This window comes from Roseomonas sp. HF4, from assembly GCF_005222755.1.
Classification (GTDB): Bacteria; Pseudomonadota; Alphaproteobacteria; order Acetobacterales; family Acetobacteraceae; genus Neoroseomonas.
Genome location: NZ_STGD01000014.1, coordinates 54,258 through 162,661, shown reverse-complemented (window position 1 = coordinate 162,661; position 108,404 = coordinate 54,258). Strand labels below are relative to the sequence as shown.

Here is a 108,404-nt window from a genome sequence, read left to right as displayed (position 1 = left end):
GCTTTCGCAGCGGGCCGACGACACTACCGACATCCCGGCAACCCGTCAACCCCCCGCATCAGCGGCGTGACGGGCTTCTAGGCCCAGCAGGAAAACGGGTCAAGCCCCACAAGGCCAGGAAATGAACCAATCGGCAAACCGCGGGATTCCGGCCTCGATCGGAGTGCTCGGAACGAAACCGCACAGCGCGTGGATGGCGTCGATATCCGCGAATGTCTCCTCGACATCCGTCGCCGGCCGGGGGGCATCCACCACCACGGCGCGGCGCCCGAGCGCATCCTCCAGGACCCCAAGGAAACGCCGCACTTCCTCGCTGCGATGGTTCCCGATGTTGAGCAGCCTCGGCGCCGCCCCGTCTGCCGGCCGATCGAGGCACCCCAACACGCCGGCCGCGATATCCGTCACGAAGGTGAAGTCACGTTTCAGCCGTCCGCCTTCGTAGAGCGTGATCGGCCGTCCCTCCAGAATCGCCTCGGCGAACATCCATGGCGCCATGTCCGGCCGTCCCCACGGGCCATAGACGGTGAAGAACCGCAGCCCCGTCTGCGGCAGCCCGAACAGGTGGCCATACGCCTCGCTGATCAGCTCGCCGGACCGCTTCGTCGCGGCATAGAGCGATACCGGGTGGTCCACGCGGTCCGTCTCGGTAAACGGGAGCTTCCGGTTGCCGCCATAGACGGAGGATGAAGACGCATAGACCACGTGCTCCAGCCGCGGCAGGCGCCGCGCCGTTTCCAGCACCACGAGATGGCCCATCACATTCGCCTCGACATAGGCGAACGGGTCGACCAGGGAATGCCGCACCCCGGGCTGCGCCGCCATGTGCACAACCCGTGTTACTTCGGGGTGCTGCGACGCCAGGTCGAGCATGACGCCCCTGTCAGCGACATCGGCCTCCATGAAGGAAAACCCCTGCAGCGCTTCGAGTCGCGCGAGACGCGCCCGCTTCAGGCGCACGTCGTAGTAGGGCGTAAGGTTGTCGATGCCGATCACGCGGTCGCCGCGCGCCAGCAGGGCCTCGGCGACATGCATGCCGATGAAGCCCGCGACACCGGTCAGGAGGACAGTCATGGCCGGACCAGCCGATCCTCGAGAAGTTCCATGACTGCGTGGCCGAGCGCGATGTGGGCCTCCTGGATCCTCGCGGTCTCGGCGCTCGGGACCAGCAGGACATGGTCGCACAGCGCCTTGGCCGGCCCGCCATCGCCGCCGAGCAGGCCGACCGTTACGATCCCCATCGCGCGGGCGGTCTCCAACGCTTTGATCACATTGGGCGACCGACCGCTCGTCGTGATGCCGAACAGCACGTCGCCCGCACGCCCCAGCCCCGAGAGCGGCCGCGCGAACACCTGATCGAAGCCATAGTCGTTGCCGCCCGCGGTCAGTACCGCAGGGTCAAGCGTCAGGGCGATCGCGGGCCAGGACGGCCGCTCCACGCTCGAACGCAGCCGTACCAGCAATTCGGTCGCGAGGTGCTGGGCATCAGCCGCGCTGCCGCCATTGCCGCAGAAGAACAGACGCCCGCCGGCGCGGATCGACGCCTCGCAGGCGGTCACCACCCCGATCAGGGCGGGCGCGGCCTCGGTCGCGAGGCGACGGCGCAGCGCAGCGCCATCCTCCATCATCGCCGCGAAGCGGGCAGCCTCCGTTACCACCACTGTCCACCGTCATCTTTCCGAGCGCCTGGGGCAGATCGCACGGCGGCTTTCCCGGCTCAAGCCTGCGTGACGGCCGCCGCGGCGAAGCCGTCCCGGATCGCCTCCGCCAACGTCTCGACCACGGGCCCGCCAGGCGTTCCCTTGACCAGGATGATCGAGAAATCCGGCAGCGGCGGCATCCCCTCCTCGGGCCCCAGGAACCGCAGCCCCGATGGCAGCGGCCCTGGCAGGCCGATCGTCACCGCCAGGCCGGCGAGCGCCGGCGCCAGCGTGCCCGCCTGGGAGGTGCTGGTATAGGCAACTCGCCAGGGCATGCCCGCGGCATCCAGCGCACGGACCGCCGCGCGGTGCCAGACGCAGCGCGGCTGCGCTGTCGCCAGCGGCATGGGCGAGCGCCGGTGCGTGGCATGTGCGGCGGACCCGATCCAGCGCAGCCCCGCCTGCCACAGCGACTGCCCGACCATGCCCGGTCGCTCGTTGCCGGCCGAGAGCAGCGTCAGGTCGATCTCGTCCCGCTCGAGGCGATCCACCAACTCGTTCGACGGCGCGCAGGTCACGACCACCTCGACCGCCGGATGCACCTCCGCGAAGCGGGCCAGGATCCCGGGCAGCCAGCGCAGCGCGTAGTCGTCGGGCGTGCCGAGCCGCACCATCCCGGACACCGCCGGCGCCCGGAAGGTCGCGACGATCTCGTCATGCATCGCGAGCAAACGCTTCGCCCGCTCGAGCAGCCAGGCGCCATGCGGCGTCGCCTCCACCCCGCGGGGACCGCGCAGCAGCAGCGGCTGCCCAAGCGTCTCCTCGAGCCGTCGGATCTGCATGGAGACGGCGGATTGCGTGCGCCCGACGGCATGCGCCGCGCGCGTGAAGGAACCGCCCTCGGCGATCAGGACAAACGAGCGCAGCAGGTCGGGGTCCAGCCCCGGCGGTATGGCCAGCATGACGATGCCCTCCGCCCGATAGATCAATTATGCTGATGTTTATCGTCAAGCGATTTCGTTTTTCTGATGCTGCGCCTGCTGCCAAGGTCCCGTCCCGGCGCAACCAGAGGACCGCCAACATGACGACCCGCAGCCTTCCCGCATCCCCCACCCCCGCGATCCGGACGCGCGACCTGCATGGCGCCGCCTGGCTCGATTGGCTGCGCCGCGCCCTCCACGCCGTCGAGAGCCGCCGCCAGCTGGCGCAGATGGACCGGCGCATGCTGGCCGATATCGGCATCAGCCGGGCCGAGGCGCTCGAGGAAGCCGCGCGCGCGCCCTGGGACCTGACGCCGCGCGGGCGGCGCTGACAGAAGGGTCAGCGGGTCGTCTCGGGCTGACGTTCCAGTTCAGCGACCCGTGCCCGCAGGGCGGCGAGTTCCGAGCGCATCGCGGACAGCTGCTCGCCCACGGGATCATCCTCGGGATGGGTGATGCCATAGCCGACGGTCGGGTCGATGCAGATCGAGCCGGCCGGCGGCTTCGCCGGGATGCCGACCACGGTGCAGTTGGGCGGGACGTCCTTCGTCACGACGGCATTGGCGCCGATCCGCGCCCCGTGGCCGACTGTGATCGGCCCGAGCACCTGCGCCCCGGCCCCGATGGCCACCTCGTTCCCGATGGTGGGGTGCCGCTTGCCTGGCTGGCCGGACAGCCCGCCGAGGGTCACGCCGTGATAGATCAACACGTCGTCGCCGATCTCGGCCGTCTCCCCGATCACCACGCCCATGCCGTGGTCGATGAAGAGCCGCCGGCCGATCGTGGCGCCGGGATGGATCTCGATGCCGGTCAGGAAGCGGCAGAGATGGGAGGCGAAGCGCGCCAGCCCCCTCAGCCCCAGGCGCCAGAGCCGGTGCGCCAGACGATGCCACAGCACCGCATGCAGGCCCGCGTAGCAGAGGATCGCCTCCGGCCAGGACGGCCGGGCCGGATCCCGGCTGCGGATGGTGCGGGCAAGATCGATCACTTCCATGGGGAAGCCTCGGCGGTTCAGGCCAGCCAGGGCGGCACGGGCAGGCCCTTGCCGCGCAGGAAGTCCGGGTTGAACAGCTTGGACTGGTAGCGCGCGCCGCCGTCGCACAGGATCGTGACCACCCGGTGCCCGGGCCCGAGGGCCTTCGCGACCTTGATCGCGGCCGCGACATTGATGCCGGCCGAGCCGCCGATCGAGATGCCCTCGTGGATCTGCAGGTCGAAGACCTGCTCGAGCGCCTCCTCGTCCGTGACCTGCACGGCGTCGTCGATCAGCGCGCGGTCGGGCTCGAGGTTGCCCGGCACGCGCGCCGCCTGGCCGATGCCCTCGGTGATGGAGTTGCCCTCGGCCTTCAGCGTGCCGGTCTTCACCCAGGAATACAGCGCGCTGCCCATCGGGTCGGCCAGCACGATGCGCGCACCCGGCTTGCGCGCCTTCAACGCGCGCGCCACGCCGGCCAGCGTGCCGCCGGTGCCGCAGGAACAGGTGAAGGCGTCGACGCGGCCATCCGTCTGCGTCCAGATCTCGGGGCCGGTCGTCGCCTCATGCGCGTCGCGGTTGGCCGTGTTGTCGAACTGGTTGGCGTGAACGGCGCCCATCTCCTCCGCCAGGCGGCGGCTGAAATGGACGTAGTTGCCGGGGTCGGAATAGGGCTTGGCCGGGATGAGGCGAAGATCGGCACCGATCATGCGCAGGAAGTCGATCTTCTCGCGGCTCTGCGTCTCGGGCACCACGATCACGGCGCGGTAGCCGCGCGCATTGGCGACCAGCGTGATGCCGATGCCGGTATTGCCCGCCGTGCCCTCGACGATGGTGCCGGGCTGGCCGGGCGTGAGCAGGCCACGCTTCTCGGCATCGAGGATGATGCCGAGCCCGGCGCGGTCCTTCACCGACCCGCCGGGGTTCATGAACTCCGCCTTGCCGAGGATGTCGCAACCCGTCGCCTCGCTCGCGCGCCGCAGGCGGATCAGCGGCGTGTTGCCGACCGCACCTTCGAAGCCATCCACGATGCCGGGGCTGGGGTGCGGGGCTGCGTCCATGGTCGGGCGTTCCTTGCGTCTCGGCTGATGATGGTCGGCCGCCGAGGGGGGCGGGACAAGGGGAGGGGAACCCTTTCTCCCGGAACACCCGGTCACAGAAAACCTTGGCTTACGTATGCCTGTCGGGGCGATGCCTTCCACGCGTCTTGACCTTTGGCCCGCCAACACGAGAACATAAAGCGAACATCAGCGGCCCCTGCCCCGGCCATGCCCGCCCCCCCGACCCCACCTCCGCTCGACCGTCCCGCCCTGCTCTCCGCGCTGCGCGCCCGCATCGCGCGCCTGGAGCGCGCCGGGGCGGCCGGGGCCCTGGCCAGCCGGGGGGAGGATGCCGTCCCGCTCGCCCCCGCCATCGACCAGGCCCTGCCCTGGGGCGGCCTGCCGCGCGCCGCGCTGCACGAGATCCTGGCCACCGAACCGGGTGCGGCCGCGGGCTTCGCCGCGCTTATCCTGGCCCGCGCAGGCGGCACGGTGCTGTGGATCGCGCCGGATCCGGATGCCTGGCCGCCAGGGCTGGCCCGATTCGGCCTCTCCCCCGCGCAACTCGTGCTGGTGCGGGCGGCCCGGCAACAGGACGCGCTCTGGGCGATGGAGGAGACATTGCGCTGCCCGGCCGTCGGCGCCGCGCTTCTCGTCGCCGGGGAACTCGACCTGACGGCAGCCCGCCGCCTGCAACTCGCGGCCGAATCGGGCGGCGTGCTCGGCCTCCTGCTCCGCCCCGATGCGGATGGCGCCGCCCCGACCGCAGCGCTGACACGCTGGCGCATCGGCTCAGATCTATCCGACAGCGACAGCCCGCACGCCATCGGCGACCCGGCCTGGAGCCTCGACCTGCTGCGCTGTCGCGGCGGCCGCCCCGCGACCTGGCGCGCCACCTGGCACGGCGACCGGCTGCTGACCGAGGGCGGGACAGGCACGGCCGACGCGGCACGGAGGCGGGCATGAGGCGGCGATGCTGCAGGCCGCCGCGGATGGGGCGCGTGCCGGGGGGCCAGCCCCCCGATCCCCCCGCCGGGAGGCAGAAGCCTCCCGGCCCCTCGATTCCGTGGGAGCCAAGCGAGGAAGAGGCAAGGCCCGCCTGTCATGCCGCGGGCGCCCGCGAGCCCCTCCCTCTCCTGGCCCCGTTGGCCGTGGGGTCCGGGGAGGCCGCAGCCTCCCCGGCGGGGGTCCAGGGGGCGGCGCCCCCTGGCAGGCCCCCCCATGTGCGGCGCCGCATCCTCGCCCTCCTCCTGCCCCGCCTGCCGGTCGAGCGCCTGCGCCGCCCGGGCCCTGTCGCCGTATGGGCGCAACGTGGCGCGCGGCGGGTCGTGACCTCGGCCAGTGCCGAGGCCGAGGCGGCCGGGCTGCGCGTGGGCCAGGCTCTGGCAGATGCGCAGGCGATCCTGCCCGGGGTGATTCTTGTGGCGGAGGATCCGGCCAGCGATGCCGCGGCGCTGGAGCGCCTCGCGTTGTGGTGCCTGCGCTTCACGCCGCAGGTGGGAATGGAGGGTGGCGATGGGTTGCTGCTCGACATCACGGGGGTGGAGCATCTGTTCGGCGGCGAGGCGGCCTTGCGGACGGAGGTGTTGGCGCGGCTCGCGCGGTTCGGGCTGACGGCGCGGGGGGCAGTGGCCGGGGCGGCCGGCACGGCCCTGGCGCTGGTGCGGGCGGGCCGGGGCGGCTGCGTCGCGACAGGGCAGGAGGCGGCAGCGGTGGCGCCGCTGTCGCTCGCCGCGCTGCGGCTGGACCGGGGGCTGGTGAGCGCCTTGCAGGGGCTCGGCCTGCGCGATCTCGGCAGCGTCGCGGCCCAGCCGCGGGCCGGCCTGGTGCGGCGCTTCGGCGCGGGCCTGGCGCGCGCACTGGATGAGGCAATGGGGCATGCGACGCGACCGATCTCGCCCATCCGCCCGCCGCCGGAGATGGCCGTGGCGCGGGACTTCGCCGACCCGGTGGTGACGCGGGAGGGAATCGAGGCAGCACTCGGCCTGCTGCTGGAGGATCTGTGCCGCGCGCTGCGGGAAGCCGGACGCGGCGCGCGGCGGATGCTGCTGCGCGCGCACCGTGTCGATGGCGCGGTGCAGGAGGTCGCGATCGGCACGGGGCTCCCGACGCGCGACCCGAAGCACCTGGCGCGGCTGTTCCGCGGCAGGCTCGAGCAGTTGGAGCCGGACTGCGGCTACGACCGGATCGCGCTGGAGGCGCCCGCGACCGATCCGCTGACGGGGCTGCAGGACGGCTTGGGCACGGCGGGGCGCACGGCGCGACGGGAGGAACTGGCGCAGTTGCTCGATCGCCTGTCGCAGCGCCTGCCGGTCTGGCGCCTGGCGCCGCAGGCATCGCATTGGCCGGAACGCGGGGTGCGGCGCATCGGCCCTTTCGATGAGGCAGAGGGCTTCGAGGGCTGGGCCGCGCAGCCCCGTCCGGCGCGTCTGCTGCGCCGCCCGCCCTTCATCGGCGCCATCGCGCTGCTGCCGGATGCGCCGCCTTCCCTGCTGCGGATCGGGCGGGATTCGCATCGCGTGGTCCGCGCCGAGGGGCCGGAACGCTTCGAGCCGGAATGGTGGCGCGACAGGCCGGACCGCAGGCTGCGCGACTACTACCGGGTGGAACTGGCGTCCGGCGCGCGGCTCTGGGTGTGCCGGATCGGCCTGGCGCAGCCCGGCGAGGACATCCGCTGGGCCCTGCACGGGCATTTCGCATGACGGGGGGAGCACGGCGGCGGGCCGGCAGGCCATGAGCGGCTTCGCCGAACTCGGCGCGCTGACCAATTTCTGCTTCCTGGAAGGGGCGTCGCATCCGCATGAGATCGTGCGCACCGCCCATGCGCTGGGCCACGCCGCGGTTGGGGTGGCGGACCGCAATTCCTTCGCCGGCGTGGTGCGCGCGCATGTTGCGGCCAGGGAGGCGGGGCTGCGCTTCCTGCCCGGCGTGCGGCTCGCGCTGGAGGACGGCGCGGAATACCTCGCCTGGCCGGCCGACCGCACGGCATGGGGGCGGCTCACGCGGATGCTCTCGGAGGCGCGGCTCGCCTCGCCCAAGGGGGAATGCCGCATCGGGCGGGAGGCGCTGGCCGGCGCGGCCGAGGGCAGCGTGCTGGCGCGCGTGGCGCCTGACGTGCCGGATGCGGCGTTCGCCGCATGTTTGCGGCGCGACATGGCGGCGCTGCGCAAGGGGCTTGCGCTGCCGCTCTGTATCGCCGTCGCCCATCGCTACGGCGGCGACGACCGGCGGCGCCTCGATGCCTTGGCCACGATCGGCGCTCCGCTGCTGGCGGCCGGAGGCGCGCGCTTCCACGTCGCGGCGCGGCGGCGGATCGCCGATGTGCTGACGGCGATCCGGCTGCGGACCACGGTCGATGCACTGGGCCTGGCCGCCGCGCCGAATGCCGAGGCGCATCTGAAGCCCGAGGCGGAGATGCGCCGGCTGTTTGCCGGCCATCCCGAAGCCATCGACAACACGGGCCGCGTGGTCGCGGCCTGCGGCTTCTCGCTCGACCAGCTGCGCTACGAATATCCCGAGGAGATCCTCGAGCCCGGGCTGAGCCCGCAGCAGACGCTCGAGAAGCGCGTGGCGGAGGCGCTCGTGCAACGCTGGCCGCAGGGCGCCTCGGCCAAGCTGCGCGGGCTGATCGCGCATGAGATGACGCTGGTGCGCGAGCTGAACTACGCGCCATATTTCCTCACGGTGCACGAGATCGTCCGCTTCGCGCGGTCGAAGGGCATCCTCTGCCAGGGGCGCGGATCTGCGGCGAATTCGGCGATCTGCTACGTGCTCGGCATCACCGCGGCGGATGTCGACACCCACGACCTGCTGTTCGAGCGCTTCATCTCGGCCGCTCGCGACGAGCCACCCGACATCGACGTGGATTTCGAGCATGAGCGACGCGAGGAGGTCATCCAGCACATCTACGAACGCTACGGGCGCGACCGCGCGGCGATCTGCGCGACGCTGACCCGCTTCCGCCAGCGCAGTGCGATTCGGGAGGTGGGCAAGGCGCTGGGACTGACGGAGGATATCACGGCGGGCCTCGCGCGCGCTTCCTGGGGTCCGCGCGGCGATCGCGACATGGCTGAGGTCGCGGCCGAGCGCGGGCTGGATGCTGAGGCCGACCCGCGCCTCGCGATGGCGATCGATCTGGCGGACGAGATCCAGGACTTCCCGCGCCATCTCTCGACCCATGTCGGCGGCTTCGTCATCACCAAGGGGCCGCTGGTCGACCTCGCGGTGGTGAAGCAGGCTGCGATGGACGGGCGCACCACCCTCGAATGGGACAAGGACGACATCGAGGCGCTGCGCATCCTGAAGGTGGATGTGCTCGGCCTCGGCATGCTGAGCTGCCTGCGCCGCGGCTTCGACCTGATCGAGAAGCACCACGGGCGGCGCCTCGCGCTCGAGGACCTGCCGCCGGACGACCCGCGCGTCTATGCCATGCTGCGGCGCGCGGATGCCGTCGGCGTCTTCCAGGTGGAAAGCCGGGCACAGATGAACATGCTGCCGCGGCTTCGGCCCGTGAAGTTCTACGACCTGGTGGTGCAGGTCGCGATCGTGCGCCCGGGCCCGATCCAGGGCGACATGGTGCATCCCTACCTGCGCCGCCGCTCGGGGGAGGAGCCGGTGGACCTACCCGGCCCGGCGCCGGAACACGGCCCCCCGGACGAGCTCGCCCAGGTGCTGCGCCATACTTTCGGAGTGCCGCTGTTCCAGGAACAGGCGATGCGGATCGCCATCGTCGCGGCGAAGTTCACCCCGACCGAGGCCGATGCGCTGCGCCGCGCCATGGCGACCTTCCGCTTCGAGGGCAAGGTCGCGGCATTCCGGGAGAAGTTCGTCAGCGGGATGACGCGGCGCGGCTACGCGCAGGACTTTGCCGAGCGCTGCTTCCACCAGATCGAAGGCTTCGGCACCTACGGCTTCCCGGAAAGCCACGCCATGTCCTTCGCGCTGCTGGTCTATGCGAGCGCCTGGGTGAAGTGCCACCACCCCGCGGTCTTCGCGACCGCGCTGCTGAACAGCCAGCCCATGGGCTTCTACGCGCCGGCTCAGATCGTGCGCGACGCGAGGGAACACCGCGTCGCGGTGCGCGAGGCCGATGTGGCCGCAAGCGACTGGGACTGCACCTTGGAAGCCGACCAGCGCAGCACGGAGGGGCTCGCGATCAGGCTCGGCCTGCGTCTGGTCTCGGGGTTGGGGGAGGAAGCGGCAGGGCGCATCGCCGCGGCGCGGGCGGAAGCACCCTTCGCGTCTATCGCCGATCTCGCGCGGCGCGCCCGGCTCGATCGCAGCGCGCTCGAAGCCTTGGCGCAGGCGGATGCCTTCCGGGGCCTCGGGCGGGACCGGCGGTCCGCGCTGTGGGATGCCGCGGCGCTCTCCGGCCCGGCCCCGTCCCTCGCCGCCGCCGAGGGGCACGAAGCGGCGCCGCGCCTGCCGCGTGCGACGGCGGGCGAGCAGACGGTGCTGGACTACGCCGGCACCGGGCTGACACTGCGCGCCCATCCGCTGGCGTTGCTGCGCCCGCGGCTCGATGCGCTGGGGCTTGCCGACACGCGCGCGCTGAACCGCGCGCCGCAGGGGCGCCGCCTGCGCCTGCCCGGCCTGGTGCTGGTGCGCCAGCGCCCCGGCAGCGCCAAGGGCGTGGTCTTCTTCACGGTGGAGGACGAGCACGGCATCGCCAACCTCGTGATGTATCCAGACATCGCGGAACGCTTCCGCGCCGCCGTGGTCGCCGCCCGCCTGATCGTCGCCGAAGGCCGGGTGGAGCGGAACGAGACGTCGGAAGTGCCGATCATCCACCTGTTGATCGCGCGGGCGGAGGACCGGTCCGACCTGCTGGACGGGCTGCACCTGATGGAGGAAGCGCGATGGGAGACAGCCATGGCCCGGGCCGACGAGGTGCGCAGGCCCAACCCGCGGGACGATCCGCGCGCGCGGGTGCGGATGCCGGCGAGCCGGGATTTCCATTGAGCCGGGCCGGGCCGGCCCGCGCCAAACCACAGGACGCTGGCGCCCCCTTCACCTGACCCTGCCGGCGCAGAACGCGGCGACCGTAACGGGCTTATCCATCTTCGGGCTTTATTGCGAATCATTCTTATTTGCTGTACCCCGAAATGCAACAGCACGAGGAGCCCGCATGGCGACGCACGGACTGCCCGACTGGCCCTGGAGCGGCGCGCCGGCCGACGACCTGCCCGCAGCCGAGCGCCTGCTGCTCGACACCATCCGGACCTGGCATGCGGCGGCGCGCGCCGGCGCGGCGCCGCTCCCGGCGACACGCCTGACCCTCGCGGCCGGGGATGCGGGCAGCGCCGCCATTCCGCTCGATGCCATGCTGCGCGCGGCGCCGGCCGCCGTCGGCTGCCCACTTTGCCCACGCGTCGCGCCGTCAGAAGCCGGCCTCCTGCTGGCCTGCGCACTGGCCCAGCGCGGCGCACGCAGCGAGGCACTGGCCGCATTGCTGCGCCTGCTGCCGCTGGGCGCCGCCTATGCCGCCATGCCGGCGGCGATCCATCTCGGCTGCGCGCTAAGCCGTGCCGGATTGCTGCTGCGCCACCCGCTCAGGGAGGCGATGCGTCCCCGTCCAGCGGCGCGAGGGTGACGATCTCCGTCCCTTCCTCGACGCTGTCCCCGGCCGCGCAGCCGACATGCGCGACGACGCCATCCGCCGGCGCGGCGATGCGCAACTCGGTCTTCATCGCCTCGAGGATCGCGACCACCTGCCCGCGCGCCACGCGGTCCCCGACCGCCACCAGCATCTGCACGACGCGTCCCGGAATGGGTGCGGAAAGCCGCCCCTCGGCCGCGGCCTCGCCACCCAGCGGCGCATGGGCGTCAAGCCGCGTGAGGACGTGGCGATCGTCGCCCCAGACGATCTCGATCGCATCACCATCCTGATTGTAGCGGATGCGGCGCTCCACGCCGCCGAGGACCACGCTCGGCCCATCCTCACGCCAGCGCGCGCCGACCTCGACGGCCGCGCCGCCATCGACGGCGATGCGCATCGTGCCACGATGCAGGGAGACCGCCGCCTCGCGGATCGTCGTGCCGTCACGCAGACGGAGCAACAGCGCGGCGGCGCCCTGCAAGCGCCAGCCATCCTTGCGATCCCAGGGCGAGGAGACGCCCCGGCGCAGCGCCTCCCCTGCCTCCTCGCCCCACCGCTGGACGAGATTCATGGCGACCGCGGCCGCGACCGCATCCACCGGCGCTGCCGTCGGCGCCGGGATCAGCGCGTCCCGGTGACGCGTGAGGAAACCGGTATCGAGCTCGGCCGCCCGCATCGCGGGATGCGCGACCAGGCGTTCCAGGAAACCGAGGTTGGTCACGAGGCCGCCGATCTCCGTCGCCGCCAGCGCGCCCTGCATGCGCGCCAGCGCGGCCGCGCGGTCCGGGCCCCAGGCCACGAGCTTAGCGATCATCGGATCATAGTGCGGCGTGATCGAATCCCCCCCCCGCACACCCGTGTCGACGCGCAGCTCCGCCGAGGTCGTCGGCTGCGCGAAGTGCCGAAGCCGCCCCGTGGCCGGGCGGAATTCCTGCGCGGGATCCTCGGCATAGAGCCGCACCTCGACCGCATGGCCGCGCGGCATCGGCGCGGCGTCCAGGGAAAGCGGCTCGCCGGACGCGATACGCAGCTGCCATTCGACCAGGTCGAGGCCGATGATCATCTCCGTCACCGGATGCTCGACCTGCAGGCGCGTGTTCATCTCCATGAAGAAGGCGTCCTCGCCCTCGACGATGAATTCCACCGTGCCGGCATTGACGTAGCCGACCGCCTGCGCAGCCGCGATCGCCGCGGTGTGCAGCCGTTCGCGCAGCGCGGGCGCCAGGTCCGGCGCCGGCGCTTCCTCCAGCACCTTCTGGTGGCGACGCTGCACGGAACAGTCCCGCGTGTGCAGGTGGATCGTGCGGCCATGGCTGTCGGCGAAGACCTGCACCTCGACGTGTCGGGGCTTCTGCAGGTAGCGCTCGAGCAGCATCCGGTCGTCGCCGAAGGCGGCCTTCGCCTCGCGCCGCGCACCCGCCAGTTCGTCAAGGAAGTCCGGCGCCGAAAGCACCGGGCGCATGCCCTTCCCGCCTCCGCCCGCACTCGCCTTGATCAGCACCGGGAAGCCGATGCGCGCCGCTTCGGCCGCAAGCCGCTGCGCGGACTGGTCTTCACCATGATAGCCGGGCACGACGGGCACGCCGGCCGCGACCATCAACGCCTTCGATTGCGCCTTGCTGCCCATGGCGCGGATGGCGGGCGCGGGCGGCCCCACAAAGGCGATGCCGGCGGCGGCGCATGCCTCCGCGAAATCGGCATTCTCGGAGAGAAACCCGTAGCCCGGATGGATCGCCTCCGCGCCGGCGGCACGCGCGACCTCGATGATCCTGTCCGCGCGAAGGTACGACTCGCGCGCAGGCGCCGGGCCAATGGGATGCGCCTCGTCGGCCATCGCGACGTGCAGCGCATCGGCGTCCGCCTCGCTGAACACGGCGATGCAGCGGAGGCCCATGCGCCGCGCGGTGCGGATGATGCGGCAGGCGATCTCGCCGCGATTGGCGATGAGAAGGCTGCGGAACATCACATGCGGAACACGCCGAAGCGTGTCTCCTCGACCGGCGCGTTCAGCGCCGCCGCCATGGCGAGGCCGAGCACGTCGCGCGTGTCGGCCGGGTCGATGATGCCGTCGTCCCACAGGCGCGCGGTGGCGTAGTAGGGATCCCCCTCGCGCTCGTACTTGTCGCGGATCGGGGCCTTGAATGCCTCCTCCGCCTCGGCGGGCCAGGCCTCCCCGCGCGCCTCGATGTTGTCGCGACGCAGCGTCGCGAGCACGCTCGCCGCCTGCTCCCCACCCATCACGGAAATGCGCGAGTTCGGCCAGGTGAACAGGAAGCGCGGCGAATAGGCACGCCCGCACATGCCGTAGTTGCCCGCGCCGAAGGACCCGCCGGTGATGACCGTGAATTTCGGCACGTTCGCGCAGGCGACGGCCGTGACAAGCTTCGCGCCGTCCTTCGCGATTCCGCCGGCCTCGTATTTCCGTCCCACCATGAAGCCCGCGATGTTCTGCAGGAACAGCAGTGGGATGCCGCGCTGGCAGCAGAGCTCGACGAAATGCGCGCCCTTCTGCGCGGATTCCGAGAACAGGATGCCGTTGTTCGCGAGGATCCCGACCGGCATCCCCCAGATGCGCGCGAAGCCGCACACCAGCGTCGTGCCGTATCGGTGCTTGAACTCGTCGAGCTCGGAGCCGTCGACGATGCGGGCGATGATCTCACGTGCCTCGACGGGCGTTCGGAGGTCCAGAGGGACGATGCCGTGCAACTCCGCCGGATCGTATCGCGGCGGCACGGCGCCCCGAAGGCCGGACGCTGCCTGCACAGGTGCGCCCAGGTTTCCCACGATCCGCCGCACCAGGCCAAGCGCGTGCATGTCGTCGGCCGCGAAGTGGTCGGCGACGCCCGAGAGACGCGTATGGACGTCTGCGCCGCCGAGATCCTCGGCGCTTACGACCTCTCCCGTCGCCGCCTTCACGAGCGGCGGTCCGCCGAGGAAGATCGTGCCCTGCTCGCGCACGATCACAGCTTCGTCACACATGGCGGGCACATAGGCGCCGCCGGCGGTGCAGGACCCCATGACGGCCGCCACCTGCGGGATGCCCGCCGCCGACATGCGCGCCTGATTGTAGAAAATTCGGCCGAAATGCTCGCGGTCCGGAAAAATCTCGTCCTGGTTCGGCAGGTTCGCGCCGCCGGAATCCACGAGGTAGATGCAGGGCAGGCGATTCTGCCAGGCGACCTCCTGCGCACGCAGGTGCTTCTTCACCGTGATGGGGAAATAGGTGCCGCCCTTTACTGTCGCGTCATTGGCGACGATCACGCATTCGCGCCCGGCAATGCGGCCGATTCCCGTGATGATGCCCGCGCCGGCGATATCGCCGCCATACATCCCGTGCGCCGCGAGCGGCGACAGTTCGAGGAAGGGTGCCCCCTGATCGAGTACCCGCTCGACCCGCTGCCGCGGCAGGAGCTTGCCGCGGGCGAGGTGCTTCTCCCGGGCCGATGCAGGACCGCCAGCGGCTGCGGTGTCGACCTCGGACGCAAGCCGGTCGAGCAGCGCGCGCATCGAACCCGCGTTCGCCCGGAACGAGTCCGAGCGCGGGTCAACCGAGGAAGCGAGCAGGTGGCTCACGCCGTCTCCTTGAACAGTTCGCGCCCGATCAGCATGCGGCGGATCTCACTGGTGCCGGCGCCGATCTCATAGAGCTTCGCATCGCGCAGCAGGCGTCCTGTCGCATTGTCGTTGATGTAGCCGTTGCCGCCCAGGATCTGGATCGCATCGAGCGAGGCCTTCGTCGCCGCCTCGGCCGCAAAGAGGATGGCGCCGGCGGCATCCTTGCGCGACGTCCGCCCCTGGTCGCAGGCGCGCGCCACGGCATAGACGTAGGCCCGGCAGGCGCTGAGCTGCGTGTACATGTCGGCCAGCTTCGCCTGGATCAGCTGGAACTCGCCGATTGCCTGCCCGAACTGCTTGCGCTCATGGACGTACGGCACGACGAGGTCGAGGCAGGCCTGCATGATGCCGATCGGCCCGGCGGCCAATACCGCGCGCTCATAGTCGAGGCCGGACATGAGCACGCGCACGCCGCCGCCCACCTGCCCAAGCACGTTCTCCTCCGGCACCTCGCAATCCTCGAAGACCAGTTCGCTGGTGGGCGAACCCCGCATACCGAGCTTGTCGAGCTTCTGCGCCGCTCGGAATCCCTTGAATCCGCGCTCGACGATGAAGGCGGTGATCCCCTTCGGCCCCGCATCGGGGTCGGTCTTGGCGTAGACCACCATCGTCTCGGCGTAGTGGGCATTGGTGATCCACATCTTCGTGCCGTTGAGCACGTACCGGTCGCCGCGCTTCTCCGCGCGCAGGCGCATCGAGACCACGTCGCTCCCCGCGCCCGGCTCGCTCATGGCGAGCGCGCCGAGATGTTCGCCGGAGATCAGTTTCGGCAGGTAGCGGCGCTTCTGCGCGTCGGTGCCGTTGCGCCGGATCTGGTTGACGCAGAGGTTGGAGTGCGCGCCGTAGGACAGCCCGACGGACGCCGAGGCGCGGCTCACCTCCTCCATCGCCACGCAATGGGCGACGTAGCCCATGTCGGCGCCGCCATGCTCCTCCTCGACCGTGATGCCATGCAGGCCAAGCGCGCCCATCTCCGGCCAGAGATGCCGGGGGAACTCGTCGGTCCGGTCGATCTCGGCAGCGATCGGCGCAATGCGCTCGGCCGCGAAGGACCGGACGCTGTCGCGCAACATGTCGACCTCGTCGCCGAGGCCGAAATCGAGCGTGGGGATCTGGTTCAGGGCCATGGCGTCTCCTCCCTGCCAGGATCGCCGGGACGCTTCCGCCTGCCAAGCGCATTTCGCGCCGGCAGGCCGTCAGCCGCGCAACCGGATCGCGAGGACCGGATCGTCGGTCGTGAGGACATCGACCCCCAATCCAAGTGCGCGACGGATCGACGCTTCTCGATCGGCGCCCCAGACCGAGATGCCCAGCCCCGCAGCCCGCAGAGCCGCACACCCCTCGGCATCGAGCGTCGCCTCGTGCAGGCCGATCTCCGGAAAACCGTAGCCTTGCGCCACGGCGACCGCCCCCCGGACGCCGAGCGCCCGCCAACTGCGGTCGTCGAGCAACCAGGCGACGCCAGCCAGCCCGCCGGCAGCCGCCGCTTCCGCCACGGTCGGAGCCGCGAAGGAGATGATCCAGGCGTCCCGCCGCATCCCCTTCCGATCCAGGGCGTCCAGGACACGCGGCACGAAACCTGGATAGGCGCGCCCCTGCCGGTCCGACTTGATCTCGATGCGGGGCGCGATGCCGGCGCCGTGAAGGATCCCGATGAGGTCATCGAGCATGGGCACGCGACGCGCCTCGCACCCGCGGACCCGGAGCCCGGCGAAGGCCGCGGTCGGCAGCGCATCGACGGGCCCGATGCCGTCGCTCATGCGGTCGAGCGTCGCATCGTGCATGATGACGGGATCGCCGTCGGCTGACGCATGGACGTCGCATTCGACCTGCTCGACCCCGAGACGTGACGATTCACGGAACGCCGTCAGACTGTTCTCGGGCCAGAGGAAGGATCCGCCCCGATGGCTGGCAATGGCTGTTCGGCTCGTGCCCATGGGACTCCACCTGGTGTTGCCGCTGGCAGTAACCTGCCGCAGGACTGCCGGGCCCGCCGGCACCCACCGCGCGGATGCCTACACTATCCTGCATTCTCGGCAACGGGCAGGCGGCTCCGTTAACGAAATCTGTGACAACCTGGTCCCCAAAGCTGGCAAAAACGAGCATGCTGGCGTTTCAGGAGATTCCGATGGCTCGATCCGCGATCCGCCATGTCATGTCCGTTCTGCTGCTGGCGACGGCGCCGCTGCTTCAGCCGGCCCTCGCGCTCGCGCAGGCTTCCGCGCAGCCCGAGCCCGAGCTCCGCCTCAAGATCGTCGGCGGCCTCGCGGAGGTCAGCCAATACGTCCGCTACGAGGAGCCGTTCTGGCGTCAGCACCTCGCCGAAGCGTCCGGCGGGCGCATCCGGGCCGAGATCGCGCCCTTCGATCGAAGCGGCATCCGCGCCCAGGAGATGCTGGCGCTGATGCGGCTCGGCGTGGTTCCCTTCGGCACGGCGCTGCTTGCGGTCGTGAGCAACGAGGAGCCGGAATTCAACGCGGTCGACCTGCCGATCGTCAATCCGGACATGGCCTCGCTGCGCCGCTCGGTGGCGCTCTACCGGCCGCATCTCGAGATGATCCTGGCCGAGCGCTACGACGTCGAGCTCCTGGCTGTCTACACCTACCCGGCGCAGGTGGTGTTCTGCCGCGATCTCTTCAGGGGCCTGGCGGACCTCGAAGGACGGAGGATCAGGACCTCGTCCGTCGGGCAGTCCGAGATGTTCGCCGTCCTTGGCGCAACGCCGGTCGTGATTCCCTTCGGCGAAACCCTCGCTGCCCTGCGCTCGGGCGTGGTCGAATGCGCGGTGACGGGAACCCTGTCGGCGAACTCGATCGGGCTGCACGAGGTGACCACCCATATGCATGGAATGGCGATCACGTGGGGCCTTTCCGTTTTCGGCGCCAACCGGCAGGCCTGGAACGCCCTGCCCGAATGGGCGCGGACCCTGATACGCAGCGAGGTCGCAGATCTCGAGCGCCAGATCTGGAATGCAGCCGAGATCGAGACCGGGGAGGGCCTCGCCTGCAATACAGGACAGGCCAGTTGCCGGTCCGGCCGCCGCGGCACGATGACGCTGGTGCCGACGACGCCCGCAGACGAGGCACGGCGCCTCCAGCTCCTGACAGAAACGGTGCTGCCGGGCTGGGTCCGTCGCTGCGGCGAGCCCTGCGTCGACGCGTGGAACGAACGGCTTGCGCCGGCGCTCGGCGTGACCGCGCGCCCGGACTGAGATGCACAACACCCGCCTCCTGCGCCGCGCGATCCTGATCGGTGCGCTCGCCCTGCTGCTGGCGCAGACGATCGCTGCACTCCTGATCATCGGACGGGCGCGCGACGCGCAGGTGCGGGCGGCAGAGGAGGCGGTCCAGCGCGTCGGCATCGCGACGGAAGCTTCCATCAACAGAGCTTTCGTGCAGGTCGACGCGATGCTCGCAGGCCTGCCCGCGATGCTCGCGCCCTTCGCGTCGGGCGAGCAGGCCGACATCGCCGCGGTCAACCGGATCCTGCGACAGCTGATCAACCAGAACTTCACCTACCGCGACATCCTGCTGCTCGGCCCGAACGGACTTCCGATCGCGACCGCGCTGCCGGTGTCGCGGCGTCGGCGACTGCCCTTGCCGGTCGAGACCGGCTTTTCCGAGCTCGCCGCCGCCCGCGGCGGTGTCACGATCGGTGGCCCGGTGCGCAACCCCAGCACCGGCGAGTGGACGCTTTTCCTGGCACGGAACATCACCCTGAGAGGTATCGGCCCCGTGCTGGCGGTGGCCGAATTGCCCGTGCCATCGGTCCGCGCGCTGCTCTCCGCGGCTGGTGAGGCCCCTGGCCTGCGCACGACCCTCGAACGGGACGACGGTACCCTGCTCGCCTCCGTACCGCATGACGAGACGCGGATCGGCCAGCGCATCGGCGCCTTGCTACCGCCCGACACCGACGCCTCGCTCACCGTCGTCACCAACAGCCGGTTCACCGGTCAGCTGGTCTTCGCGTCCGCGCGCCTTGCGCTCTATCCGACGCTTGTCATCACCACGGCCATCGGTGTGGATGACGCGATGGCGGGGTGGTACCGGGACCGCCTGCGGGCGCTGATGCTGTCGGGCGTCCTCGGCGCCGTCATCGCTCTCATCGCCGTGACGCTGATGTATGTCCTGGGCCAGCGCGGGCGGGCGGAGGAAGAACGCACAAAGGCCCGGCAAACGCTGGAAAATGCCCTCGAATCCATGTCGGACGGCTTCGTGATGTTCGACGCCGAGGACCGGATGGTCGCGTGCAACAGTCGCTATCTGGATTTCTATCGGATCAGCGCGCATGTCATCCAGCCCGGGGCGCGCTTCGAGGATATCATGCGCGAGGGCGCGCGGCTGGGCCAGTATCCTCAGGCCGGCACGGACCTCGAAGCCTTCGTCCGCGAAAGCAAGGCGTTCCACCTTGGCGACCAGCCGCCCATGGAGCGGCTTCTGCCCGACGGCCGCTGGGTGTTGATCACGGAACGGCGAACGCCCGACGGCGGCACGGTCGGCATTCGCACGGACATCACGGTGCTCAAGCGCGCGATGCAGGACCTGGCCGCCGCGCGCGACGCAGCCGCCGCGGCCGGCGAAGCAAAGAGCCGCTTCCTGGCGCGCGTGTCGCACGAGTTACGCACGCCGCTCAACGGCGTCCTAGGCTTCGCGCAGGTCCTGCTCCACGATCCGCGGCTGACGCCCGAACAGCGTGAGCACGTGACCACCCTGCACGAGGCCGGGCGCCATCTGCTCGATCTCGTCAACGGCTTGCTGGATCTCTCCAAGATCGAGGCCGGGCGGCTCGATCTCGCGCCGCGGGCGGTGCATCTGCGCCAGCTCCTCGAAGGCTGTGCGACGCTGCTCGAGCCGGAGATCGCCCGCAAGGCGCTCTCCTTCCGGCTGGACATGGACGAAGGATTGCCCGAGGCCGCGCGGCTCGACCCACTGCGGATGCGCCAGCTCCTGCTCAACCTTCTTTCGAACGCCGTGAAGTTCACCCCAGCAGGCGGACGCGTGGACCTCAGGGTGCGCCACCTGCCGGGCGGCAGCATGCGCATCGAGGTCGCCGATACCGGACCAGGCGTGCCGGCAGCGCAGCGGCACCTGCTGTTCGAGGACTTCGTGCAGCTCGCGCCGAACAGCGGCCCGGAACCACAGGGCACGGGCCTCGGCCTCGCCATTTCGGCACGCCTCGTGGATCTGATGGGCGGCACAATCGGCTGCGAAGCCCCGGCCGGGGGCGGGGCGCTGTTCTGGATCGAGATTCCGCTGGTGGCCGCGAACGCAGCCGAGATACTTCCCTTGAACGAGCCGGTGGTGCAGCCCTCCGACGAGACGACCGCCCTGCACATCCTCGTCGTCGACGACGTTGCCGCAAACCGGCAGATCGCGGAGGCGATGCTCGTGTCTGCCGGACACAAGGTGACCCTTGTCGAAGACGGCAGCGGGGCCCTGTTGGCGCTGGAACGCGAGCGTTTCGACGCCGTTCTGATGGACCTGCAGATGCCGCAGATGGACGGCTTCGAGACGACACGGCGGATCCGCGCGCTGTCGGCGCCGGCCGCGAGGGTTCCTGTGATCGCGCTCACCGCATCCGCCCTCCCGGAGCAGGTGGAGGCCGCGCGACGCGCCGGCATGGATGCGCATCTTCCGAAGCCCCTGGACCGCAGGGTGCTGCTCGAAGTGCTGCGCAGCCTGCCGCGCCGTAGCCCGGAGCCCGAAGCCCCGCCGGATGCGGACGAATCGGGTCCACCATTCCTCGATACATCGGCACTCGACATGCTCGAGCGTGAACTCGGCCACGCCGCCCATGGCATCCTCGCCGAGTTCGTTGGCGAACTGAGGCGGGCCCTCGCGCTGCTGACCCATGCCGCCCCCTCCGAAAGGACCGATGCCGCGCATGTGCAGCACGCGGCGCACCGAATTGTCGGCGCCGCGCGGACGCTCGGCGCAACGCGACTCGCCGATGAGGCGGAGGCACTGCAGAAGGCGGCGCGCGCCGGCGATGCCTCACAGGACCTGCAGGCCCGCGTTGTCGCCGCCGCCCGCGGGACGCTGCCGGCCCTCGAGCAACGCCTTGGTCTTGGGGACCTGGGCGAGGAGCCGCCACCCAGGAGGATCGCGGTCGCCTGAGTCCGAGACGGGTGGACCCGTTTCGCCGCTGGCCTAGGATGCGTCGCGGCGTGCGGAGAGAGACCTGCGGATGAGCCTCGGCGCTTGGAGCGCGAATTCGGAACGCGAGGAACCCCACCCGGACCTACGCGCCGCAGCCGCGCCCGCGCGGCGCGCCGAGACGCCATGCGGTGGCGGTTCCCTCGTTTGGCGGGCGTGGGGACAGGGTCGGCCACTCGTGCTCCTGCATGGCGGGTCGGGTTCGTGGCGTCACTGGCTGCGCAACATCCACGTCTTCGCCCGCGACAGGCTGGTGATCTGCCCGGACCTGCCGGGGCTCGGCGACAGCGACCTGCCGCCGGAGCCGGCCTCGCCCGAGAGCATCGCCACGATCCTGCAGCACGGCCTGCAGATCCTGTTGCCCGAAGGACAGGGCTACGACCTCGCGGGCTTCTCCTTCGGAGCGCTCTGCGCCGGCCACCTCGCTGCGCTGGATCAGGACGCCTGCCGGTCGCTGACCATCGTGGGCGCCGGTGCGCTCGGCTTCGTCCGCAGCCCGACCGAACTCGTGAAGGTCCGGCATCTCGAAGGCATGGCGAGGGACGAGGCCAATCGGCACAATCTCGCGGCGCTCATGTTCGCAGACGCAGCGCGGATCGACGAGGCGGCGCTGGCGATGCAGGACCTCCATACCCGGCGCGCGCGCTTCAAGAGCCGTGGCTGGGCGAACACGGACTCGCTGAAGCAGGCGATCCTACGGAGCCGCGCGCCACTCGGCGCGATCTATGGGGAGCAGGACGCCATTGCGCGGCCATATGTGTCTCTGCGCCTCGACCTGGTGCGCGAGATGCGCCCCGACGCCCGGACCGAACTGATCCCGGGCGCCGGCCATTGGGTCGCCTATGAGGCGCCCGACGCCTTCAACGCGGCGCTGGCGCGAATCCTGGGACGGGAGAGCGCGGCAGCGTGACCTCCCCGGAAGCACGGCCGAGCCGCGCCGCCACCCTGCGCGGCATGGCCTGGATGGCGGTCGCGGGCCTGCTGTTCTGCCTGCTGAATACCATTGGGCGCAGCCTCGCGCAGCAACTCGACCCATTCCAGACGCAGTTCTTGCGGTACCTCGCGGGCCTGGTCGTCCTCCTGCCCTTCGTGCTGCGCACCGGCCTTGCGGCCTGGCGACCGCACGACATCAAGGGGCAGGGCTGGCGCGGGCTGGTCCATACGGCGGGCCTGCTGCTCTGGTTCTGGGCGCTCCCGCACGTGCCGCTGGCGGACATGACCGCGATCGGCTTCACGGGCCCGATCTTCATCATGGCCGGCGCCGTTCTGTTCCTGGGCGAGCCGGTTGTCCGCGCCCGCTGGATCGCCGCGGGCATCGGCTTCACAGGCGTCATGGTGGTGGTGGTGCCGAACCTCGTGGGCGGCGGCGGCGCCTGGTCGCTCGTGATGCTCGCCTCCTCCCCCCTCTTCGCCGCCTCCTTCCTGATCACGAAGGCACTGACCCGGCGGGATCGGCCGGAGGTGATCGTTGCCTGGCAGGCGATCACGGTCGCCGCCTTCACGCTGCCTTTTGCCATCCCCGGCTGGACCTGGCCCTCGGCCGAGCAGTGGGGTTGGTTCCTGATGACTGGCCTGCTCGGAAGTGCAGGTCACTGGTGCCTGACCGAAGCCTTCCGCATCGCCGACATGTCCGCCACGCAGCCGGTGAAGTTCATCGACATGCTCTGGGCCTCAGCGCTCGGCTGGCTTGTGTTCAGCGAGACGCCGGCCACCACCACCTTCGCCGGCGCCGCCATCATCTTCGTCGCCACCAGTTGGATCGCGCAGCGAGAGGCAGTGCGCAGCTGAACCGCCATCTTGCGCGGCGCCCGTCGGTGGCCGAACCTCAGCCCGATGATCGCCTCACCGAGGGCGACGGGAGGAACGCATGACAAGCATGGGCCCGCTCCGGATCGCACCGCTGCACGGCTTGGTCAGCGAGGCGGAATGGCAGGCGCGGCTTGACCTCGCGGCCTGCTACCGCCTCTGCGAACACTACGGCATGTCGGACATGATCTACACGCACATCACCGCGCGCGTGCCCGACAGCGCGGACCACTTCCTGATCAACCCGAACGGCCTGTTCTTCGGGGAGATGACGGCGTCCTCCCTGCTGAAGGTCAGCCTGGACGGCGAAATCCTCTATCGCCCCGACCTGCCCTACGGCCTGCACCCGGCGGGGTTCACCATCCACAGCGCTCTCTACCGCGCGCGGCCGGACGTGATGGCGGCGATGCACACGCACACCATCGCCGGTATGGCGGTCTCCGCGATGAAATGCGGTCTGCTGCCGCTGACGCAGACCGCGACACGGTTCTACGGCCGCATCGCCTACCACGATTTCCGGGGGCCCGAGCGCGACCCGAGCGAACGAGAAGCGCTGGCCGGGTCGCTTGGATCGCTGAACTACTGCATCCTGCGCAACCATGGGCTGCTGACGGTCGGCGCCAGCATGCCGGAAGCGTTCATCGCGATGTGGGGGCTGGAACGCGCCTGCCAGGCGCAATTGCAGGCGATGGCCTGCAATACCGAACTCGAGATGCCGAGCCCCGAGGTCGTGGCGAAGTCCTGTGCCATGTACGCGCCGGGTGCTTCGCGTACCTACGGGCCGCTGGAATGGCAGGGGCTGATGCGCCGCATCGACGCAATCGATCCGTCGTGGAGGGAATGAGAACATGCGCCGCCGTCACCTGCCCGCCCTCGGGCTCGCCCTCGCCGTGCCGCTCGTCGCCCGCGGGCAGGAGGCCTGGCCCTCGCGGCCGATACGCTTGATCATCCCCTTCTCCGCCGGCGGCCCGATCGACACGGTCGGACGGATGATCGGGGAGAAGCTGCGCGAGCCGCTCGGCCAGAGCTTCATCATCGAGAACCGCACCGGGGCCGGCGGCGCGATCGGCCTGCGCAACACCGTTCAGGCGCCGCCGGACGGCTATACCTTCGTGCTGACCTCCTCCTCGCTGGCGATCCTGCCCGCGATCTACGCGAACCTCGGCTTCGACACGCGCACCGACCTGACGCCCGTGTCATTGGTTGCGGAGATCGCGACGACCATCGTCGTGCGCGCGAACCATCGCTTTGCGGCGCTCGGCGACCTGGTGGCGGAGGCGCGCGCCAAGCCTGGAACAGTGACCTACGGCACTTCGGGCATCGGATCCTCGAACCACCTCTCGGGCGCTCTGTTCGGCACGACTGCGGGGATCGAACTGGTCCATGTGCCCTACCGCGGTGCCGCCGCGGCAATGAACGCACTCTACGCGGGCGACATCGACCTCGTCTTCGCAAGCACCGTCGAGACGCTGAACCATGCCCGTGAAGGCCGGGCGCGGATTCTCGCGGTGACGACGGCGGCGCGCATCCCCGCCCTGCCGGAGGTGCCCGCAGCAGTCGAGATGGTGCCGGGCTACATCGCGCCGAACTGGTATGCGATCGCGGCACCCAAGGACCTGCCGGCGCCGATCCTGGCGCGCATGTCGCGGGAACTTGCCACGCTGCGCGGCGATGCGGACTTCCGGGCGCGCTTCGCACGGCTCGGCGCCGAGCCCCTGATGAGCGCTCCCGACGTGCTGGCCGCCCGGCTGGCCGAGGACGTGCCGACCTGGCAGCGCGTCGCCGCGGCCGCCGGCATCCGCGCTGAATGACCTACGGGAAGGAATGACCAAGCCCATGCGCAAGCTGACCATCGGCGACGTGACCATCACCAGCATCATCGAGCGGGACGGGCCCTGGCGCGCTCCGGAGGCGATGTTCCCAAAGGCTGCCGAAGCGCCGGACCTGCTCGCCGCACGCCTGAAGGAGATCGAGCCCGAGACCTACGACGTCGCCTCCGGCAAGATGGTCATCACCTACCAGACCTACGTCGTGCGTACCCCGCACCACACCATCCTGGTCGATACCTGCACGGGCGACGACAAGGGCTATCCCGCCCCGATGGACTTCCCGAAGCAGCCTTGGCTCGACGGTCTCAAGGCCGAGGGGCTGTCCTTCGAGGACATCGACTACGTCTTCTGCACCCACCTCCACATCGACCATTCGGGCTGGAACACGGTGCTGCGCGACGGACGCTGGGTACCGACCTTCCCGCGCGCGAAATACGTCTTTCACAAGCGCGAATACGCGGCCTGGGAGGCGACGACGAAGGCGGCGGTCGAGAGGCCGGGCGGCGGCGGCAACGTCTTCCGATTCAACTGTGAGCCTGTCGTCGAGGCCGGCCAGGCCCTGCTGGTGGACGACGACTTCGCGCTCGACGACCGCATCACCATCGAGCCGACGCCCGGCCATTCGCCGTGCCATTGCTGCGTCCACATCCGCAGCGGCGGGCAGCACGCCGTGATCACCGGCGACTTGATGCACCACGCGCTGCAGGTGCACCAGCCGGACTGGTCCACGATCTTCTGCTGGGACCCGGCAGAAGCCGAGGCCAGCCGGCGCCGCTTCCTGGGCCGGGTGGCGGGCACGGATACGCGGATCCTGCCGATCCACTTTCCCGACCCGTCGGTCGGGCGGGTCGAGGCGGCGGGCGACCGCTTCCGCTGGCGCTACCTCCGCTGACCGCCCCGCCCGCTTGACGCCGCCGGCCCCTGGTGGTCGGTATCCGCGACGCCGGAGGATCGCCTGATGGACCACAACCAGCCCCATGCCGCCTCCGAGGAGACCCGTATGCTCCGGGACCTCGTGGCAAAGTTCGTCGAGCGCGACCTGATGCCGCTCGAGCCCGCGGTGCTGAAGCGGGAAGCGACCGGCGGCGGCTTCAAGCTGACCGAGGAGGAGGAGGCGAAGCTCCTCGCCCGGTGCCAGGAACTCGGTCTCTGGGGCCTCGACGTGCCGGAGGAGTTCGGCGGCGCGAACCTGCCGCTCCTGTCCCTCGCCGCGGCGGAGGAGGAGATGGCCCGCGCCTGCGTGCCCTTCACCATCCCGCCCGACAGCCCGAACCTGCACATGATGCTCTCGGTCGCGAGCCCGATGCAGCGCGAGAAGTACCTCACGCCCTATGCGAAGGGCGACCAGCGCTCCGCCATGGCGATCAGCGAGCCCGGCGCCGGCGGCGATCCCGCCGGGATGACAACGCGCGCCGTGCGGGACGGCGACGACTGGGTCATCAACGGGCGCAAGATCTGGGTCTCCAACGTCCCGCGCGCCGACTTCATTATACTCATGGCACGCACGGGCGAAGGCAAGCGCCAGGACGGCATCACCGCCTTTATCGTCGAACGCGGCACCCCCGGCTTCGTCATCGAGCGCGCCATCCCGATGCTGGGCGGCCGCACGACCTATGAGCTGGTCTTCGAGGATTGCCGCGTGCCCGCGGCGAACGTGCTGGGCGAGCTCGGCCGCGGCTACGCGCCGATGCAGCTGCGCCTGAACGTGCGCCGCATGCAGATGGGCGCGCGCTGCGTCGGCATGGCGCGCCGCGCACTTGAGATGATGACCGAGCAGGCACAGAACCGCGTGACCTGGGGCGTGCGCCTGGCTGACCGTCAGGCGATCCAGTGGTTCGCCGCCGATGCGGCGATGGAGATGCATGCCTGCCGCCTGATGGTGGAGGACCTGGCCGGGAAGCTCGATGCCGGCGCGGACGTGCGGACGGAGGCCTCCATCCTGAAGGTCCGTGCCACCGAGATGGCGCAGCAGGTGCTGGACAACGCCATGCAGACCTGGGGCGCCATGGGCGTCACGAAGGAACTGCCGCTGCAGCTCATGCACCAGCAGGTGCGGCTGATGCGCGTCTACGAAGGACCGTCCGAGGTGCACCGCAGCGCGATCGGCCGGCGCATCCTCGGCGGGAAGGTCTGACGCCGTGACCCGGCCGCTCGAGGGCCTGCTCGTCCTCGATCTCGGGCACATCTACCAGGCGCCCTATGCCGGCTTCCTGATGGCGATGGCCGGCGCGACCGTCATCAAGGTTGAGCCGCCGACCGGCGAGCCGCTGCGCCGTCGCGCCATGGTGGCCGGCGGCTCGGTGCCGATGGCGATGCTCAACTCGAACAAGAAGGGCATCTCCCTCGACCTCAAGAACGCGGCCGGGCGCGACGTGTTCCTCCGCCTCGTGGAGCGCGCGGATGTCGTCATCGAGAACTTCTCGCCAGGCGTCATGGATCGGCTCGGCCTCGGGCACGAGGCGCTGCTCCGGCGCAATCCGCGCCTCGTCTACGCGGCGGGATCCGGCTATGGCCAGGACGGCCCCGACAAGGACAGGCTGGCGATGGACCTGACGGTGCAGGCTGCCGTCGGCGTCATGCACACGACGGGGTATCCCGACGGCCCACCCACCAAGGCGGGGCCGACCGTCTGCGACTTCCTGGGCGGCACGCATCTCTATGGCGCCATCATGACCGCGCTGTTCGCCCGCGGGCGCACCGGCAAGGGCGCCTTCGTCGATGTCGCCATGCAGGATGCCGCATACTCGACGCTCGCCTCCGCGATCGGCATGCATTTCGGCGGCATGCTGCAGGACGTGCCGCCGCGCACCGGCAACAGCCATGCGGGCCTCGCCATGGCGCCCTACAACGTCTACCCGGCATCAGACGGCTGGATCGCCATCATCGTCGTGACGGAGGGCCACTGGGACCGCCTGCTGCGCGCCATGGGCCAGGAGGCGCTCGTCGGCGACGAACGCTTCCGCAGCAATCCCGACCGGGTGCGGCACATGGCGGAGGTCGATAGCCTCGTCACCACCTGGACCGCCGCGCATACCCGCGCGGAACTCGAGGCCCTGACGCGCGAGCACGGCGTTCCGGCGGCGCCCGTTCGCACGCTCGAGGAAGTGCTGAACGACCCCGGCATGCACGAGCGCGGCATGCTGCGCTGGGTGGACCATCCGGAGGTCGGCCGCGTCGTGCTGCCGGCGACGCCGCTGCGGATCGAGGGCGCGCCGCCGCCGCCCTTTGAGCCGAGCCCCTTCCTGAACCAGCACGAGGGAGAGGTTCTGGGCGGCCTGCTCGGCCTCGACGAACCGGCCCGCGAGGCACTGCGCGAAGCCGGCGGCCTCGGCCCGCGCTTCAGCGGCCGGTGAAGTCGGGCCGGCGCTTCTCCAGGAAGGCGGCGGCGCCTTCGCGGCGGTCCTCGGTGCCGATGGTCGCTGCCTGCTCCGCCTCGGCCAGTTCGATCGCGGCCGACAGCGATTGCAGCGGCGCGAGAGCAAGCTGGCGCTTGATGATGCGGAGCGAGCGCGGCGAGCAGTTCGCCGCGATATCCGCCGCATAGGCCCGTACCGCCGCGCCGAAGCCCTCGGCCGGCAGCACGCGCACGAGGCCCATGGCGGCGGCCTCCTCCGCCGTGACGGTGCGGCCGGACAGCAGCAGGTCGGCAGCGTTCATCGGGCCGATCAGCCTGGGCAGCATCCAGGCGCTGCCATGCTCGGCGATCAGCCCGCGCCGCGGGAAGGCGCAGGCGAGGCGCGCGCCCCCCGCCATGAAGCGCAGGTCGCAGAACAGCGTCACCGCCAACCCGACGCCGGCAACGGCGCCGTTGATCGCGGCGATGACGGGCTTGCCGATGTTGAGGATGTAGGAATAGCGGCGCGCGAGGTCGTCGACCGGTGGTGCGCCGCCCGGCGGCGGCGTGACTCCGGCGAAGCGGGGACGCTCCGGCGTGCGGCCGGCAATCCCGTTGACGTCGGCGCCGACGCAGAAGGTGCTGCCGGCCCCGGTCAGGATGATCACGCGCACGCCGTCGTCGGCCGCGGCGCGCGTGAAGGCTTCGCGCACCTCCGCCTCCACCGCGGCCGACCATGCATTGCGTTTCTCGGGCCGGTTCAGAGTGATGGTCACGATGCGATCATCGACGTCGTAGGCGATCTCCGCGAAGGCCATGGCCACAACCCCCTACCGCACCGGAGTACGTGCACGCTGCGCGGCCCATTGGGCGTCGGTCCAGTCCAGCATCTCCTGCGCGCCGGCCCGCGCGCCGCTGAGCAGTCGACGTCCGCCATCCGCCACCACACATTCCCCGGTGATGTAACCTGCGTGGCCGGAGACGAGGAAGGCGGCGAGGTCGGCCAGTTCCTCGTGCCGTCCGGCGCGCCGGAGCGGCACGCCGGCGTGATCCAGGCCGCCTGGCCGCAGCCGCGCGACGGCGGCCTCGGTCGGGAAGGTGCCCGGCGCGATCGCCACCAGCCGGATGCCATGCGGCCCCCATTCGACAGCGAGGCTCTGCGTCATGGCCAGCAGCCCGGCCTTCGCCATCGCCGAGGGCGTCGTGAAGGCGCCGCCCTGCAGCGCCGAGAGCGTGAGGATCGAAAGCACGACGCCCGGCTGCCCGGCCTCGATCCAGCGACGCCCGCAGCCGATGGTGCAATACGCCGCGCCGTGCAAGGTCGTGCCCAGCACAGCATCCACCGCCCGCGCCGAGAGCCGATGCGTCTGCGCCAGGAAGTTGGCCGCCGCGTTGTTGACCAGGATGTCCGGCGCGCCGTGGCGCCACACCGCATCCAGCATCTCTTCGACCGCCGCGGCATTCCGGATGTCGCAGGGATGCGTCGTGACCTCAGCGCCGGGCACTTCGGTCCGAAGCGCCTCCGCCGTCGCGTCGAGCACTGCGGCGCGCCGGCCACAGATCGCGAGCGACGCGCCGAGGTCGAGGAACCGCCTGCCGATGCTCCGCCCGAGGCCCGTTCCACCGCCGGTGACCAGCGCCCTTCGCCCGGCGAGCAGCCCCGGCGCGAAGGCCACGTCAGGCGCCCTTGAAACTCGGCTTGCGCTTCTCCCGCATCGCAGCCAGGGCCTCCTTGTGGTCGTCCGTGGTGTGCGCGACCGCTTGCATGGCCGACGACATCTCGAGCACGGTGTCGAGCCGGTTGTTCCAGGCCTCCCGCAGCAGCCGCCGCGCCATGCGCACCGCCTGCGGCGGATTGGCCGCGATGCGCGCGGCCAGCGCCTTCGCCGCCGGGATCAGCTCGGCATCCGGCACGACACGGGAAACGAGGCCGGCGGCCAGCGCCTCCTGTGCGCTCAGCGCATCGCCGGTCAGCGCCATCTCCGATGCCTTCGCGAAGCCGACCACGCGCGGCAGCAGCCAGGCGCCGCCGTCGCCCGGGATGATGCCGAGCTTCACGAAGGATTCCGCGAAGCGCGCGCTCTCGGCCGCGATCCGCAGGTCGCACATGCAGGCAAGGTCGCAGCCCGCCCCCATGGCCGGCCCATTGACCGCCGCGATGACCGGCAGCTCGAGCGTCTCGAGCAGGCGCGGAATGCGCTGGATCCCCCAGCGATAGTAGCCGCGCGCCTGCGCCGGCGTACGTTCCTTGGGGCCGCTCGCCGCCTCCCCCATGCGCCGGACATTGCCACCGGCGCAGAAGGCAGTGCCGGCGCCGGTCAGGATGGCGACACGCACCTCCTGCCCCGCATCGAGCGCGGAGAGCGTGTCGAGCAGCGCGTCCTGCATCTCGGGGTCGAGCGGGTTGCGCGTCTCCGGGCGGTTCATGGTGAGGAGGGCGATGCCCTCCTCGATCTCGACCTTGATCGGCGCATCCATCGTCACGTTCCCCCGCTTCAGGCCGCGGAGGATGGAGCGCGGCGACCGCCCGGGCAAGACAGGCTCAGGACGCCTCGATGCCAAGCCGCCGGATCAGGGCGCCCCATTTATCGGCATCCGCGCGCATCCTGGCCGAGAAGGCCGCGGTATCCTCGGGGGCGATCTCGACCCCCATGCCCGCCAGGCGGTCCTTGACTGCCGGCAGCGCCATCACGCGATTCAACTCGGCGTTGAGCCGCTGCTGCAGCGCGGGCTCCATCCCCTTCGGCCCGAAGGCGCCGTACCAGACGGCCATCTCGTAGCCGGGCACGCTCTCGCCCACCGTCGGCACCTCGGGCCGGCGGCTCCACCGCCTGGCCTCGGTCACGCCCAGCAGGCGCAGGCGCCCGCCCTCGACATGCGGCATGGTCTGCGTCGCCGCGCTGAACAGCAACTGCGTCTGGCCCGCGACGGTGTCCGTCACCGCCGGCTGCCCGCCGCGATAGGGCACGTGGACCATGCGGATTCCGGTCATGCTCTCGAACAACGCGGCGCAAAGGTGATTGGTCGAGCCTGGCCCGGCCGAGGCATAGGCGATCTTCTCGGGATTGGCGCGGGCGTGGGCGATGAACTCGGGCACCGTCTGCGCAGGCACCGCGGGGTGCACCACCATCGTGTTCACTGCGAAGCCGAGCATGGCGAGCGGCGTGAAGTCCGCGACGCCGTCGAAGGGCATGCTGCGCATCAAAGCGTGGTTCATCGCGTGCGTCGACATCGACCCGAACAGCAGCACATGCCCGTCCGGGGCGGCCTTCGCGACCGTGTCGGACCCGACATTGCCGCTCGCGCCGGAACGGTTTTCGACCAGCACAGGCTGGCCGAGCGCCTGGCCGAGCGGCTCGGCCACGATCCGCGCCAGGATGTCCGTCGTGCCGCCGGGTGCCCAAGGCACGACGAGGCGGATCGGCCGCGAGAAAGCGGTCTGGGCGACCGCCGTGGAGGCGGCAAGCAGGGCGGGGGTCGCGAGCAGCAGCCCGCGGCGAGGCAGATGGGTCATGGGGCTCTCCGGCTGTCGGTCGCATCCATGCCGAGAAGCGCCGGGACGGCAAGAGCAGCGAAGATAGCACCCGTCACCGCATCGGCCTCGGTGTAGTGGCCGGCACCATGGAGGAGATTGACGGCCCCAAGTGTCCGCCCGCCCCAGCGCACCGGCAGGTTCATGGCGCTGCCGAGGCCCATCGCCGCGATCTTCTCATGGTCGGGATAGGCCCAGGCGATGTCGGCGGCATCGCGCCCGATCCAGGGGCGCCCCTCCAGCAACACGCGGCGGGTCCAGGGGTGATCAGGGTTCACGGGCTTGAAGCCCGAGACCGGGTAGGCGACGGGGTCGCTCGTGTGGACGCGCCTGTTCCGGCCGGCGAGGGGATCATGGCGCATGATCGTGAAGAGCCGGTGCCCGATCGCCCCGTTCATCGCCCGCTCGAACGCGGCGAAGACGGCGCCGACCTCGCCGGGCTCGGACATGGCGGCGGCAACCGCGGCAAGGAACGGTGCGGGGTCGGTGTGGCGCATGGCCGATTCATAGCGCGGCCCGCGGATTTGCCGAAGCGCCGCAAGCCTTCCTACGATGCGGTAGCAGGCCCGATGGCAGGACAAGACACCATGAGCGCAGCTGAGCCGCCGGCATTCGACCCCATCACGCTCGAGATCTGCTGGAACCGCCTGATCTCGGCGGCGGACGAGGCCGCGACCGGCCTGCTGCGCACTGCCTTCTCGACCATCGTGCGCGAATCGAACGACTTCGCGACCGTGCTGATGGATCGCAACGGCGACAGCGTCAGCGAGAACACGGGCGGCCTCGCCTCCTTCTCCTGCATACTGCCGCGCACGACCAAGACCTTCCTGCGGCGCTACCCCGCCGAGACTTGGCGTCCGGGCGATGTCGTCGTCACCAACGACCCCTGGCTCGCCACCGGCCACCTGCCCGACTTCACGGTGGTCACCGGCATCTTCCACCAGGGCGGGCTGGTCGGCTTCTCGGGATCGATCGCCCATTCGCCGGATGTCGGCGGCTCGCTCTGGGCCGCCGATTGCCGCGACATTTTCGAGGAAGGGATCCGGATCCCGCCGGGCCATCTTCTGCGGGAAGGCACCTGGAACCAGCAGATTCTCGACATCCTGCTGGCCAATGTTCGCGTGCCGCGCGAGGTGCTCGGCGACCTTCAGGCGCAGGTCGTCGCGGCCGAGGTCGGCGCCCGCCGCGTGGCGGAATTCCTCGACGACACGGGCCTCGCCGACCTGCAGGACCTCTCGGCTGCCCTTGCCGCGCGTGCCGACCGCGCGATGCGCCGCGCCATCGCCGCGATGCCCGACGGCACCTGGCGATCCGAAATCATGGCCGACGGCTTCGACGACAAGCCGACGCGCATCCGGTGCGAGGTGACCGTGCGCGGCGAGACGATGCACATCGACTACGCCGGCACCTCGCCGCAGATCGACCGCGGCATCAACTGCGTCATGAACTACACGCACGCCTACTCGGTCTACCCGGTCAAATGCGCCCTCGACCCCTTCACGCCGCGCAACGAGGGCTCCTACCGGGCGATCTCGGTCACGGCACCTGAGCGCTCGATCCTGAACCCCGTCTATCCCGCGCCGGTCAGTGCGCGGCAACTCACCGGCCACCTGCTGGCCGGCGCCGTCTACAAGGCGCTGGAGGATGTCATCCCCGACCGCATCATCGCCGAATGCGGCGGCGCGCCGACCATGCGCGCATTGTTCAGCGGCGCGCGGCGCGACGGCACCAGCTTTTCGCAGGTGCTCTTCGCCTCGGGCGGCATGGGCGCCTGCCCGCACAAGGACGGCATGTCCGCCACCGCCTTCCCGACCAATGTTGGCGCCGGCAGCATCGAGGCCTATGAGACCGTGGCGCCGATCATCGTCTGGACGAAGCGCCTGCTGCCCGATTCCGGCGGCGCCGGCACCTTCCGCGGCGGCCTCGGCCAGGAGATCGAGCTCGAGGTCGACACGGAAACTCCCGTCCGCCTCTCGCTGCTGTCCGACCGGCAGGCCAACCCGGCCGGCGGCGTCCGCGGCGGCAAGCTTGGCGGACCGGCTGCCATCACGCTCAGCGACGGCAGCCGCCCGCACCCGAAATCCCGCACCACGGTGAACGGCAAGGAGCGGGTGACGATGCTCTACGCCGGCGGCGGCGGATACGGGGACCCCAAGGCCCGCGCGCGGGACGCCGTTCGCGAAGACCTCCGCCACGGCTACATCACGGCCCGCGCTGCGCGCGACACCTACGGGCTGGAGTGACGCCGATGGCCAGCGCGACCCGTACCGCACGCATCGGCGTCGATGTCGGCGGCACCTTCACCGACCTCGTGTTGCACGATCCGGGCCGCAACATCGTGCGTACCGGCAAGCTGCTGACCACGCCGGACGATCCCTCCGAGGCGATCCTCGCCGGCATCGCGCGCATCCTGCGGGAGGCCGCGCTGCGGCCCGAGGACGTGCACAGCGTCATCCACGGCACGACGCTCGTGACGAACACGATCATCGAGCGGACCGGCGCGACGGTCGGGCTGCTGACCACCGACGGCTTCCGCGACAGCATCGAGATCGGCCGCGAGACGCGCTACGACCTCTACGATCTGTTCCTCGAGACGCCGGCGCTGCTCGTGCCGCGGGCGCTCCGCCTCGAGATCCCGGAGCGCGTCGCGGCGGATGGGCGCGTGCTGTTGCCGCTCGACGAGCCCGCTGTCGCCGCCGCCGCGCGGCGCCTGGTGGAACAGGAAGGAGCGGAGGCGCTCGCCGTCTGCTTCCTCCATTCCTATCACGCGCCGGCGCACGAACAGCGCGCGGGCGAGATCATCCGCGCCCTCTATCCGAACCTGCCGGTCTCCCTCTCCGCCGAGGTCGCGCCCGAGATCCGCGAGTTCGAACGCGCCTCGACCGCCTGCGCCAACGCCTATGTCCAGCCGCTGATGGCGCGCTACCTCGACCGCGTGCAGGCGTCGCTCGAATCCATGGGCTTCGCCGGGCACCTCTACATCATGCTCTCGGGCGGCGGCATCACGTCGGTGCGGGAGGCGAAGGACTTCCCGATTCGCCTGATCGAATCGGGCCCCGCCGCGGGCGCCATGGCCTCGGCCTTCATCTCGCGGCTCGCCGGGATCGAGCATGTCGTCTCCTTCGACATGGGCGGCACCACGGCCAAGATGTGCCTCGTCGACCACCATGAGCCGAACCACAAGTTCGACTTCGAGGCCGGGCGCGTGCGCCGGTTCCAGAAGGGCTCGGGCCTGCCGCTCAAGGTCTCGGTGGTGGACATGATCGAGATCGGCGCGGGCGGCGGCAGCCTCGCGCGGATCGACGCGGCCTCGGGGCTGATGAAGGTCGGCCCGCGCAGCGCCGGCGCGAAGCCCGGCCCGGTCTGCTACGGCCGTGGCGGTACCGAGCCGGCCGTGACGGATGCCGACCTGATGCTCGGTCGCCTCGACCCCGCCTATTTCCTCGGCGGCGAGATGGCGCTCGACCTCGAGCCCGTGCGCCGCGCCTTCGAGGCGCGCATCACCGCCCAGACGGGCATCGCGGTGGAGCAGGCCGCGCTTGGTGTGCAGCGCATCGTGGACGAGACGATGGCATCTGCCACACGCATGCACATGGCCGAGAAAGGCAAGGACCCGCGCCGCTACGCCATGATCGCCTTCGGTGGCGCGGGTCCGGTCCATGCCTGGAACCTGGCGCGGCTGCTCAAGATCGGGCGCATCCTCGTGCCGCTCGGCGCCGGTGTCGCCTCGGCGCTCGGGTTCCTGGTGGCGCCGCCGGCGACCGACATGGTGCGCAGCTACGTGGCGCGGCTCGAGCTGATCGACTGGGCCCGGGTGAACGCCCTGTTCGCCGAGATGGCGGCGCAGGGGCGGGCGCTGCTGACCGAGGCCGGCGCGGCGCCGGACAGCATCGCCTTCCGCCCCGTCGCCGAGATGCGGCATGTCGGGCAGGGCTTCGAGATCCCGGTGCCCCTGCCCGGCCTGACGCTGTCGGAGGCCGACGTGCCGGCGATCCGCGCCGCCTTCTTCGAGACCTACCGCGATCGCTTCGAGCGCATCGTGGAGGACACGCCGATCGAGGCGCTGAGCTGGCGCCTCGCCTGTTCGGCTCCCGGCCAGACGATCGACCTGGCCGGCGCCGTGCCGCAGGTCGCCTCTGCCGGCCCGCCTGCGCCGCGCGCGCATCGCCGCGTCCTGTTCGAAGGTGCGGGCTGGCAGGATTGCCCGGTCCATGACCGTTACGCCCTGCCCGTCGGGGCGGAACTCGACGGTCCGGCGCTGATCGAGGAACGCGAATCCACCTGCGTCGTCGGTCCCGGCAGCAGGGTCCGGGTGGACCGTTTCCTCAACCTCGTGATCAACCTTCCCTGACGGCGGGGCGTCAGCCCCGCTTCGGCGCCAGCCCCGCGCCGATGTCCCACCAGATTCCCGCCATGAGGCCGAGCCCCTCGCGCAGCAAGGGCGCGAGCGCATGCTCGTCCGGCCCATGCTGGTTGCAGCCGGCGTAGGAGTTCGGGATCCAGACCACCGGCACGCCGAGCTCCTCCTGGAACATGTCCGAGGGGTTCGAGCCCGAGGAATTCGGCACGATGTTCGGCGCGCGGTTGGTGGTGCGCGTCATGGACTGCGCCAGCATGGCGACCCAGGGGTCGTCCGGGTCGGTGCGAGACGCGCCGAACATGTCGCGCTCCATGACCGGCACGACCTCCACGTCGACAAACCCGCGCGCGGCCAAGTGGCGCCGCAGCGCGGGAACGATCGCGTCCCCTTTCACGTCGGCCGTGTGGCGGACCTGCAGGCGCGCGCGCGCCTCCCCCTGCACGGCGTTCGTCGGCGCGTCCGGGTGCCCTGTCAGCTGCGCCAGCACGATGACGCTGGTCCAGCCGAAGATCTTCTCCCCCTTGGTCAGGCCGGGCTCGCCCCAGCCGGCATCCTCCTGCGGCAGGCCGGGGATGTCCTCGAAGACGAGGCCGCCGATCGCGCGCCGCACCGCGGGCGGTATGGCAGCCGGCGTCCATCCGTCGACGAGGATGCGCCCCTCGGGCGTCACGATGCTGGCCAGCGCATGCGCCAGGATGAACCCGGGATCCTTCAGCACGCCACCCCAGTGACCGGAATGATGCGCGTGGTCGCGCAGCCGCACGACCAGGTCGAAGGCGACGCCGCCGCGGGCGCCGAGCTTCATCTCCGGCATGAAGGTGGTCTGGCGCGGCCCGTCCAGGCCGATGAAGACATCGGCCGCGCAGCGCGCGCGCTCCTGCCGCAGCAGGTCCCGCAGGCCGGGCGAGCCCTGCTCCTCCCCGGTCTCGACAAGGACCTTGGCGTTGAAGCCGAGCCGGCCGCCGCGCTCGGCCAGCACGGCGCGCAGTGCCTCGATCGCAATCAGGTGCTGGCCCTTGTTGTCGACCGTCCCGCGGCCGAACCACGTCTCGCCCTGCACGGTGACAGACCAGGGGTCGAGCCCGCCGCTCCACTGTCCCGCGAGGCCGCGCACGACATCGCCATGGCCATAGACCAGGACGGTCGGCAGGGCGGGATCCTCGATCCTGGTCCCAAGGAAGACCGGCCCGCGCCCCGGCACGGGGTTGTCGAGCACCACATGGTCGAAGCCCATGCCCGCCATAAGCGCGGGGATGGTCTCGGCGCAGTAACGGGTCAGCGCCGGCAGGCTGTCCGGCATCTGGCTTTCGGTCGGCACGGCGACGAGCAGGCGCAACGCATCCAGGTAGGTGCCGTCATCGAAGTATTGTGCCGCGCGCGCAATGGCGCCTTCCCGCGAAGCGGCCATGCCAGGAACCTCCGAAATGATCCGGGATGCTTGCATGCAGGTCGCGAAGCGGAAAGCGGCCCCGGGCCGCATCATCATCGCACCGCGCCAACCAGCAGACGACCCGTGCCGGGCATTGGTGTACCAGGGCGCATCCTGGCGGCCGTCGAACTTCGATTCGGCCGTCCCGCCCCCATCTGGAGCAGGGTTCCGGACCCCCTGATGCGTCTCTCGCCCCGCGATCGTTCCCCGCCGCCCGCGCCGACCACCGCTTCGAGGCCCGAACCGCATGGCCCGTTGCTGAAGCGGCGTCGCCACCGCAGGGGCATCGGCGTGGCGGGCCTAGTCTCGACGCTGCTGCACGGCGTGCTCGTCGTCGCCTTCCTTCTCGAACTCGATCCGCGCCGCCCCCCGCCGCAACCGCTGCCGCCGCCGTCCTTCGCGGTCGTGTTCCAGGGTGGATCGGACCAGGCCCCACGCGGCGCAGAGGCCCCGGAGGAGGCGCCGACCGTCACGGCCGAGTCCGCGCCGCCATCCCTTCCGCCGCCGCCTGCACCGCCGGAGGCAACGCCCGCAGTGCCGGCCCCGCCCCCGCCGGCGCCCGCCATCGCCGCCCTGCCACCACCGCCGGCCGCCGCGCCGCCACCACCGCCGGCCGCCGCATCCCCTGTGCCGAGCCCAGTCGCGCCGCCGCCGGAACCGCCGCGTACGATCGTGGAGCCTGCCGCGCCGCCGCCGCCACCCCCGGCGCCACCGCCCGCCCGTCAGGTCGATGCCGCGCCGCCGCCCGTGCCGCCTCCGGCCCGCCAGGTCGACGCGGCGCCGCCGCCACCCATGCCATCCGTCGCGTCACCGCCGGAACCGACCCCACCGGCCGTACCGGACCCCGTCCCTGGCGCATTACCAACGGCACCGCCACCACCGCGCAGCATCCCGCCCGCCATTGCCGCCTTGCCGCTGCCCCCTCCAGCGCCGCCGGCCACACCGCCCTCCGCGCCTCCGGCGCCGCCGCGCATCGCTCCGCTCGACCTTACGGACCGGCCGCCGATCCGGCTCGGGGAGGCCGATCCGTCACGACCGGGTGCCCCGCGCCGCGGCCTCGATCTTCGGCCGGGCGCCAGCCTCCCGGGACCCGGCGACGTCGAGAACCTTCGCGTCCGCGGTGCCCAGGCCGGCCCCGACTGGCGCAACGCCTTCCGCATGTGGCTCGACCGCAACCTTCGCTATCCACGGGAAGCGGCCGAGTTGGGCGAGCAAGGCCCGGTCACCGTCCGCATCACGACAGGCGCGGATGGCAGGGTGCGCCGCGTGGAACTACGCGCAGGTTCGCGCTCGATCTTTCTGAACCACTATTCGCAGTCGGTGTTCCGCGGCGCAGCGCTGCCGCCCTTCCCGCCTGGCACGGCAGAGGAAGAGGTCACGATCGACCTGACGATCCACTACATCCTGGTTCGTCGCTGAGAGACTTTTTGGGAACGCGCATTTGGGTGCATTCGGAAGTCCCGGCACCGGCGCTCCCCCGCCCCGCGACCCATGGACGCTGTCTTTGGATGCCCACCCGCCAAGGGGGAGCTGGCGGGCGCCGTTCATGCGGAAGAAGCTACAGGCTGGCCTAAGGACCCGGTCAGGTCGCGTCGAGCATCCCAGCGCGCAGGCGCGGCATTCCCTGCCCCTGGAACCGTGCCGCCCGCGCTTCAGGCATGCCCGACTTCGCCGAAGGCGTCCCGATTGGTCGCGCGAACCACCGCTGCAAAAAGGCGCAGGGCATCGGGACCGCCACAGTCCAACAGGGCGCCACCTTCCATTTCCCGCGCCAGGATCTCGGCGTGATCGGCCAGGGTTTCGGCCGCGCGACGCAGGGCCTCGCGCGACAGGGTCAGTTGCAGGTCGTCGCTCAACACGGTCCAGTCGGCAGGGCGCATGGCGATTCCATTTGCGGATCCGCCGTCCTGGCGCTCGTGCGGCTCGGGGGGCATGCCGCCCTCTGATCATGCCGGGCGAGGGTTAATGCGGCGTAATGGCCGCTCCCTGAGTCATTTGCCCCCGGGCGCGGAAGGCGCGGGGCGCGGCTGCGGCGTCGGTGGCCTGGCCGGCGTCGAGGGGCCGGAGATGACGTCGAAATCGTAGTCGGTGCGGTGCATGGCGGGCCTCCGTTACGGGTGGGGCCGCCAGGTGCCTGGGGTCTTGCGGGAGGCGGGATGTCGATGTCCCGGAACACGAAAGCCGCCAGGGGCTGGCGGCTTTCGGGGATGGTCGCGTGGCGCTTCCCTAGGCCGCTGGAGAATACCAGCGGTACCAAAATCGAACGGTGGGGATGCGACGCACGGCCATGAAAGAAACCTATCCGGCATCCGTGAACGCCCGCAAGCCCCGATGACGACCGGGGGGCCGCGCGCTACATGCGCTCCGATGTCCTTCACGATTCCCGACACGATCCCGCGCACCGCGCTCGTCACCGGCGGCGCGAGGCGGCTTGGCCGCGCCATGGCGCTCGCCCTTGCCGAATCGGGTTTCGATGTCGCCATACATTTCGCCTCGAGCGCCGTCGAAGCCGAGGCGACAGCGGCCGACATCCGGGCCCTTGGTCGCCGTGCCGTAGCGCTGCGTGCGGATCTCGCGCGCGAGGCCGACGTGGCGCGGCTCGTGCCCGACGCCACGGGGGCGCTGGGACCGCTCGGCGTGCTCGTGAACAACGCCTCGACCTTCGAGCGCGACGAATGGCAGGACGCGACCCGTGAATCCTGGGATCGCCATATGGAGCCGAACCTGCGCGCGCCCTTCGTCCTGGCGCAGGCCTTCGCCCGCGCCCTGCCCAAGGGACGGGAAGGCGCGGTGGTGAACCTGCTCGACCAGCGCGTGTGGTCGATGACGCCGCACTTCGTCTCCTACACCGTGTCCAAGGCGGGGCTCTGGGCGCTGACGCAGTCGCTGGCGCTGGCACTTGCACCGCATGTCCGGGTCAACGGGATCGGCCCCGGCCCCGCGCTTCCCAGCGCACGTCAGACGGCCGAACAGTTCGCCAGGCAGTGCCATTCCGTGCCGCTGCGTCGCGGCACCAGCCCCGATGAAGTCGCGCGCGCCCTGATCGCGATCCTCTGCCTGCCGGCCATGACCGGGCAGATGATCGCACTCGACGGCGGACAGCACCTGCAATGGGCTCCGAGCCATGGCTCGGAGCCCTAGGAATGAGCTTCGGCCCGGATGCGACGCGCGGCGTGCGCCATGTCTTCGTGCGTGGACTGACCGTGCAGGCCCGGCTGGGCGTCCATGCACACGAGGAAGCGGCACCGCAGCGCGTGGTGATCGGCATCGACCTCGCGGTGCGGGATACGCACGCACCAGCCGCTGAAGGACCGGACGAACTCGCGCGCGTGGTGGATTACGGTGCGGTTGCCGCAACCGCTCGGCGAATTGCCGGTGCAGGCCACGTGCGCCTCGCCGAAACGCTGGCCGAGCGCATCGCGCTCGCCCTGCTCGGGGATGACCGCGTCCTTTCGGCGCGCGTCTCGGTGGAGAAGCCCGACGTGCTGACGGATGTAACGAGTGTCGGCGTTGTCGTTGAAAGGACGCGGTTTTGAAACATGCGGCAGGCGGATTTTGTCCACCGCCGCTTGCCACCGAAACGCGAGCCAAGCGGGGTCAAGCGAAAAATGCATCTTGACCTATTCCGCGATGTCGGACTCAGAATAAAATCATTAAATATCAAATGCTTGATCGTTTTCTGGTGGACTGCCCGCCAGCACGGCACCACGCTGCACACGCGCTGCTGGCTTGCCCGCCGCGACATGCCCCGCCAATTGCCCACAAGGTTTTCCACAGGAGTCGTGGACAATCCCATGCCACGGCGGCGTAACATTTCCTCGCCATGACCGGCTCGCACCACAGCCCCGCAACGGCCGATGGGCTTGCGGTGATCGAGGCCGTGCTGCCCAGCCTGCCGCTCTCCCCGGGCGTCTACCGCATGCTCGATGCAAAGGGAGAAGCTCTCTATGTCGGCAAGGCGCGCTCCATCCGGAAGCGCGTCACCTCCTACACGCAGGTGGCGCGGCTGCCCGAGCGGCTGCGGCGGATGGTGTTCGAGACCCGCAGCCTCGAGATTGTCACGACCGGCTCGGAGGCCGAGGCGCTGCTGCTCGAGGCGAACCTCATCAAGCGCCTGCGGCCGCGCTTCAACATCGTCCTGCGCGACGACAAGTCCTACCCCTGGCTGATGCTGTCCGAGGACCACCCTTATCCGCAGATCGCGAAGCACCGCGGGGAACGGCGGAAAGGCGCTGCCTACTACGGCCCCTTCGCATCCGTCTGGGCGGTGAACCAGACCATCACCGCGCTGCAGAGGGTCTTCCTGCTGCGGTCCTGCCGCGACACGGTGTTCGACAGCCGCACGCGCCCCTGCCTGCTGTTCCAGATCAAGCGTTGCTCCGCCCCCTGCGTCGGGCGGATCAGCCGCGACGACTATGCCGCGCTCGTCGGGGATGCGAAGCAGTTCCTCTCGGGTGGCACGCCCTCGATCCAGAAGCGCCTCGCCGCCGAGATGGAGCAGGCGGCCGAGCACCTGGAATTCGAGCGCGCTGCGGCGCTGCGCGACCGCATCCGCGGCCTGACGCATGTGCAGGGCAAGGACCGGGTGAACCTCGACGGCGTCGGCGATGCCGACGTCGTCGCGCTGCACCAGGCAGCCGGGCAATCCTGCGTGCAGGTCTTCTTCTTCCGCGGCGGGCGCAACAACGGCAACCGCCCCTACTTCCTCAGCCATGCGAAGCACGACCAGCCGGCCGAGGAGGTGATGGGCACCTTCCTCGCCCAGCTCTATGACGACCTGCCGCCGCCTCCGCTGGTCCTGCTGTCCCACGACCCGCCGGAGGCACCCCTGATCGCCGAGGCTCTCTCCCTCAAGGCCGGCCGCCGGGTCGAACTCCACCGCCCGCAGCGCGGCGAGAAGAAGGAAGCCGTGGAGCATGCCGCCACCAACGCCCGCGAAGCGTTGGAGCGGCGGCTCGCGGAAGGCACGGCGCAGACGAAGCTGCTCGACGGTGTGGCCTCGCTGTTCGGCCTGGCGGCGCCCCCCGAGCGCATCGAGGTCTACGACAACAGCCACATCCAGGGCGCCAATCCCTACGGCGTCATGGTCGCGGCCGGTCCGAGCGGCTTCCTGAAGCAGGCCTATCGGAAATTCTCGATCAAGACGGCCCCGGGAAATGACGACTTGGCGATGATGCGCGAGGTCTTCGAGCGCCGCTTCGGCCGCGCGCTGCGCGAGGATCCCGGGCGCGAATCCGGAGCCTGGCCGGACCTCGTGCTGATCGACGGCGGCGCTGGGCAGCTTTCGGCGGCGCAGGCCGTGATGGCCGAACTCGGGGTCGAGGACGTGCCGCTCGTCGCCGTGGCCAAGGGCCCCGACCGCGATGCGGGCCGCGAATGGTTCCACACGGCCGGCCGCGAGGCGTTCCAGCTGCCGCCGCGCGACCCGGTCCTCTATTACCTGCAGCGGCTGCGCGACGAGGCGCATCGCTTCGCGATCTCGGCGCACCGTGCCGGCCGGTCGAAGGCCCTGACGCGATCGGAACTGGACGACATCCCGGGCGTGGGCGCCGCGATCAAGCGGCGGCTGCTCAATCACTTCGGCTCGGCCCGCGGCGTGCGCCAGGCGGGCCTGAGCGACCTCGAGGCATGTCCCGGCATCGGCCCAGCGGCGGCGCGGCGCATCCACGAGCATTTCCACCCCGGCGCAATGGTGGCCCCACGCGGCGGGAAGGGGTAATCAGGCTCCGCGCCATGCCGACCGACCTGCCCAACCTGCTGACGCTCTCCCGCATCGCGGCCATCCCCGTGCTGGTGACGTTCGCGGCCATTGGCGCGCCATGGTCGAACATGGTGGCCTGCGCCGTGTTCTCGGTCGCGGCGGTGACCGATTACTTCGACGGCAAGATCGCGCGCGACAGGGGGGTGACCTCCTCATTCGGCCGCATGCTGGACCCCATCGCCGACAAGCTGCTGGTGGGCGCGGCGCTGATGCTGCTGGTCGGACTCGAGCGCCTGTCCCATGCGGCGCTCTATCCCGCCATCGTGATCATGCTGCGGGAGATCATGGTCTCGGGCCTGCGCGAATACCTGGCGGAGCTGCGGGTCGGCCTGCCGGTCACGCGACTGGCCAAGTGGAAGACGGGCTTCCAGATGGGGGCGCTCGGGACGCTGCTCGCCGGTGACAGCGGCGCCGGGCTGATCGGGCTCTCTGCGCTGCCCGTCTCCCTCATCGGCGAAGCCGGCCTATGGGTGGCGGCAGCGCTGACGCTCGCCACAGGCTGGGACTACCTGCGGGCCGGATTGCGCCATGCAGGGGAGCAGGACGCCGCCGTGCAGCCGACTGCGCCGGTCGGAGAGACGGCGGCACAGCCTTGAGTGCGGCGCACCGGAGGATCATGTTGAATCGAGGAACGGTGGAGCAAGTACCGATGCGATGCGGGATTTCCGGCAGCGTGCTGCTTGCGACGATGGCATTGGCACTCACGGGGTGCGGGCCCGACTGGCAGCCCTCGTGGAACACCTCGTCGCGGCCCATCGTGCCCGGCGACAGCCTGACCATGCGGCGCGTGACCGGGCAGGACGCCGAATTCGAACCCCTGCGCAGCGAAGATCCGGCGCAGCTCCGCCTCAGCGCCGGCGCGTTGCGGACCGCGCCGCCGCCGACGCCCGAGGCCGCCATCCGGAGCGTGCCCGAGTATAGCCCGGTGCCGCGCCCCGACATCGAGCGGCGGACAGCGCCGGAGGCCGCGCCGCGCACGGGCAGCGCGACGCCGGCGCCCCCGGCCACCCAGCCGCCACGCGTAGGCAGTTCGACGCCGCCGCCCGTCGCCTCCGTGCCGCCGCGCGCGACGATCCCCGACCGCCCACCGGTGGCGGCGCCGACGACCGAGCCGCCCGAGCGTCGCGACGACCGCGTCATCGCCATACCCGGCCAGCCGCCAGCGGTGACGACGGACAGCGCCGGCCGGGTGCAATCCGTCATCCAGCCCGGCAACCCAGCGGGCGGCGTCGCCATCCGGGACGGCGGGACGACCACCGTCATCCAGCCCGGTGGACGCGTGACCACCGTTCCGACCACGCGCTGACCGCCATGCGCGTGCTCTATTTCGCCTGGGTCCGGCAGAAGGTAGGCATCGCGGAGGAGGAGGTGGCGCCGCCCTCCGACGTTCGCGACGTCGCCTCGCTGGTCGCGTGGCTGGCGGCGCGTTCCCCGGGCCACGCCGCCGCCTTCGCCGACCCTAAGCAGTTGCGCGCCGCTGTGAACCAGGATTTCGCGACCCCCGATCACCCGATCGCCGCCAACGACGAGGTCGCATTCTTCCCGCCCGTCACCGGAGGCTGACATGGCCCGCGTGCTCGTGCAGGAAGCGGCCTTCGATACCGGCGCCGAGACGACGGCGCTGACGGCAGTGCGCACCGATGTTGGGGGCGTCGCCTCCTTCCTCGGCGTCTGCCGCGGCGATGACGGGCTCGAGGCCATGGTGCTCGAGCATTATCCGGGCATGACCGAGCGCGCCATCGCCCGGATCGCGGCCGAGGCCGAGGCGCGCTGGCCGCTCACCGGCTGCACCGTCATCCACCGCGTCGGGCGCATCCTGCCCGGGGAGCCGATCGTGCTGGTGCTCACCGCCTCCGCCCATCGGAGGGCGGCGCTCGAGGCCTGCGCCTTCCTGATCGACTGGCTCAAGACCGGCGCGCCCTTCTGGAAGCGGGAGGAATTCGCCGAGGGCGCGCATCGCTGGGTCGAGGCGCGGGCAGAGGACGATGCCGCGGCCGCACGCTGGGCGGCGGCCGGGGGAACGTGACCCCGGCGCTCCGACTTTCAGCGGTCGTCATCCCCTGCCGCGACCTCTCGCGGCAGCGCGGCTTCTATGAACGCGTCCTGGAACGCGCGCCCAGCGAGGCACGGACGGGCTTCGTGCGGTTCGACCTCGACACGCTGAGCCTCGCGCTGCGCGCGCGGGGGGATGCGCTGTTCCCGCGCGAGGGCCAGGCCGGGGTGATGCTCACCTTCCGCCTGGACGGTGCTGACGAGGTCGAACGCTGGCACCGGCGGCTGCTGATGGCACATGTGGCGGTGCTCGAGCCGCCGACCCGCCTGCCCTCCGGCGAATGGTCGCTGCATGTCGCCGATCCGGAAGGCAATGTCCTGTGCCTCCTGGCGGGGTGACGTCACCGGCGGCCGACCCGCGGTGACCGCCGCGCCTGCAGGGCGGTGGTGGGCGGCGCCTGCCGCGGTCGTGGCCGGCGCGGTCCTGCTCGCCTGGCCGGCGCTGCTGAACGGCTATCCGCTCGTGTTCAGCGATACGGGCGGCTTCCTGCACCAGACGACCGGGCCCCTCATGCTCTGGGACAAGCCCTGGATCTACGGGCCGTTCCTGCACCTGTTCCATTGGCGGACGACGCTCTGGCTGCCGCTGGCGGCCCAGGCGCTGGTCGTGTCACACCTGCTGTGGGTGACGCAAAGCGTGCTTCGGGGTGGGGCGACGCCGGGCGCGCATGTCGCGGCCTGCACCGTTGCGGCGGCGCTGACGGCCGCGCCCTTCACCGTCGCGTTGCTTATGCCGGATGTCTTCGCGCCGGTCGTGCTGCTTGCGCTGCTGCTGCTCGGCCTCGGTGGCGGGGGCCTGACGCGCGGAGAGGCGGCATGGCTCGGCGGCATCGCGGCTCTGGGCATCGCGGCGCATCCCGCGCATCTGCCGCTCGCGCTGGCCGCGATCGGCATGGTGCTGGTGACGGGCCGCTGGCGGGGCGCGGTCCGCGCGGCCTTGCCCCTGGCTGCGGCGGTCGCCCTGGTGCTCGCGACCAATGCCGTCGGTCACGGGCGCGCGGCGCTGTCGCCGCATGGTGCGACCTTCCTGCTGGCACGGCTGCAGGCGGACGGGCCGGCGACGGAGGTCATCAGGGCGCAATGCCCGGCAGCGGGCTGGTATCTCTGCGCCTTCGCCGATCGTTTCCCGATGGACTCCCAGACATTCCTCTGGTCCCCCGAAAGCCCGGTGAACCGCGACGCGGCGGGACAGGCGCGCTTCCTCGGCGGTGCGATGATCTCTCGCGAGGCTGCGGAGATCGTCGCGGAGACGCTTCGCACGTATTCGGCAGATGTGGCGGGAGCCATCCTGCGCAACACGCTCGCGCAGATCGCCACGATCTCGATCGGCGATACGCTGACAAGCCACAACCTGGCGACCGCGCTGCGACCGCGCATCGCAGAGGCCTTCCCGGGCATGGAACTTGCCGCCTTCGATGATGCGCTGCAGGCGCGGGATGCCCTGCTTCCCGCGGTCGCGTGGGTCGTCCCGGCGCACCTCGTCACACTGATCCTGGCGTTGCCGCTCCTCGCCGTCGGCGCGCTGCGGGGCAGCGACCCGCTGCGGCGCTGGTTCGCCCTGGCGCTGCTCGCCGGCCTGGTCGCGAACGCCGTCGCGACGGGTGGCTTATCCGGCGTGTTTCCGCGGTATCAGGCGCGCATTGCCTGGCTACTGCCCGTGGTGGCCATGCTGCTCCTGCTGCCCCCGCGAAGGAGGAGCGCGTGACGGCGCTGGCGGCGATCTTGCTCGGCGCGGCGCTGCTGGCCTGGCCCGCCGCGCTGAACGGCTACCCGCTCGTCTTCATCGACAGCGTCTCCTACCTCGGCCACACGTTGTTCCCCGAATGGCCCTGGGACAAGACGGCCGCGTACGGCCCCTTCCTGCACCTGTTCCACTGGGGGTGGTCGCTCTGGCCCGCACTGGCAGGCCAGGTACTGCTGCTGTCGCATCTCCTGTGGCTGACGCAGCGCGCGGCTCGCGGCGGCGTGACGGTGGCCGCGCACGTCCTGCTTTGCGTCGGGCTCGCGGCCCTGACCGCCGCGCCATGGTTCGCGGCCACGCTGATGCCAGACATCTTCGCCGCCGTCGCGCCGCTCTGCCTGCTGCTGCTCGGCTTCGCGCGGGACAGGCTTTCGGGGCGCGAGGCGGCGTGGCTCGTGCTGCTCGGCGCCTTCGCGGTGGCGACGCACCTGTCGCACCTGCCGACCTCGCTGGCGCTGGTGGCCTTCGTCGCCGTCGCGACGCGGGGGCTGGTCGCGCCGCTGCGCGCGGCGCTGCCGGTGGCGCTGGCGGTCGCGTCGCTGGCCGGCGCCAATACGTTCGCCTTCGGCGCGCCGTCGCTCTCGCCGCATGGGGCAGCCTTTCTGCTCGCACGGCTGCAGGCGGATGGGCCGGCCGCGGCGACCATCCGGGCCAATTGCCCGTCCGCGCGCTGGTACCTCTGCGGCCATGCGGGGCGCCTGCCGATGGACAGCGACGAATTCCTCTGGGACGCCGCCGCGCCGCCGAACCGCACGCCGGACGGCCGCTCCATCGAGATGGGCGCAATGCGCCTCGCGCCCGAGGCATCCGCCATCATCGCCACGACACTCCGGGAACGCCCGGCCGAGGTGGCGCTGGCGATGGCGCGCAATACGCTCCGCCAGGCCACGATGGTGGAGGTGGGCGACACGCTTGGGAATGCGCATCTCGCGGCCTCGGCACGCCGTGCCATCGCGGTGATGCCCGCGCGCGAACTCGCGGCCTTCGATGGCGCGGCGCAGATGCGCGGCGAACTCCCGACGCGCACCGCGCCCTTCCTGCTGCCGCACCTGCCCGTGCTGCTGGCCGCGCTGCCGCTGCTGGCCGCGGCCATCGGGCTGGCGCTGTGGCGCGGCGACCGCGTGCGCTACGGGCTGCTCGCGGGTATCGTCGTTGCGGTCGCGGTCAATGCCTTCGCGACGGGGGCGCTCTCCGCGCCGGTCGACCGCTATCAGGCGCGGATCGTCTGGCTGCTGCCGCTGGCCGCCGTGCTCGGCCTGCTGCCACGCTTCGGCGCAGGCCTGACCGTCGAGGAACAGGTTCGCGCCAGGATGGCGGCATGGTCGACATCCTCCTCATCTTCCTGATCGCGGGCGTGGTGAAGGGCGTCGCGGGCTTCGGCCTGCCGACGGTGAGCATCGCGCTCCTCGCACTGCTGCGCCCGCTGCCGGAAGCGATGGCGCTGATGCTGCTGCCCTCGCTCGCGACGAACATCTGGCAGGCCTTCGCCGGCGGGACGCTGCGCCTCGTCGCGCCACGCATCGGTGCCTTCCTGTTGTGCGCGGTGGCCGCGACCTATGTGGCGGCGGGCCTGCTGGCGCGGGCCGATACGGCGCTGCTCTCGGGGCTGCTCGGGTTGCTGCTGGTGGCGTCCTCCACCCTGGCGCTGGCCGCACCCACGCTGCCGGCGCCGTCCCGCCGCGTCGAGCGCTGGCTGGCGCCCCCGATGGGCGCGGTCTCCGGCGCCATCGCGGGACTCACCGGCAGCTTCCTGGTGCCGGCGGCGCCCTGGCTGCAGGCGATCCGCCTGCCACGCGAACAGTTCATCCAGGGCTTCGGGCTTGGCGTCGTGCTGGTGAACGCGGCGCTCGCAGCGGGGCTTGCAGGGGCCGGGCTGCTGCCGACGGAACTCGGCGTCGCGTCCCTGGCGGGGCTGGCGCCGGCCTTCGCCGGCATGGCGCTCGGCCGGCGGCTCCGACAGCGGCTGGACGAGGGCGCCTTCCGGCGCGTGGTGCAGGTGGCGCTGGGCCTGCTCGGCGCCTGGCTCGCGGTCCGAGGACTCGCCTAGAAAAGCACGCCCGGCAGCCACGTCGCGAGGCCGGGAAAGGCGATCACGGTCGCCACCGCCAGCAGCTGCAGCAGCACGAAGGGGACGACGCCGCGGTAGATGTCGGCCGTATTGACCCATCGCTGCGCGACGCCGCCCAGGTAGAACAGTGAGAAGCCGAAGGGCGGCGTCAGGAAGGATGTCTGCAGATTCAGCGCGATCAGCACCGCGAGCCAGATCGGGTCGAGCCCCATGCCGAGCAGCACTGGCCCGACCACGGGCACGACGATGATCGTGATCTCGACGAAGTCGAGGAAGAAGCCCATCACGAACATCAGCGCCATGACGGCCAGCAGCGCGCCCATCGGCCCGCCGGGGATGGCGGAAAGCAGCTCCTTCACCGTCTCCTCCCCGCCCAGGCCCCGGAACACGAGGGAGAAGAGCGTCGCACCGATCAGCGTCGCAAAGATCATCGCCGTGATCGTCATGGTTGCGTGCGAGACGGCGGGGAGCACGCCGCCGCGGAAGGCCCGCAGCAGGGCGACCACCACGCCCGCCGTCAGCCCCGCGACCAGCACGCCGGCGCCGGCCAGCGCGACGCGGTCGGTCAGCGGCGCCGCCGCCCGCCCGAGCCTGAGGTCGAACATCATGCCGAGCACGACCAGCCCGACGGCGCAGGCCGCCGCCAGGTGGATAGGCCAGGCTCGGCCCGGCTGCCGCAGCCCGGCCAACATCGTCGCGCCGACCGCCCCGACTGCCGCCGCTTCCGTGGGCGTGGCGACGCCGCCGAGGATCGACCCCAGCACGGCGACGATCAGCACGATGGGTGGCACCAGCGCGTTCAGCAGCTCGCGGGATGAGATTCGCCCCGCCTCCTCCCGCGGGATCGCGGGCGCCAGGTCAGGCCGCAGGAAGGCGATGACGAGCTGGTAGAGGATGTAGAAGCCGACCAGCATGAGGCCCGGGATCATGGACCCGGCAAAGAGCTGGCCGACGGATACGGTCTCGACCGAGAACTTCCCCTGGGCGAGCTGCGCCTGCTGGTAGGCGGCGGCGATCACCTCGCCCAGGATGACCATGACGGTGGAGGGCGGGATGATCTGCCCGAGCGTGCCGGCCGCGCAGATGGTGCCGCAGGCGAAGCGCTTGTCGTAACCGCGGCGGAGCATGGCGGGCAGCGCCATGAGCCCCATCGTGACCACCGTCGCGCCGACGATGCCGGTCGATGCGGCCAGCAGCGCGCCGACGACCGACACGCTGATCGCGAGCCCGCCGCGCACCGATCCGAACAGCCGGCCCATGGCCTCGAGGAGGTCCTCGGCGATGCGGGAGCGCTCCAGCATCATGCCCATGAAGACGAACAAGGGGATCGCGACCAGCGTCTCGGTCGTCATGGTCCCGAAGATGCGCTGCGCCAGCGCCGCCAGCAGGAAGGTGTCGAACACCCCGAAGGCGATGCCGAGCCCGCCGAAGACGATGGCACAGCCGGTCAGCAGGAAGATGACCGGCACGCCGGTGAGGATCAGCACGCAGAGCGAGCCGAACATGAGCAGGTCGAGCACCTGCCCGATCGAGGATGTGCTCATGCGCCGCCCTGGTGCGCCCGGTGCGGGAGATGCGTCGTGGCCGCGCCCGCCAGGACAGCGAGGCAGCGGATGCCGGTGGAGACGGCCTGCATCGCAAGCAGCATGGCCATGAGCGGGATCAGCGACTTGAGCGCCGGCACGAGGGGCAGGCCGCCATAGGCCATGGGTCCCTCCCCCTCGGTCCACGCGCGCGCCGCGAAGCCCCAGGACGCCCAGAGCACCAGCGCGCAGAAGGGCAGCACCGCCACCAGGATGGCGACCAGGTCCACTAGCGCGCGGCGGCGCGGCGACCAGCCGGCATAAAGCACGTCCACCCGGACATGCTGGTCCACGAGGAAGGTGTAGCCGATCGCCAGCATGAAGAGCGTGGCGTGCAGGTAGGTCACGCTTTCCTGCATCATGACGAAGGACGACGCGAAGGCGTAGCGCAGCACCACCACGACGAACTGCACGAGAACGGTGGCGAGCGCGAGCCACATGACGCCGCGCGCGAGCAGGCGGCTCGCGGTGTCATGCGCATCGGCGATGCGGAGCAAGGCGCGCAGCGTCAACCCCAGCGGATCGGCAGCGCGCGTGCCGCGAAGTTCGCGCCGTAGGATTGCAGCATGTAGGCCTGGCTGCGGTTGCGGAACTCGGCATAGGAATCCGCCACGCGCTTGACCATCGGGTCCTGGTGGGCGCGGAACTCGGCCAGGATCTCGCCGGCCGAATTGCCGAGCGCGATCAGCACGTCGCGCGGCACCTCCTTGGGCGTGACGCCGTGGCGGGAGACAAGCTCGGCCAGCGCGCGCGGGTGGTTCGCGTCGTATTCGGTCGTGATCTCCTCCGCCACGCTCTGGCAGGCGAAGCGGACCGCGGCCTTGAGGTCGTCGGGCAGCGCGTTCCAGCGTGCCATGTTGATGCCGATCTCCTCGGCGCTGGACGGCTCCTGAACGCCCGGCCAGTAGTAGTTCTTCGTCACCTGGTGCAGGCCGAGCGGGGCGTCGCTGAAGGGGCCCAGGAACTCGGCCGCATCGATCGTGCCCGATTGCAGCGCGGCGAAGATCTGCCCGGCGGGAAGCGTGACGACCGAGGCACCGGCACGGCGGAACATCTCCCCGCCCAGACCCGCGGTTCGGAAGCGCAGGCCACGGAAATCCTCGACGGAGTTGATCTCGCGGCGGAACCAGCCGAACCATTGCGGGCCGCTGTCGCCGGTGTTGAAGGGCTTCACGCCGAAGCGGGCATAGGCCTCGTCATAGAGGGCCTGGCCGCCGCCGTGCATCATCCACGCCTGCCGCTCATAGACGGTCATGCCGTAGGGAAAGGAGCCGAAGAAGCCGATCGCCGGCGACTTGGCGATCCAGAAGGACGGCACGCCGTGGTAGAGATCGGCCGTGCCGGCGGCGACGGCATCGAAGGCGCCGGGAGCGGGCACGACCTCCCCCGCGGCGAAAAGGCGGACGCTGATGCGGCCCGCGGTGACCGCGCCGATGCGATCCGCGACCTTCTGCGCGGCGACGCCCGGCCCGGGGAGGTTGCGCGGCCAGAGCGTAACCATCCGCCATTCCACGCGCCCCTGCGACAGCGCCGGCGCGGCGAGGCCGGCCGAGGCCGCGGCCACACCGCCGGCCGCAAGAATCCCACGACGATTCATGTCCCACATCTCCCGATTGCGCGCTGCCCCCCAGGGCGCCCGTCATCCGGCGGGCCGCCGCGTTGCAACATTCCTGCACCGCATCCCGGGTCGCGGCAAGAAGCCTTGCGGGGTGGCGGGATGGGCGCCACCTCCGCCGCATGACTGTCCTGTCCGCGATCGCCCTTCTCTGCACTGCCATGCTGTTCGGGGGCATAGCGTTCTTTGCGGCCTGCATTGCGCCGGTGGTCTTCACGCGCCTGCCGCCGGAATGGGCCAGCCGCTTCATCCGGGGCGTCTTCCCCGTCTACTACCTCTGGGTGCTCGGCACCTCGGCCGCCGGGACCTTCGCGCTGCTGCCGCTGCGGCCGCTGGACGCACTCGCCCTGGGCGCCGTGGCGGGCACGACGTTCTGGCTCCGGCAGTCCCTGATGCCCCGCATCAACGCGCTGTCGGACGCGGCGCAGGCCGGTGATGCCGCGGCCAAGGCCGCGTTCGACCGGGCGCACCGGCTCTCGGTGCGGGTGAACGTGGCGCAGATGGTAACCGCCGCCGTGGTGCTGGCGCGCTTCGCCTGACCCGCGCGTTGCTTCCGGCCGCTCTCAGCGCGGCTGAGCCTCCAGGATTTCTCGCAGTCCCAGCCCCCAGGACGAGATGGCCTTCAGGAAGGGAAGCAGCGGGACATCGAGGAAGGTGATGCGCTCCGCCGCGAAGACATGGATCGCGCCCGACATCGGCGCGGGCGAGCCGGGGATGAACACGAGCAGCCGCCCGTCCGCCAACTCGTCCATCACGAGAGCCGGGCAGTGCGCATCGTCGAAGGCCGCGAGCGCCGGGCGCAGGGACCGGCCGGCGGCCTCCCCGAGCGGGCCGTCCGCGGCGAAGGCCTTAACCAGCCGATAGCCCGGGATCTTCTCGAACAGCACGCCCTCGAGGATGCTGCGTGCCCGCCGACCGGCCGCGGACCGCACCAATACCCCGACCAGGAGGCAGAGCAGCACCATCATCGCGACCGCGACCATCAGCGGGTGCACATAGGTCCCCGCCAGCGGATCCGCCGCATCCTGGAGCCGGCGCAGGATGCCGAGGACGAGCAGCGCGATCGCGCCGACCGGCAGCACCACCATCGCGCCGTCGAACAGCGCGCGCCTCAGTTCCTTCATCCGCGTCCCTCCTTCCCCCCGACGGGCCGCTACGGGAAGATCCGCGCCCAGTCCCCACGCATCGAGACGACCTGCCAGCGGCGCTGCGGCGCCTCGTCCAGCGCGCGCGAGAGCCGCCCGACATGGCTCTCACGGTCATAGGCGTATTCCCGCTCGGCGTCGTCGTGGCGGACGATCATGCCGAGCCGCCGCCCAGGCCCTTCCGTCGTGTAGCGCAGCATGTGCCAGTCGCCGTCGGAATTGCCGAAGGCCGCGACAGGCCGCTGGCCGATGTGCCGTGCGATGCCGACAGGCTTGCCCGGGCCGTCGTCGATGAAATCCACGCGCGGTTCGCGTGTCAGGGTGATGCGACCATCGGCCTCGCCCGGCGTCAGCGCGAAGGTCGAGCCGACCACCTGGTGCATCGGAATGCCGTACACGTCCTGAGAGAAGGCCCGGACGAACTCGACGCCACCACCCGAGACGATGAAGGTGTCGAAGCCTTTTGCGCGCAGGTAGGCGAGAAGCTCGAGCATCGGCTGGTAGACCAACCGTGTGTAGGGCTGTCCCCATCTCGGATCGCGCGCGGTGGCCTGCCATTCCGCGGCGATGCGCCGGAATTCCTCGGGCGTATTGCCCGGCTGGGCGGCGCCGGCGAGTTTCAGGAGGCCTTCCGCGCCGCCAGCAGCAAGCGTGCGCACGTCGCCGGCGATCGCCGCGCGGAACAGCGGATCGGCGGCCCAGCCCGGGTTCTGCGGCGCCATCGCACGGATGCGATCCAGCATGAAGGTCAGTTGCGTGTAGACTGGCTGCTCGACCCACAGCGTGCCGTCATTGTCGAAGACGGCGATACGCGCGGCCGGTGGCACGTAGTCCGGCCCGCCTTCGGTGGTGACCGCCGCGACGAAGTCCAGCAGTGCCCGCCGACGCGGCGTATCGCGCCAGGACGGTAGAGGATCCGCGGCCTGCGCGGCGACAATACGAGGCGCGACGGCCAGTGCGGCCGCCAGCGCCGGCAAGGCGCGCCGCTGCGCGGCCAAGCGCGTGATCGTCTCGTGTGCCATTCCAGCCTCCACCGAAAAACGGCACCGGCGGGCGTCGGGGGACGCCCGCCGGACTAGACTGCCCGCCGCCGCCGAGGAGGCCGCGGCGACGGGCGCTCCGCGATCAGCGACCCGACGCGCTGCTCCTCAGCCGTGCCATCGCATCGCCCAGGCTGAAGCTGCCGGGCGCCTGGCGCGGCGGGTAGTCCTGGAAGGTCGCGAGGAAGCGGCCGACGAAGGCCTGCGCCGGCACGAAGGCGAAGGCACGCTCCACCCGCCAGCGCCCGTAGTCGAAGGATTCGTCCGCGCGTTCGAAGGGGTCGGAGCGCAGGTTGAACAGCATCGGCAGCCGCAACGGCGTGAAGTTCCGCTCCCAGACGTGCAGGCCATGGTTCTCCTGGATCATGAAATGGACCTTCCAGTTGTCGTACCGCAGCGCGGCGAGGTCCCCGTCATCGGTGAAGTAGAACATCTCGTGCCGCGCGGCGGGGCCGCTGCCGGTCAGCAGGGGCAGCTGGTTGTAGCCGTCCAGGTGCACCTTGTAGGTCCTGCTGCCGGCCCGGTGGCCGGCGAGCAGCTTCTGCTTGATGTCCGCGTCCCCCGCGGCGGCGAGCAGCGTCGGCAGCCAGTCCTGGTGGGAGAATATGTCGTTGATGACCCGTCCGGGCTCGATGCGGCCTGGCCAGCGCACGGCGGCGGGCACGCGGAAGCCGCCTTCCCAGGCGGTCGCCTTCTCGCCGCGGAAGGGCGTGCAGCCGCCATCGGGCCAGGACATCACCTCGGCGCCGTTATCGGTCGAGTAGATCACGATGGTGTTCTGCGTGATGCCGAGGTCGTCGAGCTTCTTCAGCAGCTGCCCGACATGCCCGTCATGCTCCACCATGCCGTCGGCATAGACGCCGAGCCCGGTGCGCCCCCGGCTCTCGGCCTTGAGGCGCGTCCAGATGTGCATGCGCGTCGAGTTGAACCAGGTGAAGAAAGGCTTCCCCGCGCGGTGCTGGCGCTCGATGAAGTCGAGCGACGCGGCGAGGAATTCCTCGTCCACCGTCTCCATGCGGCGCATGGTCAGCGGGCCGGTGTTCTCGATCCGCTGCGTGCCGTCGGGGTTCGCCCAGGTCTTGAGGACGCCGCGCGGGCCGTACTGCCGGCGGAATTCCGGGTTGCGCGGATAGTCCGGGTTCTCCGGCTCGTCCTCGGCGTTCAGGTGATAGAGCGAGCCGAAGAACTCGTCGAAGCCGTGCATCGTCGGCAGGTGCTCGTCGCGGTCGCCGAGGTGGTTCTTGCCGAACTGTCCCGTCGCATAGCCCATCGCCTTGAGCAGGCCGGCAATGGTCGGATCCTCCGCCCGCATGCCCTCGGCGGCGCCCGGCAGGCCGACCTTGGACAGGCCGGTGCGGATCGGGCTCTGCCCGGTGATGAAGGCGGAGCGGCCGGCGGTGCAGGAATTCTCGGCATAGGCGTCGGTGAACATCGCGCCTTCGCGCGCGATGCGGTCGATGTTGGGCGTGCGGTAGCCCATTATGCCCATGTTGTAGGCCGAGATATTGGACCAGCCGACATCGTCTCCGAAGATCACGAGGATGTTGGGACGCCCCTGCGGGGCCTGCTGCGCGGCCTGCGCGGGCGCCGCCGGCCGCTGCTGCGCCTGGGCCAGCTGGATGCCGCCGGCCGCCGCGGCGGCGCCGCCCAACAGCATGCCGCGGCGCGAAGGTGTCTTCATCATGATGCGTTCTCTCCCTGTGGTGTCGTCTTGTCGCGGCGGATGCAGCGGAAGCCGATGTGGCTCATGCCGGTGTCCACCATCTGCGCGTGGCGCGCCGCGGGGCGGTAGCGCCGGCAATAGGAAGGCGCGCAGAGGAAGGACCCGCCCTTGACCACCTTGCGCGGAATGCGGATCGCGGGTTGGGCGGGATCGAAGGAGCCCTCGACCGCCGGGCCGCGCGGATTCTGTGGCGCGCAGCATGGCTTGGTCGGGTCGGCCTGGTGACGGGTGCCCCACCAATCGGTGGTCCATTCCCAGACGTTGCCGCACATCTCGAACAGCCCGTAGCCGTTCGGCAGGTAGGACCGGACCGGGCATGTGCGCTCGAAGCCGTCGGCGGCGAAGTTGCGCCAAGGGAACGGTCCCTGCCAGGTGTTCGCGAGGAACCTGTTGTCCGGTGTCAGCTCGTCGCCCCAGGCGAATTCGGCGCCATCGAGGCCGCCGCGGGCGGCGAATTCCCACTCGGCCTCGGTCGGCAGGTCGGCGCCGGCCCAGGTCGCATAGGCCATGGCATCCTCGAAGGCGACATGGACGACGGGATGGTCCTCCCGCCCCGCGACATCGCTGCCCGGCCCCTCGGGCGCCCGCCAATGGGCGCCGGGCGTCCAATGCCACCAGTTCGAGATGTCGCGCGTATCGACCGGGCCGTCGGTCATGCGGAACACCAGCGCGCCCGGCACCAGCATCGCAGAATCGGCACCCGGATAGGCCGCGGGGTCGAGCGGCCGCTCGGCGACCGTGGCATATCCCGATTCCGCAACGAACTGCGCGAACTCGGCGTTCGTGACCGTGGTCGCCGCCATCTCGAAGGACCCGACCTTCACCGGGTGCTGCGGCGCTTCCTCCGGATAATGGTGGTCGGACCCCATCAGGAAGGTGCCGCCGGGGATGAGCGCCATGGCGGCACAGGCGCGGTCGTCGCGCATTCGGTACGGACCCTTCATCGCGATTGGCCCGCGATGGCGCGGGCACGTAATATGGATTGCACAGGGAACACGGCGGCGCCCAATGCCGTCTCGACAAGTTGAGCTTGCCCGCGGAGGCATATGTTCGAGGTACGCGACCTCCGCCTCGTGCAGGCGGTTCACGAACATGGGAGCCTCGTGCGGGCGGCACGCGTGCTCGGCATCACGCAACCGGCGCTCACACGGCAGCTTTCGGCGCTCGAGGCCCGACTGCGCGGCACGCTGTTCGAACGGAGCGCGCGCGGCACCATCGTCACCGATCTCGGACGCGCCGTGCTGGCCGACGCCGCCGACATCCTCGGCCGGATCGATCGCCTCCACCGCCATGCCGCTGCGGCGCGCGGGGACCAGACGCGGGACCTCAACATCGTGGCCGGCAACTTCGTGGCGGAGACCATCTGCCTCACGGCCGCCTCACGCATGCTGGCGCTCTATCCGCGCGTGCGCATCCGGCTCGTCTCGGCGAACTGGGCGGAGGTGCCGCGCATGGTGCTCGACCGGGAGGCACCGATCGGCCTGCTCGACCTGCGGAGCGCCGGCGATGAGCCGGAGTTCGAGGTCGAGCGGCTGCGTCCGCAGCCCGGCGTGTTCGTGGTGCGCCCCGGGCATCCTCTGGCCGGCCGGAGCAACCTGGGCCTGGCCCAGATCCAGGCCTTCCCCATGGTGCTGATCGGGCGCATCCCGTCCGAGGTGCAGGCCCCGTTCGCCGAGGCGCGCCGTGCCGCGCGGGCCGATGGCGCCGTTCACGCCGCCTTTCCGGCGCTGATCCACGAAAGCCCGACCGTCGCGCTCCGCGCCGCGCCGCATTCGGACGCGGTGCTGCCCGTCACGATCGCCGTGGCCGCCGCCGCGCTGCGCCACGGGGAGGTCGTTGCACTGCCCTGGCGCGCCCCCTGGGTCTCGGTGCATCCCGGCGTGATACGCCCGCGCGGCCGCGCCATCGGGGAGGCCGAGCAGGCCTTCCTCGACCTGCTGCGGACGGCCGACCGGGAAGCCGAGGAGGCCGCCATCGCGTGGTGTGCCGAACTAGGCCTGCCGACGGACTGCGCCTGATGGCGCCACGCGCGGGCGCGTCGCCGCGCATGGCCGCCCGCGGCGCACGCATGGCGATCCCGCTCGACGCGGCGCGGTCCGCCGCGCCACGGTAGAGGATGCGTGGCCCCGCCCTGCCGATCCTGATCGGCGTCTCCGTGATGCTCTCGCTCGCGATGGGGTTGCGGCAGAGCCTCGGCCTCTTCATGGCGCCGGCGACCCAGGACCTCGGCATCGCCGTCGCCGAGTTCACCCTGGCGATCGCGGTGCAGAACCTGGCCTGGGGCATCCTGCAGCCCTTCGCGGGCGCGGCCGCCGCGCGCTGGGGGTTCCGCCCGGTGCTGGTGGCGGGCGTGCTCGCATACCTCGCCGGGCTCGGCCTCATGGCCGCGGCGCAGGGGGCGCTGGCCCTGATGCTGGGCGCCGGGCTGCTGATCGGCCTGGCACTCGCCTGCACCGCCACCGGCATGGCCCTGTCCGTGGCGTCGCGGCCGGTGCCGGCGGCGCTGCGTTCGACGGCCCTCGGCGTGGTTTCGGCGGCGGGGTCGGTGGGGGCGCTGATCGCCGCGCCGATCGGCCAGCTGCTGGCGGAAGGCTGGGGCTGGCGCGCGGGCGTCCTGGGGTTCCTGGTGCTGGGCCTCGCCATGGTGCCCGCGGCCTGGATCGCCGGGCGCGTCGACCGCATCCCGGTGCCGCCCCTCGCCACCGGCGAGAGCCCGCGCATGGGGGTGGCGCTGGCGCGGGCGATGACGCATGCCCCCTTCCTCGTGATGGCCGGGGCGTATTTCGTCTGCGGCCTGCAGCTCGTATTCCTGACGACGCACCTGCCGTCCTACCTCGCGCTCTGCGGGCAGGACCCGATGCTCTCGGCCAAGGCGCTCGGGCTGATCGGCGGGTTCAACGTGCTGGGCTCGCTGTTCTTCGGCTGGGCGGGCGGGCGGTGGAACAAGGCGGCGCTGCTGGGCGGCATCTACTTGGTGCGGTCGCTGGTGCTCGGCCTCTATTTCGCGTGGCCGCCCTCGGAGGCATCGACGCTGGTCTTCGCCGCCGTCATGGGGTTCCTCTGGCTCGGCGTGGCGCCGCTGGTGGCGGGGCTGGTGGCCGAGATGTTCGGGCTGCGCTTCCAGGCGATGATCCAGGGCATCGCCTTCATGTCGCACCAGCTCGGCTCCTTCCTCGGCGCCTTCGGGGGCGGGGTGCTGTTCGACCTGAACGGGGACTACGTGCTGGCCTGGCAACTCGGCGTCGGCATGGGGCTGTTCGCGGGCGCCGTGCAGATGGCCTATGCGCTGCGCGGCCGCGGCCCGCCCGCGACAGAGGCACGTCCGCCCCGCCCGGCGCCCGCGTGATCCTTCCCCGCGCAGCGCGTTTCGCCTATGTCCGGTGGCTGGATTGCGTTCCCGGAGGAAACCCACGCATGAACCGCCGTGCACTGATGGGGGCCGCGGCCGCCGCCGCGCCCGTCGCCCTGGCCGCGCCCGCCCTGGCGCAGACGATGCCGGAGGTGCGCTGGCGCCTCACCTCGTCCTTCCCGCGCAACCTCGACGTGCTGTTCGGCACGGCGGAGAGCATCTGCCGCCGCGTCGGCCAGATCACCGACGGCAAGTTCCGCATCACCGCCTTCCCGGGCGGCGAGATCGCGCCGCCGCTGGCGGCGCTCGACGCGGTGCAGTCGGGCTCCGTCGAATGCGCGCACACCGCGCCCTACTACTACGTGGGCAAGGAGCCGGGCTTCGCCTTCTTCACGGCCCTGCCCTTTGGCCTGAACAACCGCATGTACAATGCGTGGTTCCGGCACGGCGGCGGGCGCGAGCTGAACGCCGAGTTGATGGGCGAATACAACATCACCTCCTTCCCCGCCGGCGACACCGGCGCGCAGATGGGTGGCTGGTTCCGCAACGAGGTGCGCGACCTTGCGGCCCTGAACGGCCTGAAGTTCCGCATCGCGGGCTTCGCGGGGCAGGTGTTCCAGCGCCTGGGCGCCGCACCGACGCAGGTTGCCGCGGCCGACATCTACCCCTCGCTCGAGCGCGGCACGCTCGACGCCGTCGAGTTCGTGGGCCCGCATGACGACGAGAAGCTCGGCTTCGTGCGCGTTGCCCGCTTCTACTACGCGCCGGGCTTCTGGGAGCCGGGCGCGCGGCTGCACTTCATGGCGAACCGCGCCGCCTTCGCCGCGCTGCCCGACGCCTACAAGCACGCGATCGAGGTGGCCTGCGGCGAGGCGGACATGGAGATGCTGGCGCGCTACGACCATCTGAACCCGCTGGCGCTGCGCCGCCTGGTCGCCGCCGGCGCGCAGCTGCGCTTCTGGCCGCGCGACGTCATGCAGGCGGCCTGGCGCGCCGCGCACGAGGTCTACGACGAAACTTCGGGCCGCAACGCCCGGTTCAAGAAGATCTGGGAGAGCTACCAGCCCTACCGGAACGAATCCTACCAGTGGTTCCGGGTGGCGGAGAATTCCTTCGACAACTTCGCCTTCCCCGCCGCGGCGCAGCGATGAGCCGGTCCTGACCCGAGGCACAAGGAGCCCGCGGCCCGACGCGTGAGCCTCGGGCCGCACTCTCCCTGCCCGGGGCCCGGCCGCAGGCGTCCATCGCGGAGGGTCCGCGGTCGCTTCCCCGACGGCCCCTCGGTGCACCAGGGCCTGTCGGCGCGGTTCGGGGCGCCCGATTCCCGCCACGAGACGCTGCGACTACCCTGCCGACACCTGTCGAGTCGGATGCCCCATGGATTTCGGTTCCCTGTTCGCCGCCCTTCTCATGGGACTCGTGGAGGGGCTCACCGAGTTCCTGCCGATCTCCTCGACCGGCCACCTGATCCTGCTCGGCGAGCTGATCGGCTTCCGCGGCCCGCCGGGCAAGACCTTCGAGATCTCGATCCAGCTGGGCGCGATCCTGGCCGTCGTGGTGATCTACCGGCACCTGATCCTCGACCTGCTGTTGCACATGTGGCGGCCGGGGCTGCAGCGGTTCTACGTGGTGAACCTGGTTCTCGCCTTCCTGCCGGCCGCGGTGATCGGTGCCACCCTGCACGGCACCATCACCGGGTTGCTGTTCAGCCCCTGGGTGGTCTGCGTCGCCCTCATTCTCGGCGGCGTGGTCATCATCTGGATCGAGCGCGCGCGCCCGGAGCCCACCATCCGGTCCGTACCCGAGATCGGCCCGCTCGCGGCCCTGCTGATCGGCTGCGGGCAGGCGCTGGCGATGATCCCGGGCACGTCGCGTTCGGGCGCCACGATCATCAGCGCGCTGCTGATCGGGGTGGACCGCAAGACCGCGGCGGAATTCTCCTTCGTCCTCGCGATCCCGACGATGACTGCCGCGACCGTCTATTCGCTCTGGAAGGCGCGCGCCGAGATCGACGTCTCGGCCTTCGGGCAGATCGGCGTCGGCTTCGTGGCCGCGTTCGTCGTGGCGTTCTTCACGGTGCGCGCCGTGCTTGCGGTGATCGGGCGCATCGGCTTCACGCCCTTCGGCTGGTACCGGATCGCGCTCGGCGTGGTGATGCTGGCGGTGCTGTCGCTCCGCTGAGGCTGTGGCCTCGGAGCGGGGCGCGTCGCGGGTCACGGCCGCGACGTCCGGCTATGGCAGGCCATAGAATACCGCCTCCTTTAGAGAACTTGCCCGGGGCGCGCAGCGCGAGGTCGCACCCGGCCCTCGCGGAGCGGAACGTTCCGTACCGCCGGGCTCGTCCCCTACGCGACGGCCGCGGACGAAACGGCCGTGGACGCTGGAGGCCCAGAGGCCCAGAGGCCCAGAGGCCCAGAGGCCCAGAGGCCCAGAGGCCCGGAAAAAAGTGACGCCGGGACAAAGTTTCATCTAGAAAATCTTAAAAGTTAGTTTATTTTCAATTTTTGTGTTGAGGCGCTCTGCCTGAACGAACGGCTTATCGCGTAGGGAAACCTCCTCCATGGCTTTCAACATCCTCGCTCAGGCACGCATCCCGTCGGCGGCTCCCGCCCTTGTCGGGCTGCTCCTCCTGGCCGGCTGCGGCACGGCCCACATCCAGTTCGACAACCGCGCGCTCGACGGCGCGCAGCGTCCAGAAGCCTGGAACGGCACCATCGTCGTCGCCTCCGAGCCGGCCGGCGCGCGCTGCGTCGTCACGCGCGAAGGCGCCCAGGTGGCAGAGATCGCAGCTACGCCGGCCAACGTCACCCTCGCCCGCGGCAACAGCCCGGCCGAGGTGCGCTGCGCGGCGCCCGGCCGCCTCGAGACGACCGCGACGCTGCGCCCGCTGCGCGACTTCGGCGTGCAGCATCACCAGCCGACCGGCCCGGTCGGGGCGGTCAACCACCGGATCGACCGCGAGACCGGCCGAGTGCGTCGCTTCTACGACGTGACGGTCGCCCTGCCGCCGGCCTCCTTCTCCTCGGCCGAGGCGCGGGATGCCTGGTTCGCCGGCCGCGCCCAGACGGTGCGTGCCGACTGGGCGCTCCACATCGGGCGCGCCGAGCGGTCCTCCGAGGCGACGATCGACACGGCCGAGACGCTGCGGGGCTACCTCGCGGCCGACCTCGCGGCGCTCGACCGCCAGAAGGCGGCGGCCACCGTCGCCACGTCGCGCCGCGGCCGGTGACCTGAGCGCCCGGGGCGGCAGGCCCCGGGCACAGCCCCGGACCAGGGGCGTGCACGAAGGGCGTTCCCGAGCGGGCGGCGGCAGGATAGACGGGTGTCGGACCCTGCCGCCGGAGCCCGACCGATGATCGCCCGCCGCCGCCTCCTTGCCCTGCCCGCCTTGATTGCCGCGCCGGCGATCGCGCAGCAGCCCTATCCCGGGCCGGTGCGACTGATCGTGCCCTTCGCCACCGGCGGCACCACCGACATCATCGCGCGCCTGATCGCGGACGAGATGGGCCGGCGGCTCGGAACCACCGTGATCGTCGAGAACCGGCCGGGCGCCGGGGCGACGCTCGGCACCGGGCTCGTCGCACGCGCGGCACCCGACGGGACGACGCTGCTGATCTCCACCATCTCGGGCATGGCGGTCGGCAACACGCTCTACCGCGACCGGATCCAGTGGGACGCGGACCGCGACTTCGCGCACATCGCGACCATCCTTGGCACGCCGTACCTGCTGCTGGCGAACCCCCAGACGCCACTGCGCACGCTGGCGGACTTCATCGCCGCGGCGAAGCGGCCGAACGGAATTCCCTATGCCACCAGCGGCATCGGTTCGGTGCCGCATCTCGTCGGCCTCAGGCTCGCGCAGGTGGCGGGGTTCGAGTTGCAGCACATCCCCTATCGCGGCGGCGCGCAGGCGGCCACCGATGCGATCGCGGGGGTCGTGCCCTCGGTGATGGACAGCCTCACGGCGGCGTCCACGCATATCCGCGCCGGCACGCTGCGCGCGCTCGCCTTCACCACGCGCGAGCGCATCGCGGATTTCCCCGATATCCCGACCTTCGTCGAGAGCGGCTTCCCCGACATCATTGCCGATGGCTGGGCCGGGATCGCGGCGCCGGCGGGCACGCCCCGCGCCCTGCAGGAACGCCTGGCGGCCGCGATCCGGGACGCGATGGCCGCGCCGCAGGTGGCGCGCCGCTACGCCGAGACCGCGACGCTGCCCGGCAGGCTCTTTCTCGATGACGCGCAGGCCTTCGTGCGCGCGGAGATCGCCGCCTGGGCGCCGGTGGTGCGGGCTTCGGGCGCGACCCCGGGCTGAGCGCGCCTACGACGGCACCGTATGCATTCCCCCCTGGCGCGCGTCGCGCAGGCGGGTTTTGATCGTCGTCAAGGACCGCGCCGCCTCGCAGGCCGATGAAGCGCAGGTCCCGCCATACGAACAGGGAGAGAAGCCATGGCTCGCGTCGCACTCGTCACCGGAGGCCAGCGGGGGATCGGCGCCGCGATCAGCGAGGCGCTGCAAGCGGCCGGGCGAACGGTCGTCGCCTCCTATGCCGGCAACGACCAGGCGGCAGAGGCCTTCACGAAGCGCACCGGAATCCCCTGCTACAAGTTCGATGTCGCCGACTATGAATCCTGCGCCGCCGCCATCAAGCGGATCGAGTCGGAGGTCGGCGCGGTCGAGGTGCTGGTGAACAACGCAGGCATCACGCGCGACGCGACCATGAAGCGCATGTCGCGCGAGATGTGGGACGCGGTGATCGATACGAACCTCGGTTCCTGCTACAACATGTGCAAGTTGGTCTGGGACGGCATGACGGCGCGCAAGTTCGGCCGCATCGTCAACATCGGCTCGATCAATGGCCAGGCCGGGCAGTACGGCCAGGTAAACTACGCCGCCGCCAAGTCCGGCATCCACGGCTTCACCAAGGCGCTGGCGCAGGAAGGCGCCCGCACGCAGATCACCGTCAACGCGATCGCGCCCGGTTACGTCGACACCGAAATGGTGCGCGCCGTGCCGCCCGACGTGCTCGAGAAGATCATCGCGCGCATTCCGCGCGGCCGGCTCGGCACGGCCTACGACATCGCGCGCGGCGTCGTGTTCCTCACGGCGGACGACGCGGACTTCATCACGGGGTCGACACTGTCGATCAACGGCGGGCAGCACATGTACTGAGGCGCTGCCGGCCTTCGCGGTGATCGGGCGCTAAGGGGCGGACCCGTCGCGCCACGCTGCGTTTCGCGACCGGCACATCGCCGCCATCGAGGGTTTCGCGCGGGACGGCACCCTGCTGTTCGGACTGCCGCCGCATGCGCCGGACAGGCGCTCCCGCGGGTCGCTGATGATCGCGGCCGGTCCGGTCGGGGACTGTCTCGCGCGGGAGTTCTTCGCGGCCGGCGGGGTGTGGGAGGAGATCGCCATACGGCCGCTTCGCATCCCGTCCCTGCCCTGGCAGCGCTGGCCTGCGCCCGCTGCACCGCCGGTGCCGCGCCGCGGCGACACCATCCTGTTCGCAGCCGGGGAGGCGGAGCCCGGCGGACTCAGCGCCATGGCGGCGCGCGGCCACCTCATCTTCGCCGCGAGGACCCAGGATGCGCCGGGCGCCATCCTGGTGTCACGACGCATCGGGACGACGCGCAGGCAGCCGCCTGGATCGCGACTGAGCCGGCGCTCGCGCGCTGCGATGTCATCCTGCACGCTACGCTGTTCCGCCCGCTGCCGTACCGGCCGTTGGCCGGACACGGCTGACGCCGCGCGCCGCGCGTGCGAGCATCCACGACGTCGCAAGCCTGGAGGAAGACGCGCCATGGGGTATGCCATCATCGCCTGGGACGGGCCTGATCCGGCGCGGCGCGCGGCGTCGCGCGACCGGCACCTCGCGGTCATCACGCGCTGGGCGGCGGATGGGCGGCTCGCGCTCGGCGTGCCGCTCTTCACGCCCGGATGGCAGCCGGCGGGGTCGCTGATGGTGCTGGACGTGCCGGACAAGGCGGGGCTCGACGCCTACCTGGCGGACGAACCCTTCGCGACGGAGGGCGTCTGGGCGCGCTGGGAGGCACATCCCTTCCGCATCGCGCCGCTGCCCTACCGGGCGCTGCCGCAGCCGGGGGAGCCGATCTCCGCCACGCGGACGCATACCGTGATCGTGGCGCTGGACGGCACCGACGAAGGCGCGGCGGCACGGCGCATCGCGGTGCGGGAGGCGCATCTGGCGCGCGTCCTGCCCGCGGCGGCCGACGGCACGCTCGCGATGGGCGGGGCGATCCTGGACGAGACGGGGATCATGCGCGGATCGATCGCTGTCACGCGCCACGCGACCGACGAGGCCGCGCGGGCGTGGCTGGCATCGGATCCCTACATGACCGGCGGCGTCTGGCAGGAGGTGATGCTGCACGGGACCCGGTTCGCGCCGCTGCCCTATCGACCCTTGCCGCACGGCAGCTGACGGAGCGCCTCAGGCCGCCGCCTTCGACGCCACCTCGAATGTCGCCTCGGTCTTCTCCCGCATCTCCTCGAGGCTCACGCCCGGCGCCAATTCCGTCAGCACCAGCCGCTCCGGCCCCTTCCGCGCCACCTCGAACACCCCGAGGTCGGTGATCACCACGTCCACCACCCGCGCCCCGGTCAGCGGCAGGGTGCAGGACTTCAGCAGCTTCGGCTTGCCGCCAGCGGTGTGCTCCATCAGCACGATCACGCGCTTCACACCGGCGACCAGGTCCATCGCCCCGCCCATCCCCTTCACCATCTTGCCGGGGATCATCCAATTGGCGAGGTCTCCGTTCGCCGCCACCTGCAGCGCGCCCAGGATCGACAGGTCGATATGCCCGCCGCGGATCATCCCGAAGGATTGCGCGGAATCGAAGAAGGAGCTGGTCGGCAGCTGCGTGATGGTCTGCTTGCCGGCGTTGATCAGGTCGGCATCCTCCTCCCCTTCGTACGGGAAGGGGCCGAGGCCGAGCATGCCGTTCTCGCTCTGCAGCTGCACGTTCATGCCCGCGGGCACGTGGTTCGCCACCAGCGTCGGGATGCCGATGCCGAGGTTGACGTAGTAGCCGTCCTTGAGTTCGCGGGCGGCGCGGGCCGCCATCTCGTCGCGGGTCCAGGGCATGTGCGTCTCTCCTCGGTCAGCGCGGGAGGTGGTCGGGGCCGGCGGCGGGCGCGGGGTGGCGGCGGACGGTGCGCTGCTCGATCCGCTTCTCGAAGCCCGGCGGGCAGATCACCATCCGCTTCACGAAGATGCCGGGCGTGTGGACGTGGTCGGCGTCGAGCTCGCCCGGGCGCACCAGGTGCTCGACCTGCGCGACCGTGACCTTCGCCGCCGTCGCCATCATCGGATTGAAGTTCCGCGCGGTCTTCCGGTAGACGAGGTTTCCTTCCGTATCGCCCATGTAGGCGTGCACGATCGCGAGGTCGGCGAAGATGCCGCGCTCCATCACGTAGGTCTCGCCGTCGAATTCGCGCGTTTCCTTGCCCTTCGCCACCTCGGTGCCGACGCCGGTCTTGGTGAAGAAGGCGGGGATGCCGGCGCCGCCGGCGCGGATGCGCTCGGCCAGCGTGCCCTGCGGGTTGAACTCGATCTCGAGTTCCCCGGCCAGGTACTGGCGGGCGAATTCGGCGTTCTCGCCGACGTAGCTGCTGACCATCCTGCGGATCTGGCGAGTCTTCAGCAGCAGCCCGAGGCCGGCATCGTCGATGCCCGCGTTGTTGGAGACGACGGTGAGATCCTTCACGCCGCTGTCGCGAATCGCCTCGATCAGCAGGGAGGGGATTCCGCAAAGGCCGAAGCCCCCCGAATGGATCACCATGCCGTCGCGCAGGACGCCCGCGAGCGCCGCCTTCGCGTCAGGATAGACCTTGCCCATGGGAACTCCCGATCCTTGCCATGACGCCCTCTCCCTAGCCTTCCGCGCCGCCCGCCGAAAGGGGTCGAGCCCCCCTTGCGGCGGTCTGAAGCGAAGGCTATACCGCGCGCCTCTTCCCGGGGGGCCATAGCTCAGTTGGGAGAGCGCTTGAATGGCATTCAAGAGGTCAGGGGTTCGATTCCCCTTGGCTCCACCAATCAAACCGCCGGCTTCCGAGGGATCGGGACCGGCGGTTTTTTTGTGCGCGCGGATCCTGACCTTCCCGCGGCGCGACCTGCAGGATGGTGACGCGGGACGATCCGCCCGGCGCCCCGGCACCTGATCAGCCGCGCACGCATCTCCGACCTGCGGCCCGAAGGGCCGAGGCCGCGACTGCGGCCCGTCGGAAGTCCGGCGAAGCCAAGGCGGCCGGTGGACACGAAGGCGACGCCTTCGTGCGTCCGGGATCAGTCCGCGAACTGCCCCGCCGCCTGGATCAGCGGACGCCACTTCGCGATGTCGGCCATCCAGAACTGGCGATGGAAGGCGGGGCTGGCGCGCTCGGCCGGCACCGGCGCGGTCCCGAGGTCGGCGAAGCGGCGCGCCACCCCCTCGTTGCCGAGCGCGACCACGAGCGCGCGGTTCAGTCGCTCCATCACCGGCGCCGGCGTGCCGCGCGGCGCATAGAGGCCGTGCCAGACGCTCACCTCGAAGCCCTGGAGCCCGCCCTGCGTTGCAGTCGGCAGGTCCGGCAGCGCAGAGACCCGCTCGGGCGTCGTCACCGCAAAGGCGCGCACCGTGCCGGCGCGGATCTGCTCGGTCGTGTTGGTGGTCTGGTCGCACATCAGGTCGACCGTGCCGGCGACCAGATCGTTCATCGCGGGGCCCGTGCCGCGGTAGGGCACCGTGGTCATGCGCGTATCCACAGCCTTCATCAGCAGCAGGCCGCACAGGTGGCTCGCCGCGCCGATGCCGGCATTGGCGTAGTTGAGGTTCTCGCCGCGCCGACGGATGAGCGCGACCAGTTCGGCCAGGCTGTTCGCCTCGATGTTGCGGCGGCCGATCAGCGTCATCGGAACCTCGGTCACCATGCCGAGCGGCTCGAAGGCGTTGATCGGGTCGTAGGCGAGGCGACGATACAGCGTCGGAATCGTTGCAATGCCGATGTGGTGCAGCAGGATGGTGTGCCCGTCCGGCCGGGCATTCGCCAGGCGCTGCGCGCCGAGCGTGCCGCCGGCACCGCCGACATTCTCCACCACCACCGGCTGGCCGAGGTCGGCGCCCATGGCCTGGGCGATCAGCCGCCCGACCGTGTCGGTCGGCCCGCCGGCCGCGAAGGGGATGATCATGGTGACCAGGCGGGCGGGGAAGGTGCCCTGTGCCAGGGCCGGGGCGGCAAGCACGGCAGGCGCGAGGGCCAGCGCCGCCAGGGCGCGGCGGGTGACGAACGGCATGGGGGGATCGCTTTCCTGAACGGCCGGACGCATCCACCCGCCGGCCGGCGTCGCCATCGCGCAGCGGGCGTCGGAAAGTCAAGCGCCCTTTCGTCCCCTGCGGCTCAGGCGTCCATCTTCAGCGCGGCGATGAAGGCCGATTGCGGGATCTCGACCTTGCCGAACTGCCGCATGCGCTTCTTACCCTCCTTCTGCTTTTCCAGGAGCTTGCGCTTGCGGCTGATGTCGCCGCCGTAGCACTTGGCGGTCACGTCCTTCGACAGGGCGGAGATCGTCTCGCGCGCAATGACGCGCCCGCCGATCGCCGCCTGGATCGGAATCTTGAACAACTGGCGCGGGATCAGTTCCTTCAGCTTCTCGCAGATCTGCCGGCCGCGGCGTTCGGCCTGCGCGCGATGCGCCATGAAGGACAGCGCATCCACCGGCTCGTTGTTCACCAGGATCGAGATGCGCACCAGGTCGCCCTCGGCATAGCCGTCCATCTGGTAGTCGAAGGACGCGTAGCCGCGGCTGACCGACTTAAGGCGGTCGTAGAAGTCGAACACCACCTCGTTCAGCGGCAGGCGGTACACCAGCATGGCGCGCGCGCCGACATAGGTGAGTTCCACCTGCTGCCCGCGGCGGTCGTTGCAGAGCGTCAGCACCGGGCCGAGGTAGTCGTCCGGCAGCATGATCGTCGCCTTGATCCAGGGTTCCTCGATGTGGTCGATCACGCTGCCGTCGGGGAAATCGGCCGGGTTGTGCAGCTCGAAGCTCTCGCCGTTGGTCTTGTGGATCTTGTAGACGACCGACGGCGCAGTCGCGATCAGGTCGAGGTCGAATTCGCGCGACAGCCGCTCCTGGATGATCTCGAGGTGCAGCAGGCCTAGGAAGCCGCAGCGGAAGCCGAAGCCGAGCGCGGCCGAGGTCTCCGTCTCGTAGTGGAAGGACGCGTCGTTCAGCCGTAGCTTCGCCAGGCTCTCGCGCAGCTTCTCGAAATCGTCGGCGTCGACCGGATAGAGGCCGCACCACACCACGGGGATGGAAGGCTTGAAGCCCGGCAGCGGCTCGACCGCCGGGTTGCGGTCGTCGGTGATGGTGTCGCCGACATTGGTGTCGGCCACGGTCTTGATGGCCGCCGTCAGGTAGCCCATCTCGCCCGGCCCGAGGCTTTCCACCGGCGTGAGCTTCGGCGCAAAGACGCCGACCTGCTCGACGGTGTGGACGGAGCCCGACGACATCATGCGGATGCGCTGGCCCTTCCGCAGGTGCCCGTCCTTCACCCGCACCAGGATGATCACACCCAGGTAGGCGTCGTACCAGCTGTCCACCAGCAGCGCCTTGGTGGTGGCGGCGGCGTCGCCCCTGGGCGGCGGCAGGCGCGTGACGATCGCCTCCAGCACGCCCTCGATGTTGAGGCCGGTCTTGGCGCTGATCTCGACGGCATCGGAGGTGTCGAGGCCGATCACGTCTTCGATCTGCTGCTTCACGCGTGCGGGCTCGGCAGCGGGCAGGTCGATCTTGTTCAGGACAGGCACGATCTCGTGCCCGGCGTCGATCGCCTGGTACACGTTGGCCAGCGTCTGCGCCTCGACGCCCTGGGAGGCGTCGACCACCAGCAGGGAGCCCTCGCAGGCAGCGAGGGAGCGGGACACCTCATAGGCGAAGTCGACATGCCCCGGCGTGTCCATCAGGTTCAGGACGTAGGTCTTGCCGTCCTTGGCCGGGTACGCCAGACGCACCGTCTGCGCCTTGATGGTGATCCCGCGCTCGCGCTCGATGTCCATGTTGTCGAGCACCTGCTCCTTCATCTCGCGCGCGGTCAGCGCCCCGGTCTGCTGGATCAGCCGGTCGGCGAGCGTCGACTTCCCATGGTCGATATGGGCGATGATCGAGAAGTTGCGGATGAGGTCGAGCGGCGTGTCGGTCATGTGATTCCGTGCGGCCCGGGCGGAGCGGCCCCGAGCGTCTGTTCACCGGGGAGATAAGGCAGCAGTCCGGGAAGTCAAAGCATTCCGCGCTAGCGCGCGGCGGGCAGCAGGGGCGCCAGCCGCCACATCGCGACCGCGCCGGCCAGCGGCCCGAGGCCCAGCAGCGCGAAGGCCGCGCCCTGCCCCAGCGCGACCATCGCCGTGGGCAGCATGCCGATCATCACGGCCGTCAGCAGGAACCCCGCCGAGGTCTGCACCGTCAACATCGTGCCCACGTATTCGGGTGGCGAGAGGCTGACGACGCAGGCCGAGAACTGCGCCGAATCCGCCACCACCGCGAAGCCCCAGAGGAACGCGATGCCGAGCGCCAGCGCCGGCCAGGCGGATGCCGCCCCGATCGCCAGCGCGCAGCCGCTCGAGACCACCATGCAAAGGGCCGCGACGCGCGCCCGGTTCCAGCGGTCCGCCGCCAGCCCCGCCAGCACGCAGCCCGCCGAACCGGCCGCCATCACGGCAAAGACCCAGGGCCCGACATCCGGCCGCCCGAGCATCGCGGCCAGGAACACCCCGATCCAGGCCCACATGGCATAGAGTTCCCACATGTGCCCGAGGTACCCGAGGTTCGCGAGCCGCAGCCCCGGGTTGCGCCAGGCCTCGAGCATCTGGGCCGGCCGGAAGGGCGGCCGTGCGCCGAGCAGCGGCCCGGGCCGGAAGCGCAGGATCAGCCCCGCCCCGGCCGCCGCCAGCACCCCCGCCCCGGCATAGGCCGCGCGCCAGTCGAGCGAGCCGAGCAGGCTCGGCAGCAGATGCGGCAGCGCCGAGCCGAGCGTCAGCGCGCCGACCACGATGCCGATCAGCAGCCCGAGGTCACCCTTGGCCCAGGAGGCGGCGAGCTTCATCCCGACCGGATAGACGCCGGCCATCGCCGCGCCGGCCACGAAGCGCAGCCCGACCGCCGCGGCGCCCGAGGGCGCCACCAGCACCTGCGCCAGCGTCGCCGCCGCCGCGGCCAGCGCGCAGCCGAGGAAAAGCCGCCGCGGATCGAGCCTGTCGGCCAGCGACAGCACCGCGCTGATGAGCGTGCCGGCGACGAAGCCCAGCTGCACCGCCGCGGTCAGCCAGGCGGCGCGGCCCGGCGTCACCAGCCCCTCGGCGATCAGCACCGGCACTGCCGCCGTGCCCGCGAACCAGACGGCGAGCACCAGGACCAGCGACGCGGCCAGCAGCGCCAGGTTCAGGCGCTTGCCGGCCACGGCGGCACTCATGCGCGCAGCATCGCCCCCGTCGCCTTGGCCACCGCCGCCACCACGCGATCCGCCACCGCCTCGATCTGCGCGTCGGTCAGCGTCGCCTCGCGCGGCTGGATCGTCACCTGGATGGCGAGGCTCTTCGACCCCTCCGGCACGCCCTTGCCGCGATAGACGTCGAACAGCGCAGCATCGGCGACCAGCGCCTTGTCGGCGCCGCGCGCGGCGCGCAGCAGCGCCTCGGCCGCGACGCCCTCCTCCACGATGAAGGCGAAGTCGCGCCTGACCGGCTGGAAGGTGGGGAGGTCCGGCGCACCCTTCTTCCGGCGCTTCGGTTCCGGCACGGCGTCGAGGAAGACCTCGAAGGCCACCGCCGGCCCGGGCAGGTCGAGCGCGGAGAGCACCTTCGGATGCACCTCTCCGAAGGTGGCCAGCACCGCCTTTGGCCCCTGGCGCACCACGCCCGATCGGCCGGGGTGGTAGAAGCCTGGCGCATCCGGCGTGACCTGGAGTGCGGCCATCGGCACGCCGAGCGCGGCCAGCACGGCCAGCGCATCGCCCTTGGCATCCAGCGCATCGACGCCGCGCGGCGCTTCCGCCCAGTGGCGCGGGGTCGAGCCTTGCCGCACGCCGGCGGCGAGATGCGCCTGGCCCTCGGGCGTGATGTCGCGATAGGAGGCGCCGAGCTCGGCCAGCGCCACGTCGGCGAAGCCGCGCGCGGCGTTGCGCGCGGCGGCCAGCAGCAGGGAGGCGACCGGCGTCGGGCGCATCTGGTCGAGGTCGGCGGCGATCGGGTTGACCAGCCGCAGCGTGTCGGGCGTCGCGCCGAACAGCGATGCCGTCGCGGCCTCCATGAAGGCGAAGGTCACGCTTTCCTGCATGCCGCGCGCTGCCAGCACGCGCCGCGCCAAGGCCGCGCGCGCCTGCTTCGCCGTGAAGGCCGGCGGCGGGATGACCGCCAGCGCCGGCAGCGAGACCGCCGGCACGGCGTCCAGGCCGCCCAGGCGCAGCACTTCCTCGACCAGGTCGCATTCCGGCTCGATCGCCGCGCAGCCCTCGGCGGCCTTGGCCGCGCGGGCGGCATCGAGCCCGGCGAACTGCGCCAGCGCCCCACCCCCGGCGCGATAGGCCGACAGGTCGGAGGCCACGTCGTTGCGCCAGGACGGCACCGCGACGGTGACGCTCGCCGCATCGCGCGCCTGCACGGCGAAGCCGAGGCGCTCGAGCCGCCCCACGCTCTCCTCCGCCGGCAGGTCGAGGCCGCCATAGTCGCGCACGCGGTCGAAACGGAGCGTGGCCGAGCGCCGCCAGGCGGGCTCGGCACCGGCGAAGGACACCTCGCTCGCCTCGCCGCCGCAGAGCTCGATGATCATGCGCGTCGCCGCGTCCAGCGCATCCGGCAGGAAGGCGGGGTCGAGGCCGCGCTCGAAGCGCGCGCGCGCATCGGTGCGCACGTCGTGCCGGCGGCCCGACAGCGCGACGCGCACCGGGTCGAACAGCGCGCATTCGATGAAGCACTCGGTCGTGGCCTCGTCGCAGCCGGACGGCTCGCCGCCGATCACGCCGCCCAGCGCCTCGGCGCCGGCCGCGTCGGCGATCACGCCATCCTCGGGCGTCAGCGCATAGGCCTTGCCGTTCAGCGCTGCCAGCGTCTCGCCGTCGCGCGCCATGCGCATCGTGAGGTCCGCGCCCTTCACCTTCGCCACGTCGAACACGTGCAGCGGCCGGCCGAGGTCGAAGGTGAAGAAGTTGGTGATGTCGACCAACGCGCTGATCGGGCGCAGGCCGATCGCAACCAGCCGGTCCTGCAGCCATTTCGGGCTGGGCCCGTTGCGCACGCCGCGCACCGCCCGGCCGAGCACGTAGAGGCAGGCGCGCGGGTCCTCGATCTTCCAGTTCAGCGGGGACGGATAGGCCCCCGCGACCTTCGGCGCGGACCACGGCTTCAGCGTGCCGAGACCGGCCGCGGCGAGGTCCCGCGCCACGCCGCGCACCGACAGCGCATCGCCGCGGTTCGGCGTGACGCTGATCTCGATCACCGGGTCGTCCATGCCGGCCCAGCGCACGTAGGATTCGCCGAGCGGTGCATCGGCGGGCAGGTCCACGATGCCGGAATGGTCATCGCCCAGGCCCATCTCGCGCGCCGAGAGCATCATCGCCTCGGACTTCACGCCACGGATCTCGCCGGCCTTGAGCGTGATGCCGGTGCCGGGGATGAAGTCGCCGGGCAGCGCCGCCACGCCCATCATGCCGGTGCGCGCATTGGGCGCGCCGCAGACGACCGAGCGTTCCACGCCATCGCCCACATCGACGCGCAGCTGGCGCAGGCGGTCGGCGTTCGGGTGCTGCACCGCCTCGATGACGCGGGCGATGCGGAAGGAGGCGAGCGCGGCGCCACGGTCCTCGATGCCTTCGACCTCGAGGCCGATGGCATTCAGCGTGCGGGCGATGTCATCGACCGTGGCGTCCGTGTCGAGATGGTCGCGCAGCCAGGAGAGGGTGAACTTCATTCAATCAGCTCCGCGCCCAGAGGATGCGGCCGCACGGCGGCCGCCGCCGCCCACGCGCGTTCACCCCACGGCGCTCCAGTGGCGCGGCGAAGCCAAGGGCCGCGGATGGGGCCCGCCCGGCGCCTGAGGGACAAACGAACATGTCACACCCCCTCATGCAGCGTCGCAGGCGCCAGCGGGCTGCTCGCGTAGTGCCGCAGCCAGCGGATATCGGCCTCGTAGAAGGGCCGCAGGTCGGGAATGCCGTGCTTGAGCATGGTGATGCGCTCGATCCCCATGCCGAAGGCGAAGCCCTGCCACTCCCGCGGGTCGATGCCGCAATTGGCCAGCACCTTCGGGTGGACCATGCCGCTGCCCAGGATCTCGAGCCAGTCGCCGCCCTTGCCCAGTTCGCCGGTCTTCCGGCTCCAGCCGATGTCCACTTCCATGCTGGGCTCGGTGAACGGGAAGTAGGACGACCGGAAGCGCACCGGCAGGTCTCCGATGCCGAAGAACGCGCGCAGGAAGTCGATCAGGCAGCCCTTGAGATGCCCCAGCGTGATGCCGCGGTCGATCACCAGGCCCTCGACCTGGTGGAACATTGGCGAATGCGTCGCGTCATGGTCGGCGCGATAGGTGCGGCCGGGGACGATCACGCGGATCGGAGGCTCCTTAGCGATCATGGTGCGGATCTGGACCGGGCTGGTGTGCGTGCGCAGCACCGGCCGGCGGCCGTCCGCTTCCGGCAGGTAGAAGGTGTCGTGGTCCTGGCGCGCCGGATGGTGGTCCGGAATGTTGAGGGCGCCGAAATTGAACCAGTCGCCCTCGATGTCCGGGCCTTCCGCGACCGCGAAGCCCATGGCGCCGAACAGGGCGGTCAGTTCCTCCATGGTGCGCGCGATGGGATGGATGCCGCCCTCGGCCGCGGTGCCAGCCGCGAAGGGGCGCGGCGGCAAGGTCACGTCCATGCGCTCGGCGGCCAGGCGGGCATCCAGCGCCGCGGCGTCGAGCACGGCGCGACGCGCCTCGATCGCCGCCTCGATCGCGGACTTCAGGCGGTTGAGCGCGGCGCCGCGGTCCTTGCGCTGGTCCGCGGGTACGGCACCAAGGCCCTTCAGCAGCGCGGTCAGGCTGCCGGACTTGCCCATGACGCCGACGCGCACGGCGTCGAGCGCGCGCAGGTCGGCAGCGGCGGCAAGGGCGGCTTCTGTCTCGGCCTGCAGGGAAGCGAGGTCGTCGGTCATTGGCACCATGTCCGGAACACGCGAAGGGCCGCGCCCCGTCGCCGGGAAGCGGCCCTCTGCTAGACGCTGCGGCGGCCCGGGGGAACCCCCGGGCCGGAGGCGGTCAGGCCAGCTTCGCCTTCGCCTGCTCGACCAGCGCCGAGAAGGCCGCCGGTTCGTCGAAGGCCAGGGCCGCCATCACCTTGCGGTCGATCTCGATCCCGGCCGCCTTGATGCCCGCCATGAAGCGGGAATAGGTCAGGCCATGCTCGCGCACCGCCGCATTGATCCGCTGGATCCAGAGGCCGCGGAACTCGCGCTTCTTGTTGCGGCGGTCGCGATAGGCGTACTGGAGGGCCTTCTCGACGCGCTCGAGCGCGGGGCGATAGGCGGTGGAAGACCGGCCGACGTAGCCCTCGGCGAGCTTCAGGACCTTCTTGTGACGGGCGTGCTTGGTGACGCCGCGCTTGACACGAGCCATGGTGCTTCTCCCTTACCGCGCGCTGCCGTAAGGCATCCACTGCTTCACCGTGTCGCCATCCTGCTTGTCCAGGATGAACGTCCCACGGTTCTGCCGCTTCATCTTGTTCGTCTTGGCCGTCAGCATGTGGCGCTTGTTGCCGGCCCCGGCCTTGACCTTGCCGGTCGCGGTCAGTCGGAAGCGCTTCTTCACGCTCGACTTCGTCTTCATCTTGGACATTTGGCCCTCCTCGGGGTGGCACATCCCGCCTTGCGCCCGGAATCCGGGGCCGCACCATGCGGCGGGGACGCGTGTTCCCGGCCGGGCATGTCCAGGGGGCCACGACGCGGGAGGCGGGCGTATAGCGGCGCGCGCGGTCCAGGGCAAGTCGCCCGCGCGGGGCAAGGATGCCTTCACCCGTTCCGTGTTTCCTGGCGTTCCCGCCGCCCGCAGCGAAGGCCGCCGCCGTGCAGACCGACCCTCCCCCGCCCGCCGAGGCGTTCGACCGGGCGCTGGCGCCGCATTTCGCTGCGCTGCGTGCCTTCGTCGACCGTCGCATCGCGGAACTGAGCGCCGAGGTCGCCTCCTCCGTCCAGCTCCTCGGCATGACGGAGGACGCCATCTCCGCCCGCATTGCCGAGGTGCATGGCCAGATCGCGCGCCTCGTCGCCATTCCCGCCCTGGGCGCCCGCAGTTCCGGCCTCGAACTCGAAGCCGTGGTGCAGGCGACCGAAGCCGCGGCCGACACGATCCTGGAGGCGGCGGAGGCGATCCAGGTCTGGCTCGACGGCGGCGGCCGCGACGCGTCCTCTGTCGCCGCCCTGACCGAGCGCGTGAACACGATCTTCGAGGCGTGCTCCTTCCAGGACCTGACGGGCCAGCGCATCCGCCGCGCCATCCGCCAGTTGCAGCAGGTCGAGACGATGCTGGAGGGGCTGATGCCCGGCGGCGTGCCTCACGCGGCCGGACCGCGGGTCGAGGTGGTCGGCCACGCGCCGACCGTGCCCGTCGCCGTCGCCGCCGACCCGGACCTGGGGCAGGAGGAGATCGACCGCCTGCTCAACGGCTGACCGCCCGCGCCGCACGGGCGGATGGCTTCCCCGCGACGCGCCGGGTTCCGGCCGGCCGCCGGGGCGCCTATATCCGACGAAGGATGATCCCTTTCCGCAAGATGCACGGCCTTGGCAACGACTTCGTCGTGCTGGACGCGCGCGCCGCCGCGCTGGCCGTGACCCCCGGCCGCGCCGCCGCCATCGCCGACCGCCACCGCGGCGTCGGCTGCGACCAGGTCATCATCCTGGAGCCGCCGCCGCCGGGCGCCGATGTCTTCATGCGCATCCGCAACCCCGACGGCTCCGAGGCCGGGGCCTGCGGAAACGCGACGCGCTGCATCGCCTCCCTGGTCGCCGAGGAGCGCGGCGCCGACAGGGTCGTGGTCCGTACCATCGCCGGCGACCTCCCGGTGGAGCGCCTGCCGGGCGGCCTCTGGCGCGCCGACATGGGCCTGGCGCGCATGCGCTGGGACGACGTGCCGCTGGCGCGCCGGGCCGATACGCTGCACCTGCCGCTCGCCCTCGGCCCGGTGGCGGACCCCGCCGCCTGCTCCATGGGCAACCCGCACGCGACCTTCTTTGTGGACGACCTCGACGGGCTCGACATCCCGAGCCTCGGCCCGGCGCTGGAACGCGACCCGATCTTCCCCGACCGCGCGAATATCGGCTTCGCGCAGGTGCTGGCGCCGGACCACATCCGGCTCGTGATGTGGGAACGGGGCGCGGGCATGACGCTGGCCTGCGGCTCCGGCGCCTGCGCCACGATCGTCAATGCGGCGCGGCGCGGCCTGACCGGGCGCCGCGCCGCCGTGTCCATGCCGGGCGGCGACCTGCTGATGGAATGGCGGGAGGCCGACGGCCACGTGCTGATGACCGGCCCCGTCGCCACCGCCTTCACCGGCACGCTGGACCTCGAGGCCGCGACATGAGCATCGAGGTCCTCACCTTCGGCTGTCGCCTCAACACCTATGAATCCGAGGCGATGCGCGACCTGGCGACCCGCGCCCTGGCGGGCGACGCCTCCGCGGCCGGCCACGCCGGCGCGATCGTTGTGAACACCTGCGCCGTGACCGCCGAGGCCGAGCGCCAGGCCCGCCAGGCGATCCGCCGCGCCCATCGCGACAATCCCGGCGCGCGAATCATCGTCACCGGCTGCGCCGCGCAGATCGCGCCCGACCGCTGGGCCGCCCTGCCGGGCGTCGAGCGCGTCATCGGCAACGCCGACAAGCTGAAGCCCGCGACCTGGGCCGCGCTCGACGTGCCGCCCGCGCCGGTCACGGACATCATGGCGGCGACCGAGACGGCGGCGCACCTGGTTACGGAATTCGCCGGCCGCGCACGCGCCTTCGTGCAGGTGCAGCAGGGGTGCGACCATCGCTGCACCTTCTGCGTCATTCCCTTCGGGCGCGGCCCGTCGCGCTCCGTGCCGATCGGCGCGATCGTCGAGCAGGTGCGCGCGCTGGTCGCCGCGGGCTACCGGGAAGTCGTGCTGACCGGCGTCGACATCACCTCTTACGGGCCGGACCTGCCGGGGCGGCCGAGCCTCGGCCAGATGGTGCGCCGCCTGCTGGCGCTGGTGCCGGACCTGCCGCGGCTGCGGCTCTCCTCGCTCGACCCGGTCGAGGTGGATGACGACCTCTGGCGCCTGATCGCGGAGGAAGCGCGGCTGATGCCGCATTTGCACCTGTCGCTCCAGCACGGCGCGGACCTGATCCTGAAGCGGATGAAGCGGCGGCACCTGCGCGCGGATGCCATCGCCCTGGCCGCGCGCGCGCGCCGATTGCGCCCGGACGTGGTGTTCGGCGCCGACCTCATCGCCGGCTTCCCGACCGAGACGGAGGACCACCTGGCCGAGACCCTGGCGCTGGTGGAAGACTGCGGCCTCAGTTTCCTGCACGTCTTCCCCTATTCCGAACGGCCGGGCACGCCGGCGGCACGGATGCCGCAACTGCCCATGGCCGTGCGGAAGGAACGCGCCGCGCGGCTGCGGCAGGCCGGGGCGCGCGCCGCCGCGCGCCTGCTCCATGCGCGCATCGGGCAGGAGGAGGCCGTGCTGTTCGAACACGCCGACCGCGGCCACACGGAGCACTTCGCGCCGCTCCGCCTGACGCGGGGGGAGGCGCGGCCCGGGGAGATCCGGCGCGTGCGCGTGACCGGGGCGACCGACGACGCCCTGTTGGCGGAGGCCGCCTGATGGCGCTGCGCGAACTCTGGACAAGGCTGCGCGGGTCGGACCCGGCGCAGCCAGGCCCGCGACCGGACCCCGAGCGGTACGACCCGCCGCCGCCACAGCCGCCCTCGCCCGAGGTGCCGCCGCGCCCGCCCGAGCCCCCCGACGCGCCGCCCAGCCCGATCGAGGACCCGACACCCGACCGGCCCGCCGAGACCCCGCCCCCGGCGGACGACCCGCCGCCGACGGTGCCGCCCGTGGAGTTGCCGCCGCCGTCGCGGCTGCCGCCGCTGGAAGCGCCCCCGCCGCAGGCCGAGGCGCGCGGCGGCTGGCTGTCCCGCCTCAAGGCTGGGCTGTCGCGCTCGACCGCGAAGCTGACCGACAGCGTCACCGGCCTGTTCACGAAGCGGAAGCTCGACGACGCGGCGCTCGAGGAGCTGGAGGAGACGCTGATCGCCGCCGATCTCGGCGTGGCAGCATCGCGCCGTATCGTCGAGGGCTTCCGCCGCACCCGGTTCGGCCGGGAAGTGACGGACGAGGAGGTGCGGGCGACCCTGGCCGAGGAGATCGCGGCCATCCTGGCGCCGGTGGCGCAGCCGCTCGTCGTGGAGCCCGTGCGCGCGCCGCATGTGGTGCTGGTCGTCGGCGTGAACGGCACCGGCAAGACCACGACCATCGCCAAGCTCGGCAAGCAATACCGCGACGCGGGGCTGCGCGCCGGCATGGTCGCCGGCGACACCTTCCGCGCCGCGGCCGTCGAACAGCTCCAGGTCTGGGCGGACCGCACGGGCGCGCGCTTCTTCCCGCCGGCCAAGCCCGGCGCGGATGCGGCCGGCCTCGCCTTCGACGCGCTGACCACGGCGCGGGCCGAGGGGCTTGATGTCCTGCTGGTCGACACCGCCGGGCGGCTGCACAACAAATCCGCCCTGATGGAGGAATTGCGGAAGGTCATCCGCATCCTCCGCCGCGTGGACGAGACGGCGCCCCATTCCGTGCTGCTGGTGCTGGACGCCACCACCGGCCAGAACGCCGTGCAGCAGGTCAAGGTGTTCAAGGAGATGGTGGAGGTCTCGGGCCTCGCCGTGACCAAGCTCGACGGTTCCGCCAAGGGTGGCGTCGTCGTTGCGCTCGCGCAGGAATTCGGCCTGCCCGTCCATGCGGTCGGCGTCGGCGAGAAGGCCGAGGACCTCCGCCCCTTCGCGGCGCGGGACTTCGCGCGCGGGCTGTTGGGGCTGGACTGAGCCCGCCTTCGGGCGGATGGTCCGGCGCATGACGAAGCGCCCCATCGCCCGCACCCCGATCCCCGAGCTGAACGCCCTGCCCGAGGATATCCGCAGCCGCATCCTCACGGTGCAGGAGAAGTCGGGCTTCGTCCCGAACGTCTTCCTGATGCTCGCGCACCGGCCGGCGGAATTCCGCGCCTTCATGGCCTACCACGACACGCTGATGGACAAGGCCGAGGGGCTGACCAAGGCGGAACGCGAGATGATCGTCGTCGCCGTCTCGGCGCGGAACCAGTGCCAGTATTGCGTCGTGGCGCACGGCGCCATCCTGCGCATCCGCGCGAAGAACGCGCTGATCGCCGACCAGATCGCGGCCAACTGGCGCAAGGCCGACATCACGGCGAAGCAGAAGGCGATGCTGGACTTCGCGCTCAAGGTCACCGAACGCGCGAACGAGGTGGAGGATGCCGACCATGCGGCGCTGCGCGCGGCCGGCTTCGACGACGAGGCGATCTGGGACATCGCCGCCATCGCCGCCTTCTTCGGCATGTCGAACCGGCTGGCGAACGTGACGAACCTGCGCCCGAACGACGAATTCTACGCGATGGGGAGGGGCTAAGATGCCGGAGGTCCGCTGGGAACGCCTGACGGCGCCGGAACTGCGCGCATTTGCCGAACGCGGTGCCGTGGTCGTCGTGCCGGTCGCGAGCCTCGAACAGCACGGCCCGCACTTGCCGGTCTGGACGGACAGCTTCATCGGGCATTCCGTCGCGGTGCGCGCGGCCGAGCTCTGCGCGGACCTGCCGGCCGTCGTGCTGCCGCCGATGTGGCTCGGCCTGTCGGAGCACCATTTCCCCTTCGGCGGCACGATCAGCCTCGACTACGCGACCTTCGCCGGCGTGCTCCGCTGCATCGTGAAGTCGCTGCTCGCGGACGGCTTCGCGCGCGTCATGCTGTTCAACTCGCATGGCGGCAACATCGAGCCGCTGGCGGTCTCCGCGCGCGAGCTCGCGCATGAATTCGGCATCCCGGTGCTGACCGCGACCGCGCCGCAGCTCGCGGCGAAGGAGATCGCCGCGGCGCTGACCGCGCAGCCCGGCATGCAGCACGCCTGCGAGGCGGAAACCAGCCTCTGGCTGCACCTCGACCCCACGCAGGTGCGCCAGGAGCGCATCGCGGAATCCTTCGCCGAGGGCCAGCCGGCCGGCGGCGGTGCGGTGACACGGTTCCGCTCCTTCGCCGAGCGGGCGCCCGGCACCGGCGTGCGCGGCGATGCCCGCGCCGCGACGGCGGCCAAGGGCGCCACGATGTTCGAGGCGATGGCCGCGGCGCTGGCGGCGGAATTGCGCAACCCGGCGAACTGGTCGGCAGTCGACGCGGTGTGGCGGCGCGGGCGGGCGGTCGAGGCGCGGTGATCCCGCCCTTCTTCGGGCAATGGGAATCCGCCGGGCGGATCGGGGCCATCCTGTCGGGCACGCTGGCCGCGGAGGACGACCCGCTCTGGCCGCGCTCCGGCGCCGCGGGCGCGGCGGACTACGCGCGCTGGGCCGACCATCTCTGCGGCGTGGCGTGCCTGCGCATGGCACTCGCCGCCCGCGGCTTCGTGCCGCCGCGCGCCTTCGACCTGGCGCGCGAGTTGACCGCGCGCGGAGGCTACGCGGTGCAGCCGGACGGCACCATCCGCGGGCTGGTCTATGCCCCGGCCGCGGCCTGGCTGCGGGAGGCACACGGCATCGCGGCGGAGGTCCGGGTGGACCTGGCGGCGGAGGCGGTCGCCGGCCTGGTTGCGGCCGGAGGGATGGTGATCGCCTCCGTCCACCCCTCGATCCGCCGGCCGGAGTCCATGCCCCCCGCGCGCGGCGGGCACCTCGTGCTGGTCTTCGGGACGGCGGAGGGCTCGCTCAGATTCCACAATCCGTCGGGGGATAGACCTGCGTCGCAGCGGGATGCGCGGCTGCCGGTCGAGGCGTTCGCGCGCTTCCATGCGGGGCGGGGGATCCACCTGCCGGCGTAGCAGCAGGAGGGGCGCCGCCCCTCCGGACCTCCCCGCCAAAGGCCGAAGGGCCTTCGGCCTTTGGTGAGTCCAGGGCGAAGCCCTGGCGGAGCCCCGCCCTTGGTTGCGGCAGCGCCCGACATCGCCCATCTCGCTCCCATGGACGATCTCCTCCGCGTCAAGCCCGACCCCACGGACCCGCGCCTGACGCGCCGCGTCGCCGGCATCGACCACACAGGCGCGGCCATCGAGACCAGCGTCACGGTCGAGCGACCGCTGACGCTGTTCCTCAATGGCCAGGAGATCGTGACGATGATGACGATCCTCGACCGGCCGGAGGACCTCGCCCTCGGCTATCTGCTGAACCAGGGGATGCTGAAGCCTGATGCCGTCGTGACGGATGTGACCTACGACGAGGACCTCGGCGTGGTCGTCGTGCGCACGCCGGAGCGGACGGATTTCGAGGAGAAGCTGCGCAAGAAGACGCTCACCTCCGGCTGCGCGCAGGGCACGGCCTTCGGCGACCTGATGGAGGGCTTCGCCCAGGTTCGGCTTGCGCAGGCGGAGCTGCGCACTTCCTGGCTCTATCGCCTGCTGCACCGGATCAACACGCTGCCGACGCTGTACCTGGAAGCGGGCGCGATCCATGGCTGCGCGCTCTGCGTGCGGGACCAGCCGGTCGTCTACATGGAGGATGTCGGCCGCCACAACGCGGTCGACAAGATCGCCGGCTGGATGTTCCGCCATCGCGAGACGCCGGACGACAAGATCTTCTACACCACCGGGCGGCTGACCTCGGAGATGGTGATCAAGACCGTGCGCATGGGCGTGCCGATCCTGGTCTCGCGCTCGGGCTTCACGGCCTGGGGCGTGGAGTTGGCGCGCGAGGCGGGCCTCACGCTGATCGGGCGCTGCAAGGGCAAGCGCTTCGTGGCGCTGGCGGGGCAGGACCGGATCGTCTTCGACGCCGACCTCGACTACGTGGCCGAGGAATCCGCGAAGCACTGGCGCAAGAACAGCACCGAGGCGATGGCGGCCGGCGATGAGGGCTGACACGCTCGGCTGCGTGCTGGCCGGCGGCCTGGCGCGGCGCATGGGCGGCGGGGACAAGCCGCTCCGCCGGCTGGGCGGGCGGCCGATGCTGGATCATGCGCTGGCGCGGCTCGCGCCGCAGGTGGCGGCGGTCATCCTGAACGCCAATGGCGATCCGGCGCGCTTCGCGGCCTATGGCCTGCCCGTGGTGGCGGATGGGCTGCCGGACCATCCGGGGCCGCTGGCCGGCATTCTGGCCGCGCTCGACTGGGCGGCGGAGCATCGGCCGGGGCTCGCCTGGGTGACCTCGGTGCCGGGGGATTCGCCCTTCATCCCGCGGGACCTCGTGGCACGTCTTCACGCTGCGCGGGCGGTGGCGGGCGTGCCGCTGGCTGCGGCTTCTTCCGGTGGGCAGCCGCATCCGCCGGTCGGGCTTTGGCCGGTCGCGCTGCGTGCCGAACTGCGCGCCGCGCTGCTGGCGGGGGAGCGCAAGATCGACCGCTGGACCGCGCGGCACGGCTGCGCGATGGCGGAATGGCCCGTGACGCCGGTCGATCCCTTCTTCAACGCCAATGCGCCCGAGGACCTCGCCGCCGCCGAGCGCCTGCTGCCGCTGTTGCAAACCACCGGCGCCGAGGCCATAGACTGACGCGGATAAGGTTGGGGAAAGAGCGCGTCATGAAGGCCATTGTTTCTGGGATCGTGATCGCGGTGATCATCGCGGCCGGCGCGGCCTATGTGCTCGACACCAAGGTGCAGCGCACGGCTGAGACCGCCTTCACCACGACGGGCGCGCGGCTGTAGCGGCGAGGCGCCGCACCGGACCCCGCGCGCTCAGAGCAGCCCCGCGAAGGGGATCACGGTCACGGCGTCGCCGGGGGCGACCTCGGTCACGGCCTCGGACAATTCCACGAAGCCGTGCGACTGCGTGAGCGACGTGAGCAGGCCGGCACCCTCGCGCGGGAACCGCTGCGCGCGCGTCGCGCCGTCCTCGGTCCTGATCGTCACGCGCAGGTATTCCCGACGCCCTGCCTTCTTGCGGCAGGCGAAGTCCGCCACCGCGGCATAGCGCGGCAGCGGCGCCTCCGCCGCGCCGGCGAGCCGGAGCAGCAGCGGACGCGCGAGGTGCAGGAAGCAGACGACCGCCGCGACGGGATTGCCCGGCAACCCCACGACCGGCGTGCCGGCGACGACCCCCATCGCCGCCGGGCGGCCCGGCTTCACTGCCAGGCGCCAGAACACCAGGCTGCCGGCGGCCTGGATGGCGGCGCGGACATGGTCCTCCTCCCCGGTCGAGACGCCGCCGCTGGTCAGCAGCAGGTCGTGCCCGCGCGCGGCCGCCTCCAGCGCCGAGGCGGTCCTGTTCGCGCTGTCGGGCAGGATGCCGAGGTCGGTCGCGACGCAAGGCAGGCCGCCCAGCAGCGCCAGCAGCGTGAAGCGGTTGCTGTCGTAGGTCTGCGCCGGCCCGAGGCGACGGCCGGGCTCGGCGAGTTCGTCGCCGGTCGAGAAGACGCCGATCCGGGGCTTCGGCCGCACGCCCAACGCCGCCTGGCCGAGTGCTGCGGCGAGCCCGATCTCCGCCGGGCCGAGGCGCTGGCCGGCCGCCAGCGCGAGCGCGCCCTTCGCCACGTCCTCGCCCGCCGGCCGCGCATTCGCGCCCCGCTTGAGGCCGGGCGGAATGAGCAGCCCGCGCCCGTCCCGCCGGACATCCTCCTGCATCACGCAGGTGTCGGTGCCGCCCGGCATCGGCGCGCCGGTGAAGACACGCACCGCCTCCCCCGGGCCGACCGGGCGGACGGGAACATGGCCGGCCGCGACGCGCCCGGATTCCTCGAGCCGTGTCATGGCGCCCTCGGAGAGGTCGTCGTGGCGGAAGGCCCAGCCATCCACCGCCGCGTTGAAGAAGGGCGGCAGCGCCACGGGCGCCAGCAGGTCGGCGGCGAGGATGCGCCCGCGTGCCTCGGGCAGTGCCACCGCCTCGGTGCCATCGGCCGGGGGGATGCGCTCGGCGATCAGCGCCTGGGCCTCCTCCACCGACATGAGCGTGCCGCCGAAGGCGAAGCAATCGTCGCTGAGTTGCGCCATCAGGCCTCCTGCCGCACGCCCCAGTCGATCTCCGCAACGGGCGCTGCATGGGCAAGGACGAGCGCCGCAACCGCCGCGACGTCGTCGAGCGCCGCGCACGGCAGGTCGTAGGGCGGCGGGACGTCCGAGGCAACGGCCACGATCCCCGGCATCTCCGGCCGCATCCAGGGCTTGCCGTTGGCGGCGCGGTGCACCTCGATCTTCGGGTGGGCGTCGCGCTTGAAGCCCTCGACGATGATGAGGTCGACCGGGTCCATGCGCGCGACCAGCTCGGCCAGCGTCGGCTCCCGCGCCGTGCGCAGTTCGGTCATCAGCGCCCAGCGCGCGCCCGAGGCGACCATCACCTGCGCCGCCCCGGCGCGGCGGTGCTCGTAGGAATCCTTGCCCGGGACGTCCACGTCGAAGCGATGATGCGCGTGCTTGAGGGTGGAGACGGCGAGGCCCTGCCCGATCAGCGCCGGCAGCAACCTGACCATGAGGGTCGTCTTGCCCGCCCCGCTCCAGCCCGCGAGCCCGATGATGCGCGTCACGTCGCGTGGTCCCCGAAAGACGGCGGGCGCACGGCCTTCGCCATGCGCCCGCGCAAGGTCCGATGATCCGGCTGCGTCAGTCGGCGCCGGCCGGCTTGGCAGAGGCGGGCGGCTCGGCAGCGCGCCCCTTGGCGAGCTCGCGTTCGACCCAGAGGTTGTGGTGCTGCTTCGCCCAGTTGAGGTCCACCTGGCCGGTCGTCATGGCGGCGGATGCGCCCTCCATGCCGACCGAGCCGATGTAAATGTGCGCCAGCATCACCGCGATCATCAGCACCGAGACGATGCTGTGGATGATGTGGCTCAGTTGCATGCCCGCGATGTCGGTGAAGAAGAACGGGAAGACCAGCATGTAGCCGGTCACCGCCACTGCCGCGCCGCCCAGGATGGTGATCCAGAAGATTCCCTTCTGGCCGGCGTTGAAGCGCTCGCTGTCCGGGTGCGCGTTGCCGATCAGCCCGCCGCCCTGCGCAAGCCACTTCACGTCGCGCCCGTTCGGGATGTTGTCCTTCACCCACAGCAGCAGCATCAGCACGAGGCCGAGCGTGAAGGGGAAGGCCAGGAAGTTGTGGGCGTACTTGCCCCACTGGCTGATCGCCGTGAAGGCTTCCGGCCCCACCAGCGGCAGCAGGATGTGCCGCCCGAAGGTTAGGTTCAGCCCCGACAGCGCCAGGATGATGAAGGTCGATGCCACCATCCAGTGGTTCGCGCGCTCCAGCCCGTTGAAGCGCTGGATCGTGCGGCCCGAGGCGCCGCCCTCGATCGGGACCCGCCCCTTGGACAGGCGGAACAGCACCAGGATGCCAAGCATGCCCAGCACCGCGACGCCGCCCACCCAGGCGAGCGTCACGTTGTGGAAGTCGCGCCAGGACCGGCCCTGCGGCTGGATCAGGTTCGCCGCCTGCTGGTCCGGGATGGTGATGCGGCCGGCCACGCGGCCGCCCTGCAGCGCCTTGATCACCTCGAGCTCGTCCGCCACCGGCGGCAGCATCGAGGTGGGGTTGGTCGGCGTGCCGCTGACCTGCGGATTGGTCTGCGCGTGGCCGGCAACCGGCGCGGCCACGATCAGCACGAGGGCGAGGACGAGCGCGCGCATCAGATCGCCACCGTCTCGCGGTAGGCGGTGCGCCAACCCCAGGCGCCCGATCCGTAGCCGCGCTTCTGCACGCGTTCCCGGTAGATCTGGGCGATCACCTGGCCGTCGCCGGCCAGCAACGCCTTGGTCGAGCACATCTCGGCGCAGAGCGGCAGCTTGCCCTCCGCCAGACGGTTCGAGCCGTACTGGACGTACTCCGCCTCGATGTTGTCGGCCTGCGGGCCGCCGGCGCAGTAGGTGCACTTGTCCATCTTGCCGCGGCTGCCGAAGTTGCCGACGCGCGGATACTGCGGGGCGCCGAACGGGCAGGCGTAGAAGCAGTAGCCGCAGCCGATGCAAAGGTCCTTGTCGTGCAGCACGACGGCATCGGCCGTGGTGTAGAAGCACGACACCGGGCAGACCGCCGCGCAGGGCGCGTCCGTGCAGTGCATGCAGGCCATGGAGATCGAGCGCTCGCCCGGCTTGCCGTCGTTGATCGTGACGACGCGCCGGCGGTTGATGCCCCAGGGCACCTCGTGCTCGTTCTTGCAGGCGGTGACGCAGGCGTTGCACTCGATGCAGCGCTCGGCGTCGAGGAGGAACTTCATGCGGGCCATGTGTGTCGCGCCTCCTTAAGCCGCGCGGATCTGGCAGAGGGTGACCTTCGTTTCCTGCATGAAGGTCACCGGGTCGTAGCCGTAGGTCGTCACCGCATTGACGGATTCACCGAGCACGATCGGGTCCGTCCCCTGCGGATACTTCGATCGCTGGTCCTCCTGCATGAACCAGCCGGCGAAGTGGAAGGGCATCCAGGCGACGCCCGGGCCCACGCGCTCGGTCACCAGCGCCTTCATGCGGGTGGCCTTGCCCTGCGGCATCTCGGGCCCGTTCACGAGCACCCAGGCGCCGTCGCGGATGTTGCGCGCGGCGGCGTCACGCGGGTTGATCTCGACGAACATGTCCTGCTGCAGCTCGGCGAGCCACTTGTTGGACCGCGTCTCCTCGCCGCCGCCCTCGTATTCCACCAGGCGGCCGGAGGTGAGGATGATCGGGAAGTTGGGCGCGAGATCCTTCGCCCGGTTCTGGACCGACTGCCCGAGATGCGGCAGGCGGAAAGCGCGCCGGTCGGGCAGCGTCGGGTACTGCGCGATCAGGTCGGTGCGCGGCGTGTAGATCGGCTCGCGGTGCACCGGCACCGGGTCGGGCAGGTTCCAGGCATTGGCGCGCGCCTTGCCGTTCCCGAAGGGGATGCAGCCATGCGCGATCGCCACGCGCTGGATGCCGCCCGACAGGTCGGTGGACCAGGACGCGCTGTCGATGTTCGCGCCGAAATGCCGTTCGAGGGACGCCTTCTCGGCCGCCGTCAGGTCGTCGAACCAGCCGAGGCGCTTCAGCACCGCGACCGTGAACTCCGGATAGCCGTCCTGGATCTGGCTGTCCTTGGAATAGGAGCCGTCGGCCAGTAGCGAGACGCCGTTGCGCTCCAGCCCGAAGCGCGCGCGGAAGGTGCCGCCGCCATCCTTCACCGGCAGGTTTGTGTTGTAGAGGATGTGCGTGCCCGGGTGGCGCATCTCCGGCGTGCCCCAGCAGGGCCAGGGCAGGCCGTAGAAGTCGTTGGCGATCTCGGCCGGCGCGTCGGCCTTGGCGCGCAGCGTCACCAGGTCGAACTTGTCCTGGTGCTGCATGTGCAGCTTCAGCCGCTCCGGCGACTGGCCGGTGTAGCCGGTGGACCAGCCGCCGCGGTTGATCTCGCGCAGGATGCTCTCGGCGACCGGCTCCTGGCCGCGCACCTCGATGTTCTTGAACATCTCGGCCTGGAAGCGGACCGGCATGTTGCGCTTCTCGGCGGCCTTATCCAGCGCGCCCGCGAGGCGGTACATCACCTCGTAGTCGGTCTTCGACTCGAAGATCGGCTTCACGACCTGGTAGCCCCACTGGATGGAGCGGTTGGAGGCCGTGCGGCTGCCGTCGCATTCGAACTGCGTGCAGATCGGCAGGAGGTAGGTGTTGTCGCGCCGGTTCGCGAGCACCGCGAAGGTCGTCGGATGCGGGTCCGCCACGACCAGCAGGTCGAGCTTCTCGAGCCCCTTCACCGCATCCGGCATGCGGGTGACGGTGTTGCCGCCGTGGCCGAACACGACCATCGCCTTCGTGTTGTCGCGCTGCTGCACCTGGTCCTTGGGCAGCGTCACGGCATCGAAGTAGCGCGTGGTCGGGATGCCCGGCGCCTCCATCATCGCCTTGCTGTCGAAGCGCGCGAGCAGGCTTTCGTAGGAGACCTCCCACACCCGCGACCAGTGCTTCCAGGCGCCTTCGGCAAGGCCATAGTAAAGCGGCAACGAGGTGACATCGAGCCCGAGGTCGGTCGCGCCCTGCACGTTGCAGTGGCCGCGGAAGATGTTGGCGCCGTTGCCGTCGCCGCCCACGTTGCCGGTCGCCAGCAGCAGGATCGAGAAGGCGCGCACATTGGCGGTGCCGACGGTCTTCTGCGTGGCGCCCATGCACCAGATCAGCGTCGAGGGCTTCTGCGTCGCGAACTTCTCGGCGACGCTGCGGAGCTGCGCGCCCGGCACGCCGGTCACGCGCTCGACCTCGGCCGGGTTCCACTTCGCGACCTCGGCGCGGACATCGTCCATGCCGTAGACGCGCTGGCGGATGAACTCCTTGTCCTCCCAGCCATTCTCGAAGATGTGCCAGAGGATGCCCCAGATGATGGGGATGTCGGTGCCCGGCCGGATCCGCACGTATTCCGTGGCGTGAGCAGCTGTGCGGGTGAAGCGCGGGTCGATGACGATCATGTTGGCGCGGTTGATCTCCTTGCCGGCCAGCACGTGCTGGAGCGACACGGGATGCGCCTCGGCGGGGTTGCCGCCCATGATCATGATGGTCTTCGAATTCCGGATGTCGTTGTAGGAATTCGTCATGGCGCCGTAGCCCCAGGTGTTGGCAACACCCGCGACCGTGGTCGAATGGCAGATGCGCGCCTGGTGGTCGACCGAGTTGGTCCCCATGAAGGCGGCGAACTTGCGATACAGGTAGGCGCCTTCGTTCGAGAACTTGGCGCTGCCGAGCCAGAAGGTGGAATCCGGCCCCGAGGCCTGGCGCACCGCCATCAGCTTGTCGGCGATCTCATCCAGCGCCTGGTCCCAGGACATGCGCTGCCATTGCCCGCCCACCAGCTTCATCGGATACTTGAGGCGGCGGTCGCCATGCACGAGCTCGCGCACCGCCGCGCCCTTGGCGCAATGCGTGCCGCGGTTGATCGGGCTCTCCCAGGTCGGCTCCTGGCCGACCCAGACGCCGTTCTGCACCTCGGCCGTGACCGTGCAGCCGACCGAGCAATGGGTGCAGATGTTCTTGACGCGCGTGACCGGCTGGGCGTGGTTCATCGGCCCCGCCTGGGCGGGGCGGACCGTCGTCAGCGGAATGGCGCCGAGCGCGGCGAGGCCGACACCCGTGACGCCCGCCTGCTTCAGGAAGGCGCGGCGGTCGAGCCCGCCCGAGGACAGGCCCTGATAGGCCGCGGCCAGGCGCTGCTTGCCGGCGCGGGCTTCGGAACGCTTGATCAGCATGGGGTTTCGCTCCCTCTTCTCTCTCAGCCGCCGTAGCCGTTGGTGCGGTAGAAGGCCCGCACATGCGCGCTGTCGGCCTGGTAGCGGGCCTTCAGCCGGTCGGCCTCGTTCTCCTTGCGGGCGGTGCCGGCGGGCACCGCATCGGCGCGCACGGGGCCGGCGGCCTCGGCGACGCCCGCCGCGGCGGCGGCCGCGCCGCCAAGCCCAAGCGCCTTCAGGAAGCCTCGACGTTCGGCCACGGTCTTGTCGTTGGTGCTCATCTCTCGCCTCTCCCGGCCTTCCTCAGCCCGGCAGCCCGAGGGCCGCCTGCTCGATCTCGACTGCAACGCGCCCGAGCATGCCGACCGCGCGGTAGAACCGCGCCGCCTCGGCCCGCTCAAGATCCGCGAAGAACCTGCCGGCCCAGGGCCGCAGGTGCTTTCCGAAGAACGCCTCGGCCTCCGCGGTCCCGCCCTCGAAGCTGCCCGAGAGCAGCCCGGCATAGACCTCGCACTCCGAGGCGATGTGGTCTTCCGGCTCGGCCACGCCCGCGGCGCGCTCGAGGCCGAGGCGCAGCATGTCGCCACGCAGCTCCGCCAGCGGCCGCTCATGCAGGAAGCCGGTCAGGTAATAGGACGCGAAGGGCAGCAGCTCGCCGCGCCCGAGTCCGATGAAAAGGTCGTGGAATTCGCGCTCGACGGAGACGGGGTCCGCCGTTCCGGCGGCCGTCGCCACGGCACCATAGGCCTCCCCGAGCGCCGTGCGGTCGCCGCGCAGCCCACGCAGCGCCGCGATCAACCCGGCATCAGGCGCGGCGACGAGCAAACGCCCGAGCAACGCAAAGAGACGGCCGCGCTCATGCGCCAGCGTATCACGAACGGTGTCTGCGGTGCCCGTGCTGGACATGCCGAGACGGATCTCCCTCTCCCCGAAATCCCGAGCGGGGTACTCTGGAATCGCCAGATCTGACAAGCCTTTGAAATATAACAGATAGTTGAGAATCATTCTCAACTTGGCAGCGCCGAGCCGTGCCGGCGCGCGGGCGCGGCCATCGGCTCGGCCACCTCCGCCGCCTCCGGGGCGGCGGCTATCGCCGGGCCATCAGGCACGGGCTCCCCCGGAAGATCTTCCGCCTCCCCCGGGCCGGCCTCATCGGGCGTGGGCGCCGCCGGCGCGCCCGTCTCGGCCTTTGCCTCGGGCGGATCGAAGCGGTCGAGCCCCACCGCCTGGGCGAGCATGCGCTGCACGTCCCCGCTGAGTTCGAGCGCGAAGCCGGGCACGCCGTCCGGTGCGTTGAAGTCCCAGTCATAGTCGGCCAGGCCGACGAAGTCCCGGATCGCGGGGTCGAGGCCCCAGGCCTTGCGCAGCGCGGCACGGCGCAGCGGCTCCGGCACGCCCTTGCGCAGGAAGGCGCCGAAATCGCTCTCGGCGGACAGGGAGTCGAGCGGCGGCAGGCTGGCCGGATCGAATTCCGGCTCCGCGTCGGGGGCAGGCGGCGGCGCGCCGGCCGGAACGTCGGCCGGACCGGGGGCGAGGTCCTGGGCCGGCGTGACCGGCCGTACCGCGACCGGCACGGGCGCGTCCGGCGGCGCCTCGGCCTCGCGCTCGTCCTCCGCCGCGCGCTTCTGGCGCGACCAGCGGGACAGGAACCCCTCCCCGCTCACGCGCCGTCCACCCGCGGCCGGCGGCCGAGCGCATCCGTGTCCGCCCGGTCGCGCCGGCGCTTGTGGAAGCCGCGGTCGCGATGGTGCTCGGCGACGAAGGCCTCCACCGTCGCGCGAAGCCGGGGCGGCAGGGGCAGGGCTTCCAGCAGGTCGTCGCCGGTGTCGGCATAGAGGTGCGCCTCCCCGGCATCGACCGTGACGGCCTGCAGCATCAGCCCGGGCGGGGCCTCGCAGGGCCGCAGCACCACCCAGATGCGCGGCTCCGCGGCCTCGAGGTTGTGCTTGTAGTTGTCGGTGTCGGTCGGGTGCAGCGCGACCTCGGCGGTGCCGGCGAAGAACAGTGCGCGGCCGGCCTCCTCGCGCAGCAGGGTCCAGGCGGCGACGGGCGGCGTGTCCTCCAGCACCTCGCGCGCCTGCCAGACATGCTCGGCCCAGGGCGTGACGGCCGGGCGGCGTTCCGCCACGACGCCGACGGGAATCCGGATGGTGCCCGGGACTTCCAGCGTCATGCGGCCTCATCCTTCGCGACCAGCGGCAGCCCCGCCACCAGGTTCTGCGGCTTCATGCGCACGCGATTCGCCGCATCCATGGCCAGCGCAAGATAGACCGGCCGGCCGGCCACGCGCGGCAGCACGCGCGACGCATCGCGGAATTCCAGCACGCCGAGCCAGAGGATGCGCGCGAGCCGCGCCTGCTTCACCGTCTTGCCGTGCCAGAGGTCGTTGGCGATCGCGCTCGCCTCGGCATCGAGGCCGACATGCCAGGTCCAGTTCGCATCCTCGATCACCGGGACGGGCCGGATCGCGACCTCCTCCCCGAACAGGTGGCGGATGAGGCGTTCCAGCATGCGGCCGATGCCGCGCGCGCCGTCCCGCCCCTCGGCGATGTCGAGGGCGAAGTCGTGCGCATCCGACCGCCCGTGATAGAGCGTGCCGTTCGCCTCGGTCAGCACGTCAAGCTCGACCTCGCGCGGCGGCGCGCCGGCTTCGACCAGCAACTGCCCGATCGCGCCGAAGCCGCCGTCGCGGCCGCGCATCTCGACCACCTCCTCATCCGCCAGCAGTGTCGCGCCCTGGTGGATGCCGGCGCGTTGCGTCCGGTACAGCAGCTCGCCCGCCCGCAGCACGAAGGGGTCGCCTTCGCCTTCCAGCGCGGCGCGCGCCACGAGGTGCGTCAGCATCTGCAGCAGGATCGGCGGCAGCCCCGCCACGCCCTCCCGATAGAGCGCGAGCCAGGCGGCCTCCAGCGAGGGCTGCGCCGCGACGCGGTCGCGGAAGGCCATGAAATGGCCGAAATTCTCGCGCGCGTCGGCATCGGCCAGCGCCGCGAGGCGGGCCGGCTCGACCGGCTGCAGCGGCGCCTCCATCAGCGCGGCGTGCAGCGCCCGCTCGGCCGCACAGGCCTCGTCGGGCGGGATCAGCTCCGGCCGCGCGAGGAAGGCGCGCCACAGCTCGGGCGTCGCCAGCAGCCGCCCATGCGCGCCGACATCGCAAAGGTGGTGGCCGGAGGCGACCCAGAAGTCGCCGGGGGAGAGCAGGTCGCTCATTCGGGGGCCTCGTCCTCGCGCCGACCGGCGCGGCTTGATCCCTCGCGCCGGCCGGCGCGACTGGAACCCGTGCCGGCGCGGGCCATGCGCGCGAGGTCCGGGTGCATGACCGGCTCCTCCTCGCCATCGACCGCGACGGCCGCGAAGACCGGCAGCGTCTCGAAGGCGCGGTGCGGCTCGGCGCGTTCATGCAGCGTGCGGAAGCGTTCGCGGATCTCGCCGCCCTCCGCGCCACGGGTGAGCGCGACCAGGGTCCCGGGCGGATGGTCGCAGAGCGATTCGGCGAAGGCGATCTCCTCCTCCGCCGCCGCGCGCGCCGCCGCGGCGTCCGGCGCGCCGAGGGCATCCTGGATATGCGCGGCCAGCGCGGCCGCCGCTTCCTCCCGCTGCGCCGCGCTGGCCGTCACGACCTGCACCAGCGTCGACCACCCGAAGGAGCCGAGGCCGAGGAAGCCCGCCCGGAAGGCCTGCCGCCGCTTGCCCTCCAGCGCCCCCAGATCGTCGTCCCAGAAGCAGAAGCCGCCGGGCACCGCCCATTCGCCGGGCTCGGCCGCGCGCGGGAAGACCAGCGCGTCCGAGGCGTCGAGCCGGATGGTGCGCAGCAGCCGCGTCATGCCGCCACCCCGTCGATCGGAAGCCGTTCCCGGACCGCGCCCCGCTGCAGCACCAGGTCGCCCGTCGCGGGATCGATGCCGCGTCGCGCACCCTCACCCACCGCGGGGTCGAGCCGCGCCAGGTAGCGGGAGGTCACGGCGCCGAGCCCGCGCGCCTGCCATTCCGCCAGGATCGCCATCAGGTGGCGCGCCCAGGCGGCGGTGACCTCGGCGGGCGTCGTCTCGTTGAAGCCTTCCTCGAACAGCGTGGTGCGGTCGCGCACGCGGCCCGGCTCGGCCTCGGCCGGGTCGGCGAAGGCGGCCTCGATGCCGACCACCAGCCAGTCCGGCACCGCATCGGCCGCGCATCCGGGCGGCGCGGCCAGGCGCGCGTGGCCGACCAGCCCGCCATTGACGCGCACCGCGGCCGGCCAGTCGAAGGTGATCGGCATCTCCGGCGGGCCGAGCGCGCCGGCCGCATCGGCGAAGGCGGCCAGCGCCGCCAGCAGCGCCGGGCGCGCCGCGCCCAGCGGCTGCTCGGGCTCGAGCACCACCGCCGCCTCGATGCGCGCCCAGGACCGCACCCAGACCAGCGTGCCGGCGCCGTGCCGCGGCGCCTCGGCCACGGCGCGCGCCATCGCGCAGCCGGCCTCGCGCAACGCGATGATCGGCCGGAAGACGCTCGGCAGGTCGGACAGGCCCTCGGACACTCGTTCCCTCGCATCCCCGTGACGCCCGGCATATATGCGCGCAGCCCCTGAGGTCCAAACGGGGCGTCTCCGGGAGACGTGCGGTCGATGAGCGGAACGGACGGGCGGATCGCCCTGGTGTGCAGTTGCGAGGATACGATGCGCCTCGACGAGAAGGCCATCGCCCGCGGCTGCCGCGCCGAGCTGCGCACCGCCGAGCAGCTCTGCCAGGCGCAGCTCGACCGCTTCATGGCTGCGATCGCGACCGGCCGGCCGCTGACCGTCGCCTGCACCGCCCAGGCGCCGCTCTTTGCCCAGGAAGCCGCGGAATCCGGCGGCGCCGTGCCGACCTTCGTGAATGTCCGCGAGCATGCCGGTTGGTCCGCGGAGGGCCGCGCCGCCGGCGCGAAGATGGCCGCGCTGGTCGCCGCCGCGGCCGAGCCGATGCCCGCGACGCCGCTCGTGGCGCTCGAGAGCCACGGCGTGACACTGGTGCTCGGGCGCGATGCCGTGGCGCTCGACGCCGCGGCGCGGCTGCAGGACCGGCTCGACCTCACGGTGCTGCTGACCGGCGCCGAGGATGTCGTGCCGCCGCGCGCCGCCGCCTTCCCCGTCATGAAGGGCCGCGCGCGCGCCGCGACGGGCTGGCTCGGTGCCTTCGAAGTGACCGTGGACGGCGCCGCCATGCCGCGCCCTTCCTCCCGCGCCCGCTACGACTGGGGGCCGGGCAAGGACAGCGCCGTGAGCCGCGCGGATGTCGTGCTGGACCTGACCGGCGGCGCGCCGCTGTTCCCGGCGCACGAGGTCCGCCAGGGGTATCTCCGCGCCGACCCCACCGACGCCGCGGCCGTCGAGCGCGCCATCGCCGCCGCGGGCGAGTTGGCCGGTACCTTCGACAAGCCCCGCTTCGTCGCCTTCGAGGCCGCGCTCTGCGCCCATTCCCGCAACAGGAAAACGGGCTGCACGCGCTGCCTCGACCTCTGCCCGACCGGCGCCATCGCGCCCGGCACCGGGGCGGAGAAGGACCATGTCGTCATCAGTGCCGAGATCTGCGCCGGCTGCGGCGCCTGCGCCGCGGTCTGCCCGACGGGTGCCGCGACCTACACGCTGCCGCCGCCCTCGGCCCTCGCGCGGCGCCTGCGGACCCTGCTGCTCGCGTACCGGGAGGCGGGCGGGGAGGCGCCGGTCGTGCTGGTGCATGACGAGGCCGCCGGCGAGCCGCTGCTCGACGCGCTGGCCCGGCACGGCAACGGCCTGCCCGCGCGCGTGCTGCCGCTGCGCGTGAACGAACCGACGGCACTCGACCTGTCGCTCATCGCCGGCGCCTTCGCCTGGGGCGCGACGGCGCTGCGGGTGCTGCTGCCGGGCAAGCGGGCGCACGGGGCGGAGGGAGTGCTGCGCAACCTCAATTACGCGAATGCCGCGCTGGCCGGGCTCGGCCTCGGCCACGCCGCCCCGCGCGCCGCGGCGATCGAGACGGACGACCCCTTCGCCCTCGGCGAGGCCCTGGCCGCCCTGCCGCGTGCGCCCTTCGCCTTCGCACCGTCGACCCACCAGGCGATCGGCACGCCGCGGGAGATGGCGCTGCAGGCGTTCCGGGCACTGCGTACCGCCGCGCGCGCGCCGGCCGAGGCGGTGCCCATGCCGGCGCTCGCCCCCTTCGGTATCGCGCAGGTCGATGCGGCGGGCTGCACGCTCTGCCTCGCCTGCACCGGCGTCTGCCCGACCTCGGCCTTCAGCGCGAACCCCGAGACGCCGCAGCTGCGCTTCCTCGAGGATGCCTGCGTGCAATGCGGCCTCTGCGCCGCGACCTGCCCGGAGAAGGTCATCACGCTGGAGCCGCGGCTGAACTTCGCCGAGGCCGCCAGCGCGCCCCAGGTGGTGAAGGAGGAGGAACCCGCCGCCTGCCCGCGCTGCAACAAGCTGTTCGGCACCAAGGCCTCCATCGCGCGGGTGAAGGCGAAGCTGTCGGCGCATTGGATGTTCAGCGACCCGTCGAAGGTCGCGATCCTGGACCTCTGCGAGGATTGCCGGATCACGGAGGCGACCTCGGGCGGGCTCGATCCCTATGCGGGGCCGGCACGGCCGATCACCAAGACGACCGAGGATTACCTGCGCGAGGCGGAGCGGGCGAAGCGCGACACGAAGGAGTGATGACGGCCGGTGCAGGTCCCGACGCCGCACGACGGCGGAAAGGTCGGGGGAGGAGAACCTCCCCCACGACCCCTCCCTTCTTTGTCATTTGGTGCCCGTCCTGGATGGTTGGACGCCAGGTGCCAAGGAAGGTTGAGGGGGGGACCGGGGGGAGAAGTTCCCTTCTCCCCCCGCCCTTCAAGCCGGCGCCAGCGTGAAGGTCAGCACCGTGTCCTTCACCACGATCCCGCCCCGGTTCCCCGGCGTGATATCCCCGTAGCGCTGCGCATAGGCGGGCGGCAATTCGCGCGCCTCCCGCGGCGCGAGCCACAGGCGCAGCAGGTGCCGCCGCCGCTCGGGTTCGGGCCAGTCCTCAAAATCGGTGCGGCTGTGCAGGCAGGTGTGGTTGTGCACGAACTGCATGTCGCCGGGGCGGAACTCCATCTCGAGCGACATCTCGGCGGCGAGCACGTCGAGCCGGTCGATCGCGGCGTGCTCGACGGGCGTGAGCCGCCGCGCCTCGGGGAAGTTCGCCTGGGCCGAGCGGATGTACTGGCCCGCGTAGATCGTGCTGAGCTCCCCCCGGTGCCAGTTGAAGACCGGGATCTCGAACCAGGGCAGCATGCCCGGCGGGATCTCCCCGCGCCGGTCGGTCGGCATGGGGTTGAACAGCGCGCGCCAGAGGTCGGGGGTCTCCGCCAGCATGCAATCGTGGATCGCGACCGAGGAGACGATGCGCGAGCCGCCGCCGGACTTCGCCGTCTTCAGGCAGAGCAGGCCCACGATGTCGCAGCTGTCGGTGTGGAACTCGAGCTCGCGGCTGGTCTGGTAGTAGCGCACCTTCGGGTCGCGGATGTCGAGGCCGAGGTCCTTCACGTGCCCGAGCAGGTGCCCCTTGGCATTCTGCGAACGGAACCCGCCGAGATGCGCGCCGATGCCGAGGTAGCCGATCGCGCTGTCCTCGATCGGCCGCGCCGCGACGTCGAAGCCGCGGATCAGCACGAAGCCGCGCCCGCGCTGCAGGTCGCCCAGGATGCGCGCGAGGCGGGGCGCCAGCAGCGGCAGGCGGAAGGTCTCGGGCGTGATCCCGCCCATCGCGCGGCCGGCAGCCTTATGGGCGGCGATGGCGGCGTCGATCTCGGCCAGTTCGGGGCCGCCCAGCGTCTCGATCCAGTCGGTACGGCGCGCCATCGCGTCGCCCGTCCAGGCGGCCTGCCCGCCGATCGGGCCAGCTGGCAGGTCCATGGTGTCCTCCCGGTTCTTGCGTTGCTGGCAGGCTATGGCGTGGCCGGCGCCGCTGTCCATCCGCGCGGGAGGCGCATCCCCCGCCGCAGCAGCCAGAGCGCGATGGCGAGGTTGACGAGATTCCACGCGATCCCGTTCCACATCGCCGCGTCGTAGGACCCAGTGGCGTCGAAGATGGCCCCCGCCATCCAGCCGCCGAGCGCCATGCCGACCAGCGTGGAGGACAGCGCGATGCCGACCCGCGTTCCCGCCTGCTCGGGCGGGAAGTATTCGCGCACGATCATCGCGTAGGACGGCACGATGCCGCCCTGGAACAGGCCGAAGACGGCGCTGACCACGTACAGCGCGACCATGCCGTCCGCCGGCAGGAACAGCAGCAGCGCCACCCCCTGCAGCGCCGAGCCGAGCGCCAGCGTGCGCAGCCCGCCGATGCGGTCCATCACCGCGCCGAAGGCCAGGCGGGAGACGATGCCGCAGGCGAGCATGAGCGACAGCATCTCCGCGCCGCGCTGCGCGCCGTAGCCGAGGTCCACGCAATAGGCGACGATGTGGACCTGCGGCATCGCCATCGCGACGCAGCAGGCGATGCCCGCGAAGCCCAGGATCGCCTGCAGCCTATTGGGCGGCAGGCCGAGCGGCATGGCCCCCGGCGAGCCCTTGGCCGCCACCGGGCGCGGCGGCGGCACCGGCGCGCGCGGCCGGAGCGCCAACGCCAGCGGCACCATGGTCAGCAGGCAGGTGGCCCCCATCGCGAGGTGCGCGTGCCGCCAGCCGATCGTGCCGATCCCCCATTGCAGCAGCGGCGGCCAGAGCGTGCCCGCCAGGTAGTTGCCCGACGCCGCGATCGCGACCGCGATGCCGCGGCGGCGGACGAACCAGAGCGAGACGTCGGCGATCAGCGGCCCGAACACCGCCGCCGCGCCGAAGCAGCCCATGAAGACGCCGTAGGCGAGGCCGAAGACGAGCAGGCTCGGCGCCAGCGCCGCCGCGACGCCGCCCACCCCGAGCGAGACCGCGCCGATCAGCACCGGCACCATGACCCCGAAGCGGTCCGCGAGCCGCCCCATCAGAACGCCGCCGACGACGAAGCCGACCATCGTCATGGTGTAGGGCAGCGAGGCGCCGGCCCGCGCCGTGCCGAATTCCGCCTGCACGGCGGGAAGCACCACCACCACCGACCACATCGGCGCGCTGCCGAGCATGGACAGGAGCACGGCGGCCACCAGGCGCAGCCAGGCCGGGCGGCGGTCGGTCACGGCATCGGTCACGGCGGTCCTGTTCCTCCCGGGCGGCGGAGCATGGCAGGCGCGGCCGGCGGTCGCCATGGGGCGCGCGTCATGGCGCCATGCGGGCCCGTCGGGTCAGGGCCAGGCGGCGCAGGCCTCCCAGCCGATCTCTCGCGCCTGCGCTTCGGCGCCCGCGACCCATTCGGCCACCAGCGGATGCGCCAGCACGGCATCGGCATAGGCCTGCGCATCCGGCGCCAGCACCACGGAATAGGTGCGGAAGCGCGACGCCATCGGCGCCCACATCGCATCCGCGAAATTGAAGCGCGCGCCGAATAGGTACGGCCCGCCCGCGCCCCAGGCGGCGCGGGTGTCGCGCCAGGATCGCTGCACCCGCGCGACCTGCGCCTCCACCCCCGGCCGGCCGAGCAGCTTCGCATTGGACGGGATGCCGTTCGCGATCGGCCAGCGCTTGACCAGGTTCATCGGCATCGCGGCGCGGAGTTCGGCGAAATGCGCGTGCATCTCGGCCGCCGACATGCGCGCGGCGGTGCGCGCGCGGAGGTCCTGGGGCCAGATGTCGCAGCCCGGCGCGCGCTCCCACAGGTATTCCGCGATGGCGAGCGTGTCCGTCACGACGAAGCCGTCATCCACCAGCACCGGGATCAGCCCGGTGGGCGAGACCTCCGCCAGCCGCGCCTTGCTGTCGGGGCGGGAGAGAAACAGCGTCTCGGCCTCGAAGGGCAGCCCGGAGAGGCGGCAGGCGAGCCAGCCGCGCATCGTCCAGGTGGAGGACCACTTGGCCCCGATGATCAGCCGCATCATGCACGCACTCCCGTCCGGTGCGGTGATCCTCGCCCGCGGCGCGTCTTGACGCCAGCCGGGCGCCGCCGAACCATCGCTCCCTTAGCCCCAGGGAATCCCGCATGTCCGCACCCGATGTCGCCGCGCGCGTCGCCGCCGCCGCCGAAGCCAGCGGGGAGGCCTCCGTCGCGTTCCTGCGCGACCTGATCCGCCTGCAGCGCGACGGGGAGGATGCGGTGCAGGCGCGCGTCGCCGAAGCCGCCGCGGCTGCGGGATGTGACGTCGAGCGCCGCCGCTACCGCCCGGCCGAGGTCATCCTGCGCGAGGAATTCGCCGATGCTTCGGCCATGGCGAGCGAGGAACGCGTCGCCGTGCTCGCGCGCCTGCCGGGTACGGGCGGCGGGCGCAGCGTGATCTTCTTCGCCCATCCGGACGGGGAGGCCTTCCAGCCCCGGCACGGCTGGGCGCACGACCCCTTCGCGGGGGAGGTGGATGGCGGGCGCATCCATGGCTGGGGCGTGGCGGACGACCTGGCGGGCGTCGCCACCATGGTCGAGGCCGTGCGCGTGCTGCGGGACGCGGGGCTGCGGCCGAAGGGCGACGTGATCCTGGCGAGCACGCCGTCCAAGCGCCATGCGCGCGGCGTGCATGCGCTGCTGCATGGCGGCGTCGGGGCCGATGCCGCGGTCTACCTGCACCCGGCCGAATCCGGCATCGGCATGCGGGAGGTGAAGGCGCTGGCGCCCGGGCAGCTCGTGTTCCGCGTAGTGCTGCGCGGCACCCAGCCGCCGACGCAGGAACCCGGCCACACGGCCTTCGCGCATCTCGCGGTCAATCCAGTGAATTTGGTCCCGCCGGTGATCGCGGCGTTGCGCGCGCTCGACGCAGGGCGCGGCGCGCGGGTGAAGCATCCCGTGCTCGAGACTGCGATCGGACGGTCCACCAACCTGCTGATCGGCGACATCCGCGCGCTCGGCGACGGGCGGGCCTCGCGCGTACCGCCGGCGGTGCAGCTGTCCTGCGCGCTCGCCTTCCCGCCCGGGGAGAAGTTGGCGGATGTCCAGGCCGAGGTAGAGGCCGCGCTGCGCGACGCGGCGGCGGCCGACCCCGCCCTCGGCGCGCATCCCCCGGAGATCGTCTTCCTCTCGGGCGTCACGGGGGCCGAGGTCAGCCAGGACCACGCGCTCTGGCACGCGACCAGCGAGGCGGTACGCCTCGGCACCGGCACGGCGCCCGAGATCAACCCGCTGCACACCTCCTCCGACATCCGCAACCCGATGGTGCAGTCGGGCATTCCCTGCGTCGGCCTCGGGCCGCTCTGCGGCGACCTGACGCAGAATGGCGGGCGCGACGAATGGGTGGATGTGGCCGACTACAAGCGCGGGGTCGCGGTCATCGCGGCGCTGATCGGGCTCTGGTGCGGGGCGGAGGAAGGCTGAGCCGCGGCATCCTCAGGCAGACCGGAGCATCCCGTTCGAAGGCGCCGCTCGGCAGGCCGGTCGAGACCCTGGGTTCGGGCGCCTCGCGCCGGCGTCGGGTCGGGGGCGTTGCCTTGCGTGCCCAGGCGCGCCCGCAGCGACTGCAGCCGGAACGCGGGGAAGAAGGTGGGGGGAGGAGAACCTCCCCCGAGCCCCCTCCCTTCTTTGCCACTTGGCGTCGGCCGTGGAATGTCGGCGCCAAGCGGACACTTCGAATAACCTGCCGATCGGGTGCGTCTGACGGGCGTCGCGGTTTTGGCGCAGGTGAGCGTACGTCGATGGGCTGCTGCTTGGGGGCGGGAGCCGCCTTTCTGGCGTTCCTGGCGCCTGGGCCTTTGACGCGGCCACGCCCCTCCCTTCGATCCAGACCGGGCGGCGCATGTTGTAGCCGAGGTTGGCCAGCGTGATCCGCGCGGTGGCGCGGACCAGGCCGATGCCGCGCACGATCACGCCCATGCGGCGCTTCTCGGTGGCGAAAACATGCTCGACCAGGCTGCGCACCCGCGCTCGCGTGGCATTGCCGCGCGATATGTACGCTGGCATGAGCCATCCGCCGGATTTGGCGCGCTGGAACTCGGGCACGAGGCCGCGCCGGTCCAGCAGTTCCACGTTGGCCTTGCCGCGATAGGCGGTGTCGGCCCAGACCCCTCTGGCCGTGTTGTTCGGATCCAGCACCACGCCGAGTTGGCTGCCATCGTGCCGCGCTGCATGCGTGACGCTGAACCGGCGGATGAAGCCGTGCCCGCGATCGATGCCGAGATGATTCTTGTAGCCGAACATCGACACCGCGATCTCGGCCGCGGCCAGACGCTGGGCGCCACCCTCGGGCGGCGTGGCCCTGCGGCCGCGCTTATTGGTCCAGCGGCCATCACGGTCGATCTGCCGCGCGCGTGCCTTCGAGCAACCCTCCGGTGTCCCGCCATCTCGCAGCGTCGCCTTCTCCTCCTTGGTCAGGCGAGGTCGCCGGGCCTCGACAACGGTGGGATCCACGATCTGCCCGCCGCACGCCCGCGCGAGATGCCGTGGGAAGCCACTGCATCAGTTACGCGGCAGGCGGGCGACCGAAGGGGCGTCAGGATTCTGCGCCCGATGCCGCAGCAGGTGGTCGGCCAGGACCAGGGCCAGCATGGCCTCCCCCACCGGCACGGCCCGGATGCCGACGCAGGGGTCGTGGCGGCCCTTGGTCAGCACCTCGACCTCATGGCCGTGGCGGTCCACCGCGGCGCGCGGCGTCAGGATGGAACTGGTGGGCTTCACCGCGAAGCGCGCGACGATGGGCTGGCCAGTGCTGATGCCGCCCAGGATCCCGCCGGCATGGTTCGACTGGAAGGCCACAGTGCCGTCCGCGTTCATGCGCATCTCGTCGGCATTGTCGGCGCCGGTCAGGGTGGCGGCGCCGAAGCCGTCGCCGATCTCGACGCCCTTCACGGCGTTGATGGACATCAGCGCGGCGGCGAGGTCGGCGTCGAGCTTGCCGTAGATCGGCGCGCCCAGGCCGGGGGGGACGCCCTCCGCCACGACCTCGATGACGGCGCCGACGGAATTGCCGGATTTGCGCAGGTCGAGCAGCCGTTCCTCCCACCGCGCGGCGGCGGCGGGGTCCGGGCAGAAGAAGGCGTTCTGGTCCACCGCGTTCCAGGACCAGTTGGCAGGATCCACCCAGTCGCCGCCCATGGCCACCAGCGCGCCGCGCACGCGAACCTCAGGGCCCAGCACCTTGCGCGCGACGGCGCCGGCGGCGACGCGCATCGCCGTCTCCCGCGCGGAGGACCGTCCGCCGCCGCGATAGTCGCGGATGCCGTATTTCAGTTCGTAGGTCAGGTCGGCATGGCCGGGGCGGAAGCGCTCGGCGATCTCGGAATAGTCCTTCGATCGCTGGTCCGTGTTGTCGATGTGGAGCGCAACGGGCGTGCCGGTGGTCAGGCCCTCGAAGACGCCCGACAGGATGCGGACCTGGTCGGCTTCCTGGCGCTGGGTGACGAATTTCGACTGGCCGGGGCGGCGGCGGTCGAGGAAGGGCTGGATGTCCGCCTCGGTCAGCGCGATCCGCGGGGGAACGCCGTCGACCACGCAGCCGATGGCGGGGCCGTGGGATTCGCCCCAGGTGGTGACGCGCAGCAGGTGGCCGAAGGTGTTGTGGGACATGGGAAGGTCAGGCGGCGGGCCGGCGCACCAGCGCCAAGGCCGCGCCCAGCGCGCAAAGCATGGCGCCCGACCCCTGCCGCAGCCGCAGCAGCAGCCCGGGCCGGGCCGAAAGCCCCCGCCGGATGCCGCCCGCGCCCAGGGCGACAAGGATGTCGACCCCCGTGTTGAGCGCTACCGAGACAAGGCCCAACACGATGAACTGCACCGCCACGTGGCCCGCCGCCGGGTCGACGAATTGCGGCACGAAGGCCAGGAAGAAGGCGGCCGTCTTCGGATTCAAGGCCTCGACCGCGATGCCCTCCCGGAAGGCGCGCCCGGGCGCGCCGCCTCGCGTCTGCTCCGCCGGCAGGGACACCGAAGCGTGGCGCGCTTCGCGGAAGGTGCGGATGCCGATCCAGACGAGATACGTCGCCCCCGCCAGTTTCACGACGAGGAACGCCTCGGCGCTCGCAAGCACCAGCGCCGAGACGCCGACCGCGCCGGCCCCCACATGGACCATGCCGCCGAGACCGGTGCCGAGCGACGACGCGACGCCCTCCGCACGGCCACCCGCCAGGCTGCGGGCGGCGACGTAGAAGATGCCGGGCCCGGGTGTCACCGCCAGCAGCAGCGCCGCCGCGGCGTAGATCAGCAGCGCGGTCGGGTCCACCATGGCCGACCCTCAGCCCTTCTCCACCGTGATATCCGGCGCATCCGGGTTCTTCATGCCCACGATGTGGTACCCGGAATCGACGTGATGCACCTCGCCCGTCACGCCAGCCGCGAGGTCCGACAGCAGGTACAGCCCCGACCCGCCCACCTCCTCGATCGTCACGTTGCGCCGCAGCGGCGCGTTGTACTGGTTCCACCGCAGGATGTAGCGGAAGTCGCCGATCCCGCTCGCCGCCAGGGTCTTGATCGGCCCGGCCGAGATCGCGTTCACCCGGATGCCGCGCTCACCGAGGTCGGTCGCCATGTAGCGCACGCTGGCTTCCAGCGCGGCCTTGGCCACGCCCATCACGTTGTAGTGCGGCGTCACGCGCTCCGCACCCAGGTAGGACAGCGTCAGCAGCGACCCGCCCGCCTCCATCAGCGCCGCCGCCCGTTGCCCAACCGCGACGAAGGAAAAGCAGGAGATGTCCATCGCCTGCAGGAAGGCCGCCCGCGGCGTGTCGAGATACCGCCCGCGCAGGAACTGCTTGTCGGCGTAGCCGATGGCATGCACCAGGAAGTCGATCTTTCCCCAGGCCTTCTCCACGGCGCCGAAGGCCGCGTCCATCGAGGCATCGTCCGCCACGTCGCAGGGCAGCACGAGCGAGGAACCGACGCTGTCCGCCAGCGGCCTGACGCGCTTCTCCAGCGCATCCCCCTGGTAGGTGAAGGCGATCTCGCCGCCCTGCGCGGCGATCGCGCGCGCGATGCCCCAGGCGATCGACCGGTCGTTCGCGACGCCCATGATCACGCCGCGCTTGCCCTGCATGAGGCTGCCGGTGGCGATCCGGGGCTCTGGCGTGGCGTCGTTCATCGCTTGGGGGCCCGTCCGTGGCGAAGCTGGGCGGGCGTGGTGCCATGGCGGCCCCCCGGGAGCAAGTGCTTCCCGCCCCTTGCCGCCCGCCCCCGCGCCCCGATACAGGCAGGGTCAAGGAGCACCGACATGGACGGCACCGCCACCACCGACGACCCGATCGCCATCTTCGAGGCCTGGATGGCCGAGGCCGCGGCGTCGGAACCGAACGACCCCAACGCCGTCTGCCTGGCGACCGCCGCCCCGGACGGCCTGCCCTCGGCGCGCATGGTGCTGCTGAAGGGCATCGATTCCCGCGGCTTCGTCTTCTACACCAACCTCGAGAGCCGAAAGGGCGGCGAGCTCGCGGCCAACCCGCAGGCGGCGCTCTGTTTCCATTGGAAGACGCTGGCCCGCAGCGTGCGGGTCGAAGGCGCGGTCGAGCAGGTCTCCGACGCCGACGCCGATGCCTACTATGCCTCCCGCGCCCGCACCTCCCGCCTCGGCGCCTGGGCGTCGAAGCAGTCCCGGCCGCTGGAATCGCGCTTCGCCCTGGAAAAGGCAGTGGCGGAATACGGACTGCGCTACGCGGTAGGCGAAATTCCGCGGCCGCCTCACTGGTCGGGATTCCGCGTGCTGCCGCGGCGGATCGAGCTTTGGCGCGACATGCCGTTCCGGCTTCATGAACGGCGGGTGTTCCACCGCGACGGCAGCGGGTGGCGGCTCGAGATGCTCTATCCGTGAAGGTCGGGGGAGGAGAACCTCCCCCGATCCCCCTCCCTTCCTTGGAATCCCGCCCGTGATCCAGGGCGGAGCCGCAAAAAAGGTTGAGGGGGGTCTGGGGGGAGAAGTTCTCTTCTCCCCCCAGCCATGACCATTCCCCCATCCCAGGCCGAGGCCGCCGCCTTCCTCGAACGCCTCTCCGGCGCCGCGCCGATCGAGACGCACATCTCGGCCGTCTTCGTCGGCCGCGGCACGGCCTGGAAGATGAAGAAGGCCGTAGCGCTCGGCTTCCTCGACTTCACGCGCATCGAGGACCGCGAACGCTTCTGCCGCCGCGAACTCGACCTCAACCGCCCGCACGCGCCGGGCATCTACCGCGACGTCGTGCCGCTGACGCGCGGCCCCGCCGGCACGCTGCGCGAGGGCGGGGAAGGCGAGGCCGTCGAATGGGTGCTCCGCATGGCGCCGATCCCGGCCGAGGATTTCCTCGACCGCGTCGCGCCCACGCCGGCGCTGCTCGATGCGGTGGCCGACGCCGTCGCGGCCATGCATGCGGCGGCGCCGCGGGCCGACGTCGATGCCCCGGCCGCGCTCGGCGCCATCCTCGAGGGCAATGTCCTCTCGGCCCGCCGCGCCGGCCTGCCGCCCGCGCGGGTCGAGGCCTGGGCGGCGGCGGCGCGGGCCGGGCTCGCACACGCGGCGCCGGCGCTGGCCGCACGCGCCGCGGCGGGCTTCGTGCGCCGCGGCCATGGCGACCTCCACCTCGGCAACATCTGCCTCTGGGATGGCCGGCCGACGCTGTTCGACGCGCTGGAATTCGACGAGGCGCTGGCGACGATCGATGTCGGCTACGACCTCGCCTTCCTGCTGATGGACCTCGACCTGCGGCACGGCCGCGCAGCGGCGAACCGGGTGCTGAACCGCTATGTCGCGCGCACGGGCGATGCAGGCCTCGTGGCCGGCCTGCCGGTCTGGCTCTCGCTGCGCGCCATGATCCGCGCCCATGTGGCGGCGACGCGCGGGGCGGATTCGGCGGCGCTGCTCGCGGCGGCGGAGGCGCATCTGCGCCCCGCGGCTCCGCGCCTGCTGGCGGTGGGCGGCCTGCAGGGCACCGGCAAGTCGACGCTGGCCCGCGCGCTGGCGCCGGCGGTCGGCCGCTGTCCCGGCGCGCTCGTGCTGCGGTCCGACGAGATCCGCAAGCGCCGCTTCGGCGTCGCGCCGGAAGACCGCCTGCCGCCCGAAGCCTATGCCGAGACGGTCAGCCGCGAGGTTCATACCGAGATGTTCGCCGCGGCGCGGACGGCGCTGGCGGGCGGCCAGGCGGTGATCCTCGACGCCGTCTTCCTCGACCCCGCGCAGCGCAGCGCGGCCGAGGCGCCGGCGCGCGAGGCCGGCCTGCCCTTCGACGGGCTCTGGCTCGAGGCGCCGATCGAGACGCTGCGCGCACGCCTGGCCGCGCGGCACGGCGATGCCTCGGACGCCGACGAGGCCGTGCTGCTGCGCGCGGCGGAAGCCGATCCCGGCCCCATCGCCTGGCATCGCATCGCGGCGGATGACGGCGCTCCGCTGGCCGCGGCGCGGGCGATTGGCATCCCGCACCATTCCGTGTGCTAGACTTTTTCTTCCAGACCAAGAAGAACGCAGCACGGAAGGGGAGCTTCACACCATGGCCTATCGTCGGCTTCTGCTGCCACTCACCGGAACCGCCGCCGGGGAGGCCGCGCTCGCCACCGCGCTGATCGCGGCCCGCGCCTGGGGCTCGCACGTCCATTGCCTGCATGTGCGCGTGGACGCCCGCGATGTCGCACCGCTCGCCGGCGAGGGCCTGTCCGGCGCCATGATCGAGGAGATGATGGCCGCGACCGAGCGCGAGAGCGGCGAGCGCGCCGACCGCGTGAGGTCGCTGTTCGACAAGTTCACCGCGGGCCTCGGCGGCGTCACCATGGCCGACAACCCGGACACGGCGGCCAAGTCCGGCGG

103 protein-coding genes and 1 tRNA gene (1 of these 104 only partly in view) are annotated in these 108,404 nt (G+C 71.4%); 53 read left to right on the top strand and 51 right to left on the bottom strand.

What is annotated here, in order from left to right; translation table 11 throughout:
* Positions 1 to 99: 99 nt before the first annotated feature.
* From E8M80_RS20135 to E8M80_RS20125, 3 genes are all read right to left on the bottom strand, one after another.
* Positions 100 to 1,071, bottom strand: coding sequence for an NAD-dependent epimerase/dehydratase family protein (locus E8M80_RS20135; protein WP_137127514.1), 972 nt, complete (start codon positions 1,069 to 1,071; stop codon positions 100 to 102).
* Complete coding sequence (locus E8M80_RS20130) at positions 1,068 to 1,625, bottom strand: SIS domain-containing protein (protein WP_137127513.1); 558 nt, start codon at positions 1,623 to 1,625, stop codon at positions 1,068 to 1,070. The genes E8M80_RS20135 and E8M80_RS20130 overlap by 4 nt, the downstream gene beginning before the upstream one ends.
* 89 nt (positions 1,626 to 1,714) lie before the next feature.
* Complete coding sequence (locus tag E8M80_RS20125) at positions 1,715 to 2,599, bottom strand: LysR substrate-binding domain-containing protein (RefSeq protein ID WP_137127512.1); 885 nt, start codon at positions 2,597 to 2,599, stop codon at positions 1,715 to 1,717.
* A gap of 119 nt (positions 2,600 to 2,718) precedes the next feature.
* Between E8M80_RS20125 and E8M80_RS20120 the strand changes: the two genes are divergently transcribed.
* The gene (locus E8M80_RS20120) at positions 2,719 to 2,949 is read left to right on the top strand and encodes a DUF1127 domain-containing protein (RefSeq protein WP_137127511.1); all 231 of its coding nucleotides are present in this window, start codon (positions 2,719 to 2,721) and stop codon (positions 2,947 to 2,949) included.
* 8 nt (positions 2,950 to 2,957) lie between these two features.
* On the opposite strand, the gene cysE is transcribed toward E8M80_RS20120, so the two are convergent.
* Complete coding sequence (gene cysE, locus E8M80_RS20115; protein WP_137127510.1) at positions 2,958 to 3,611, bottom strand: serine O-acetyltransferase; 654 nt, start codon at positions 3,609 to 3,611, stop codon at positions 2,958 to 2,960.
* 17 nt (positions 3,612 to 3,628) lie between these two features.
* Positions 3,629 to 4,651 (bottom strand): cysteine synthase A, encoded by a 1,023-nt coding sequence (locus E8M80_RS20110; protein WP_137127509.1) that lies wholly within the window; start codon positions 4,649 to 4,651, stop codon positions 3,629 to 3,631.
* Between the two features lie 207 nt (positions 4,652 to 4,858).
* On the opposite strand from E8M80_RS20110, the gene E8M80_RS20105 reads away from it, so the two are divergent.
* From E8M80_RS20105 to E8M80_RS20090, 4 genes are all read left to right on the top strand, one after another.
* Positions 4,859 to 5,596, top strand: coding sequence for an ImuA family protein (locus E8M80_RS20105; RefSeq protein WP_137127508.1), 738 nt, complete (start codon positions 4,859 to 4,861; stop codon positions 5,594 to 5,596).
* Between the two features lie 257 nt (positions 5,597 to 5,853).
* Entirely contained in the window at positions 5,854 to 7,332 is a 1,479-nt protein-coding gene (locus E8M80_RS20100) for a DNA polymerase Y family protein (protein ID WP_170979525.1), read from the top strand.
* Between the two features lie 31 nt (positions 7,333 to 7,363).
* Complete coding sequence (locus E8M80_RS20095) at positions 7,364 to 10,591, top strand: error-prone DNA polymerase (RefSeq protein ID WP_137127506.1); 3,228 nt, start codon at positions 7,364 to 7,366, stop codon at positions 10,589 to 10,591.
* Between the two features lie 166 nt (positions 10,592 to 10,757).
* Positions 10,758 to 11,222, top strand: coding sequence for a hypothetical protein (locus E8M80_RS20090; RefSeq protein ID WP_137127505.1), 465 nt, complete (start codon positions 10,758 to 10,760; stop codon positions 11,220 to 11,222).
* Here E8M80_RS20090 and E8M80_RS20085 read toward each other — a convergent pair.
* From E8M80_RS20085 to E8M80_RS20070, 4 genes are all read right to left on the bottom strand, one after another.
* Positions 11,182 to 13,191, bottom strand: coding sequence for a biotin carboxylase N-terminal domain-containing protein (locus E8M80_RS20085; RefSeq protein ID WP_137127504.1), 2,010 nt, complete (start codon positions 13,189 to 13,191; stop codon positions 11,182 to 11,184). The genes E8M80_RS20090 and E8M80_RS20085 overlap by 41 nt on opposite strands.
* Positions 13,191 to 14,801, bottom strand: coding sequence for a carboxyl transferase domain-containing protein (locus E8M80_RS20080; RefSeq protein ID WP_240790133.1), 1,611 nt, complete (start codon positions 14,799 to 14,801; stop codon positions 13,191 to 13,193). The genes E8M80_RS20085 and E8M80_RS20080 overlap by 1 nt, the downstream gene beginning before the upstream one ends.
* Complete coding sequence (locus tag E8M80_RS20075; RefSeq protein ID WP_137127503.1) at positions 14,798 to 15,970, bottom strand: isovaleryl-CoA dehydrogenase; 1,173 nt, start codon at positions 15,968 to 15,970, stop codon at positions 14,798 to 14,800. The genes E8M80_RS20080 and E8M80_RS20075 overlap by 4 nt, the downstream gene beginning before the upstream one ends.
* A 69-nt stretch (positions 15,971 to 16,039) precedes the next feature.
* Positions 16,040 to 16,780 carry a glycerophosphodiester phosphodiesterase family protein gene (locus tag E8M80_RS20070; RefSeq protein ID WP_137127502.1) on the bottom strand — a complete coding sequence of 247 codons (741 nt, stop codon included), beginning with the start codon at positions 16,778 to 16,780 and terminating at the stop codon, positions 16,040 to 16,042.
* Positions 16,781 to 16,947: 167 nt separating this feature from the next.
* On the opposite strand from E8M80_RS20070, the gene E8M80_RS20065 reads away from it, so the two are divergent.
* The 9 genes from E8M80_RS20065 to E8M80_RS20025 all read left to right on the top strand — a co-directional run bounded on the left by E8M80_RS20065 (position 16,948) and on the right by E8M80_RS20025 (position 27,986).
* On the top strand, positions 16,948 to 18,054 hold the full coding sequence (locus E8M80_RS20065) for a TRAP transporter substrate-binding protein (protein ID WP_206035687.1): 1,107 nt from the start codon (positions 16,948 to 16,950) through the stop codon (positions 18,052 to 18,054).
* 1 nt (position 18,055) lies between these two features.
* Complete coding sequence (locus E8M80_RS20060) at positions 18,056 to 20,959, top strand: ATP-binding protein (RefSeq protein WP_137127501.1); 2,904 nt, start codon at positions 18,056 to 18,058, stop codon at positions 20,957 to 20,959.
* A 217-nt stretch (positions 20,960 to 21,176) separates the two neighbouring features.
* Positions 21,177 to 21,908: an alpha/beta fold hydrolase gene (locus E8M80_RS20055; RefSeq protein WP_170979524.1), complete on the top strand. Its 732-nt coding sequence runs from the start codon at positions 21,177 to 21,179 to the stop codon at positions 21,906 to 21,908.
* Positions 21,905 to 22,786: a DMT family transporter gene (locus E8M80_RS20050; RefSeq protein ID WP_240790132.1), complete on the top strand. Its 882-nt coding sequence runs from the start codon at positions 21,905 to 21,907 to the stop codon at positions 22,784 to 22,786. Before E8M80_RS20055 ends, E8M80_RS20050 begins: the two co-directional genes overlap by 4 nt.
* A gap of 79 nt (positions 22,787 to 22,865) precedes the next feature.
* Entirely contained in the window at positions 22,866 to 23,648 is a 783-nt protein-coding gene (locus E8M80_RS20045; RefSeq protein ID WP_137127499.1) for a class II aldolase/adducin family protein, read from the top strand.
* A gap of 4 nt (positions 23,649 to 23,652) precedes the next feature.
* Positions 23,653 to 24,615, top strand: coding sequence for a tripartite tricarboxylate transporter substrate binding protein (locus E8M80_RS20040; protein ID WP_137127498.1), 963 nt, complete (start codon positions 23,653 to 23,655; stop codon positions 24,613 to 24,615).
* 25 nt (positions 24,616 to 24,640) lie between these two features.
* On the top strand, positions 24,641 to 25,525 hold the full coding sequence (locus E8M80_RS20035; protein ID WP_137127523.1) for an MBL fold metallo-hydrolase: 885 nt from the start codon (positions 24,641 to 24,643) through the stop codon (positions 25,523 to 25,525).
* Positions 25,526 to 25,591: 66 nt separating this feature from the next.
* Positions 25,592 to 26,767: an acyl-CoA dehydrogenase family protein gene (locus E8M80_RS20030; protein WP_137127497.1), complete on the top strand. Its 1,176-nt coding sequence runs from the start codon at positions 25,592 to 25,594 to the stop codon at positions 26,765 to 26,767.
* Positions 26,768 to 26,771: 4 nt separating this feature from the next.
* Positions 26,772 to 27,986, top strand: coding sequence for a CaiB/BaiF CoA-transferase family protein (locus E8M80_RS20025; RefSeq protein WP_137127496.1), 1,215 nt, complete (start codon positions 26,772 to 26,774; stop codon positions 27,984 to 27,986).
* Here the strand turns inward: E8M80_RS20025 and E8M80_RS20020 are convergent.
* The 5 genes from E8M80_RS20020 to E8M80_RS20000 all read right to left on the bottom strand — a co-directional run bounded on the left by E8M80_RS20020 (position 27,973) and on the right by E8M80_RS20000 (position 31,996).
* Positions 27,973 to 28,785 (bottom strand): enoyl-CoA hydratase-related protein, encoded by an 813-nt coding sequence (locus tag E8M80_RS20020; protein WP_137127495.1) that lies wholly within the window; start codon positions 28,783 to 28,785, stop codon positions 27,973 to 27,975. The two genes, E8M80_RS20025 and E8M80_RS20020, sit on opposite strands and share 14 nt — an antisense overlap.
* Positions 28,786 to 28,797: 12 nt before the next feature.
* Positions 28,798 to 29,643 carry an SDR family oxidoreductase gene (locus tag E8M80_RS20015; protein WP_137127494.1) on the bottom strand — a complete coding sequence of 282 codons (846 nt, stop codon included), beginning with the start codon at positions 29,641 to 29,643 and terminating at the stop codon, positions 28,798 to 28,800.
* A 1-nt stretch (position 29,644) separates the two neighbouring features.
* Positions 29,645 to 30,445 (bottom strand): crotonase/enoyl-CoA hydratase family protein, encoded by an 801-nt coding sequence (locus tag E8M80_RS20010; protein WP_137127493.1) that lies wholly within the window; start codon positions 30,443 to 30,445, stop codon positions 29,645 to 29,647.
* A gap of 64 nt (positions 30,446 to 30,509) precedes the next feature.
* Entirely contained in the window at positions 30,510 to 31,481 is a 972-nt protein-coding gene (locus tag E8M80_RS20005; protein ID WP_137127492.1) for a tripartite tricarboxylate transporter substrate binding protein, read from the bottom strand.
* Positions 31,478 to 31,996, bottom strand: a complete 519-nt coding sequence (locus E8M80_RS20000; protein WP_137127491.1) for a GAF domain-containing protein — start codon at positions 31,994 to 31,996, stop codon at positions 31,478 to 31,480. The genes E8M80_RS20005 and E8M80_RS20000 overlap by 4 nt, the downstream gene beginning before the upstream one ends.
* Positions 31,997 to 32,086: 90 nt before the next feature.
* On the opposite strand from E8M80_RS20000, the gene E8M80_RS19995 reads away from it, so the two are divergent.
* Both E8M80_RS19995 and E8M80_RS19990 read left to right on the top strand, forming a co-directional pair.
* A complete protein-coding gene (locus tag E8M80_RS19995; protein ID WP_137127490.1) occupies positions 32,087 to 33,742 on the top strand; it encodes a hydantoinase B/oxoprolinase family protein in 1,656 nt (551 codons plus the stop codon).
* A 5-nt stretch (positions 33,743 to 33,747) separates the two neighbouring features.
* The gene (locus E8M80_RS19990; RefSeq protein ID WP_137127489.1) at positions 33,748 to 35,850 is read left to right on the top strand and encodes a hydantoinase/oxoprolinase family protein; all 2,103 of its coding nucleotides are present in this window, start codon (positions 33,748 to 33,750) and stop codon (positions 35,848 to 35,850) included.
* Positions 35,851 to 35,860: 10 nt separating this feature from the next.
* On the opposite strand, the gene E8M80_RS19985 is transcribed toward E8M80_RS19990, so the two are convergent.
* On the bottom strand, positions 35,861 to 37,267 hold the full coding sequence (locus E8M80_RS19985; RefSeq protein WP_137127488.1) for a M20/M25/M40 family metallo-hydrolase: 1,407 nt from the start codon (positions 37,265 to 37,267) through the stop codon (positions 35,861 to 35,863).
* Between the two features lie 1,179 nt (positions 37,268 to 38,446).
* On the opposite strand from E8M80_RS19985, the gene E8M80_RS19980 reads away from it, so the two are divergent.
* A complete protein-coding gene (locus tag E8M80_RS19980) occupies positions 38,447 to 38,707 on the top strand; it encodes an energy transducer TonB (protein ID WP_137127487.1) in 261 nt (86 codons plus the stop codon).
* 233 nt (positions 38,708 to 38,940) lie between these two features.
* Here E8M80_RS19980 and E8M80_RS19975 read toward each other — a convergent pair whose 3' ends face one another.
* Positions 38,941 to 39,168 carry a hypothetical protein gene (locus E8M80_RS19975; protein WP_137127486.1) on the bottom strand — a complete coding sequence of 76 codons (228 nt, stop codon included), beginning with the start codon at positions 39,166 to 39,168 and terminating at the stop codon, positions 38,941 to 38,943.
* Between the two features lie 487 nt (positions 39,169 to 39,655).
* Here E8M80_RS19975 and E8M80_RS19970 point away from each other — a divergent pair, with 487 nt between their 5' ends.
* The 11 genes from E8M80_RS19970 to E8M80_RS19920 all read left to right on the top strand — a co-directional run bounded on the left by E8M80_RS19970 (position 39,656) and on the right by E8M80_RS19920 (position 48,889).
* Entirely contained in the window at positions 39,656 to 40,429 is a 774-nt protein-coding gene (locus E8M80_RS19970; protein WP_137127485.1) for an SDR family oxidoreductase, read from the top strand.
* Positions 40,430 to 40,431: 2 nt separating this feature from the next.
* Complete coding sequence (locus tag E8M80_RS19965) at positions 40,432 to 40,824, top strand: dihydroneopterin aldolase (protein WP_170979523.1); 393 nt, start codon at positions 40,432 to 40,434, stop codon at positions 40,822 to 40,824.
* 287 nt (positions 40,825 to 41,111) lie between these two features.
* Positions 41,112 to 43,007 (top strand): excinuclease ABC subunit UvrC, encoded by a 1,896-nt coding sequence (uvrC, locus tag E8M80_RS19960; RefSeq protein ID WP_137127483.1) that lies wholly within the window; start codon positions 41,112 to 41,114, stop codon positions 43,005 to 43,007.
* Between the two features lie 14 nt (positions 43,008 to 43,021).
* Positions 43,022 to 43,645, top strand: coding sequence for a CDP-diacylglycerol--glycerol-3-phosphate 3-phosphatidyltransferase (gene pgsA / locus E8M80_RS19955; RefSeq protein WP_137127482.1), 624 nt, complete (start codon positions 43,022 to 43,024; stop codon positions 43,643 to 43,645).
* 77 nt (positions 43,646 to 43,722) lie between these two features.
* A complete protein-coding gene (locus E8M80_RS19950; protein ID WP_137127481.1) occupies positions 43,723 to 44,355 on the top strand; it encodes a hypothetical protein in 633 nt (210 codons plus the stop codon).
* 5 nt (positions 44,356 to 44,360) lie between these two features.
* The gene (gene moaD, locus E8M80_RS19945; RefSeq protein ID WP_137127480.1) at positions 44,361 to 44,612 is read left to right on the top strand and encodes a molybdopterin converting factor subunit 1; all 252 of its coding nucleotides are present in this window, start codon (positions 44,361 to 44,363) and stop codon (positions 44,610 to 44,612) included.
* A 1-nt stretch (position 44,613) separates the two neighbouring features.
* Positions 44,614 to 45,075: a molybdenum cofactor biosynthesis protein MoaE gene (locus E8M80_RS19940; protein WP_137127479.1), complete on the top strand. Its 462-nt coding sequence runs from the start codon at positions 44,614 to 44,616 to the stop codon at positions 45,073 to 45,075.
* Positions 45,072 to 45,440 (top strand): VOC family protein, encoded by a 369-nt coding sequence (locus E8M80_RS19935; RefSeq protein WP_170979522.1) that lies wholly within the window; start codon positions 45,072 to 45,074, stop codon positions 45,438 to 45,440. Before E8M80_RS19940 ends, E8M80_RS19935 begins: the two co-directional genes overlap by 4 nt.
* Before the next feature lie 70 nt (positions 45,441 to 45,510).
* Positions 45,511 to 46,806, top strand: a complete 1,296-nt coding sequence (locus tag E8M80_RS19930; RefSeq protein ID WP_240790131.1) for a hypothetical protein — start codon at positions 45,511 to 45,513, stop codon at positions 46,804 to 46,806.
* Positions 46,803 to 48,188: a hypothetical protein gene (locus E8M80_RS19925; protein WP_206035686.1), complete on the top strand. Its 1,386-nt coding sequence runs from the start codon at positions 46,803 to 46,805 to the stop codon at positions 48,186 to 48,188. Before E8M80_RS19930 ends, E8M80_RS19925 begins: the two co-directional genes overlap by 4 nt.
* Positions 48,161 to 48,889, top strand: coding sequence for a sulfite exporter TauE/SafE family protein (locus tag E8M80_RS19920; RefSeq protein WP_137127477.1), 729 nt, complete (start codon positions 48,161 to 48,163; stop codon positions 48,887 to 48,889). Before E8M80_RS19925 ends, E8M80_RS19920 begins: the two co-directional genes overlap by 28 nt.
* Here the strand turns inward: E8M80_RS19920 and E8M80_RS19915 are convergent.
* Genes E8M80_RS19915 through E8M80_RS19905 form a run of 3 tightly spaced genes read right to left on the bottom strand, consistent with a single transcriptional unit; the run spans position 48,886 to position 52,090 of the window.
* The gene (locus E8M80_RS19915) at positions 48,886 to 50,454 is read right to left on the bottom strand and encodes a TRAP transporter large permease subunit (protein WP_170979521.1); all 1,569 of its coding nucleotides are present in this window, start codon (positions 50,452 to 50,454) and stop codon (positions 48,886 to 48,888) included. The genes E8M80_RS19920 and E8M80_RS19915 overlap by 4 nt on opposite strands.
* Positions 50,451 to 51,005, bottom strand: coding sequence for a TRAP transporter small permease subunit (locus E8M80_RS19910; protein WP_206035685.1), 555 nt, complete (start codon positions 51,003 to 51,005; stop codon positions 50,451 to 50,453). The genes E8M80_RS19915 and E8M80_RS19910 overlap by 4 nt, the downstream gene beginning before the upstream one ends.
* The gene (locus E8M80_RS19905) at positions 51,002 to 52,090 is read right to left on the bottom strand and encodes a TRAP transporter substrate-binding protein (RefSeq protein WP_137127476.1); all 1,089 of its coding nucleotides are present in this window, start codon (positions 52,088 to 52,090) and stop codon (positions 51,002 to 51,004) included. Before E8M80_RS19905 ends, E8M80_RS19910 begins: the two co-directional genes overlap by 4 nt.
* Positions 52,091 to 52,230: 140 nt before the next feature.
* On the opposite strand from E8M80_RS19905, the gene E8M80_RS19900 reads away from it, so the two are divergent.
* Positions 52,231 to 52,647 (top strand): DUF4149 domain-containing protein, encoded by a 417-nt coding sequence (locus E8M80_RS19900; protein ID WP_137127475.1) that lies wholly within the window; start codon positions 52,231 to 52,233, stop codon positions 52,645 to 52,647.
* Positions 52,648 to 52,671: 24 nt separating this feature from the next.
* Here E8M80_RS19900 and E8M80_RS19895 read toward each other — a convergent pair whose 3' ends face one another.
* The 4 genes from E8M80_RS19895 to E8M80_RS19880 all read right to left on the bottom strand — a co-directional run bounded on the left by E8M80_RS19895 (position 52,672) and on the right by E8M80_RS19880 (position 56,942).
* On the bottom strand, positions 52,672 to 53,232 hold the full coding sequence (locus tag E8M80_RS19895) for a hypothetical protein (RefSeq protein ID WP_137127474.1): 561 nt from the start codon (positions 53,230 to 53,232) through the stop codon (positions 52,672 to 52,674).
* Between the two features lie 29 nt (positions 53,233 to 53,261).
* Positions 53,262 to 54,275, bottom strand: a complete 1,014-nt coding sequence (locus E8M80_RS19890) for an HAD family phosphatase (protein ID WP_137127473.1) — start codon at positions 54,273 to 54,275, stop codon at positions 53,262 to 53,264.
* Positions 54,276 to 54,378: 103 nt separating this feature from the next.
* On the bottom strand, positions 54,379 to 55,977 hold the full coding sequence (locus tag E8M80_RS19885) for an arylsulfatase (RefSeq protein WP_137127472.1): 1,599 nt from the start codon (positions 55,975 to 55,977) through the stop codon (positions 54,379 to 54,381).
* A complete protein-coding gene (locus E8M80_RS19880) occupies positions 55,974 to 56,942 on the bottom strand; it encodes a formylglycine-generating enzyme family protein (RefSeq protein WP_170979520.1) in 969 nt (322 codons plus the stop codon). The genes E8M80_RS19885 and E8M80_RS19880 overlap by 4 nt, the downstream gene beginning before the upstream one ends.
* Positions 56,943 to 57,062: 120 nt before the next feature.
* On the opposite strand from E8M80_RS19880, the gene E8M80_RS19875 reads away from it, so the two are divergent.
* The 8 genes from E8M80_RS19875 to E8M80_RS26090 all read left to right on the top strand — a co-directional run bounded on the left by E8M80_RS19875 (position 57,063) and on the right by E8M80_RS26090 (position 65,808).
* Complete coding sequence (locus tag E8M80_RS19875; protein ID WP_137127470.1) at positions 57,063 to 58,034, top strand: LysR family transcriptional regulator; 972 nt, start codon at positions 57,063 to 57,065, stop codon at positions 58,032 to 58,034.
* A gap of 98 nt (positions 58,035 to 58,132) precedes the next feature.
* Positions 58,133 to 59,362, top strand: a complete 1,230-nt coding sequence (locus E8M80_RS19870; RefSeq protein ID WP_137127469.1) for an MFS transporter — start codon at positions 58,133 to 58,135, stop codon at positions 59,360 to 59,362.
* A gap of 68 nt (positions 59,363 to 59,430) precedes the next feature.
* A complete protein-coding gene (locus E8M80_RS19865) occupies positions 59,431 to 60,516 on the top strand; it encodes a TRAP transporter substrate-binding protein (protein WP_137127468.1) in 1,086 nt (361 codons plus the stop codon).
* 226 nt (positions 60,517 to 60,742) lie between these two features.
* Positions 60,743 to 61,546 (top strand): undecaprenyl-diphosphate phosphatase, encoded by an 804-nt coding sequence (locus E8M80_RS19860; RefSeq protein WP_137127467.1) that lies wholly within the window; start codon positions 60,743 to 60,745, stop codon positions 61,544 to 61,546.
* 379 nt (positions 61,547 to 61,925) lie between these two features.
* A complete protein-coding gene (locus tag E8M80_RS19855; RefSeq protein WP_137127466.1) occupies positions 61,926 to 62,594 on the top strand; it encodes a hypothetical protein in 669 nt (222 codons plus the stop codon).
* Positions 62,595 to 62,717: 123 nt separating this feature from the next.
* The gene (locus E8M80_RS19850) at positions 62,718 to 63,680 is read left to right on the top strand and encodes a tripartite tricarboxylate transporter substrate binding protein (protein WP_137127465.1); all 963 of its coding nucleotides are present in this window, start codon (positions 62,718 to 62,720) and stop codon (positions 63,678 to 63,680) included.
* Between the two features lie 135 nt (positions 63,681 to 63,815).
* A complete protein-coding gene (gene phbB, locus E8M80_RS19845; RefSeq protein ID WP_137127464.1) occupies positions 63,816 to 64,538 on the top strand; it encodes an acetoacetyl-CoA reductase in 723 nt (240 codons plus the stop codon).
* Positions 64,539 to 65,169: 631 nt separating this feature from the next.
* On the top strand, positions 65,170 to 65,808 hold the full coding sequence (locus tag E8M80_RS26090; protein ID WP_170979519.1) for a YciI family protein: 639 nt from the start codon (positions 65,170 to 65,172) through the stop codon (positions 65,806 to 65,808).
* A 9-nt stretch (positions 65,809 to 65,817) separates the two neighbouring features.
* Here E8M80_RS26090 and E8M80_RS19835 read toward each other — a convergent pair whose 3' ends face one another.
* Both E8M80_RS19835 and E8M80_RS19830 read right to left on the bottom strand, forming a co-directional pair.
* The gene (locus E8M80_RS19835; RefSeq protein WP_137127462.1) at positions 65,818 to 66,471 is read right to left on the bottom strand and encodes a CoA transferase subunit B; all 654 of its coding nucleotides are present in this window, start codon (positions 66,469 to 66,471) and stop codon (positions 65,818 to 65,820) included.
* A gap of 16 nt (positions 66,472 to 66,487) precedes the next feature.
* Positions 66,488 to 67,225 (bottom strand): CoA transferase subunit A, encoded by a 738-nt coding sequence (locus E8M80_RS19830; RefSeq protein WP_137127461.1) that lies wholly within the window; start codon positions 67,223 to 67,225, stop codon positions 66,488 to 66,490.
* A 120-nt stretch (positions 67,226 to 67,345) separates the two neighbouring features.
* On the opposite strand from E8M80_RS19830, the gene E8M80_RS19825 reads away from it, so the two are divergent.
* Positions 67,346 to 67,421 (top strand) — tRNA-Ala (locus tag E8M80_RS19825).
* 250 nt (positions 67,422 to 67,671) lie between these two features.
* Here the strand turns inward: E8M80_RS19825 and E8M80_RS19820 are convergent.
* From E8M80_RS19820 to rpmI, 7 genes are all read right to left on the bottom strand, one after another.
* Positions 67,672 to 68,658 (bottom strand): tripartite tricarboxylate transporter substrate-binding protein, encoded by a 987-nt coding sequence (locus E8M80_RS19820; protein WP_137127460.1) that lies wholly within the window; start codon positions 68,656 to 68,658, stop codon positions 67,672 to 67,674.
* Positions 68,659 to 68,762: 104 nt separating this feature from the next.
* Positions 68,763 to 70,568, bottom strand: a complete 1,806-nt coding sequence (gene lepA / locus E8M80_RS19815) for a translation elongation factor 4 (protein WP_137127459.1) — start codon at positions 70,566 to 70,568, stop codon at positions 68,763 to 68,765.
* 89 nt (positions 70,569 to 70,657) lie between these two features.
* Entirely contained in the window at positions 70,658 to 71,833 is a 1,176-nt protein-coding gene (locus E8M80_RS19810; protein WP_137127458.1) for an MFS transporter, read from the bottom strand.
* Complete coding sequence (gene pheT / locus E8M80_RS19805) at positions 71,830 to 74,325, bottom strand: phenylalanine--tRNA ligase subunit beta (RefSeq protein WP_137127457.1); 2,496 nt, start codon at positions 74,323 to 74,325, stop codon at positions 71,830 to 71,832. Before pheT ends, E8M80_RS19810 begins: the two co-directional genes overlap by 4 nt.
* Before the next feature lie 143 nt (positions 74,326 to 74,468).
* Positions 74,469 to 75,548 carry a phenylalanine--tRNA ligase subunit alpha gene (gene pheS, locus E8M80_RS19800; RefSeq protein WP_137127456.1) on the bottom strand — a complete coding sequence of 360 codons (1,080 nt, stop codon included), beginning with the start codon at positions 75,546 to 75,548 and terminating at the stop codon, positions 74,469 to 74,471.
* Positions 75,549 to 75,651: 103 nt separating this feature from the next.
* Positions 75,652 to 76,008, bottom strand: coding sequence for a 50S ribosomal protein L20 (gene rplT / locus E8M80_RS19795; RefSeq protein ID WP_137127455.1), 357 nt, complete (start codon positions 76,006 to 76,008; stop codon positions 75,652 to 75,654).
* Between the two features lie 12 nt (positions 76,009 to 76,020).
* The gene (rpmI, locus tag E8M80_RS19790; RefSeq protein WP_170979518.1) at positions 76,021 to 76,227 is read right to left on the bottom strand and encodes a 50S ribosomal protein L35; all 207 of its coding nucleotides are present in this window, start codon (positions 76,225 to 76,227) and stop codon (positions 76,021 to 76,023) included.
* A 227-nt stretch (positions 76,228 to 76,454) separates the two neighbouring features.
* Here rpmI and E8M80_RS19785 point away from each other — a divergent pair, with 227 nt between their 5' ends.
* The 10 genes from E8M80_RS19785 (at position 76,455) to E8M80_RS26865 (ending at position 84,261) form a co-directional block, all read left to right on the top strand.
* Positions 76,455 to 77,057: a protein phosphatase CheZ gene (locus tag E8M80_RS19785; protein WP_170979517.1), complete on the top strand. Its 603-nt coding sequence runs from the start codon at positions 76,455 to 76,457 to the stop codon at positions 77,055 to 77,057.
* Between the two features lie 83 nt (positions 77,058 to 77,140).
* Entirely contained in the window at positions 77,141 to 77,968 is an 828-nt protein-coding gene (gene dapF / locus E8M80_RS19780) for a diaminopimelate epimerase (protein ID WP_137127452.1), read from the top strand.
* Positions 77,965 to 79,233: a tRNA (N(6)-L-threonylcarbamoyladenosine(37)-C(2))-methylthiotransferase MtaB gene (gene mtaB / locus E8M80_RS19775; RefSeq protein WP_137127451.1), complete on the top strand. Its 1,269-nt coding sequence runs from the start codon at positions 77,965 to 77,967 to the stop codon at positions 79,231 to 79,233. Before dapF ends, mtaB begins: the two co-directional genes overlap by 4 nt.
* 266 nt (positions 79,234 to 79,499) lie before the next feature.
* On the top strand, positions 79,500 to 80,450 hold the full coding sequence (ftsY, locus tag E8M80_RS19770) for a signal recognition particle-docking protein FtsY (RefSeq protein WP_240790134.1): 951 nt from the start codon (positions 79,500 to 79,502) through the stop codon (positions 80,448 to 80,450).
* Between the two features lie 28 nt (positions 80,451 to 80,478).
* Positions 80,479 to 81,051 carry a peroxidase-related enzyme gene (locus tag E8M80_RS19765; protein WP_137127449.1) on the top strand — a complete coding sequence of 191 codons (573 nt, stop codon included), beginning with the start codon at positions 80,479 to 80,481 and terminating at the stop codon, positions 81,049 to 81,051.
* Between the two features lies 1 nt (position 81,052).
* A complete protein-coding gene (locus E8M80_RS19760; protein ID WP_137127448.1) occupies positions 81,053 to 81,847 on the top strand; it encodes a creatininase family protein in 795 nt (264 codons plus the stop codon).
* On the top strand, positions 81,844 to 82,446 hold the full coding sequence (locus E8M80_RS19755; RefSeq protein ID WP_137127447.1) for a hypothetical protein: 603 nt from the start codon (positions 81,844 to 81,846) through the stop codon (positions 82,444 to 82,446). Before E8M80_RS19760 ends, E8M80_RS19755 begins: the two co-directional genes overlap by 4 nt.
* A 138-nt stretch (positions 82,447 to 82,584) precedes the next feature.
* Positions 82,585 to 83,478, top strand: a complete 894-nt coding sequence (gene fdhD, locus E8M80_RS19750) for a formate dehydrogenase accessory sulfurtransferase FdhD (RefSeq protein ID WP_137127446.1) — start codon at positions 82,585 to 82,587, stop codon at positions 83,476 to 83,478.
* Complete coding sequence (mobA, locus tag E8M80_RS19745; RefSeq protein WP_137127445.1) at positions 83,468 to 84,106, top strand: molybdenum cofactor guanylyltransferase MobA; 639 nt, start codon at positions 83,468 to 83,470, stop codon at positions 84,104 to 84,106. The genes fdhD and mobA overlap by 11 nt, the downstream gene beginning before the upstream one ends.
* Positions 84,107 to 84,135: 29 nt before the next feature.
* Positions 84,136 to 84,261, top strand: a complete 126-nt coding sequence (locus E8M80_RS26865) for a hypothetical protein (protein ID WP_255467538.1) — start codon at positions 84,136 to 84,138, stop codon at positions 84,259 to 84,261.
* 30 nt (positions 84,262 to 84,291) lie between these two features.
* On the opposite strand, the gene glp is transcribed toward E8M80_RS26865, so the two are convergent.
* The 12 genes from glp to E8M80_RS19685 all read right to left on the bottom strand — a co-directional run bounded on the left by glp (position 84,292) and on the right by E8M80_RS19685 (position 95,208).
* Positions 84,292 to 85,542 (bottom strand): gephyrin-like molybdotransferase Glp, encoded by a 1,251-nt coding sequence (gene glp / locus E8M80_RS19740; RefSeq protein ID WP_137127444.1) that lies wholly within the window; start codon positions 85,540 to 85,542, stop codon positions 84,292 to 84,294.
* A complete protein-coding gene (gene mobB, locus E8M80_RS19735) occupies positions 85,542 to 86,072 on the bottom strand; it encodes a molybdopterin-guanine dinucleotide biosynthesis protein B (protein WP_255467537.1) in 531 nt (176 codons plus the stop codon). Before mobB ends, glp begins: the two co-directional genes overlap by 1 nt.
* Before the next feature lie 76 nt (positions 86,073 to 86,148).
* Positions 86,149 to 87,165, bottom strand: a complete 1,017-nt coding sequence (locus E8M80_RS19730) for a formate dehydrogenase subunit gamma (RefSeq protein ID WP_137127443.1) — start codon at positions 87,163 to 87,165, stop codon at positions 86,149 to 86,151.
* Positions 87,165 to 87,761 carry a formate dehydrogenase FDH3 subunit beta gene (gene fdh3B / locus E8M80_RS19725; RefSeq protein WP_137127442.1) on the bottom strand — a complete coding sequence of 199 codons (597 nt, stop codon included), beginning with the start codon at positions 87,759 to 87,761 and terminating at the stop codon, positions 87,165 to 87,167. The genes E8M80_RS19730 and fdh3B overlap by 1 nt, the downstream gene beginning before the upstream one ends.
* 15 nt (positions 87,762 to 87,776) lie before the next feature.
* Positions 87,777 to 90,716 carry a formate dehydrogenase subunit alpha gene (locus E8M80_RS19720; RefSeq protein ID WP_137127441.1) on the bottom strand — a complete coding sequence of 980 codons (2,940 nt, stop codon included), beginning with the start codon at positions 90,714 to 90,716 and terminating at the stop codon, positions 87,777 to 87,779.
* A gap of 23 nt (positions 90,717 to 90,739) precedes the next feature.
* On the bottom strand, positions 90,740 to 90,976 hold the full coding sequence (locus tag E8M80_RS19715; RefSeq protein WP_137127440.1) for a twin-arginine translocation signal domain-containing protein: 237 nt from the start codon (positions 90,974 to 90,976) through the stop codon (positions 90,740 to 90,742).
* A 22-nt stretch (positions 90,977 to 90,998) separates the two neighbouring features.
* Positions 90,999 to 91,601 (bottom strand): molecular chaperone, encoded by a 603-nt coding sequence (locus tag E8M80_RS19710; RefSeq protein WP_137127439.1) that lies wholly within the window; start codon positions 91,599 to 91,601, stop codon positions 90,999 to 91,001.
* A gap of 101 nt (positions 91,602 to 91,702) precedes the next feature.
* A complete protein-coding gene (locus E8M80_RS26975) occupies positions 91,703 to 92,359 on the bottom strand; it encodes a DUF3306 domain-containing protein (protein ID WP_137127438.1) in 657 nt (218 codons plus the stop codon).
* Entirely contained in the window at positions 92,356 to 92,868 is a 513-nt protein-coding gene (locus tag E8M80_RS19700; RefSeq protein ID WP_137127437.1) for a DUF3305 domain-containing protein, read from the bottom strand. The genes E8M80_RS26975 and E8M80_RS19700 overlap by 4 nt, the downstream gene beginning before the upstream one ends.
* Entirely contained in the window at positions 92,865 to 93,905 is a 1,041-nt protein-coding gene (locus tag E8M80_RS19695) for a DUF6352 family protein (protein WP_137127436.1), read from the bottom strand. Before E8M80_RS19695 ends, E8M80_RS19700 begins: the two co-directional genes overlap by 4 nt.
* Positions 93,902 to 94,519, bottom strand: a complete 618-nt coding sequence (locus tag E8M80_RS19690; RefSeq protein WP_206035684.1) for a DUF6505 family protein — start codon at positions 94,517 to 94,519, stop codon at positions 93,902 to 93,904. Before E8M80_RS19690 ends, E8M80_RS19695 begins: the two co-directional genes overlap by 4 nt.
* Entirely contained in the window at positions 94,516 to 95,208 is a 693-nt protein-coding gene (locus E8M80_RS19685; protein WP_137127435.1) for a biotin/lipoate--protein ligase family protein, read from the bottom strand. Before E8M80_RS19685 ends, E8M80_RS19690 begins: the two co-directional genes overlap by 4 nt.
* Before the next feature lie 87 nt (positions 95,209 to 95,295).
* Between E8M80_RS19685 and E8M80_RS19680 the strand changes: the two genes are divergently transcribed.
* Entirely contained in the window at positions 95,296 to 97,341 is a 2,046-nt protein-coding gene (locus E8M80_RS19680) for a 4Fe-4S dicluster domain-containing protein (protein WP_137127434.1), read from the top strand.
* 177 nt (positions 97,342 to 97,518) lie between these two features.
* Here E8M80_RS19680 and E8M80_RS19675 read toward each other — a convergent pair whose 3' ends face one another.
* The 3 genes from E8M80_RS19675 to E8M80_RS19665 all read right to left on the bottom strand — a co-directional run bounded on the left by E8M80_RS19675 (position 97,519) and on the right by E8M80_RS19665 (position 100,616).
* On the bottom strand, positions 97,519 to 98,565 hold the full coding sequence (locus E8M80_RS19675) for a TauD/TfdA family dioxygenase (protein ID WP_137127433.1): 1,047 nt from the start codon (positions 98,563 to 98,565) through the stop codon (positions 97,519 to 97,521).
* A 32-nt stretch (positions 98,566 to 98,597) separates the two neighbouring features.
* Positions 98,598 to 99,833 (bottom strand): MFS transporter, encoded by a 1,236-nt coding sequence (locus tag E8M80_RS19670; protein WP_240790130.1) that lies wholly within the window; start codon positions 99,831 to 99,833, stop codon positions 98,598 to 98,600.
* 93 nt (positions 99,834 to 99,926) lie between these two features.
* Positions 99,927 to 100,616, bottom strand: coding sequence for a glutathione S-transferase family protein (locus E8M80_RS19665; RefSeq protein WP_137127431.1), 690 nt, complete (start codon positions 100,614 to 100,616; stop codon positions 99,927 to 99,929).
* 101 nt (positions 100,617 to 100,717) lie between these two features.
* Here E8M80_RS19665 and E8M80_RS19660 point away from each other — a divergent pair, with 101 nt between their 5' ends.
* Positions 100,718 to 102,034: a M20 family metallopeptidase gene (locus E8M80_RS19660; protein ID WP_137127430.1), complete on the top strand. Its 1,317-nt coding sequence runs from the start codon at positions 100,718 to 100,720 to the stop codon at positions 102,032 to 102,034.
* A gap of 12 nt (positions 102,035 to 102,046) precedes the next feature.
* On the opposite strand, the gene E8M80_RS26320 is transcribed toward E8M80_RS19660, so the two are convergent.
* From E8M80_RS26320 to fabI, 4 genes are read right to left on the bottom strand one after another with little or no spacing between them, the layout of a single operon-like run.
* Positions 102,047 to 103,063 (bottom strand): transposase, encoded by a 1,017-nt coding sequence (locus tag E8M80_RS26320; protein ID WP_206035683.1) that lies wholly within the window; start codon positions 103,061 to 103,063, stop codon positions 102,047 to 102,049.
* Positions 103,064 to 103,111: 48 nt separating this feature from the next.
* Positions 103,112 to 104,218, bottom strand: a complete 1,107-nt coding sequence (aroC, locus tag E8M80_RS19650; RefSeq protein ID WP_137127429.1) for a chorismate synthase — start codon at positions 104,216 to 104,218, stop codon at positions 103,112 to 103,114.
* Between the two features lie 7 nt (positions 104,219 to 104,225).
* Positions 104,226 to 104,870, bottom strand: coding sequence for a LysE family translocator (locus E8M80_RS19645; protein WP_137127428.1), 645 nt, complete (start codon positions 104,868 to 104,870; stop codon positions 104,226 to 104,228).
* A gap of 9 nt (positions 104,871 to 104,879) precedes the next feature.
* Positions 104,880 to 105,722, bottom strand: a complete 843-nt coding sequence (gene fabI / locus E8M80_RS19640; RefSeq protein ID WP_137127427.1) for an enoyl-ACP reductase FabI — start codon at positions 105,720 to 105,722, stop codon at positions 104,880 to 104,882.
* A gap of 36 nt (positions 105,723 to 105,758) precedes the next feature.
* On the opposite strand from fabI, the gene pdxH reads away from it, so the two are divergent.
* From pdxH to E8M80_RS19625, 3 genes are all read left to right on the top strand, one after another.
* Positions 105,759 to 106,445, top strand: coding sequence for a pyridoxamine 5'-phosphate oxidase (gene pdxH / locus E8M80_RS19635; RefSeq protein WP_255467540.1), 687 nt, complete (start codon positions 105,759 to 105,761; stop codon positions 106,443 to 106,445).
* Positions 106,446 to 106,571: 126 nt separating this feature from the next.
* Positions 106,572 to 108,038 (top strand): bifunctional aminoglycoside phosphotransferase/ATP-binding protein, encoded by a 1,467-nt coding sequence (locus E8M80_RS19630; RefSeq protein WP_137127425.1) that lies wholly within the window; start codon positions 106,572 to 106,574, stop codon positions 108,036 to 108,038.
* A gap of 52 nt (positions 108,039 to 108,090) precedes the next feature.
* Positions 108,091 to 108,404 carry the start of a universal stress protein gene (locus tag E8M80_RS19625; protein WP_137127424.1) on the top strand. 565 nt of this gene lie beyond the right edge of the window, so 314 of the gene's 879 nt are visible here — the first part of the coding sequence; the start codon lies at positions 108,091 to 108,093; its stop codon lies off the right edge, out of view.

Bases quoted from the DNA above. Each gene is read 5' to 3' on its own strand.
- E8M80_RS20135 (WP_137127514.1), bottom strand. From the start codon at position 1,071: ATGACTGTCCTCCTGACCGGTGTCGCGGGCTTCATCGGCATGCATGTC.
- E8M80_RS20130 (WP_137127513.1), bottom strand. From the start codon at position 1,625: ATGATGGAGGATGGCGCTGCGCTGCGCCGTCGCCTCGCGACCGAGGCC.
- E8M80_RS20125 (WP_137127512.1), bottom strand. From the start codon at position 2,599: ATGCTGGCCATACCGCCGGGGCTGGACCCCGACCTGCTGCGCTCGTTT.
- E8M80_RS20120 (WP_137127511.1), top strand. From the start codon at position 2,719: ATGACGACCCGCAGCCTTCCCGCATCCCCCACCCCCGCGATCCGGACG.
- cysE (WP_137127510.1), bottom strand. From the start codon at position 3,611: ATGGAAGTGATCGATCTTGCCCGCACCATCCGCAGCCGGGATCCGGCC.
- E8M80_RS20110 (WP_137127509.1), bottom strand. From the start codon at position 4,651: ATGGACGCAGCCCCGCACCCCAGCCCCGGCATCGTGGATGGCTTCGAA.
- E8M80_RS20105 (WP_137127508.1), top strand. From the start codon at position 4,859: ATGCCCGCCCCCCCGACCCCACCTCCGCTCGACCGTCCCGCCCTGCTC.
- E8M80_RS20095 (WP_137127506.1), top strand. From the start codon at position 7,364: ATGAGCGGCTTCGCCGAACTCGGCGCGCTGACCAATTTCTGCTTCCTG.
- E8M80_RS20090 (WP_137127505.1), top strand. From the start codon at position 10,758: ATGGCGACGCACGGACTGCCCGACTGGCCCTGGAGCGGCGCGCCGGCC.
- E8M80_RS20085 (WP_137127504.1), bottom strand. From the start codon at position 13,191: ATGTTCCGCAGCCTTCTCATCGCCAATCGCGGCGAGATCGCCTGCCGC.
- E8M80_RS20075 (WP_137127503.1), bottom strand. From the start codon at position 15,970: ATGGCCCTGAACCAGATCCCCACGCTCGATTTCGGCCTCGGCGACGAG.
- E8M80_RS20070 (WP_137127502.1), bottom strand. From the start codon at position 16,780: ATGGGCACGAGCCGAACAGCCATTGCCAGCCATCGGGGCGGATCCTTC.
- E8M80_RS20065 (WP_206035687.1), top strand. From the start codon at position 16,948: ATGCTGGCGTTTCAGGAGATTCCGATGGCTCGATCCGCGATCCGCCAT.
- E8M80_RS20060 (WP_137127501.1), top strand. From the start codon at position 18,056: ATGCACAACACCCGCCTCCTGCGCCGCGCGATCCTGATCGGTGCGCTC.
- E8M80_RS20045 (WP_137127499.1), top strand. From the start codon at position 22,866: ATGACAAGCATGGGCCCGCTCCGGATCGCACCGCTGCACGGCTTGGTC.
- E8M80_RS20040 (WP_137127498.1), top strand. From the start codon at position 23,653: ATGCGCCGCCGTCACCTGCCCGCCCTCGGGCTCGCCCTCGCCGTGCCG.
- E8M80_RS20035 (WP_137127523.1), top strand. From the start codon at position 24,641: ATGCGCAAGCTGACCATCGGCGACGTGACCATCACCAGCATCATCGAG.
- E8M80_RS20030 (WP_137127497.1), top strand. From the start codon at position 25,592: ATGGACCACAACCAGCCCCATGCCGCCTCCGAGGAGACCCGTATGCTC.
- E8M80_RS20020 (WP_137127495.1), bottom strand. From the start codon at position 28,785: ATGGCCTTCGCGGAGATCGCCTACGACGTCGATGATCGCATCGTGACC.
- E8M80_RS20010 (WP_137127493.1), bottom strand. From the start codon at position 30,445: ATGGATGCGCCGATCAAGGTCGAGATCGAGGAGGGCATCGCCCTCCTC.
- E8M80_RS20005 (WP_137127492.1), bottom strand. From the start codon at position 31,481: ATGACCCATCTGCCTCGCCGCGGGCTGCTGCTCGCGACCCCCGCCCTG.
- E8M80_RS20000 (WP_137127491.1), bottom strand. From the start codon at position 31,996: ATGCGCCACACCGACCCCGCACCGTTCCTTGCCGCGGTTGCCGCCGCC.
- E8M80_RS19995 (WP_137127490.1), top strand. From the start codon at position 32,087: ATGAGCGCAGCTGAGCCGCCGGCATTCGACCCCATCACGCTCGAGATC.
- E8M80_RS19990 (WP_137127489.1), top strand. From the start codon at position 33,748: ATGGCCAGCGCGACCCGTACCGCACGCATCGGCGTCGATGTCGGCGGC.
- E8M80_RS19985 (WP_137127488.1), bottom strand. From the start codon at position 37,267: ATGGCCGCTTCGCGGGAAGGCGCCATTGCGCGCGCGGCACAATACTTC.
- E8M80_RS19980 (WP_137127487.1), top strand. From the start codon at position 38,447: ATGTGGCTCGACCGCAACCTTCGCTATCCACGGGAAGCGGCCGAGTTG.
- E8M80_RS19975 (WP_137127486.1), bottom strand. From the start codon at position 39,168: ATGCGCCCTGCCGACTGGACCGTGTTGAGCGACGACCTGCAACTGACC.
- E8M80_RS19970 (WP_137127485.1), top strand. From the start codon at position 39,656: ATGTCCTTCACGATTCCCGACACGATCCCGCGCACCGCGCTCGTCACC.
- E8M80_RS19965 (WP_170979523.1), top strand. From the start codon at position 40,432: ATGAGCTTCGGCCCGGATGCGACGCGCGGCGTGCGCCATGTCTTCGTG.
- uvrC (WP_137127483.1), top strand. From the start codon at position 41,112: ATGACCGGCTCGCACCACAGCCCCGCAACGGCCGATGGGCTTGCGGTG.
- pgsA (WP_137127482.1), top strand. From the start codon at position 43,022: ATGCCGACCGACCTGCCCAACCTGCTGACGCTCTCCCGCATCGCGGCC.
- moaD (WP_137127480.1), top strand. From the start codon at position 44,361: ATGCGCGTGCTCTATTTCGCCTGGGTCCGGCAGAAGGTAGGCATCGCG.
- E8M80_RS19940 (WP_137127479.1), top strand. From the start codon at position 44,614: ATGGCCCGCGTGCTCGTGCAGGAAGCGGCCTTCGATACCGGCGCCGAG.
- E8M80_RS19920 (WP_137127477.1), top strand. From the start codon at position 48,161: ATGGTCGACATCCTCCTCATCTTCCTGATCGCGGGCGTGGTGAAGGGC.
- E8M80_RS19915 (WP_170979521.1), bottom strand. From the start codon at position 50,454: ATGAGCACATCCTCGATCGGGCAGGTGCTCGACCTGCTCATGTTCGGC.
- E8M80_RS19905 (WP_137127476.1), bottom strand. From the start codon at position 52,090: ATGAATCGTCGTGGGATTCTTGCGGCCGGCGGTGTGGCCGCGGCCTCG.
- E8M80_RS19900 (WP_137127475.1), top strand. From the start codon at position 52,231: ATGACTGTCCTGTCCGCGATCGCCCTTCTCTGCACTGCCATGCTGTTC.
- E8M80_RS19895 (WP_137127474.1), bottom strand. From the start codon at position 53,232: ATGAAGGAACTGAGGCGCGCGCTGTTCGACGGCGCGATGGTGGTGCTG.
- E8M80_RS19890 (WP_137127473.1), bottom strand. From the start codon at position 54,275: ATGGCACACGAGACGATCACGCGCTTGGCCGCGCAGCGGCGCGCCTTG.
- E8M80_RS19885 (WP_137127472.1), bottom strand. From the start codon at position 55,977: ATGATGAAGACACCTTCGCGCCGCGGCATGCTGTTGGGCGGCGCCGCC.
- E8M80_RS19880 (WP_170979520.1), bottom strand. From the start codon at position 56,942: ATGCGCGACGACCGCGCCTGTGCCGCCATGGCGCTCATCCCCGGCGGC.
- E8M80_RS19875 (WP_137127470.1), top strand. From the start codon at position 57,063: ATGTTCGAGGTACGCGACCTCCGCCTCGTGCAGGCGGTTCACGAACAT.
- E8M80_RS19870 (WP_137127469.1), top strand. From the start codon at position 58,133: ATGCGTGGCCCCGCCCTGCCGATCCTGATCGGCGTCTCCGTGATGCTC.
- E8M80_RS19865 (WP_137127468.1), top strand. From the start codon at position 59,431: ATGAACCGCCGTGCACTGATGGGGGCCGCGGCCGCCGCCGCGCCCGTC.
- E8M80_RS19860 (WP_137127467.1), top strand. From the start codon at position 60,743: ATGGATTTCGGTTCCCTGTTCGCCGCCCTTCTCATGGGACTCGTGGAG.
- E8M80_RS19855 (WP_137127466.1), top strand. From the start codon at position 61,926: ATGGCTTTCAACATCCTCGCTCAGGCACGCATCCCGTCGGCGGCTCCC.
- E8M80_RS19850 (WP_137127465.1), top strand. From the start codon at position 62,718: ATGATCGCCCGCCGCCGCCTCCTTGCCCTGCCCGCCTTGATTGCCGCG.
- phbB (WP_137127464.1), top strand. From the start codon at position 63,816: ATGGCTCGCGTCGCACTCGTCACCGGAGGCCAGCGGGGGATCGGCGCC.
- E8M80_RS26090 (WP_170979519.1), top strand. From the start codon at position 65,170: ATGGGGTATGCCATCATCGCCTGGGACGGGCCTGATCCGGCGCGGCGC.
- E8M80_RS19835 (WP_137127462.1), bottom strand. From the start codon at position 66,471: ATGCCCTGGACCCGCGACGAGATGGCGGCCCGCGCCGCCCGCGAACTC.
- E8M80_RS19830 (WP_137127461.1), bottom strand. From the start codon at position 67,225: ATGGGCAAGGTCTATCCTGACGCGAAGGCGGCGCTCGCGGGCGTCCTG.
- E8M80_RS19820 (WP_137127460.1), bottom strand. From the start codon at position 68,658: ATGCCGTTCGTCACCCGCCGCGCCCTGGCGGCGCTGGCCCTCGCGCCT.
- lepA (WP_137127459.1), bottom strand. From the start codon at position 70,568: ATGACCGACACGCCGCTCGACCTCATCCGCAACTTCTCGATCATCGCC.
- E8M80_RS19810 (WP_137127458.1), bottom strand. From the start codon at position 71,833: ATGAGTGCCGCCGTGGCCGGCAAGCGCCTGAACCTGGCGCTGCTGGCC.
- pheT (WP_137127457.1), bottom strand. From the start codon at position 74,325: ATGAAGTTCACCCTCTCCTGGCTGCGCGACCATCTCGACACGGACGCC.
- pheS (WP_137127456.1), bottom strand. From the start codon at position 75,548: ATGACCGACGACCTCGCTTCCCTGCAGGCCGAGACAGAAGCCGCCCTT.
- rplT (WP_137127455.1), bottom strand. From the start codon at position 76,008: ATGGCTCGTGTCAAGCGCGGCGTCACCAAGCACGCCCGTCACAAGAAG.
- rpmI (WP_170979518.1), bottom strand. From the start codon at position 76,227: ATGTCCAAGATGAAGACGAAGTCGAGCGTGAAGAAGCGCTTCCGACTG.
- dapF (WP_137127452.1), top strand. From the start codon at position 77,141: ATGATCCCTTTCCGCAAGATGCACGGCCTTGGCAACGACTTCGTCGTG.
- mtaB (WP_137127451.1), top strand. From the start codon at position 77,965: ATGAGCATCGAGGTCCTCACCTTCGGCTGTCGCCTCAACACCTATGAA.
- E8M80_RS19765 (WP_137127449.1), top strand. From the start codon at position 80,479: ATGACGAAGCGCCCCATCGCCCGCACCCCGATCCCCGAGCTGAACGCC.
- E8M80_RS19760 (WP_137127448.1), top strand. From the start codon at position 81,053: ATGCCGGAGGTCCGCTGGGAACGCCTGACGGCGCCGGAACTGCGCGCA.
- fdhD (WP_137127446.1), top strand. From the start codon at position 82,585: ATGGACGATCTCCTCCGCGTCAAGCCCGACCCCACGGACCCGCGCCTG.
- mobA (WP_137127445.1), top strand. From the start codon at position 83,468: ATGAGGGCTGACACGCTCGGCTGCGTGCTGGCCGGCGGCCTGGCGCGG.
- E8M80_RS26865 (WP_255467538.1), top strand. From the start codon at position 84,136: ATGAAGGCCATTGTTTCTGGGATCGTGATCGCGGTGATCATCGCGGCC.
- glp (WP_137127444.1), bottom strand. From the start codon at position 85,542: ATGGCGCAACTCAGCGACGATTGCTTCGCCTTCGGCGGCACGCTCATG.
- E8M80_RS19730 (WP_137127443.1), bottom strand. From the start codon at position 87,165: ATGCGCGCGCTCGTCCTCGCCCTCGTGCTGATCGTGGCCGCGCCGGTT.
- fdh3B (WP_137127442.1), bottom strand. From the start codon at position 87,761: ATGGCCCGCATGAAGTTCCTCCTCGACGCCGAGCGCTGCATCGAGTGC.
- E8M80_RS19720 (WP_137127441.1), bottom strand. From the start codon at position 90,716: ATGCTGATCAAGCGTTCCGAAGCCCGCGCCGGCAAGCAGCGCCTGGCC.
- E8M80_RS19715 (WP_137127440.1), bottom strand. From the start codon at position 90,976: ATGAGCACCAACGACAAGACCGTGGCCGAACGTCGAGGCTTCCTGAAG.
- E8M80_RS19710 (WP_137127439.1), bottom strand. From the start codon at position 91,601: ATGTCCAGCACGGGCACCGCAGACACCGTTCGTGATACGCTGGCGCAT.
- E8M80_RS19700 (WP_137127437.1), bottom strand. From the start codon at position 92,868: ATGACGCTGGAAGTCCCGGGCACCATCCGGATTCCCGTCGGCGTCGTG.
- E8M80_RS19695 (WP_137127436.1), bottom strand. From the start codon at position 93,905: ATGAGCGACCTGCTCTCCCCCGGCGACTTCTGGGTCGCCTCCGGCCAC.
- E8M80_RS19690 (WP_206035684.1), bottom strand. From the start codon at position 94,519: ATGACGCGGCTGCTGCGCACCATCCGGCTCGACGCCTCGGACGCGCTG.
- E8M80_RS19680 (WP_137127434.1), top strand. From the start codon at position 95,296: ATGAGCGGAACGGACGGGCGGATCGCCCTGGTGTGCAGTTGCGAGGAT.
- E8M80_RS19675 (WP_137127433.1), bottom strand. From the start codon at position 98,565: ATGGACCTGCCAGCTGGCCCGATCGGCGGGCAGGCCGCCTGGACGGGC.
- E8M80_RS19665 (WP_137127431.1), bottom strand. From the start codon at position 100,616: ATGATGCGGCTGATCATCGGGGCCAAGTGGTCCTCCACCTGGACGATG.
- E8M80_RS19660 (WP_137127430.1), top strand. From the start codon at position 100,718: ATGTCCGCACCCGATGTCGCCGCGCGCGTCGCCGCCGCCGCCGAAGCC.
- aroC (WP_137127429.1), bottom strand. From the start codon at position 104,218: ATGTCCCACAACACCTTCGGCCACCTGCTGCGCGTCACCACCTGGGGC.
- E8M80_RS19645 (WP_137127428.1), bottom strand. From the start codon at position 104,870: ATGGTGGACCCGACCGCGCTGCTGATCTACGCCGCGGCGGCGCTGCTG.
- fabI (WP_137127427.1), bottom strand. From the start codon at position 105,722: ATGAACGACGCCACGCCAGAGCCCCGGATCGCCACCGGCAGCCTCATG.
- E8M80_RS19630 (WP_137127425.1), top strand. From the start codon at position 106,572: ATGACCATTCCCCCATCCCAGGCCGAGGCCGCCGCCTTCCTCGAACGC.